The sequence below is a fragment of the Vreelandella halophila genome (assembly GCF_019903425.1).
GTDB classification, from domain to species: domain Bacteria; phylum Pseudomonadota; class Gammaproteobacteria; order Pseudomonadales; family Oleiphilaceae; genus Halospina; species Halospina halophila.
Genome location: NZ_JACHUZ010000011.1, coordinates 55,422 through 157,681 on the forward strand (window position 1 = coordinate 55,422; position 102,260 = coordinate 157,681).

The 102,260-nt window shown below is 62.8% G+C and carries 101 protein-coding genes and 1 tRNA gene (1 of these 102 only partly in view); 65 read left to right on the forward strand and 37 right to left on the reverse strand.

What is annotated here, in order from left to right:
• The 9 genes in view from rodA to H4I92_RS00480 are tightly spaced (at most 56 nt apart) and all read left to right on the forward strand, a layout consistent with a single transcriptional unit that may run on beyond the window.
• A protein-coding gene (gene rodA, locus H4I92_RS00440; protein ID WP_077528685.1) for a rod shape-determining protein RodA crosses the window boundary here: on the forward strand, positions 1 to 946 show its 3' portion. The gene continues 200 nt to the left of window position 1, outside the view; 946 of the gene's 1,146 nt are visible here — the last part of the coding sequence; its start codon lies beyond the left edge, outside the window; its stop codon occupies positions 944 to 946.
• Between the two features lie 8 nt (positions 947 to 954).
• The gene (gene mltB / locus H4I92_RS00445) at positions 955 to 1,818 is read left to right on the forward strand and encodes a lytic murein transglycosylase B (protein ID WP_077528686.1); all 864 of its coding nucleotides are present in this window, start codon (positions 955 to 957) and stop codon (positions 1,816 to 1,818) included.
• Between the two features lie 2 nt (positions 1,819 to 1,820).
• Positions 1,821 to 2,711: a septal ring lytic transglycosylase RlpA family protein gene (locus tag H4I92_RS00450; RefSeq protein ID WP_077528687.1), complete on the forward strand. Its 891-nt coding sequence runs from the start codon at positions 1,821 to 1,823 to the stop codon at positions 2,709 to 2,711.
• Between the two features lie 20 nt (positions 2,712 to 2,731).
• The gene (locus H4I92_RS00455) at positions 2,732 to 3,883 is read left to right on the forward strand and encodes a D-alanyl-D-alanine carboxypeptidase family protein (RefSeq protein ID WP_077528688.1); all 1,152 of its coding nucleotides are present in this window, start codon (positions 2,732 to 2,734) and stop codon (positions 3,881 to 3,883) included.
• A gap of 10 nt (positions 3,884 to 3,893) precedes the next feature.
• Positions 3,894 to 4,163: an HP0495 family protein gene (locus tag H4I92_RS00460; RefSeq protein WP_077528689.1), complete on the forward strand. Its 270-nt coding sequence runs from the start codon at positions 3,894 to 3,896 to the stop codon at positions 4,161 to 4,163.
• The gene (gene lipB, locus H4I92_RS00465; RefSeq protein ID WP_077528690.1) at positions 4,163 to 4,810 is read left to right on the forward strand and encodes a lipoyl(octanoyl) transferase LipB; all 648 of its coding nucleotides are present in this window, start codon (positions 4,163 to 4,165) and stop codon (positions 4,808 to 4,810) included. Before H4I92_RS00460 ends, lipB begins: the two co-directional genes overlap by 1 nt.
• A complete protein-coding gene (locus H4I92_RS00470; RefSeq protein WP_077528691.1) occupies positions 4,811 to 6,217 on the forward strand; it encodes an ABC1 kinase family protein in 1,407 nt (468 codons plus the stop codon). It abuts the gene before it with no gap.
• Between the two features lie 56 nt (positions 6,218 to 6,273).
• Positions 6,274 to 6,516, forward strand: coding sequence for a GrxA family glutaredoxin (locus H4I92_RS00475; RefSeq protein ID WP_077528692.1), 243 nt, complete (start codon positions 6,274 to 6,276; stop codon positions 6,514 to 6,516).
• 26 nt (positions 6,517 to 6,542) lie between these two features.
• Positions 6,543 to 6,734 (forward strand): hypothetical protein, encoded by a 192-nt coding sequence (locus H4I92_RS00480; protein ID WP_077528693.1) that lies wholly within the window; start codon positions 6,543 to 6,545, stop codon positions 6,732 to 6,734.
• Between the two features lie 6 nt (positions 6,735 to 6,740).
• On the opposite strand, the gene H4I92_RS00485 is transcribed toward H4I92_RS00480, so the two are convergent.
• Complete coding sequence (locus H4I92_RS00485; RefSeq protein WP_077528694.1) at positions 6,741 to 8,003, reverse strand: 6-phosphofructokinase; 1,263 nt, start codon at positions 8,001 to 8,003, stop codon at positions 6,741 to 6,743.
• Positions 8,004 to 8,154: 151 nt separating this feature from the next.
• Here H4I92_RS00485 and mpl point away from each other — a divergent pair, with 151 nt between their 5' ends.
• From mpl to alr, 14 genes are all read left to right on the forward strand, one after another.
• A complete protein-coding gene (gene mpl / locus H4I92_RS00490; protein WP_077528695.1) occupies positions 8,155 to 9,528 on the forward strand; it encodes a UDP-N-acetylmuramate:L-alanyl-gamma-D-glutamyl-meso-diaminopimelate ligase in 1,374 nt (457 codons plus the stop codon).
• Positions 9,529 to 9,550: 22 nt separating this feature from the next.
• Positions 9,551 to 10,186 (forward strand): flavin prenyltransferase UbiX, encoded by a 636-nt coding sequence (locus tag H4I92_RS00495; RefSeq protein WP_245800832.1) that lies wholly within the window; start codon positions 9,551 to 9,553, stop codon positions 10,184 to 10,186.
• Positions 10,173 to 10,940, forward strand: coding sequence for an ATP-binding protein (locus H4I92_RS00500; protein WP_077528697.1), 768 nt, complete (start codon positions 10,173 to 10,175; stop codon positions 10,938 to 10,940). The genes H4I92_RS00495 and H4I92_RS00500 overlap by 14 nt, the downstream gene beginning before the upstream one ends.
• A gap of 100 nt (positions 10,941 to 11,040) precedes the next feature.
• Positions 11,041 to 12,180, forward strand: a complete 1,140-nt coding sequence (locus H4I92_RS00505; RefSeq protein WP_077528698.1) for an acyl-CoA dehydrogenase family protein — start codon at positions 11,041 to 11,043, stop codon at positions 12,178 to 12,180.
• 102 nt (positions 12,181 to 12,282) lie between these two features.
• Positions 12,283 to 14,388 (forward strand): hypothetical protein, encoded by a 2,106-nt coding sequence (locus H4I92_RS00510; RefSeq protein WP_143512560.1) that lies wholly within the window; start codon positions 12,283 to 12,285, stop codon positions 14,386 to 14,388.
• Positions 14,389 to 14,481: 93 nt separating this feature from the next.
• Positions 14,482 to 14,568, forward strand: a tRNA-Leu gene (locus H4I92_RS00515).
• A gap of 71 nt (positions 14,569 to 14,639) precedes the next feature.
• Positions 14,640 to 17,135 carry a ribonuclease R gene (gene rnr, locus H4I92_RS00520; protein ID WP_077528700.1) on the forward strand — a complete coding sequence of 832 codons (2,496 nt, stop codon included), beginning with the start codon at positions 14,640 to 14,642 and terminating at the stop codon, positions 17,133 to 17,135.
• Between the two features lie 15 nt (positions 17,136 to 17,150).
• A complete protein-coding gene (gene rlmB / locus H4I92_RS00525) occupies positions 17,151 to 17,912 on the forward strand; it encodes a 23S rRNA (guanosine(2251)-2'-O)-methyltransferase RlmB (RefSeq protein ID WP_077528701.1) in 762 nt (253 codons plus the stop codon).
• An 85-nt stretch (positions 17,913 to 17,997) separates the two neighbouring features.
• On the forward strand, positions 17,998 to 18,435 hold the full coding sequence (gene rpsF, locus H4I92_RS00530) for a 30S ribosomal protein S6 (protein WP_077528702.1): 438 nt from the start codon (positions 17,998 to 18,000) through the stop codon (positions 18,433 to 18,435).
• Positions 18,436 to 18,465: 30 nt separating this feature from the next.
• Complete coding sequence (rpsR, locus tag H4I92_RS00535; RefSeq protein WP_077528703.1) at positions 18,466 to 18,696, forward strand: 30S ribosomal protein S18; 231 nt, start codon at positions 18,466 to 18,468, stop codon at positions 18,694 to 18,696.
• Between the two features lie 19 nt (positions 18,697 to 18,715).
• A complete protein-coding gene (locus tag H4I92_RS00540; protein ID WP_077528704.1) occupies positions 18,716 to 19,567 on the forward strand; it encodes a hypothetical protein in 852 nt (283 codons plus the stop codon).
• Positions 19,568 to 19,582: 15 nt separating this feature from the next.
• Complete coding sequence (rplI, locus tag H4I92_RS00545; protein WP_077528705.1) at positions 19,583 to 20,029, forward strand: 50S ribosomal protein L9; 447 nt, start codon at positions 19,583 to 19,585, stop codon at positions 20,027 to 20,029.
• A gap of 31 nt (positions 20,030 to 20,060) precedes the next feature.
• Positions 20,061 to 21,455, forward strand: coding sequence for a replicative DNA helicase (dnaB, locus tag H4I92_RS00550; protein ID WP_077528706.1), 1,395 nt, complete (start codon positions 20,061 to 20,063; stop codon positions 21,453 to 21,455).
• Positions 21,455 to 22,537 carry an alanine racemase gene (alr, locus tag H4I92_RS00555; protein WP_077528707.1) on the forward strand — a complete coding sequence of 361 codons (1,083 nt, stop codon included), beginning with the start codon at positions 21,455 to 21,457 and terminating at the stop codon, positions 22,535 to 22,537. Before dnaB ends, alr begins: the two co-directional genes overlap by 1 nt.
• Here alr and H4I92_RS00560 read toward each other — a convergent pair whose 3' ends face one another.
• Positions 22,538 to 22,894 carry a hypothetical protein gene (locus H4I92_RS00560; RefSeq protein ID WP_077528708.1) on the reverse strand — a complete coding sequence of 119 codons (357 nt, stop codon included), beginning with the start codon at positions 22,892 to 22,894 and terminating at the stop codon, positions 22,538 to 22,540.
• Between the two features lie 152 nt (positions 22,895 to 23,046).
• Between H4I92_RS00560 and H4I92_RS00565 the strand changes: the two genes are divergently transcribed.
• The 4 genes from H4I92_RS00565 to H4I92_RS00580 all read left to right on the forward strand — a co-directional run bounded on the left by H4I92_RS00565 (position 23,047) and on the right by H4I92_RS00580 (position 29,645).
• A complete protein-coding gene (locus H4I92_RS00565; RefSeq protein ID WP_179105572.1) occupies positions 23,047 to 23,862 on the forward strand; it encodes a sugar nucleotide-binding protein in 816 nt (271 codons plus the stop codon).
• Positions 23,863 to 23,944: 82 nt separating this feature from the next.
• Entirely contained in the window at positions 23,945 to 25,081 is a 1,137-nt protein-coding gene (locus H4I92_RS00570; RefSeq protein WP_077528710.1) for an efflux RND transporter periplasmic adaptor subunit, read from the forward strand.
• Positions 25,081 to 28,134 carry an efflux RND transporter permease subunit gene (locus H4I92_RS00575; RefSeq protein WP_077528711.1) on the forward strand — a complete coding sequence of 1,018 codons (3,054 nt, stop codon included), beginning with the start codon at positions 25,081 to 25,083 and terminating at the stop codon, positions 28,132 to 28,134. The genes H4I92_RS00570 and H4I92_RS00575 overlap by 1 nt, the downstream gene beginning before the upstream one ends.
• Positions 28,135 to 28,157: 23 nt before the next feature.
• Positions 28,158 to 29,645 carry an amidase gene (locus H4I92_RS00580; protein ID WP_077528712.1) on the forward strand — a complete coding sequence of 496 codons (1,488 nt, stop codon included), beginning with the start codon at positions 28,158 to 28,160 and terminating at the stop codon, positions 29,643 to 29,645.
• A gap of 6 nt (positions 29,646 to 29,651) precedes the next feature.
• Here H4I92_RS00580 and H4I92_RS00585 read toward each other — a convergent pair whose 3' ends face one another.
• A complete protein-coding gene (locus H4I92_RS00585; RefSeq protein ID WP_077528713.1) occupies positions 29,652 to 30,794 on the reverse strand; it encodes an alkane 1-monooxygenase in 1,143 nt (380 codons plus the stop codon).
• 151 nt (positions 30,795 to 30,945) lie between these two features.
• On the opposite strand from H4I92_RS00585, the gene H4I92_RS00590 reads away from it, so the two are divergent.
• Complete coding sequence (locus H4I92_RS00590) at positions 30,946 to 31,611, forward strand: GntR family transcriptional regulator (RefSeq protein ID WP_077528714.1); 666 nt, start codon at positions 30,946 to 30,948, stop codon at positions 31,609 to 31,611.
• On the opposite strand, the gene H4I92_RS00595 is transcribed toward H4I92_RS00590, so the two are convergent.
• The gene (locus H4I92_RS00595) at positions 31,608 to 34,073 is read right to left on the reverse strand and encodes an EAL domain-containing protein (protein WP_179105573.1); all 2,466 of its coding nucleotides are present in this window, start codon (positions 34,071 to 34,073) and stop codon (positions 31,608 to 31,610) included. The two genes, H4I92_RS00590 and H4I92_RS00595, sit on opposite strands and share 4 nt — an antisense overlap.
• A gap of 205 nt (positions 34,074 to 34,278) precedes the next feature.
• Positions 34,279 to 34,668, reverse strand: a complete 390-nt coding sequence (locus H4I92_RS00600) for an ectoine synthase (RefSeq protein WP_077528716.1) — start codon at positions 34,666 to 34,668, stop codon at positions 34,279 to 34,281.
• Positions 34,669 to 34,883: 215 nt separating this feature from the next.
• Here H4I92_RS00600 and H4I92_RS00605 point away from each other — a divergent pair, with 215 nt between their 5' ends.
• Positions 34,884 to 35,633: a pseudouridine synthase gene (locus H4I92_RS00605; RefSeq protein ID WP_077528717.1), complete on the forward strand. Its 750-nt coding sequence runs from the start codon at positions 34,884 to 34,886 to the stop codon at positions 35,631 to 35,633.
• On the opposite strand, the gene H4I92_RS00610 is transcribed toward H4I92_RS00605, so the two are convergent.
• The gene (locus tag H4I92_RS00610; protein WP_077528718.1) at positions 35,596 to 36,630 is read right to left on the reverse strand and encodes a GGDEF domain-containing protein; all 1,035 of its coding nucleotides are present in this window, start codon (positions 36,628 to 36,630) and stop codon (positions 35,596 to 35,598) included. The two genes, H4I92_RS00605 and H4I92_RS00610, sit on opposite strands and share 38 nt — an antisense overlap.
• A gap of 62 nt (positions 36,631 to 36,692) precedes the next feature.
• On the opposite strand from H4I92_RS00610, the gene H4I92_RS00615 reads away from it, so the two are divergent.
• The 3 genes from H4I92_RS00615 to H4I92_RS00625 all read left to right on the forward strand — a co-directional run bounded on the left by H4I92_RS00615 (position 36,693) and on the right by H4I92_RS00625 (position 39,365).
• Positions 36,693 to 37,622, forward strand: a complete 930-nt coding sequence (locus H4I92_RS00615) for a cation diffusion facilitator family transporter (protein WP_077528719.1) — start codon at positions 36,693 to 36,695, stop codon at positions 37,620 to 37,622.
• Between the two features lie 61 nt (positions 37,623 to 37,683).
• Positions 37,684 to 38,607, forward strand: a complete 924-nt coding sequence (locus H4I92_RS00620) for an ABC transporter ATP-binding protein (RefSeq protein ID WP_077528720.1) — start codon at positions 37,684 to 37,686, stop codon at positions 38,605 to 38,607.
• Positions 38,604 to 39,365 carry an ABC transporter permease gene (locus H4I92_RS00625; RefSeq protein WP_077528721.1) on the forward strand — a complete coding sequence of 254 codons (762 nt, stop codon included), beginning with the start codon at positions 38,604 to 38,606 and terminating at the stop codon, positions 39,363 to 39,365. Before H4I92_RS00620 ends, H4I92_RS00625 begins: the two co-directional genes overlap by 4 nt.
• Positions 39,366 to 39,381: 16 nt before the next feature.
• Here the strand turns inward: H4I92_RS00625 and H4I92_RS00630 are convergent, their stop codons facing one another.
• Complete coding sequence (locus tag H4I92_RS00630) at positions 39,382 to 39,936, reverse strand: porin family protein (protein ID WP_077528722.1); 555 nt, start codon at positions 39,934 to 39,936, stop codon at positions 39,382 to 39,384.
• Between the two features lie 223 nt (positions 39,937 to 40,159).
• Here H4I92_RS00630 and H4I92_RS00635 point away from each other — a divergent pair, with 223 nt between their 5' ends.
• The 5 genes from H4I92_RS00635 to H4I92_RS00655 all read left to right on the forward strand — a co-directional run bounded on the left by H4I92_RS00635 (position 40,160) and on the right by H4I92_RS00655 (position 45,173).
• On the forward strand, positions 40,160 to 41,467 hold the full coding sequence (locus tag H4I92_RS00635) for an acyl-CoA dehydrogenase family protein (RefSeq protein ID WP_077528723.1): 1,308 nt from the start codon (positions 40,160 to 40,162) through the stop codon (positions 41,465 to 41,467).
• Between the two features lie 9 nt (positions 41,468 to 41,476).
• The gene (locus H4I92_RS00640; RefSeq protein WP_077528724.1) at positions 41,477 to 42,682 is read left to right on the forward strand and encodes an acyl-CoA dehydrogenase family protein; all 1,206 of its coding nucleotides are present in this window, start codon (positions 41,477 to 41,479) and stop codon (positions 42,680 to 42,682) included.
• Positions 42,683 to 42,762: 80 nt separating this feature from the next.
• Positions 42,763 to 43,722 (forward strand): D-2-hydroxyacid dehydrogenase, encoded by a 960-nt coding sequence (locus H4I92_RS00645; protein WP_077528725.1) that lies wholly within the window; start codon positions 42,763 to 42,765, stop codon positions 43,720 to 43,722.
• A complete protein-coding gene (gene mnmM, locus H4I92_RS00650; protein ID WP_179105574.1) occupies positions 43,719 to 44,267 on the forward strand; it encodes a tRNA 5-(aminomethyl)-2-thiouridylate-methyltransferase MnmM in 549 nt (182 codons plus the stop codon). The genes H4I92_RS00645 and mnmM overlap by 4 nt, the downstream gene beginning before the upstream one ends.
• Positions 44,268 to 44,363: 96 nt before the next feature.
• Positions 44,364 to 45,173: a substrate-binding periplasmic protein gene (locus tag H4I92_RS00655; protein ID WP_218668094.1), complete on the forward strand. Its 810-nt coding sequence runs from the start codon at positions 44,364 to 44,366 to the stop codon at positions 45,171 to 45,173.
• Here H4I92_RS00655 and H4I92_RS00660 read toward each other — a convergent pair.
• The 9 genes from H4I92_RS00660 to H4I92_RS00700 are packed head-to-tail and all read right to left on the reverse strand — an operon-like array spanning position 45,161 to position 53,755.
• Positions 45,161 to 46,216, reverse strand: a complete 1,056-nt coding sequence (locus H4I92_RS00660) for a protein-glutamate methylesterase/protein-glutamine glutaminase (protein WP_077528727.1) — start codon at positions 46,214 to 46,216, stop codon at positions 45,161 to 45,163. The genes H4I92_RS00655 and H4I92_RS00660 overlap by 13 nt on opposite strands.
• A 20-nt stretch (positions 46,217 to 46,236) precedes the next feature.
• Entirely contained in the window at positions 46,237 to 46,893 is a 657-nt protein-coding gene (gene cheD, locus H4I92_RS00665) for a chemoreceptor glutamine deamidase CheD (RefSeq protein ID WP_077528728.1), read from the reverse strand.
• Positions 46,894 to 46,895: 2 nt separating this feature from the next.
• Positions 46,896 to 47,714, reverse strand: coding sequence for a CheR family methyltransferase (locus H4I92_RS00670; protein WP_077528729.1), 819 nt, complete (start codon positions 47,712 to 47,714; stop codon positions 46,896 to 46,898).
• 16 nt (positions 47,715 to 47,730) lie between these two features.
• Positions 47,731 to 49,671, reverse strand: coding sequence for a methyl-accepting chemotaxis protein (locus H4I92_RS16770; protein WP_077528730.1), 1,941 nt, complete (start codon positions 49,669 to 49,671; stop codon positions 47,731 to 47,733).
• Positions 49,671 to 50,438 (reverse strand): ParA family protein, encoded by a 768-nt coding sequence (locus tag H4I92_RS00680; RefSeq protein WP_077528731.1) that lies wholly within the window; start codon positions 50,436 to 50,438, stop codon positions 49,671 to 49,673. The genes H4I92_RS16770 and H4I92_RS00680 overlap by 1 nt, the downstream gene beginning before the upstream one ends.
• Before the next feature lie 3 nt (positions 50,439 to 50,441).
• Positions 50,442 to 50,978: a chemotaxis protein CheW gene (locus H4I92_RS00685; protein ID WP_077528732.1), complete on the reverse strand. Its 537-nt coding sequence runs from the start codon at positions 50,976 to 50,978 to the stop codon at positions 50,442 to 50,444.
• On the reverse strand, positions 50,978 to 53,047 hold the full coding sequence (locus H4I92_RS00690; RefSeq protein ID WP_077528733.1) for a chemotaxis protein CheA: 2,070 nt from the start codon (positions 53,045 to 53,047) through the stop codon (positions 50,978 to 50,980). The genes H4I92_RS00685 and H4I92_RS00690 overlap by 1 nt, the downstream gene beginning before the upstream one ends.
• 36 nt (positions 53,048 to 53,083) lie before the next feature.
• Positions 53,084 to 53,446, reverse strand: coding sequence for a response regulator (locus tag H4I92_RS00695; RefSeq protein ID WP_077528734.1), 363 nt, complete (start codon positions 53,444 to 53,446; stop codon positions 53,084 to 53,086).
• A gap of 36 nt (positions 53,447 to 53,482) precedes the next feature.
• Positions 53,483 to 53,755, reverse strand: coding sequence for an STAS domain-containing protein (locus H4I92_RS00700; protein WP_077528735.1), 273 nt, complete (start codon positions 53,753 to 53,755; stop codon positions 53,483 to 53,485).
• A gap of 300 nt (positions 53,756 to 54,055) precedes the next feature.
• On the opposite strand from H4I92_RS00700, the gene wrbA reads away from it, so the two are divergent.
• On the forward strand, positions 54,056 to 54,655 hold the full coding sequence (wrbA, locus tag H4I92_RS00705) for an NAD(P)H:quinone oxidoreductase (protein WP_077528736.1): 600 nt from the start codon (positions 54,056 to 54,058) through the stop codon (positions 54,653 to 54,655).
• A 49-nt stretch (positions 54,656 to 54,704) separates the two neighbouring features.
• Here wrbA and tfpB read toward each other — a convergent pair whose 3' ends face one another.
• Together tfpB and H4I92_RS00715 are read right to left on the reverse strand one after the other, a co-directional pair.
• Positions 54,705 to 56,471 carry a type IV pilus assembly ATPase TfpB gene (gene tfpB / locus H4I92_RS00710; protein ID WP_077528737.1) on the reverse strand — a complete coding sequence of 589 codons (1,767 nt, stop codon included), beginning with the start codon at positions 56,469 to 56,471 and terminating at the stop codon, positions 54,705 to 54,707.
• Between the two features lie 6 nt (positions 56,472 to 56,477).
• Positions 56,478 to 56,858 (reverse strand): DUF2069 domain-containing protein, encoded by a 381-nt coding sequence (locus H4I92_RS00715; protein WP_179105575.1) that lies wholly within the window; start codon positions 56,856 to 56,858, stop codon positions 56,478 to 56,480.
• A gap of 99 nt (positions 56,859 to 56,957) precedes the next feature.
• Here H4I92_RS00715 and H4I92_RS00720 point away from each other — a divergent pair, with 99 nt between their 5' ends.
• The 4 genes from H4I92_RS00720 to tilS are packed head-to-tail and all read left to right on the forward strand — an operon-like array spanning position 56,958 to position 63,238.
• On the forward strand, positions 56,958 to 57,419 hold the full coding sequence (locus H4I92_RS00720; protein WP_218668095.1) for a TlpA family protein disulfide reductase: 462 nt from the start codon (positions 56,958 to 56,960) through the stop codon (positions 57,417 to 57,419).
• A 4-nt stretch (positions 57,420 to 57,423) separates the two neighbouring features.
• Entirely contained in the window at positions 57,424 to 60,909 is a 3,486-nt protein-coding gene (gene dnaE / locus H4I92_RS00725) for a DNA polymerase III subunit alpha (protein WP_077528739.1), read from the forward strand.
• A gap of 30 nt (positions 60,910 to 60,939) precedes the next feature.
• Complete coding sequence (accA, locus tag H4I92_RS00730; RefSeq protein WP_077528740.1) at positions 60,940 to 61,896, forward strand: acetyl-CoA carboxylase carboxyl transferase subunit alpha; 957 nt, start codon at positions 60,940 to 60,942, stop codon at positions 61,894 to 61,896.
• Complete coding sequence (gene tilS / locus H4I92_RS00735) at positions 61,880 to 63,238, forward strand: tRNA lysidine(34) synthetase TilS (RefSeq protein WP_077528741.1); 1,359 nt, start codon at positions 61,880 to 61,882, stop codon at positions 63,236 to 63,238. Before accA ends, tilS begins: the two co-directional genes overlap by 17 nt.
• A 6-nt stretch (positions 63,239 to 63,244) precedes the next feature.
• On the opposite strand, the gene H4I92_RS00740 is transcribed toward tilS, so the two are convergent.
• The 3 genes from H4I92_RS00740 to H4I92_RS00750 are packed head-to-tail and all read right to left on the reverse strand — an operon-like array spanning position 63,245 to position 66,001.
• Entirely contained in the window at positions 63,245 to 64,003 is a 759-nt protein-coding gene (locus H4I92_RS00740) for a class I SAM-dependent methyltransferase (RefSeq protein WP_077528742.1), read from the reverse strand.
• Positions 64,004 to 64,061: 58 nt separating this feature from the next.
• The gene (locus H4I92_RS00745; RefSeq protein ID WP_077528743.1) at positions 64,062 to 65,318 is read right to left on the reverse strand and encodes a histidine kinase dimerization/phospho-acceptor domain-containing protein; all 1,257 of its coding nucleotides are present in this window, start codon (positions 65,316 to 65,318) and stop codon (positions 64,062 to 64,064) included.
• Positions 65,315 to 66,001: a response regulator gene (locus tag H4I92_RS00750; RefSeq protein WP_077528744.1), complete on the reverse strand. Its 687-nt coding sequence runs from the start codon at positions 65,999 to 66,001 to the stop codon at positions 65,315 to 65,317. Before H4I92_RS00750 ends, H4I92_RS00745 begins: the two co-directional genes overlap by 4 nt.
• A gap of 65 nt (positions 66,002 to 66,066) precedes the next feature.
• Between H4I92_RS00750 and dsbD the strand changes: the two genes are divergently transcribed.
• Genes dsbD through dsbG form a run of 3 tightly spaced genes read left to right on the forward strand, consistent with a single transcriptional unit; the run spans position 66,067 to position 69,295 of the window.
• Positions 66,067 to 67,881: a protein-disulfide reductase DsbD gene (dsbD, locus tag H4I92_RS00755; RefSeq protein WP_077528745.1), complete on the forward strand. Its 1,815-nt coding sequence runs from the start codon at positions 66,067 to 66,069 to the stop codon at positions 67,879 to 67,881.
• 11 nt (positions 67,882 to 67,892) lie between these two features.
• Entirely contained in the window at positions 67,893 to 68,723 is an 831-nt protein-coding gene (locus tag H4I92_RS00760; RefSeq protein WP_077528746.1) for a TlpA disulfide reductase family protein, read from the forward strand.
• A complete protein-coding gene (dsbG, locus tag H4I92_RS00765; RefSeq protein WP_077528747.1) occupies positions 68,720 to 69,295 on the forward strand; it encodes a thiol:disulfide interchange protein DsbG in 576 nt (191 codons plus the stop codon). Before H4I92_RS00760 ends, dsbG begins: the two co-directional genes overlap by 4 nt.
• A gap of 6 nt (positions 69,296 to 69,301) precedes the next feature.
• On the opposite strand, the gene H4I92_RS00770 is transcribed toward dsbG, so the two are convergent.
• Positions 69,302 to 70,288, reverse strand: a complete 987-nt coding sequence (locus H4I92_RS00770; protein WP_077528748.1) for a zinc-dependent alcohol dehydrogenase family protein — start codon at positions 70,286 to 70,288, stop codon at positions 69,302 to 69,304.
• Between the two features lie 267 nt (positions 70,289 to 70,555).
• Here H4I92_RS00770 and H4I92_RS00775 point away from each other — a divergent pair, with 267 nt between their 5' ends.
• From H4I92_RS00775 to H4I92_RS00790, 4 genes are all read left to right on the forward strand, one after another.
• Positions 70,556 to 71,560 carry a histone deacetylase family protein gene (locus H4I92_RS00775; RefSeq protein WP_077528749.1) on the forward strand — a complete coding sequence of 335 codons (1,005 nt, stop codon included), beginning with the start codon at positions 70,556 to 70,558 and terminating at the stop codon, positions 71,558 to 71,560.
• A gap of 74 nt (positions 71,561 to 71,634) precedes the next feature.
• A complete protein-coding gene (locus H4I92_RS00780; RefSeq protein WP_077528750.1) occupies positions 71,635 to 73,872 on the forward strand; it encodes an NADP-dependent isocitrate dehydrogenase in 2,238 nt (745 codons plus the stop codon).
• Position 73,873: 1 nt separating this feature from the next.
• A complete protein-coding gene (locus tag H4I92_RS00785; RefSeq protein ID WP_077528751.1) occupies positions 73,874 to 75,037 on the forward strand; it encodes a zinc-binding dehydrogenase in 1,164 nt (387 codons plus the stop codon).
• Positions 75,034 to 76,065 carry a proline racemase family protein gene (locus H4I92_RS00790; RefSeq protein WP_077528752.1) on the forward strand — a complete coding sequence of 344 codons (1,032 nt, stop codon included), beginning with the start codon at positions 75,034 to 75,036 and terminating at the stop codon, positions 76,063 to 76,065. Before H4I92_RS00785 ends, H4I92_RS00790 begins: the two co-directional genes overlap by 4 nt.
• Here the strand turns inward: H4I92_RS00790 and H4I92_RS00795 are convergent.
• From H4I92_RS00795 to H4I92_RS00805, 3 genes are all read right to left on the reverse strand, one after another.
• Positions 76,062 to 76,706, reverse strand: a complete 645-nt coding sequence (locus tag H4I92_RS00795; RefSeq protein ID WP_077528753.1) for a class II aldolase/adducin family protein — start codon at positions 76,704 to 76,706, stop codon at positions 76,062 to 76,064. The genes H4I92_RS00790 and H4I92_RS00795 overlap by 4 nt on opposite strands.
• A 32-nt stretch (positions 76,707 to 76,738) precedes the next feature.
• On the reverse strand, positions 76,739 to 78,367 hold the full coding sequence (locus H4I92_RS00800; RefSeq protein ID WP_077528754.1) for a GGDEF domain-containing protein: 1,629 nt from the start codon (positions 78,365 to 78,367) through the stop codon (positions 76,739 to 76,741).
• 134 nt (positions 78,368 to 78,501) lie between these two features.
• Entirely contained in the window at positions 78,502 to 78,936 is a 435-nt protein-coding gene (locus H4I92_RS00805) for a hypothetical protein (RefSeq protein WP_077528755.1), read from the reverse strand.
• A gap of 360 nt (positions 78,937 to 79,296) precedes the next feature.
• Here H4I92_RS00805 and bamE point away from each other — a divergent pair, with 360 nt between their 5' ends.
• Positions 79,297 to 79,608, forward strand: a complete 312-nt coding sequence (bamE, locus tag H4I92_RS00810) for an outer membrane protein assembly factor BamE domain-containing protein (protein WP_077528756.1) — start codon at positions 79,297 to 79,299, stop codon at positions 79,606 to 79,608.
• A 25-nt stretch (positions 79,609 to 79,633) separates the two neighbouring features.
• Here bamE and H4I92_RS00815 read toward each other — a convergent pair whose 3' ends face one another.
• On the reverse strand, positions 79,634 to 80,314 hold the full coding sequence (locus H4I92_RS00815) for a type 1 glutamine amidotransferase domain-containing protein (RefSeq protein WP_077528757.1): 681 nt from the start codon (positions 80,312 to 80,314) through the stop codon (positions 79,634 to 79,636).
• A gap of 152 nt (positions 80,315 to 80,466) precedes the next feature.
• On the opposite strand from H4I92_RS00815, the gene H4I92_RS00820 reads away from it, so the two are divergent.
• Positions 80,467 to 81,948, forward strand: a complete 1,482-nt coding sequence (locus H4I92_RS00820) for a rhomboid family intramembrane serine protease (protein WP_179105576.1) — start codon at positions 80,467 to 80,469, stop codon at positions 81,946 to 81,948.
• A gap of 24 nt (positions 81,949 to 81,972) precedes the next feature.
• Here the strand turns inward: H4I92_RS00820 and H4I92_RS00825 are convergent, their stop codons facing one another.
• Together H4I92_RS00825 and H4I92_RS00830 are read right to left on the reverse strand one after the other, a co-directional pair.
• Complete coding sequence (locus H4I92_RS00825) at positions 81,973 to 83,253, reverse strand: MFS transporter (protein WP_077528759.1); 1,281 nt, start codon at positions 83,251 to 83,253, stop codon at positions 81,973 to 81,975.
• 143 nt (positions 83,254 to 83,396) lie between these two features.
• Positions 83,397 to 84,068: a GNAT family N-acetyltransferase gene (locus H4I92_RS00830; RefSeq protein ID WP_218668096.1), complete on the reverse strand. Its 672-nt coding sequence runs from the start codon at positions 84,066 to 84,068 to the stop codon at positions 83,397 to 83,399.
• A gap of 123 nt (positions 84,069 to 84,191) precedes the next feature.
• Here H4I92_RS00830 and cysZ point away from each other — a divergent pair, with 123 nt between their 5' ends.
• Positions 84,192 to 84,950 carry a sulfate transporter CysZ gene (gene cysZ, locus H4I92_RS00835; RefSeq protein ID WP_218668097.1) on the forward strand — a complete coding sequence of 253 codons (759 nt, stop codon included), beginning with the start codon at positions 84,192 to 84,194 and terminating at the stop codon, positions 84,948 to 84,950.
• Positions 84,951 to 84,952: 2 nt separating this feature from the next.
• Complete coding sequence (locus H4I92_RS00840) at positions 84,953 to 85,462, forward strand: retropepsin-like aspartic protease family protein (protein WP_077528761.1); 510 nt, start codon at positions 84,953 to 84,955, stop codon at positions 85,460 to 85,462.
• A 4-nt stretch (positions 85,463 to 85,466) separates the two neighbouring features.
• On the opposite strand, the gene H4I92_RS00845 is transcribed toward H4I92_RS00840, so the two are convergent.
• From H4I92_RS00845 to H4I92_RS00860, 4 genes are all read right to left on the reverse strand, one after another.
• Positions 85,467 to 86,339, reverse strand: coding sequence for an alpha/beta fold hydrolase (locus H4I92_RS00845; RefSeq protein WP_077528762.1), 873 nt, complete (start codon positions 86,337 to 86,339; stop codon positions 85,467 to 85,469).
• Between the two features lie 21 nt (positions 86,340 to 86,360).
• Entirely contained in the window at positions 86,361 to 87,053 is a 693-nt protein-coding gene (locus H4I92_RS00850) for a hypothetical protein (protein ID WP_077528763.1), read from the reverse strand.
• Between the two features lie 12 nt (positions 87,054 to 87,065).
• A complete protein-coding gene (locus H4I92_RS00855) occupies positions 87,066 to 87,695 on the reverse strand; it encodes a SatD family protein (RefSeq protein ID WP_077528764.1) in 630 nt (209 codons plus the stop codon).
• A gap of 114 nt (positions 87,696 to 87,809) precedes the next feature.
• Entirely contained in the window at positions 87,810 to 88,376 is a 567-nt protein-coding gene (locus tag H4I92_RS00860) for a cyclin-dependent kinase inhibitor 3 family protein (RefSeq protein ID WP_077528765.1), read from the reverse strand.
• Between the two features lie 55 nt (positions 88,377 to 88,431).
• On the opposite strand from H4I92_RS00860, the gene H4I92_RS00865 reads away from it, so the two are divergent.
• From H4I92_RS00865 to H4I92_RS00875, 3 genes are all read left to right on the forward strand, one after another.
• The gene (locus H4I92_RS00865) at positions 88,432 to 88,755 is read left to right on the forward strand and encodes an antibiotic biosynthesis monooxygenase family protein (protein ID WP_077528766.1); all 324 of its coding nucleotides are present in this window, start codon (positions 88,432 to 88,434) and stop codon (positions 88,753 to 88,755) included.
• A 57-nt stretch (positions 88,756 to 88,812) separates the two neighbouring features.
• A complete protein-coding gene (locus tag H4I92_RS00870; RefSeq protein WP_077528767.1) occupies positions 88,813 to 89,313 on the forward strand; it encodes an NlpC/P60 family protein in 501 nt (166 codons plus the stop codon).
• 128 nt (positions 89,314 to 89,441) lie between these two features.
• Positions 89,442 to 90,488 (forward strand): diguanylate cyclase domain-containing protein, encoded by a 1,047-nt coding sequence (locus H4I92_RS00875; protein ID WP_077528768.1) that lies wholly within the window; start codon positions 89,442 to 89,444, stop codon positions 90,486 to 90,488.
• Here the strand turns inward: H4I92_RS00875 and H4I92_RS00880 are convergent.
• On the reverse strand, positions 90,483 to 91,214 hold the full coding sequence (locus H4I92_RS00880; RefSeq protein WP_077528769.1) for a Crp/Fnr family transcriptional regulator: 732 nt from the start codon (positions 91,212 to 91,214) through the stop codon (positions 90,483 to 90,485). The genes H4I92_RS00875 and H4I92_RS00880 overlap by 6 nt on opposite strands.
• A gap of 233 nt (positions 91,215 to 91,447) precedes the next feature.
• Positions 91,448 to 91,699, reverse strand: a complete 252-nt coding sequence (locus H4I92_RS00885; RefSeq protein ID WP_077528770.1) for a DUF6351 family protein — start codon at positions 91,697 to 91,699, stop codon at positions 91,448 to 91,450.
• Positions 91,700 to 91,775: 76 nt separating this feature from the next.
• Here H4I92_RS00885 and H4I92_RS00890 point away from each other — a divergent pair, with 76 nt between their 5' ends.
• From H4I92_RS00890 to H4I92_RS00900, 3 genes are read left to right on the forward strand one after another with little or no spacing between them, the layout of a single operon-like run.
• Positions 91,776 to 92,060: a BrnA antitoxin family protein gene (locus H4I92_RS00890; RefSeq protein WP_218668098.1), complete on the forward strand. Its 285-nt coding sequence runs from the start codon at positions 91,776 to 91,778 to the stop codon at positions 92,058 to 92,060.
• Positions 92,061 to 92,078: 18 nt separating this feature from the next.
• Positions 92,079 to 92,513 carry a DUF488 domain-containing protein gene (locus tag H4I92_RS00895; RefSeq protein ID WP_077528771.1) on the forward strand — a complete coding sequence of 145 codons (435 nt, stop codon included), beginning with the start codon at positions 92,079 to 92,081 and terminating at the stop codon, positions 92,511 to 92,513.
• Entirely contained in the window at positions 92,510 to 93,328 is an 819-nt protein-coding gene (locus H4I92_RS00900; protein WP_077528772.1) for an Nmad3 family putative nucleotide modification protein, read from the forward strand. The genes H4I92_RS00895 and H4I92_RS00900 overlap by 4 nt, the downstream gene beginning before the upstream one ends.
• Here the strand turns inward: H4I92_RS00900 and H4I92_RS00905 are convergent.
• Positions 93,325 to 94,389 carry an SDR family oxidoreductase gene (locus H4I92_RS00905; protein WP_077528773.1) on the reverse strand — a complete coding sequence of 355 codons (1,065 nt, stop codon included), beginning with the start codon at positions 94,387 to 94,389 and terminating at the stop codon, positions 93,325 to 93,327. The genes H4I92_RS00900 and H4I92_RS00905 overlap by 4 nt on opposite strands.
• 227 nt (positions 94,390 to 94,616) lie before the next feature.
• Here H4I92_RS00905 and H4I92_RS00910 point away from each other — a divergent pair, with 227 nt between their 5' ends.
• Positions 94,617 to 95,060 carry a hypothetical protein gene (locus H4I92_RS00910; protein ID WP_077528774.1) on the forward strand — a complete coding sequence of 148 codons (444 nt, stop codon included), beginning with the start codon at positions 94,617 to 94,619 and terminating at the stop codon, positions 95,058 to 95,060.
• A 65-nt stretch (positions 95,061 to 95,125) separates the two neighbouring features.
• A complete protein-coding gene (locus H4I92_RS00915) occupies positions 95,126 to 95,887 on the forward strand; it encodes an ion transporter (RefSeq protein WP_077528775.1) in 762 nt (253 codons plus the stop codon).
• A gap of 18 nt (positions 95,888 to 95,905) precedes the next feature.
• On the opposite strand, the gene H4I92_RS00920 is transcribed toward H4I92_RS00915, so the two are convergent.
• Positions 95,906 to 96,583: an O-methyltransferase gene (locus H4I92_RS00920; protein WP_077528776.1), complete on the reverse strand. Its 678-nt coding sequence runs from the start codon at positions 96,581 to 96,583 to the stop codon at positions 95,906 to 95,908.
• 202 nt (positions 96,584 to 96,785) lie between these two features.
• Here H4I92_RS00920 and H4I92_RS00925 point away from each other — a divergent pair, with 202 nt between their 5' ends.
• The 4 genes from H4I92_RS00925 to H4I92_RS00940 all read left to right on the forward strand — a co-directional run bounded on the left by H4I92_RS00925 (position 96,786) and on the right by H4I92_RS00940 (position 101,468).
• The gene (locus H4I92_RS00925) at positions 96,786 to 97,568 is read left to right on the forward strand and encodes a BPSS1780 family membrane protein (RefSeq protein WP_077528777.1); all 783 of its coding nucleotides are present in this window, start codon (positions 96,786 to 96,788) and stop codon (positions 97,566 to 97,568) included.
• A 243-nt stretch (positions 97,569 to 97,811) separates the two neighbouring features.
• Positions 97,812 to 99,911 carry a putative bifunctional diguanylate cyclase/phosphodiesterase gene (locus H4I92_RS00930; RefSeq protein ID WP_077528778.1) on the forward strand — a complete coding sequence of 700 codons (2,100 nt, stop codon included), beginning with the start codon at positions 97,812 to 97,814 and terminating at the stop codon, positions 99,909 to 99,911.
• Positions 99,904 to 101,028: a sensor histidine kinase gene (locus H4I92_RS00935; protein WP_179105577.1), complete on the forward strand. Its 1,125-nt coding sequence runs from the start codon at positions 99,904 to 99,906 to the stop codon at positions 101,026 to 101,028. The genes H4I92_RS00930 and H4I92_RS00935 overlap by 8 nt, the downstream gene beginning before the upstream one ends.
• A complete protein-coding gene (locus H4I92_RS00940; RefSeq protein WP_077528780.1) occupies positions 101,025 to 101,468 on the forward strand; it encodes a response regulator in 444 nt (147 codons plus the stop codon). Before H4I92_RS00935 ends, H4I92_RS00940 begins: the two co-directional genes overlap by 4 nt.
• Positions 101,469 to 101,495: 27 nt before the next feature.
• Here the strand turns inward: H4I92_RS00940 and H4I92_RS00945 are convergent, their stop codons facing one another.
• Positions 101,496 to 101,933, reverse strand: a complete 438-nt coding sequence (locus tag H4I92_RS00945) for a hypothetical protein (protein ID WP_077528781.1) — start codon at positions 101,931 to 101,933, stop codon at positions 101,496 to 101,498.
• Positions 101,934 to 102,260 lie beyond the last annotated feature (327 nt).

The window sequence follows — 102,260 nt, forward strand, 5'->3', positions numbered from 1 at the left end:
GGGATTGCTGGTGATGCTGTTCTTTGCGCAGTTGGATCCCATGCTCTATCGGCGTTGGTCGCCCTGGCTGTATCTGGCGGGCATCGTCGCTCTGGTGCTGGTTCTGCTTTTCGGCGCCGGCGCCCAGGGCGCGCAACGCTGGCTGGCGCTACCCGGGCTGCCGCGCTTCCAGCCATCGGAGGCCATGAAGATAGGTGTTCCGCTGATGGTGGCCTGGTTCCTTTCACAGCTGGTGCTGCCTCCCCGGCTGTTACCGATTCTCATGGCTCTGGTCCTGACGGCGTTGCCCGGAGCACTGATTATTGCGCAGCCGGATCTGGGGACGGCGGTGCTCGTCATTGCATCCGGCTTGGCGGTGCTGTTTCTCGCGGGACTGAGCTGGAAGTTGATCATGCTGATGGTGACGGCGGGAGGGGCTTCCATTCCCGTACTCTGGCTTTTTGTGATGCGTGATTACCAGAAGGAGCGCGTGCTGACCCTGTTGAACCCCGGTAGTGACCCGCTCGGGGCGGGCTGGAACATCACCCAGTCCAAGGCCGCAATCGGCTCTGGAGGGCTGCACGGCAAGGGATGGGGCGAGGGAACCCAGTCTCACCTGGATTTCCTGCCGGAAAGCCACACGGATTTCATACTTGCGGTTCTGGCCGAAGAGTTTGGTTTTATCGGTGTAACCTTTCTGCTGGCGCTGTACGCGCTGGTTGTAGTTCGCAGTTTGTTTATCGCCTCTGCGGCCCAGACCTCTTTCAGTCGGCTTCTCTCCGGAGGTCTGGCCATAATTTTCTTTATGTATGTGGTGGTTAACGTGGCCATGGTCAGTGGACTGATGCCGGTGGTAGGGGTGCCGCTGCCGCTGGTTAGTTTCGGCGGCACATCAATCGTGACGCTGCTGGCGGGCTTCGGTATTCTGATGGCTGTCCATACCCACCGACGTATGCTGGAGTCCTGACCCTGCCCATGGCGCGATTCACCGTATTGCTGCTTGCTCTGTTCAGCTTTGCTGCATTCGGGGCCTCCTCCGAACGCGAGCGCTTCATTGAGCGCATGGTTGAGGAGGAAGGCTTTGAGCGTGACCGGGTTATCGCGTGGCTCGAAGACGCCCGCCATGACGAAGAGGTGATTGAGCGCATCAGCGCGCCCGCTGAAAAGGTGCTGGATTGGGGGGAGTATCGGGAGATCTTCCTGACCCCTGAGCGCCTGAAGCAGGGCCGGGCCTTCATGCTGGAGCACCGGGAAACCCTGGCGCGTGCGGAGCGCACCTATGGGGTGCCGGCGGAACTGGTGACCGCCATCATCGGCATCGAAACCTACTATGGGCGCCACGCCGGCAATGACCGGGTTCTGGATGCGCTCGTCACCCTGGGGTTTGGCTATCCGCCGAGAGCGGATTTTTTCCGGGACGAGTTGCGCCATTTCCTGCTGCTGGCAAGGGAGCAGGGGTTTGACCCGCGGGAACCCATGGGCTCTTACGCGGGGGCCATGGGATATGGCCAGTTCATCGCCAGCAGCTACCGGCATTACGCGGTGGATTTCAATGGTGACGGAACCGTTGACCTTTTCGACGACCCGGTGGACGCCATTGGCAGCGTGGCCCACTACTTCCATGCCCATGACTGGCAGCGGGGGGCACCCGTAGCCATGCCTCTGGCGGAATGGCGCGGTCCGGTCGGCAACACCCGCCTGCTGTGCTTGCGCGTGGAGGATAGCGTCCGGCACTGGATTGTCCATGGCAACTTCGACGTGATCACGCGCTACAACCACAGTGACCTGTACGCGATGGCGGCCTGGTCTCTGGCGCAGCGCCTTAAGGAGGCCCCCTGATTATGGGCGGCAGCCGTCATCTCCTGGTGGGGCTGCTGGTGCTGGCGCTTGCCGGCTGTGCTGGAAACGGTCAACAGCGCCAATCGGACTCCCGTTACACGCTTTCCCAGGACACCGGCCCGGACCGCGAGCTGGATGTTGCCAGTGTAAGCGAACCCGAGCCACAGTATGAACCGCCCAGCAGGTCAGGCAATAAATCCCCCTACGAGGTCTGGGGCAAGAGCTATGAGGTGATGCCGTCCGCACAGGGCTATGAGGCGACCGGAACCGCCAGCTGGTACGGGCGCAAATTCCATGGGCATCTCACCTCCAATGGTGAGACCTATGACATGTACGAACTCAGCGCGGCCCATCGCAGCCTGCCCCTGCCCACGTACGTGCGGGTTACGAATCTTGCGAACGACCGCTCCACCATTGTTCGGGTGAATGACCGGGGACCTTTCCACGGGGATCGTCTGATCGATCTGTCCTATGCGGCGGCCCGAGTACTCGGGTTTGATGGTCAAGGAACGGCGCGGGTTCATATCGAGGCGGTGGCAACCCGGCCGCCGGAGGAGCAACCGGAAACGAAAAAAAATGGGTCCGCTCAGGACGGTAATACGGAACCCGAAAAGAAATCCGCATTACCATCCAGCAAAAAAGAGGATCGCCTCTTTGTTCAGGTGGGTGCGTTTGGTAATTTAACGGCCGCTACCCAGCTCAAGGCCCAGCTGCTCATGGTCACGGCCAGTGATGTGCACCTGGTCAGAAGCAGTGATGATTCCCGGGTCCACCGGGTCTGGGTGGGCCCATTCCGGGAGCGGAGCGCTGCGGAACAGGCTCAGCGGGCCATTGAGCGTAATGATCTGGGGCAGTCCATCATCATCAAGCGGCCCGCCGGAAGCGCGGGCTGACACATCAGGACGATTCAACCATGCGCAAGCTGTTCTCGATTCTTCTGGTTTTCGGTATGACCCTGGCGGCCACGCCGCTGCAGGCTGACAGCCTGATTCCCTCGCCCCCCGAACTCGGGGCCAATGCCTATATTCTCATGGATGCCCAGAGCGGACGGGTGTTGGTGGAGAAAAACGCGGATGAGCGTGTGGCCCCCGCCAGCCTGACGAAGATGATGACGGCCTATATCGCTGATCGCGAGATGGAAGAGGGCCGCCTGAGCATGGATGAGGAGACCACCGTCAGTGTCAATGCCTGGAAGACCGGCGGCTCGCGCATGTTCCTGCGTGAGGGAACGAAGATCTCGGTCCGGGAACTGATGAATGGGATCATCGTCCAGTCCGGCAATGATGCTAGTGTGGCGCTGGCGGAACACATCGCCGGAGGCGAGGGCTCTTTCGCGCAGATGATGAACCAGCAGGCGAGCCAGCTGGGGATGGAGAACACCAACTTCACCAACGCCACCGGCATGCCGGATCCGGACATGTACACCACGGCTCGGGACATGGCGATTCTGGCCCGGGCCAAAATCCGGGATTTTCCGGACACCTATGATCTCTACTCCAAGCGTTACTATACCTATAACGGCATCCGTCAGCCGAACCGCAACCGTCTGCTTTGGCGGGATAAGTCCGTGGATGGCCTCAAGACCGGCCACACGGACGAAGCGGGCTACTGCCTGGCGTCCTCGGCCGAACGTGATGGCATGCGCCTGGTGAGTGTTGTCATGGGGACTTCCAGTTCCGAGGCACGGGCCCGGGAGTCCCAGCAGCTGCTCAACTACGGCTTCCGCTATTACGAGACCTTCCGCCTCTACGAGGGGGGGGAGAAGATTACCGAGTCCCGTGTGTGGAAGGGCGCCAGCGACCAGCTTGATCTGGGGCTGCAGGAGGATCTCTATCTCACCGTGCCCAATGGAGCGCGGGAGAATCTGGAGCCGAAGATATCCGTGGAATCCGTTCTGGAGGCGCCCATCGAGCGTGGCAGCGTGCTCGGCGAGCTGACGGTGACCCATGAGGGTACAACCCTGGCCGAGCGCGAGCTGGTGGCACTGCATTCGGTGGAAGAGGGCGGTTTCTTCCGGCGGATCTGGGACGCCATCAAGCTGTTCTTCCTGGAGCTCTTCCAGTAACCTGTGAGGTATGACTCAAGGCCAGAATCCCCAGATCGAGTTCCCCTGTGACTACCCGATCAAGGTGATCGGGGATCACAGTGAAGATTTCGCACTGACGGTAACCCGGGTCGTGCAGCAGTTCGATCCGGCGTTTGACCCGGCGACCCTTACCGCCCAGCCGAGCCGTAACGGCCGGTTCATCTCGGTTCGTGTAACCCTCAGGGCCACCGGTGAGGAGCAGCTGCGGAACCTGTTCACGGCACTTAAGGCCACCGGCCAGGTTCATATGGTGGTCTGATGGCGCAACCCGCCCCCATTGCCGACGAGCCGCGGTTTGAGTGGCTCGGTCAGCGCACCTATGAGCCCGTTTTTGAAGCCATGAAGGCTTTTACTGAGCGGCGCGATTGCGACACCCGTGATGAGTGCTGGCTGCTGGAGCACGAGCCTGTTTTTACGCAGGGCCAAGCGGGCCGTGCCGAGCATCTTCTCTGGCCAGGCGATATACCAGTGGTGCAGGTGGACCGCGGCGGCCAGGTCACCTATCACGGGCCCGGTCAGGTCATGCTCTACACACTGATCGACATTCGCCGCCGCGGACTGGGCGTGCGCCAGCTTGTCAGCCTTCTGGAAGACACTACCGTGGCCGTGCTGGCACACTGGGGTATCGAGGGCGCCCCGCGCCGGGATGCGCCCGGCGTCTATGTGGCGGGTGAGAAGATTGCATCACTGGGGCTCAGGGTGCGGCGTGGCTGTGCCTATCATGGGCTGGCGCTCAATGTTGACATGGATCTCTCGCCCTTCCAGCGGATCAACCCCTGCGGGTACGCGGGCATGCCCGTGACCCAGATGCGGGATCAGCTGGGTGAGGCGGTGCCCCTGGGAGCGGTGTCGGATGTACTCCAGCGACTGCTGCTGGAGCGGTTGCAACAGGCTGGGAGCGAGTGAATGGGCTCCGAGAAGAAACGCAGTTCGGTGTCGCGGATCAAAACCGGCAGCTTTGAGCGCCGCCTGAGCCTGACCCGGGCCGGGCTTTTTGCCGGCACCCGCATGGCTTCCCATTACGCCACCAACTGGTTCGGGAGCCGCGAAAGTCGAGACAAGCGCCGCAGTGACATGCTGTCGCGCCAGGCGCAGTATCTGGTGGAGGAGCTGGGGCAGCTCAAGGGCAGTGTGGTCAAGATCGGTCAGATCATGGCCCTTTATGGCGAGCACTTCCTGCCGGAGGAGGTTACTGAGGCCCTGCATACCCTTGAGGACCAGACGACGTCGCTGGAATGGGGAACCATCGAGCGCACCCTTACGGCCGAGCTGGGTGAACAGCGGCTTTCCGAACTGGAGGTTGACCCGGAGCCCATTGGCGCCGCCTCCCTGGGGCAGGTGCACCGGGCCCGCCGCCGTGAGGATGGCGAGGAACTGGTTCTCAAGATCCAGTACCCCGGCGTGGCCGATGCCGTGGATTCCGACCTGAATTCCGTGGCCCAGGTACTGAAGATGGCCCGCGTGGTCTCCTGGGGGCCGGCCTTTGATGAGTGGCTCGAGGAAGTCCGCGCCATGATGCACCGGGAGGTGGACTACCGTCTGGAAGCCCGGACCACCGAGTCCTTCCGGCAGAAACTGATGGATGATCCACGTTTCATCGTGCCACGGGTGGTTGAGGCCTACTCCAGCGACCACGTCATTGCCTCGACCTTTGAGTCCGGCCATTCGGTGAGCTCCGACACGGTACAGTCCCTGTCACTGGAGCGGCGTTCCGCGCTGGGCCGGGGGGCGCTGGAACTTTTCCTTAGTGAACTCTTCATCTGGAACGAGATCCAGACGGATCCCAATTTCGGCAATTACCGCATCCGGCTGGCCGAGGAAACCGGTGACCGTGACTGCATTGTGCTTCTGGATTTCGGGGCCGTTCAGCGGTATTCGGATGAGTTTCTGGGGCCAGTCCGGGATATGATCCGGGCATCCTATGAACAGGATCTGGATGCGGTCATTGAAGGGGGTATCAAGCTTAACTTCATGCAGGCGGATTGGCCCCGGCCGGTCCTGGAGCGGTTTGGCGGCGTCTGTATGCGGGTGCTGGAGCCACTGAGCGGCGAGGCCATGGAAAAACCGGATTACGCCGTGAACGAGCGGGGCGAATACCGCTGGAAGCAGAGCGACCTGCCCAACCGCGTGGCGCGCGAGGCCACCCGTTCCGCCATCAACCGATACTTCCGTATTCCCCCTAAAGAGTTCGTGTTCCTCAACCGCAAGCTGGTGGGCGTCTACACCTTCATCGCCGTGCTGGCGGCAGAGTTCGATGGCGAACCGGTGCTGCGCCACTACCTCTATGGGGAATCCGAAAGCACCACCGGTTGAGTGCGGATTCCATGCTATCCTTGCGCCCGAAACATGTACGACCCGAGGAGTCATTGATGGAGAAAGTTACGATCTATGGCCGTATGTCCTGCGGTTTCTGCAGCGGAGCCCGCCGGCTTTGCGAGACACAGGGCCTTGAGCACGAATGGGTCGATATGGTCTCGGAAGGGCTGGACAAGCAGGATCTCAGCGAGATCGCGGGAACGCCCGTGCATACCGTGCCGCAGATCTTCGTCGGAGACCGCCACATCGGTGGTTTTGACGAGTTTACCCAGTACATGGAACAGAATCAGGCCTGAATCACCACGACGGAGGAAATGCGGGTATGGCCGACGACGAAAACATGAAGCGCCCGGAAACGATTCCGGAGGAACGCTGGAAGCAGCACCTGGACTGGATGCAGGTTACCGGTAGCACCCTGGATGAACACCTGAAGGAGCAGAGCACCGGTGAGCTCTGGAAACAGTTCCAGCGTCGCTCCATGACCCGGCGCCGCAGCGACGACACCGGGTCCTGACCCGCCTCAGAGCTTGAAGTCGGCCTTGAGCTTCTTCTCCACGGGCCGGTTCTCAAGCTTGGCCACCTTGGGCAGGCCATTCTCGAACGGCGGGAAGGCTTCGCCCTGGATCAGTGGCTCCAGGTATTCGCGGCAGTCCGCCGTGATGCCGAAGCCTTCATCCGTGGTGTAGTGGATCGGCATCTTCTTCTCCTGGTTGGCCACCTCGTTCAGCGGCGCCTCGCTGATGTGCCAGCGATAGGGGTTGGAAGACTCGCGCTTGATGATGGGCATGATGCCGTTACGGCCTTCGAGGGCGTAGTTGACGGCCGCCTCACCCACGGCATAAGCCTGCTCCACATCCGTCTGTGAGGCGATGTGGCGCGCCGAGCGCTGGAGATAGTCCGCCACCGCCCAGTGGTACTTGTGCCCCAGTGACTGTTTCACCATGTTGGCCAGCGTGGGTGCCACACCGCCCAGCTGGGTATGGCCGAAGGCGTCCTTCTGGCCGGCTTCCGCGAGGAAACGGCCGTCCTCGTACTGGGCACCCTCGGAGGCCACCACCACACAGAACCCGTGATCCTTCACGCACTGGTCGACCTTGTTCAGGAACGCCTCACGCTCGAAGGGGTGCTCCGGGAAGACGATGATATGCGGCGCGTCGCCCGGGTTCTTTCCGGCCAGCCCGCCGGCGGCGGCAATCCAGCCCGCGTGGCGGCCCATGACCTCCAGGATGAAGACCTTGGTGGAGGTGTCGCACATGGACTGGATGTCCAGGCTCGCCTCCAGCGTGGAGGTGGCCACGTACTTGGCCACGGAGCCGAAGCCGGGGCAGCAGTCCGTGAAGGGCAGGTCGTTGTCGACCGTCTTGGGAATGCCGATGCAGTTGAGCGGGTAGCCCATGCGCTCGGCCATCTGGGACACCTTGAAGGCGGTGTCCTGGGAGTCGCCGCCGCCGTTGTAGAAGAAATAGCCGATGTCGTGGGCACGGAAAACCTCGATCAGGCGTTCGTACTCGTGCCGGTTCTCATCGATGTTGCGCAGCTTGTGGCGGCAGGAGCCGAAAGCGCCACCGGGCGTGTGGATCAGGGCACGGATCTCGTCATCGGTCTCATGGCTGGTGTCGATCAGCTCCTCCTTGAGGGCGCCAGTAATACCGTTGCGGCCGGCGAATACCTTGCCGATACGGTCGCCGTGTTTGCGCGCGGTTTCGATCACCCCCGCGGCGCTGGCATTGATAACCGCGGTCACGCCTCCGGACTGGGCATAGAAAGCGTTCTTGGGCGCCATGGTGTTGAGTCTCCTGCAATCGACTGAATGGTGACGCATGATACTTGAAAGCACCGCGGTTGTGCATGATCCAGATGACAGCGGATTGGGTTTATCCGGGATTTCCAATACCATGGCGTGATCCATGGGCAACGGGCCGGAACGGCGGACTATGCACATCCATATCCTTGGCATCTGCGGTACCTTCATGGGCAGCCTGGCGCTGCTCGCGCGTGAGCTCGGGCACGAGGTCACGGGCTCGGACGAGAACGTCTACCCGCCCATGAGTACCCAGCTGGAGCAGGCGGGCATCCGGCTGCACGAGGGGTACGACCGTGAGGCCCTAAAGCCCGCCCCGGATCTGGTGGTGGTGGGCAATGCCCTGGGGCGGGGCAATGCGGCCGTGGAATACATGCTCAACCGGAATATGCCCTATGTCTCCGGCCCGGAGTTCCTGTCCCGGGAGGTGCTGCACGGCCGCTGGGTGCTGGCCGCCGCGGGCACCCATGGCAAGACCACCACCGCCTCGATGATGCTCTGGATCCTGGAGCAGGCCGGGTTTGATCCTGGATACCTGATTGGCGGGGTGCCAAACGACTTTGAGCACTCGGCGCGCCTGGGCAGCAGTGATTTCTTCGTGGTGGAGGCGGACGAGTACGACAGCGCCTTCTTCGACAAGCGCTCCAAGTTCGTCCACTACCGCCCCCGGACTCTGATCCTCAACAACCTGGAGTTCGATCACGCAGACATCTTTGACAGTATCGAGGCTATTGAGCGCCAGGTGCACCATCTGGTGCGTACTGTGCCGGCCACGGGCCTGATCGTACGACCGGCGCGTGACCGTAACCTGGATTCGGCCCTGGCGCTGGGCTGCTGGACGCCTATCCAGAGCACCGCCATCGGCGGGGAATCGGACCTGGCGAGCTGGCGCGCGGAGCTGACCGCTTCGGATGGCAGTGAGTTCATGGTGGTCCACAACGAGCAGCCCGTGGCCCGGCTGCGCTGGAATCTGACCGGCCAGCACAATGTGCGCAACGCCCTGGCCGCCATTGCCGCCGCCAAGCACGTGGGCGTCACCCCGGACCACGCCATCGCTGCCCTCCAGCGCTTCGGCGGAGTCAAGCGGCGCATGGAGCTGATCGCGGACGTGGGCGGCATCCGGCTTTACGACGACTTTGCCCATCATCCAACGGCCATCGCCACGACCTTGGACGGCCTTCGCCACCAGGTGGGCGATGAGCCGGTGGTGGCCGTGGTTGAGCCGCGCTCCAACACCATGAGGCAGGGCCATCACAGTGCCCGCCTCCTGGAGTCCACCATGCTGGCGAATCGCGTGGTATGGGTGGACTACGATGAACAGGACTGGCTCGCCGCCATGCTGGAGGGCGCGGACGGGCGCCACAGCCGGTACACCGTGATGGAAGAGCTCGTGACCGGCCTCTGCGGGGAACTGCCCCGGCCCTGCCATATCGTGCTCATGAGCAATGGCGGCATGGGTGGGTTGCGGGAACGGCTCAGGAACCAGCTGGAGACCTGTTTTGGCTGAACGACCTGTGATCAATGTGGCCATGACCGGCGCATCCGGCGCGCCCTACGGTCTGCGGCTGCTGGAGCAGTTGATGGCGGCCGGCTGCGAGGTGCGCCTGATGATCTCGAAGGCGGCCCAGGTGGTGATCAGCACCGAGACGGACCTGCGCCTGCCGGGCAGCACGGATGCTGCCACACGGCTCTTAACGGAGCGCTGTGGTGGTGAGGCAGGGCAGCTGACCCTGTTCGGCCGGGAGGACTGGTTCGCGCCACCGGCCTCGGGCTCGGGTCCGAAGGCACCGCTGGTGATCTGCCCCTGCAGCACCGGCACACTTTCGGCGCTGGCCAACGGTGCCAGTGACAACCTCATTGAGCGGGCCGGGGATGTGGCCCTCAAGGAACGGCGCCAGCTGATCCTGGTGCCGCGCGAGTCCCCCTACTCCGAGGTCCACCTGCAGAACATGCTCACGCTCACCCGCATGGGCGCCACCATCATGCCCGCGAGCCCGGGCTTCTATCACGAACCGCAGAGCGTGGGCGACCTGGTGGATTTCATCGTGGCGCGCCTCCTGGATCACCTGGGCCTTGAGCAGACCCTGGTCGGGCGTTGGGGCGAGGCACGCCTGGCCATGAAACGCGATACGGCAGGAGAAAAGAACACCGATGAGCGGGATTGACTGGCAGCAGGTTCCGGCGGCCATCTGGCGCTCCCAGCGCCAGGAACTGAGAGGGGTCACCCACCCGGACCCGGTGCGCTTGGAGGATCTGCATGGTATCGAGTCGCAGAAGGCGCAGCTGGCCCACAACACCGAACGCTTTCTCGCCGGTCAGCCGGCCAACCACGCGCTGCTCTGGGGCTCCCGGGGCACGGGTAAGTCATCCCTCGTGAAGGCCCTGCTCAATCGCTACCGGGAGCAGGGTCTGCGGGTGATTGAAGTGGACAAGGACGACCTGGTCCACCTGCACGAGATCGTGGACCCGATCCGTGAATGCCGCGAGCGTTTCATCATCTACTGCGATGACCTCTCCTTCGGCACTGACGATCCGGGCTACAAGCCGCTCAAGAGCGTCATGGAAGGCTCCATCGAGCTGCCGCCGGAGAACGTACGGGTCTATGCCACCTCCAACCGGCGCCACCTGATGCCGGAGTACATGAAGGACAACCAGGACACCACCATGGTCAACGGTGAGATCCATCCCTCGGAGGCGGTGGAGGAGCAGGTCTCGCTCTCGGACCGCTTCGGGCTCTGGCTGTCGTTCTACCCCTTTGACCAGAAGACCTACCTGGAGACCGTGGATGCGCTGTTCCCGGAGGTTCAGGACCGGGAAGCCCTGCACCGGGTCGCTCTCCAGTTCGCGCTGGCCCGCGGCGGGCGCAGCGGGCGCACGGCGGAGCAGTTCCGGCGTGCCTACAGCGGTGAATTCGAGTAGTACTTCCAGCCAACCCGATTGAACGCTTTGGTCATTGTGGCGGCCTCGGCGCATCGCGACACTGAGCGCGACTGAAACAACAATAGCGGAGTTCGCCCCGATGCTTTCACGCCCGATCTACGACAGCGACGTCCACCAGTTCCGGGACACCGTCGTCCGCTTCCTCCAGAACGAGGCCGTGCCCTACCACGACCAGTGGGAAAAGGATGGCCAGGTCAGCCGCGAGCTCTGGAAAAAAGGCGCTGAACTGGGCCTGCTGTGCCCGTCGTTGCCGGAAGAGTACGGCGGTGCCGGAGTGGACTTCCGCTACAGTGCCGTGGTCATGGAAGAGGTCAGTCGGCTCGGGCTCTCGGGCATCGGGTTCTTCCTGCACTCGGACATCGTTGCCCCCTATATCCACCATTACGGCACCGAGGAACAGAAGCAGAAGTACCTGCCGAAGATGGCCCGGGGCGAGATGATCACCGCCATTGCCATGACCGAGCCCGGCGCCGGCTCCGACCTCCAGGGCATCCGGACCTCCGCCATCTGGGATGGCGAGCACTACGTGCTCAACGGCTCCAAGACCTTTATTACCAACGGCCAGATGGCAGACCTGGTGATCGTCGTGGCCAAGACCGATCCCAAGGAGGGCGCCAAGGGCACCAGCCTCTTCCTGGTCGAGGCGGACTGGCCCGGGTTCGACAAGGGCCGCAACCTGGACAAGGTGGGCATGAAGGCCCAGGACACCTCGGAGCTCTTCTTCCAGGACGTGAAGGTGCCGAAGGAGAACCTTCTGGGCAGCGCGGAAGGGCAGGGCTTCATGCAGCTGATGCAGGAGCTGCCCCAGGAACGCCTGCTGGTGGGGCTGGTGGCCCTGGCCGCCTGCGAGGGCGCCTTCGAGTGGACCCTGGATTACGTGAAAGAGCGCCAGGCCTTCGGCAAGCCGGTGATCGGCTTCCAGAACACCCGCTTCAAGCTGGCCGAGCTCAAAGCGGACATCACGGCCGGGCGTACCTTCGTGGACCGCTGCCTGGAGATGCACCTGGAGGGTAAGCTGGATGTGCCCACCGCCGCCATGCTCAAGCAGTGGACCACCGACCTGCAGTGCCGGGTGATGGACGAATGCCTGCAGCTGTTCGGCGGCTACGGCTACATGACCGAGTACCCCATCGCCCGGGCCTGGGCGGATTCCCGCGTGCAGCGCATCTACGCGGGCACCAACGAGATCATGAAGGAGATCGTTGCCCGCTCGCTCTGATCCGGCCTCCATATTTGCCAAGCGCATCAAGGTACAGGCTGCGCCCATCCGTTAGAGTCGCGTCAGGACAATGGCGCAATGCGGACAGCGGGTGGCGCATCCATGATCAGAATCATACTCCGGGCCGGTTTCGCCCTTATGGTGGCTACAGCCCTTGCCGGCTGCCTCGGGGACAGTGACTCCGACGAATACGGTGAGGACATCACGCGCTACGAGAGCAATCCCGAGGCGGGCGATCCCGATACCTATCCGGTGCAGGCCCGCAACGGCAGACTGGAACGGGCGCTGGTCTGGCTTGATATGGATGGTGACCAGGCTCTTTCCGTTTACGACGACCAGGATTATGAGGCCGACGTCCTGGCCGATGCCGACGACGAGACAAAGGCGAGACGGGACGTTGGTGACGATTTCGAGCTGACGGAACCCTGGGGCATCACGGACGCCGATGGCAATCTGGACCTCGATGTGAGCGCGCTGGATCTTCCGGAAAGCGTTGCCGCTGATCTGGATCCTTCCGATTACTCCCTGATGGTCGTCGCAGTACCCAATGAGACACACAACGACGGTGAGCTGGTAGATCGGGCTTTCTTTCTCAGTGCACCGCCCGGTATCAGCACTGTCTCGCCGTTCACTACACTCACAGAAACCATCCGCTGGCTTCGCGGCGGCAGCCTTGATGCGGCCTCTGCGGCGAGCCGTCTACAGCAGCAGAACCTCCTGGACGCCCAGGAGCCGGTCAGCATCTACCAGGATTATCTGAACGCGCAGGGAACTACCCGAACTCCCCATTATGCGACGGCGTTACGGCGACTGCAGCAGAAGCAGGTTACCGGGGAGCGCAGTGAGGCGGTTGCGCAGGCTGCCGGGAACCTGGACAGCCTGTCTCCTGGAGAGGGTGACATCACATTCTTTCAGCCGGAGGATCTGCAGGTCCTCGGGTCCGTGGTGCTGGATCAGGCATCAAACGTCATCAGGGATGTGGACGCTGACATTGAAGCCAGGGGACTTGATGGCTACGCCCTGCCAGCGGACGGGCAGTTGGACAGTATCCGGGACTTTGAGCCGAATCTCGCAAACCCGCTGGTTCCCGTGGAACAGCGTTATTTCACGCCCCTGGACAACCCGGAGAATGAAGAGAACTTTGCTCCGGGCGCCCTGGAAATCGTGGAGGGGGGTGATGGTGAGCAAGTCCGCATGGGGCGTCTGACAGCTGAGGACGCTGAACTCAACGCGCAGGTCTTTTTTGATTACGGTCCGGGGGGCAGGATCAGCCGTATCAGCGTGCGGGGTCAGACCCGTCCGTCCATGAGTGCTTTCCGCTTCCTCACCAGTGGTGGCAGCGCCGCTGGGAACCCAGTGGATCTTGGGTATGCTCCCTATCTGGATATGGAGACGGGGCCAGTCCTGAGTCAGGCGGTGGAGCGGGATGCACTTTCATCCGAGGTCTTGGATGAACGTTTTGGCAACGGGAATGGTGCCATTGACTGGGCCACTCCGAGCATCGGTCTGGATTCCGGGCGCTTCGGGAATGACAGCACAGAGACGTATCCGGATGGCACCCTGGAGCGGGTGTATGTGAAAGCTGGGGATGGTTCAGGACTGGTGCGCAGGCCTCCGGGAACCAGTGGTCAGGATATTGTGGATGCGGCGATAACGGTACCTTCGGAGGGGGTGCCTGAGGGGGCTGTGGGTTTGCCGGTTACACGTGATCCGCTGGAGGGTGCCAGCCGTCTGGAGGTCCAGTACGGAACGACCCAGGAGGTGACGGGCTGCAGCACGACTTCGACAATTCAGCATGTCACCCATCAACAGACTGTGACGGTCAGTGATACGGACCCTGAAACTGGAATCAAATTCCAGATCACGCGTTATGGCCATCTGCGCAACGAGGGCGAAGAGAACGCCACACTCAGGGTCCTTGCTGAGAGCTATCCGCAGGCTGCGGATGGAACCGGCGTTACCGTGCGCGAATATGAGTACCCGACAGACGGTGTTGAGGAGCCGTGGAAGATTGATCAACCGGATCGGCTGCTTTCCATGCGGGTGTTTACGCTGGATTCGCTTGAGGCTGGCAACAGATTCTGTGGAAGTAATGGCGAGGAAGCGTTCTCTGTCGCCGGAAGTCCCGCGAATCTCCAGTATTACATCGGCTACGAATACATGCGCTTCGCTGACTACCTGGAATCCATAGGCACCCGGAGCCAGTAGCCTGGAATCCAAAAAATGTTTGACAGCCCCGCGAGCGCCCATTAAAGTACGCATCACATTCGGGCAGTGCCCGAACACAATCAGATGCCTCGTGCCGAGGTGGCGGAAATGGTAGACGCGCTAGCTTCAGGTGCTAGTGTCCGTAAGGACGTGGTGGTTCAAGTCCACTCCTCGGCACCACTCTTTTATCCTCCCCTTCTCTCCTGTCTCATTAATTGAGATCCAAGAACAAACAGTCACAGGCGGAATCAATGGCCTCAGGAACCCCTCAGGACGACCCAAGCGCGGATCGTGAATCCCAGAAATATGAAAAACCAGTCCACGGCCGGGAAACCATCCTGGAACACCTGAAAAAGCGCGGTGCTCCGGCGACCCACCAGAAACTCTGTGAAGAGTTCGACCTGGACGACGAGGACCGCATTGAGGGGCTGCGTCGGCGCTTGATCGCCATGGCGCGGGATGGCCAGCTTATCTGCAACCGCCGTGGCGCCTATCTGCCCATTTCCGAGGCGGATCTCACCCGGGGGCATGTTCAGGGCCACCGGGATGGTTTCGGTTTTGTGGTTCCTGAAGGCGGTGGTGATGACCTTTTTCTGAATGCCCGCCAGATGCGGCAGGTCTTCCACGGCGACCGGGTACTGGTGCGCGAGGATCAGAGGGACGCCCGGGGCAAGCGCGAAGCGGTCATCGTGGAGGTGCTGGAACGCAACACGGCCCAGGTTGTGGGTCGCATGCAGCGCGAGGACGGTGTTTCCATGGTGATTCCGGAGAACAGCCGGATCAACCAGGAGATTCTGGTCCCGGAGGAGGCCTGCCAGGGGGCGGGCCATGGCCAGTACGTCACCGTTACCATCGAGAAGCAGCCCACAGTGCGCAACAAGCCGGTCGGGCGCGTGGTCGAGATTCTGGGCGACCATATGGCGCCGGGCATGGAGATTACCGTGGCCATCCGTTCCTATGGCCTCCCGGATCAGTGGCCGCCGGCGGTCACGGAGCAGGCACGCAGCATTCCGGACGAGGTCTCTGAACAAGCCAAGCAGGGCCGGGTGGATCTGCGCGATCTGCCCCTGGTCACCATCGACGATGAAAGCGCCCGTGACTTTGACGACGCGGTCTACGCGGAGAAGCGCAGGGGCGGCGGCTACCGGCTGATTGTGGCCATCGCGGACGTGGCCTGGTACGTGCGGCCGGAGACGCCTCTGGACCTGGAAGCCCAGAACCGGGGCAATTCGGTCTACTTCCCGGACCACGTGGTCCCCATGCTGCCGGAGAAACTCTCCAATGGCCTCTGTTCGCTGAACCCCGGCGTTGATCGTCTGTGCATGGTTGCGGACATGAATCTGAGCCGGGAAGGCAAGATCACCCAGTACTGCTTCTACGAAGCGGTTATGCACTCCCATGCGCGCCTGACCTACAACAAGGTCAGCTCCATTCTGGAGCACCCGGAGTCGGATGATGGCCAGAAGCTGCGCGGTGAGTACAGCAAGGTGGTGCCCCATCTGGAAACGCTCTACAGCTGTTACCAGATGCTGCGCGAGGCGCGTGAGCGGCGTGGTGCCATCGACTTTGAGACCACGGATACCCAGATCCGGTTTGATCGTGACCGCAAGATCAGCGAGATCGTGCCGGTGGAGCGCAACGCCGCGCACAAGCTGATTGAGGAGTGCATGCTGTGCGCCAATGTGGCCACGGCACGCTTCCTGAAACAGCACAAGATCCCGACGCTCTTCCGCGTGCACGACTCACCCTCGCCGGAACGGCTGGCGGACGTGCGCCAGTTCCTGAGCGGGCTGGGCCTGGATCTTCCGGGCGGGGATGACCCGGAACCCCAGGATTATCAGCAGGTACTCAGCCAGGTGCAGAACCGCCCGGACGCGCACATCATCCAGACGGTGATGCTGCGCTCCATGAAGCAGGCGGTCTATACCTCCGAGCAGCGGGGCCACTTCGGTCTCGGGTTTGAGGAGTACACGCACTTCACGTCGCCCATCCGCCGCTATCCGGACCTGCTGATCCACCGGGGCATCAAGTCGGTGATCCATCGCAAGGCCAGAGGCGGTGCCATGGCCGGAATCAAGGCTCTGTTCGGCAGTCAGAAGAAGGCGAAGACCATAGTGCCGGCGGAGAAGCCGGACCCGGAACTCGCCCAGTACGGCTATACCCAGGAACGCGTCCAGCAGCTGGGCGAACACTGCTCCATGACGGAGCGCCGGGCCGACGATGCCACCCGTGATGTGGAGGCCTGGCTCAAATGTGAGTTCCTGCAGGGCAACGTGGGCGAGGTATTTGATGGTGTGATCGCCTCGGTCACCGGCTTCGGGCTGTTCGTGCAGCTGGGCGGCGTCTACACCGAGGGCCTGGTGCACATCTCGGCACTGGGTGGCGACTTCTTCCACTTCGACCGTATCCGCCACACACTGATCGGCGAGCATACCGGGCGGACCTTCCGTCTGGGGGATCAGGTGCGGGTGCGCGTTGTCCGGGTGGACCTGGATGACCGCAAGATTGACCTGGAGCTGGAAGAGTCCCTTCCGGACGCCAAGAAGGGCGGCGGCAAGGGTTCGGGCAACCGCAGGAAAGGCGGTGGCAAGGGCCAGCAGGGTGGCCGCAAACAACAGGGCGGTGACCAGCAGAAGCAGGCGAAAGAATCCGAGTCGGGCGACGAGGCGGCACCGAAGAAGAAATCCGGTGGGCGTCGCCGTCGGCGTGGCGGCCGTGGTGGTGGCGGCAACAAGAGCGAAGGCTGATCCGGGGACGGCTTGATGGCGCAACATACCCTCTTTGGCTGGCACGCAGTCACCACACTGTTGGAGCGGCATCCGGAACGGGTGCGCAGCCTCAAGCTGCAGCAGGGCCGTGAGGACGGCCGCCAGAAGCGGGTGCGCCAGCTGGCCGATGATTTCGGGGTTGCCGTGGAGCAGTGCCAGCGCCGGGTTCTGGATGAGGCCAGCGACGGCGGCAACCACCAGGGGGTGGTGGCCGTCATCAAGCCTCCGGTTGCCCTGGGCGAAGACGAGCTCCTGGAGCGCCTGGAAACACCGGACCACCCGCCCTTCATTCTCCTTCTGGATGGCGTCACGGATCCACACAATCTGGGTGCCTGCCTGCGCACGGCCGATGCGGCCGGCGTGGATGCGGTGGTGGTTCCCAAGGACCATTCGGCCCCGCTCAACGGTGTCGCCATGAAGGTCGCCAGCGGTGCGGCGGAGTCCGTGCCGCTGGTACGGGTCACCAACCTGGCGCGTTTCATGCGCCGGTGCCAGGAGCAGGGCATCTGGTTCACCGGCACCTCGGATGCCGCCGAGGCGGGCATCCACGACCTGGATCTAACCGGCCCCATGGCTCTGGTCATGGGTGCCGAGGGCAAGGGCATGCGCCGCCTCACCCGCGAGCACTGTGATCAGCTGGGCCATCTCCCCATGGCCGGACTGGTCAGCTCACTCAATGTCTCCGTGGCCGCTGGCGTCTGCCTTTTTGAGGCCCGTCGCCAGCGTACGATTGCATCAGCCGCACACGGGGCATAAAATGTGCGATCCCGTTTTGCGGGGTCAATACCACTCCTTGCTTCCGGCAATGGATCGGAAGCTGCCCAAACCGTAAGGAGCGATAATGCGTCATTACGAAATCGTGACACTGGTTCATCCTGACCAGAGCGAACAGGTGCCCGCCATGATCGAGCGCTACTCCAAGCTCGTCACCGACGATGGCGGTACAGTCCACCGGGTCGAGGACTGGGGGCGGCGTCAGCTGGCCTATCCGATCAACAAGATCCACAAGGCCCACTATATCCTCATGAACATCGAGTGCACCCAGGAGGCGCTGGGTGAACTGCAGCACAACTTCCGGTTCAATGACGCGGTCATCCGCGATCTGATCGTGCGCAAGGATGAGGCGGTGACTGAACCCTCGCCCATGAAGGCAGCCGAGAACCGTGAGGAACGCGGCGACGACAAACCGCGCCGGCAGACAACCTCCGGTGGCTCCGGGGATACGGAATCAGAGGGTTCCGACTCCGAGACCGAAGAAGCCGGCGAAAGCGCCGAATAACACGCATCAGAGAACTGAGGATACCGATTCATGGCTCGTTTTTTCAGACGTCGTAAGTTCTGCCGTTTCACCGCGGAAGGGGTCAAGGAGATCGACTACAAGGATCTCGACACCCTGCGCGGCTACATCACTGAAACCGGTAAGATTGTACCCAGCCGGATCACCGGTACACGTGCCCGCTATCAGCGGCAGCTGGCAAGCGCCGTGAAGCGCGCCCGTTATCTGGCTCTGCTGCCCTACGCCGACAGCCACGACCAGTAACGGCCATCGGGTTCAGCTGATGCAGCGTCTGGCCGAGTTCATACTGCGGGGCCCCATGCCTGCGGCCGCTGTGGCGGTCGGGGGCATGGTCCTGCCGTTCCTGTTCTGGCTGGGTGCTGCGGCGGTCGGGCTCGTGACGCTCAGGCTGGGGCCCCAGAGAGGGCTGATTACCGGGCTCTGGGCAATGCTTCCGGGCGCGGCCTGGCTCTGGGTCGGGATGGATCCGGCACCATTGGTGGTGCTGCTGATCACAATGGTCATCTGCACTGTGCTGCAGATGACCATTTCCTGGGAAAAGGCCCTGATGGCCGGGGCCGCGCTTGCAATAGGGATTGCCCAGGCCCTGCCGGTGGTGGCACCGGCATTTTTTGATCAGCTGATCACAACGGCCCAGCAGGTGTACGGCGAGATGAACGCCGGCATGATGGAGAACCTGCCCGAGGATGTGGATCCGGAAAATGTGATCCGCACCATGATGATCGCGGTGCTGGGGGTTCTCAACTACGCACTGGCCATTGCGGCGTCCCTGCTTGCCAGGGGCTGGCAGGCCCGGCTCTTCAATCCGGGTGGGCTGCAGTCGGAGTTCCATGAATTCCGGCTCTCGGCACCAACGGCGCTGGGGCTGCTGGTGCTCATGGCGGTCGGGGAGTTCGTGGGGATCAATGGAACCCTGCTCCTGCTTGTGCTGGGTCTTCCGTTGCTGCTTGCGGGGCTCGCCCTGGTGCACGGCACGCTCGCAAAGCGTGGGCTCGGCACCGGCTGGCTTGTGGGCTTTTACATTGCGCTGGCGGTGCTGGTTCCATGGTTGTTCCTGGTGCTGGTTTTCGCGGCCGTCATCGACAGCTGGCTTGATATCAGACAGCGACTTTAGACAGAGGTTATTGGGATGAACGTTATACTGCTCGAAAAAATGCACAAGCTCGGTGATCTGGGTGACCAGGTGAAGGTCAAGCCGGGCTTCGGGCGTAATTACCTTGTTCCCTACGGCAAGGCGGTTCCCGCCACCGAGGCGAACATCAAGGCATTTGAGGAACGCCGTGCGGAGCTTGAGAAGGCTGCTGCTGAACGCCTGAAGGCCGCTCAGACCCGTGGCGAGAAACTTGATGGCAGCTCCGTCACCATCGAAGCCAAGGCCGGTGAGGAAGGCAAGCTGTTCGGCTCCATCGGCGTCCGCGATATTGCGGAAGCGGTATCCGCCAACGGCACCGCTGTCGAAAAGAGCGAAGTGCTGCTGCCGGAAGGCCCCATCCGCATGACCGGCGAGTACGGGATCACGCTGCAGCTGCACACCGATGTGCAGGCAACGATCCAGCTGAACATCGTCAAGGGCTGAATCCGGCCCGGAGCAGGGGAGTGCCCGGCTGATGGCGCAGGAACCGGAAGCTGACGAGCGCACCAGCCGCGTCAAGGTGCCCCCGCATTCGATCGAAGCGGAACAGGCCGTGCTTGGCGGCCTGATGCTCGATAATGCGGGGTGGGAGCTTGTGGAAGGGCTCATCACCTCCGGGGACTTCTACCGCTCCGAACACCGCCTGATATTCCACGCCAGCGAGCGGCTCATCGCCAACGACAAGCCGCTTGATATGGTCACGGTGGGCGAATGGCTTGAACAGGCCGGGGATCTTGATGCCTGTGGCGGGCTTGAGTACCTGGGCCGTCTGGTCGAACAGACCCCCGGTGCGGCCAACCTCCGAAGTTACGCCGAGATCGTCAAGGAACGGTCTGTTTTCCGGCAACTGATCGAGGTGTCCGGCCACATTGCCGATTCCGCTTTCAATCCCCAGGGGCGCTCCAGCGCCGAGATTTTGGATGCCGCCGAAAGCCAGGTGTTCCAGATTGCCGAGCACCAGGTCCAGCAGGGTGGCGGCCCGCGTGAGATCAATCCCATCCTCAGGGAAACCCTGGAGCGGATCGAGTCGCTGTTCGAGACCGAGGGTGGGCTTACAGGCCTGACGTCCGGCTTCAAGGATCTGGACGACATCACCTCCGGCTGGCAGCCCTCGGATCTGGTGATCGTGGCGGCGCGTCCCTCCATGGGCAAGACCGCGTTTGCCATGAACCTGGTCGAGAACATGCTGATGGCGACTGATAAGGGCTGTCTGGTGTTCAGCATGGAGATGCCGGCGGATGCCATCGTGATGCGGATGCTCTCATCCATTGGCCGGATTGATCAGACCCGGATCCGCAACGGCAGCCTGGAGCAGGATGACTGGCCGCGTCTCACCTCAGCAATCAGTCTGCTCAAGGACAAGCCACTCTATATCGATGACACGCCGGCACTGAGCCCAACTGATATGCGTTCGCGGGCGCGGCGTATTGCCCGGGAGATGGACAGCCAGGGCAAGGAACTCGGCATGATTATGGTGGACTACCTGCAGCTGATGCGGGCACCGGGCAACAATGAGGGCCGTACCGCCGAGATCTCCGAGATCTCGCGGGCTCTCAAGGGGCTTGCGAAGGAGCTCAACTGCCCCGTGATCGCGCTGTCCCAGCTCAACCGGAGCCTGGAGCAGCGGCCTAACAAGCGTCCGGTCAATTCGGACCTGCGGGAATCCGGCGCGATCGAACAGGACGCTGATGTGATCGCCTTCATCTACCGCGATGAGGTCTATAATGAGGACAGCACCGACAAGGGCATCGCTGAGATCATCATCGGCAAGCAGCGTAATGGCCCTGTCGGGAGTGTCCGGCTGGCATTCCTCGGTCAGTACACCAAGTTCGAGGATCTGGCTTACGGGGATTATGGAGGCGACTATTAATGCCGCGGCACACCCGGGCCCGTATCGATCTGGACGCGCTCAGAAGCAACTTCCGTAGGGCCCGGGAACTTGCCCCCCATTCGGCCTCGATGGCCGTGGTCAAGGCGGACGGTTACGGTCACGGTCTTGAGCCGGTGGCACGGGTTCTGGCCGGGGAGACCGATTGCCTGACCGTTGCCACCATCGGGGAGGCAAAGAGGCTGCGTGATGGCGGCATCGAATCCGCCATTGTTCTGCTGGAAGGGGTGCATGAGGCGGCGGACTGGTCGGCTGTTTCGGAGCTGGGGTTGCACCCGGTCCTGCACAGCCCTCACCAGCTGGCGGGCTCCGAGGCCCTGGACGCGGAGGTGCCGGTCTGGATCAAATGCAACACCGGCATGAACCGGTTGGGCGTGGAACCGCGGGACGTGGCGGCTTTCCGGCAACGGCTGGCGTTCCGGCCCGGTCTGCGGGTCGTCGGTCTTCTCTCTCACTACGCCTGCGCGGATGACCTCAGGGATCCGATGACCCGCCGACAGAAGGAGTGCCTTCAACGCATCCGGCGTGATCACCCGGATCTGCAGGTCAGCCTCGCCAACTCCGCGGCCCACTTCCATGATCCGGCCCCAGACTGTGACTGGACGCGGCCTGGCATCATGCTCTATGGCGGAACCCCCCTGATCGGAACCACCGGCCCGGCGCTCGGCCTGAAGCCGGTCATGAGCCTGGAGTCCCGGATTATCGCCGTGCGTGATCTGGGGGCGGGCGAGTCAGTGGGCTATGGCGCAACCTGGGTCGCGGAAGCCCCCTGCCGTATGGGGATTGTGGAGATCGGCTACGGCGACGGTTACCCCAGGCATGCTCCCAGTGGGACTCCAGTGGCTGTGGCCGGGCAGCGGTGTAAACTGATCGGGCGGGTGTCCATGGATATGATCGCCGTGGACCTGAGCCAGTGTCCGGGCGCAGAGGTCGGCGCGCCGGTTGAGCTCTGGGGCCACCATGTGGGTATTGATGAGGTGGCCGGCATGGCCGGCACCATCAGTTATGAACTGCTGACCGGGGTTTCCCCGCGCGTCCCCCGGGTCCATGAGGGCGACCGCTGATCAGGCGTCGCTCTCGGGTTCGAACAGAACCTCTTCCAGGAAGACCAGAATCCCCTCAATGTGCTCATCGTCCGCCTTCTTGAGTACGTTGTGGATGACCATCCGGGTGCCCTTGAGCATGCTGCTGATGCCCATCTTGGCCATTTTCTGAAGCATGGCACCCGCGTTCATGCGCCGCAGTGGCTCGAGGAAGAAGAAATCCGTACCCGTTTCCGTGAGTTCCATGATCAGGTTGTAGAGGTCATCGCGCCGTTCCTTGGTGACACCGTTGGTCCGGATATCGCTGATCACCTGGTGGGCTCTCTGGTACTGGGGTTCGGGCAGGGGGGCCACCAGATGGTGCTGATGTTTTGGCATTGGTCATACTCCTTTGTGTACAGATGTTTTCTGGGTTCGTCATTACACGCATTGCATCAATCTTGGGCATTGGCTGAAATGGCGGTTATGCTGTCGTATCGTGCAACCCGTCACATTCCGGACCTGCAAGCGACCCTGTTTTGAAGATACTGGTGGTTTACGAACCGGGCGAACTCGGTGAAGCACTGCTGTCACGGCTCGCGGGGGCTGGCTTGGAGCCCACGCCGCTGCTGCTCAGCCGTCCCTCGGATGTGGCCCTGGATCAGCTTCAGTCCTGGGTTGAGCCCTGTTTCGACCTGGTCATCAATGCCATTACTGGTGTGGATCCGGAACAGGCTGAGCAGGTACCGGGCGAGACGCGGCGTCGTCTGCATGACCTGCCGGTAGCACTGGCGGAACGGGCCGCGTTTCACGCCATTGCGATGATGAATCTCTCCAGCAGCCAGGTCTTTGACGGACGCAAGCAGCAGCCCTATATCGCCAGTAACCCGGGCAACCCGCTGTCGGTTCTGGGCCAGTGCCAGTGGGACTGTGAGCAGTCACTGCGCAGCCGGCTGCCGCGGCACCTGATCCTACGTATCGGCTGGTCGCTGGAACGGTTCCTGGAGCGTGTTCGCGGCCACAATCCGAGCGAACCGCTGTATCTGAGCAGTCGTTATCGGGGGCAACCCACTACCTGGTCGGACTGTGCCCGGGTCATGACCGCCGTTGTCCAGCAGTTGGACTGTGGCGCGGAGGCCTGGGGAACCTACCAGTACGCTAGCAGTGACACCGTTTCCCTCTACGATCTGGGGCTCGAGCTTCTGGAGCAGCTGTCAGAAGCGCAGCGCCCGCACCTGATTGACGAGGAGGACGCCTGGATGCGACTGGAGCCGGCCAATGCCGTGCTCAACTGCAAGAAGATCCGCCATACCTTCGGCATCCAGCAGTTGTCCTGGCGCCACTCCCGCGCGGCAACGAAGGCATGACGAGTCTGTAACGGAAGGGTAGACTAAGCGTACTTTTTGCGGGCGCAGTGGTCGCCCTACATCAACGGGTCAGGATGACGTTATGTCTACTACAAGCCGATTCATCGTCGTCACCATCGGGCTGGTGATCGTTTTTGGCGGAATCTTTGGCTGGAAAGCTTTTGAATTCCGGATGATGCAGCAGCACCTCAATCAGGAAGATCCGCCCGCCGTCATCGACGCTGCCCGGGCCGAGACGCGCGAGTGGGTGCCGTCCCTGCACTCCGTTGGCAGCATCCGGGCCGTCAATGGTATCCGTGTCGCCAATGAACTTCCCGGGGTGGTTGAGACCATCCGCTTTGAATCCGGAGACATGGTCGAGAAGGGCGATGTGCTGGTGGAGCTGGATGTGGAATCCGACAAAGCCGCACTGGAAACCCGGCGGGCGGAAGCCGAGAGTGCCCGTCGGACCTTTGAGCGGGTGTCGAACCTGGTTGATCGGAATGCGGTGTCCCAGGCCGAATTCGATGAAGCCGAGGCGGCCTACGACGCGGCCCGGGCAAGGGTAAGGGAGCAGGAAGCGCTTGTGCGCAAGAAGATCCTGCGCGCCCCTTTCGATGGCAAGACCGGCCTGCGCCTGGTGGATCAGGGCGAGTACATGCCCACCGGGACTCCCGCTGTGGAGATCAACATGGTGGATCCCATCTACGCGGAGTATTCGATTGCCGAAAAGCACCTCAGCAGCGTTGAGGTGGGCGATGACGTAACCGTATCGGTGGCGGCCTACCCGGATCGCCTGTTCGAGGGTGAGATCAGCGCCATCAACAGCTCCGTCAGTACCGAGAACCGCACGGTCCGTGTCCGTGCCACCCTTGCAAACGACGACGGCGCGCTGCAGCCGGGCATGTTCGCGGATGTGCGCACACTGGAATCCGAGCCTCGGAAAGCGGTGGTGGTGCCGCGTACGGCGGTCTCCTTCAACACCTACGGAGACTTCGTGTACGTGCTCAATGAGAATGATAAGGGTGAGCTGGTCACCGAGCGTCGCAGCATCCAGACCGGACCGGAACGCGATGGGGTTGTCGAGGTCGAGTCCGGCCTTGAGGCCGGTGAGCGGATTGTTGCCACCGGACTGCTGCGTCTGCGGGCGGGGCAGCGTGTGCAGATCGCCGACGAGGATGACGAGCCGGGCGCCACTGTTGAGGATGACGGCAGCGGTGCAGAGCAGGGAGACGGCTGATGCGATTCACCGATATTTTCGTCCACCGGCCGGTGCTGGCCACGGTGGTCAGCCTGCTGATCCTGCTGCTGGGCGTGCGCTCGGCCATGGAAATGGAGATCCGGCAGTACCCCGAGCTCGAAAGCACCACTGTCACCGTCACCACCGCCTATCCGGGCGCGAGCTCCGATCTGGTTCAGGGCTTCGTAACCACGCCCCTGCAGCAGGCGATTGCGGAAGCGGATGGTATTGACTACCTGACGGCGACCAGCCGCCAGGGCAGTTCCATCATCGAAGCCAAGATGGATCTCAACTACGACGCCAATGACGCGCTCTCCGAGATCCAGGCGAAAGTGGCCAGCCAGCGCAACGAGCTGCCGGACGCCTCCCGGGACCCGGTGATCGAGTCCGAGACCGGGGACTCCACGGCGCTGATGTACATCGCCTTCCACAGCGAGTCGCTGCCGGTGTCCCAGATCACCGATTACCTGACACGGGTCGTGCAGCCCCAGCTCCAGGCGCTCAGTGGCGTCGGCAAGGCGGACCTGCTCGGGCGCACCTATGCCATGCGCGTATGGCTGGACCCCACCCGCCTGGCCAGCCTCGACATCACACCCCGTGAGGTGGCCGATGTACTGCGGGCGAACAACTACCAGGCGGCGGTGGGGTCCATTGAGAGTGACCTGATCCGCGTGGACCTGGATGCGGAAACGGACATCGCGGATCCGGAGCAGTTCCGTAATCTCGTGGTCCGGGAGGTGGATGGCAGTCTCATCCGGCTCGAGGACATCGCGGATGTGGAGCTGGGTGCCGAGAACAATGACCAGATCTCCTATTACGCGGGCAGCCCGGCTACCTATCTCGCCATTGAGCTGGCCCCCGGCGCCAACCCGCTGGATGTGGCCGAAAGGGTGCGTAACGAACTCCCTGGCATCGAGGCCCAGCTGCCTGCGGGCCTGAAGGTTGACCTGCCCTATGACGCCTCGGAATTCATCGAGGATTCCATCAATGAGGTGATCTACACGCTGGTCGAGGCGCTGATCATCGTTCTGGTGGTGATTTTCCTGAGTCTCGGCAGCATCAGGGCCGCTGTGGTGCCCTCCGTGGCCGTGCCCCTTTCCATGATCGGTGGCGCCTTCCTGATGCTGTTCATGGGCTTTTCCGTGAACCTCCTGACGTTGCTGGCCATGGTGCTGGCCATCGGCCTGGTGGTGGATGATGCCATCATCATGGTGGAAAACGTGCACCGGCACGTGGAGCGTGGCGAGAAACGGTTTGATGCCGCCATTAACGGGGCACGGGAAATGGCGGTGCCCATCATCGCCATGACCACCACCCTGGTCGCGGTGTTTGCCCCTATCGGCTTCATGGGCGGCCTGGTGGGGGCGCTGTTCACGGAATTCGCCTTCACCCTGGCGGCTACAGTGGTTATCTCCGGGGTGGTGGCGCTGACCCTGTCACCGGTGCTCTCCGCCAATGTGCTCAAGCCCGCCGGCGAAGCGGGGCGCTTCGAGCGCATGGCGGAAAACTTCTTCGAGAAGCTGTCCAATGGTTACCGCCGGGCGCTGACCAGCGTGGTCAGCAGTCTGTCTGTGATTGCCTATTTCGGTGTGGCCATACTGGTGGCGATCTACTTCATGGTGACCTTCAGCCAGAGCGAGCTGGCCCCGGATGAGGACCAGGGGATCGTGTTCTACCAGGGCACGGGCCCGCAGACGGCAAACCTGGACTATCTGGAGCGCTATGGCGCCGAGATGCAGGAACGGTTCGAGGCGCTGCCGGGGTACGAGGAATCCTTCATGCTGATGGGCGTTACGGCGCCCAACGAAGTATTTGGTGGCTTCAAGCTCAAGCCCAGCAGTGAACGTGAGATCTCACAGTTCGAGGTCCAGCCCATGCTTCAGGAGGAGATGGACCGGGTGACCGGGCTGCGCGTGGCCACTTTCCCACGGCCACCACTGCCGGCCTCTGGCGGTGGGCTGCCGTTCCAGTTGGTGCTGACCACGGGCAGCGATTTCGAGCAGCTCAACGAGGTGGCCGATGAGATGCTGCAGAAAGCTAATGAGAGCGGCAACTTCATCGTCCTGGAAAAGAGCATCGACTATGACCGTCCGGTAACCGGCATCAGCGTGGACCGCGAGCGCGTGGCGGACCTGGGGCTGTCCATGGCAGAAGTTGGGGAGACGCTGTCCACCATGCTGGGCGAGGGCTTCGTGAATCGGTTCAACATGGACGGGCGGGCCTACGATGTCATTCCGCAGGTGGCGCGGCCCTTCCGCAGCGACCAGGAGAAACTGAGGGATTACTATGTTCGGGCAGCCTCAGGCCAGCTGGTCTCCCTGGACCAGGTGATCGACTTTGAGCAGCGGGTGGAGCCTTCAAGCCGGACCCAGTTCAATCAGCTCAACTCCATTACCCTGCAGGGTGTGCCTATGCCTGGGGTTGCCATGGGGGATGCCATGGACTATATGGAAGGGTTGGCCGGTTCGACCCTGCCCCAGGGCTTCGGCACGGACTACAAGGGCCAGTCGCGCCAGTTGGCGCAGCAGGGCAGTGCGCTCATGGTAACCTTCTTCCTGTCGCTTCTGGTGATCTACCTGGTGCTGGCGGCGCAGTTCGAGAGCTGGCGGGATCCCGTCATCATTCTGGTATCGGTGCCGCTGTCCGTTGCCGGGGCGATGATCTTCATCGTGCTGGGTGCGGCCTCCATGAACATCTACACCCAGGTGGGTCTGATCACCCTGATCGGGGTTGTGGCCAAGAACGGCATCCTGATCGTGGAGTTCGCGAACCTGTTGCAGAAGGATCGTGGCATGGGCGTCCGTGAGGCGGCCATTGAGGCGTCCGCGATCCGTCTGCGTCCGATCATCATGACGTCCCTGGCATTGATCGTGGCCATGGTGCCGCTGTTGCTGGCTTCGGGGCCGGGTGCCGTGAGCCGTTTCGCCATCGGCCTGACCGTGGCCACCGGCCTGGGCTTCGGCACCTTCTTTACGCTCTTCGTGCTGCCCGGGTTCTACATCATGCTGGCCCGGGACCATAATGCGCCGACGCGCGCTGAAGCGGCGAGCTGATAACAATAAACGGAGGACCGGTTATGCAACCGGAGGAATACACCAGGGAGGATGCCACCGGGCTGGCGAGCCTGATCCGCAAGGGCCAGGTTCAGCTGGGTGAGGTGGTGGATGCGGCCATCAACCGCGCCGAAAAGCTTAACCCGGCGCTCAACGCCATCTGCCAGCCGCGTTTCGAAAAAATCCGGCACGAAAAGCCCGAAGCCGACGGTGCTTTTGCCGGAGTTCCCTTTCTCGCTAAGGACCTGGCTCAGGAAATGGCGGGGATGCCCAGTACCATGGGCAGCAGGGCGCTGTTGGGGTACGTCCCGGAGCAGGATTCCGAGTACATCCGGCGGGCCCGCAAGGCCGGTCTGCTGATGATGGGGCGCACAGCCACGCCGGAGCTTGGGCTCAAGGCCATCACCGAGTCCCGTCTCTGGGGGCCGACCCGCAACCCCTGGGCTAATGAACGCACACCCGGTGGCTCCAGTGGCGGCTCCGGTGCGGCCGTGGCGGCTGGAGTCGTGCCCATGGCGGGCGCCAATGACGGCGGTGGATCGATCCGTATTCCAGCGGCCTACAATGGGCTTTTTGGCCTCAAGCCCTCGCGTGGGCGTGTGTCACCCGGCCCCTATCTGGGCGAGGCCTGGACGGGAGCAAGCGTGGATCACGTGGTCAGCCGCAGCGTGCGCGACAGCGCGGCGATGCTGGACGCGATTGCCGGTAACCCCAAGGGTGACCCCTTTACCATACCGGCGCCCGAGCAACCCTGGCTGGAAGCCATCCAGTCATCGCCCCGGCCTCTGCGCATCGGTTTCTTCACCGAGTCTCCCTATGGTTCCGAGGTGGATGCCGAGTGCGTGGAAGCGGTGAACACAACCGCCCGCCAGCTCGAGGCTCTTGGGCATCATGTGGAACCGGCCATGCCCGCCTTTGATGGTATGGCAATGGCCCGCGCCTACCTGACGCTGTATTTCGGGGAGGTCTCGACCATTATGGAAGAGGCCAGGGCGAAGACCGGAGCCAGCGACAGCGATTTCGAGATCGAGACCCGTCTGCTTGGGGCGCTTGGCCGCAGCATGCGGGCTGTCGACTACGTGCGCACCCGTCGCGGCTGGAACGATTTTGCCCGTGCCCTGGGGCGATTCTTCGGTGATTACGACCTGTACCTGTCACCCACCACAGGGCAGCCACCGGCGCGGATCGGGGAACTGGAAACGCCGGCGCACCTCAAGTTCGCGGCGCGGATGCTGGTGGGGCTGCGCGCGGGCAGCCTGGCGCTGAAGAGTGGCATGGTTGAGGAGCTGGCACAGGAGAGCCTGGCGCGCACGCCCTTCACCCAGCTTGCCAACCTCACCGGCACGCCGGCGATGTCGGTGCCGTTGCACTGGTCGCAGGAGGGGCTGCCGATCGGCGTCCAGTTCGGCGCGCCCCACGGGGATGAGAGCACGCTCTTCCAGCTGGCCGCCCAGCTGGAAGCCGCCCATGCCTGGTGGCCACGCTACCAGTCCCTGTGGCAGCGTCTGTAGAGCGGATCAGGCCTTGCTGTAGGGCTTCTGTTCCCGGAACAGCTGATCCAGCTCGCCCTCGTAGTAGGCCTCCACCCGCGGGTTCATCACCTTTTTCCACAGCGGCGGCACCAGCGCCAGGACAAACATGGCCGCGTAGCCGCCGGGCAGCTGCGGGCTTTCATCGTAGTGGCGCAGCACCTGGTAGCGCCGGCGCGGGAAGGCGTGATGATCCGAGTGGCGCTGCAGGTGGAACAGGAAGAGGTTGGTCAGCAGGTAGTTGCTGTTCCAGCTGTGAGCCGGTGTGACCCGCTCAAAACGGCCGTTCTCCTGAACCCGGCGATGCAGCCCGTAGTGTTCGATGTAGTTGATTACCTCAAGTGTGGCGGCGGCGAAGAAGCTCTGCGCCAGGAAGAACACCAGCCCGGCCCAGCCCAGGGCCATCGTGAACGCGACCGCGAACAGGGCTGAAATCGCATACCACCAGATCAGTTCATTGGCCGGTCCCCAGGGGGTCTTGCCCTTGCGGCGCAGTTTCCTGGCCTCCAGCCTCCAGGCGTTCATGAAGTTACGCGGGAAGGCTTGCAGCAGGAAGGCGTAAACCCCCTGATTGTAGCGTGAGGAGCTGGCGTCCTCCGGCGTGGACACGTGCACATGGTGACCCATGATGTGTTCCACCTTGAATCCCGCATAGGTCACGCTGGCAAGGGCAAGCCCGCCGGTCCAGGTCTCGATCTTTGTGTCCTTGTGGATCAGTTCGTGGCCGATGTTGATGGCCATGATGCCACCGACCACCCCGATTGAGATGACCCAGCCGATCTGTGCCGCCAGTCCCATTTCCACCGTTGCAAAGGCCCAGCCGGCATAGACCAGAACGGCCAGGTGGATGGGCACGCACACCAGGGTCAGGGCCCGGTAGTACCAGTCCTTCGTCATGTCCGGTACCTCGGAATCCTCATCCGGATTGGCCGGGTCCTTGCCGACGATGTAGTCGAGTATCGGGATGAATCCGAAGATGAAGAGAGCCGGGAACCAGGCCCAGAACAGCGTGTTCCCGCCCAGTGTCAGTCGCCAGGTTACCCAGGCGCCGATGGCCGGGACCACCAGTACCAGCAGGTAGGCGTAGCGCTTGATGCGCACCATGATTTCCGGGGGCACTCGGGAAAGCATCGGGGCATCCTCCTGTCGTTGTTGTAAGCGGTTTGTGTGATTGTGCTTTTAGACTAATTCTTGATTTAGTGAATTGTCAAACAACTCATGTATAAAAAAGCGATGCTTTCCTGTAGAATGCCGGTATCCGCATCAGAAGGACGCACGCAGAATGGCCCTACCGCAGCAGCTCAGTCTCAGCGAGCGAATTGCCCATCATCTGTCGCTGGAGATCATACGGGGCAGGCGCCAGCCTCTGGAGCGCTTACCGGAGACAGAACTGGCCGGCGAGCTTGAGGTCAGCACCAATTCCCTGCGGGAAGCGTTCCGGCTTCTACAGGGGTGGCACCTGGTGGAAATCCAGCCCCGACGTGGGGCCCGAGTGTGTGACGTGGGAGAGGCGGATGTACGTGATCTCTATGATTTTCTGTTCCTGCTTCTGGGGCGTCTGGCCAGCGACGTCGCCCACAACTGGCAGCCCGGGCAGTTGGAGCCCTTCCTGGCTATCAGCAGGGAGTTTGAGGTACAGGCGCAACACCAGGACCGTGAGCGGGTCCACGAACTGGCGTTCGAGCTTGCCCGTGAAGGGTTGAAACTGACCACCAACCGGTATCTGACGGATGCCATCGAGGATCTGCTGCCACTTCTGCAGCGTTACTCCTTCATGGCACTGCGTGAGGAAACCACGGAGCTGACCCAGTCCGTTGACTGCATGCGCGAAACCATCGAGGCGGTGCTGGCGAGGGATGCGGCACGGGCCGCGCAGTGCCTGAAAACCTATGGGGAGAACCAGTGCCAGGTGGTGCTCAGGGCGCTGGCCAAGAGGCAGGCCGCCTAGTATCCCAGTACGGTTGGGTATCCCCAGAAGTAGCCCTGGCCCTTAAGGCCCTTGAACTGTCTGAGCCACTGTACCGTCTGCTCATTCTCCACGCCCTCAATAACCGTACGCAGGTTCAGCGACTGGGCCAGCTCCACCGTCGCCCGGAATACTTTCTGGCGCTCCTCATCCCAGAGTATCCGGGTCAGGAAACTGCGGTCGATCTTCACCTCATCCAGCGGAAACTCAGTCAGGGCCGAAAGGGAGGAGGTGCCGGTACCGAAGTCGTCCAGCGCAATACCGAAACCGCAGCGCCGGAGCTGGCCCAGGCGCTCGATGGTGAGGGCCAGGTTCCGGATGACGCTGGTCTCGGTTATTTCCAGGATGAAATCCTCCGGTGTGTAGCCGCGGTGCCGGACGATCCGCTCCAGGTCCTCCGCGAGTTCCGGGATCGCAAGATCCCGGGAAGAGATGTTGATGGCCGTGCGGGTCTGCTGCCCGTAGTGCGCCCGGATCTGTGCAAGGTCTGCCGCCGCGCGGTCCAGTACCCAGCGTGTCACACGGGTGATGCTTCCGAGTTCCTCGACAAGCGGAATCCAGTCACCCGGTGGGATCATCCGGAACTCGGGGTGGTACCAGCGCACCAGGGCTTCCACGGATTCGATTCGCCCCGAACCGATGTCCACCTTGGGCTGATAGGCAAGCTGGATCTGGTCTGATCGGAAGGCATCTTCCAGATCCAGCATCAGAAGCTGCTGGTGTTTCTGGTGTTCATGAACCGTGTTGTCATAGAAGTTGATGGGCTCCTTCTGGAGACTGGCATAGCCAGCCGCGGAAAGAACCTCCTGGATACTGTCCCCGTGATGGGGCAGGCTGGCGACCCCGATGGAGCATCGCCAGTTGAACGTGTACCCCTGATAGCGGCAGTCCGGGGCTGCAAAGTCAACAAGCTGCTGCCAGAACGGATCCTGCCTGTCGATCGCCCTGGCAAGAACGAATGCCGCATCCATGGTGTTGATTGAGACGACAGGCGCATTGTCGATGTGAAGGATGGTATCCGGACCGACATGCCGGAGGTGTTCTTCCAGGCTGGTCAGGTAATCCCGCACGAAGCCTTCGGCAATCTGATGGCCAACGACATGCTCAATCTCGTGAAACCGGTTGAGTCTCAGAACCACGATCTGGAGCTTTCCGGAAGGCCGATCGGTGAGGCAGGCTTCCAGGGCGGAACGATTGGGTCTTCCGGTGACCTTGTGTCTCCGGAGGCTGTCTTCCAGGCGGTTCTGAATGGCCAGGCGGCGTTCCTGTTCCGCAGCCCTGTCGCTGGCGGCGACCCGCCTCAGCCATTGTTCGCGCCAGAAGAAATGGACGGCAGCGGCGAGAAGAACAACAGCCGAGAGGATGGTCCCCAGTGAGAAGGCCGAGTCCGAGAGCACGTTAACCGGCACAACCCCCACGGTCCGCAGAGTGCTCACAATAATGCCGGCTGTCAGGATCAGTACTGCCGCCGTGAAATACCGTGCATAGAGCGAGTGCCGGAAACAGCTGACCGCAATGACCAGGGACAGCCCACAACCGGCAATACCCAGAACAATGGTGAGTGCCTGTATCGGAAGCTCGGCTCGGGCGAACTCGAGAAGAATGAGCATGAGCGCGGCGAGTGAGAGGCCGTTAAGCAGATGCCTGTAAAGGCGCGGTGGCTGCAGGGCCGCCAGGGTATGCTGAGCGAATGCGATCAGGGTGGTCAGCATGGATGTGGTGATGACTGCATCGAGCGCGGGTACCCCACGCCAGAAGATCCATGCTCCGAAACCATTGAGAACCAGCTGGATGTGCATGACGGAAACCGTGAGGACCGTCAGCCAGGCCAGCATGAGCGTGCGGAACCTCAGGGTCAGGAACAGGTTGATAGCCAGCAGGAACAGGGATAGACCCAGGAGTGTACCGTTGACCGTTGCCCGTGTAACGCTGCTGTGCACCAGGTCGTCATCCCCCTGCACCGACACCGGAAAGACGGTGGGGCCTGCATCGGACACCTCAAAAAACAGGGTGATGGTGTCATTGGCAGGGATGATCACCGGCCAATGGAAGGAAGGCAGGGAGATCAGACGGCTGGAGAATGGCCAAAGACTGCCCTGGGTTCGCATGGGCAGGAGCGGTTCGGTGGTTGCGTTCAGGCGCGCTGCGCGAATCCGGTCAATGTAGGGGGCTGGCACAGAGACCCACAGCTGAAGCGGGCGCCTGGATGTGTTGCTCAGTTTCAGCCGGAACGTGATTGGCTGAGAGGCGAAGCCGACCGCGGCATGGGAGGGGCTGGTGGCACGCCATCCGTTATCGGAACGCAACAGACCTTTCTGATGGAGTTCCGCAATGGAGCCTGTCCTGTGGCTCAGAGCGAACGAATCGGTATGCTGGTCTGTAGTGGTATGCTGCGGGAGAGACGGCGAATACTCCGCATGCTGGATCAGGGTTGCCGCAGCCATGACTGCGATCAGGAGCAGTATGGGAACAAATGGGTGATCTGCAAATGGCAGGCTGGCTATGCCGCTGGGTACATCATATTGCCCATTGGGCATGATCAGAGCTGTCCTTGCTGGTGGATGGGGCGCTCTGATTAAAGTTCAAAGTGTCAATTTATGCAAAAATCCGGCACCCGCTGGGCAATGGGTGCCGGGATGAAATCCGGTGTCAGGAATCGTCAGGCAGGTAGGCGCCGTCCTTGTCGTGCACTTCGCGGCCGGTAACCGGCGGGTTGAAGGAGCAGATCAGGCGCATGTCCTCGGTGCCACCGCGCAGGATGTGGCGGTCGTTGTTGTTCAGGGCGTACATGACGCCATCGTAGATCTGGTGGGTCTCGCCGGTCGCCAGATCCTCAATGCTGCCGTTACCGGCAACGCAGTAGACCGCTTCCAGGTGGTACTTGTACCACAGGTGGAGTTCGGCACCGGCGGGAATGATGGTCTCGTGGAAGGAGAAGCCCATGCCATCCTTCTTGAGCAGCATCCGGCGGCTAACCCAGCCCGGTCCCTCAACCTCTCGCTCGGTTCCGATGATGTCCTTGATGTCCCGTACAATCATAGTCTGTCCCACCTGTTGAATCTGTGATCGGTAAAGGCCGCTGTATTGGGGCCTGCCGTCTGAGTGTAGCGCGTGCGGGCGCCGGTACAATAGCGTAAAACCCCTAGCTGACCGTATTTCAAATACTGTCAGAACCCTCATCGGGGGCGGGGCATTCATGTAGAATGGGGCTTTCACGCCAGTAATCATGCATCAACCCAGAAGGCAGCGTTGCCATGACGGAGCCTGAGAAACGCCGGCGCCGCAGGCTCGATTTTCTGATTGCACGGCTGACCGGCATTACCCGCAAAGAAGCCAAGCAGCTGATCAAGGCGGATCGGATCGAGGTCGACGGTCACGAAAACGGGGGGCTGAAGCCACAGTCCCGGATCGGGGTTGAGGAAGCGATCCTCCTGGACGGTCAGCAGCTTGAGAGGGAATCCGGCGAGCGGTACCTGATGCTGAACAAGCCAACCGGCGTGGTCAGCGCCACGAAAGACGACTACGATCCCACGGTGCTCGACCTGCTGGAACCGGAACTGCGCCGTGGTCTGCATCCGGTGGGGCGCCTCGACAAGGACACCACTGGCCTGCTGCTGCTCACCACTGACGGCGAGTGGAGTCATCGCATCACCTCGCCGCGCCACGGATTCCCCAAGACCTACCGGGTCTGGGTTGCCGATCCCATTGATGATGAAACCCTCGCGAGCCTGGAAGAAGGCATCATGCTCAGGGGAGAGGACACCGCCGCCGTGGCCCACGACATCGAGCGTCTCGGCAGGGCTGAACTGCGGCTCACCCTGACCCAGGGGCGTTACCACCAGATCAAGCGCATGATGGGGGCGGTTGGTAACCGCGTGGTCCGGCTCCACCGTGAGCGGGTCGGCCCCATTGATCTGGATCCGGACCTGGAGCCGGGGAGGTATCGCGAGCTGACCGAGGCGGAGGTCAACACCTTTCTGCCGGCAGATGATCCGCCACAATGATGGTGTCACGGCCGTTGGTCTTGGCCTCGTAGACGGCATTGTCCGCCCGGTGCAGCCAGCTCTCCCAGTCATCGTGGGGAGCGGCGAGGGCGGCTCCAATTGAGCATGTTACGGAATGGGCGTGAATGCTGAGCCGGTCCCTTATGGTCTGCTGGATATGGCGTGCCGCCAGGATCATGCTTTCTGCCCGGACGCTATTGAGCAGCAGCACGAACTCCTCGCCCCCGAATCGGAACAGTCGGTCCTCGTGTCGTGAATGGGTGCGCACAAGCTCAGCGAATTGCTTGAGCACTTCATCGCCGTTGGCGTGGCCGTAACGGTCGTTGATCTCCTTGAAGTGGTCCAGATCCAGCATCAGGAGACCGGCACCTGCCTCGCCCCGCTGGACCCTGGCAATGGCGATGCACAGCTCCTCCTCCAGGGCCCGCCGGTTGCCGGCGCCGGTCAACGGGTCACGGATGGCCTGTTCCTCCAACAGGCGGGCCTGGGCGCGCGATCGGCGAGCGAAGGAGAAGGCGAAGATCGAAACCACGAACACCGTGGTTGCGAATGAGATCAGCGCCAGCGGATCCAGCCCGTTGGCGGCTCCCAGGGCGACACTGGCAACCACCATGAGCAGGGCCTTGGGGATGGCAAAGGCGGGCGGTGACAGGAAAAAAGTGGCAATGATGTCCACGTAGGCCCAGAAAAGCCCTACAAGTCCCACCAGGTAGAGCACAGTGAGAACACCGATGCCGGTACAGATCACCAGCAGGATGCCAGCGACCACCGTATTGCCGGTAATCCAGACAAAACCGGAGATGCTGATCAGCACCGCTACCAGCAGGGCGTCCACCAGGGTCATCACCCAGTCTCCCTGCAGGAAGCGATAGACGCCAAAACCACCAATGGCGGTTGCCGCGGGAATGCAGAACATCATGATAATGGACAGGCGGAAGTCATTCGCCAGCCTCATACGGATGGTGTCGTATTGATTTCCAAGTTTTTTCAGCATCATGCGGCCACAATAGCCGGTGACCGGGTAAAATGCATCTACTAACGACCCGTAATGGCCCTGGAATGCGAACGGAAACAGACGCACTGATGCTTTCGGCCGGGATGGCACTCTTCCTCGGGGTGACCGGCCTGGTCCTGTCGGTGATCACGGGATCCCAGGTGATTCTGCTCGATGGGCTCTTCAATCTCATCTACAGCGTCATGGCTTTTCTGAGTGTGCGGGTCGCCCGCCTGCTGGCCATGCCGGACAATGAGAAATACCCATTCGGCCACGCCTACTTCGAGTCCCTGGTCAATGCCGCCAAGGGGCTGCTGATTCTGGGAATCTCACTGCTGGCCCTTGGGGATTCCGTGCTTGTGCTCCTGTCCGGGGGCCGCGAGATTGCTGCCGGGCTGGCCATCCTGTATTCGGTGATTGCCACCGCCAGCAGTGCCACCACCTTCATGCTGCTACGCCGGGCCCGGCGTCATACCACCAGTCCCCTGGTGGAGGCGGACTTCGCCAACTGGTGGATCAACACGGTGATCTCCGCCTCAGTGCTGCTGGCCTTCTGTCTGATTCCGGTGGCGGATGCGGTGGGTTTTTCGCCGATCACCCCCTATGTGGATCCACTGATGGTGGCTGCGGTAGTAGTGCTGTTCTGCCTGAGCACGCCTTTCCGAATGGCTTCGGATGCCATCAAGGAGCTGCTTAACCGGGCGCCACCGAAGCGTGTGCGTCAGCCGGTACATGATGTGGTTGAGAATGTGGCGGCTGAGTGGGGAGCGCGGGATTTTTCCCTGCGGATGGTGCGGCCGGGCCGGACCCTCTATCTGCTGGTGCACGTGGTGCTGCCGGAGGGGAGTGATCATGAAGCCTTGGGCCAGCAGGATCGTATCCGCACCGATCTGGACAGGCGCCTGCGTCGTATTGTCCCATCACTGGTGCTGGATGTGGTGTTCACAGCCGACCCTCGATGGGCAGCCCCAACGAATGGTTATGAACCTGTCTGAAGGGCCAGTGCCGGTACGGGTGTGATACCCTTTGCAGCGCTGCCAGCAATTGAGGTGACCCGTGAGCTCCATCCTCTCCATTGAGAATCTCGACAAGACCTACCGGGACGGATTCCAGGCACTTAAAGACATCAACCTGGATATTCACAAAGGGGAGATCTTTGCGCTTCTGGGGCCTAATGGCGCCGGCAAGACCACGCTGATCAGCATCATCTGCGGTATCGTCAACGCCACGGGCGGCCGGGTCACGGTGGATGGTTACGACATTCAACGCAATTACCGCCAGACCCGCTCCCGTATCGGCCTGGTTCCCCAGGAGCTCACCCGGGACGCCTTCGAGACGGTCTGGGCCAAGGTCAGCTTCAGCCGCATGCTGTTCGGCAAGCCGCGTGATGATGCCTACCTCGAAAGGGTGCTGCGGGATCTGTCGCTGTGGGAGAAACGCAACAGCCAGCTGCGCATGCTCTCCGGTGGCATGAAACGGCGGTTGCTCATCGCCAAGGCTCTGGCCCATGAGCCGTCAGTGCTGTTTCTGGATGAGCCCACGGCCGGCGTGGATGTGGAGCTGCGCCAGGGGATGTGGGAGACGGTGGACTATCTGCGCCAGACCGGTGTGACCGTGATCCTCACCACCCATTACATCGAGGAAGCCGAGGAGATGGCGGACCGTATCGGCGTCATCAACCAGGGCGAGATCGTGCTGGTCGAGAACAAGCAGCAGCTGATGCGTAAGCTGGGCACCAAACAGCTGGTACTGCAGCTGCGTGAACCGCTGGAGGCGGTTCCTGCGGCGCTGTCGGATTATGGGCTCAGGCTGACCGAGGATGGCAGCGGGCTCATCTATACCTATGAAACCCAGTCAGCCCATACCGGCATTGACGATCTTCTCCAGGCACTGGGCGAGGCAGGGATCCGCTTCACGGACCTGCATACCTCCCAGAGTTCGCTGGAGGACATTTTCCTGGATCTGGTGAACGGCTCATGAACCTGCGCGGCATGTACGCCATCTATCATTTTGAACTGGCCCGGGCCCTGCGCACCTGGCTGCAGTCAATCATCTCGCCCGTTGTGACCACGTCGCTCTATTTCGTGGTCTTCGGGGCAGCTATCGGCTCGCGGGTGGAACAGGTGGATGGGGTTCCCTACGGGGCCTTCATCGTACCCGGCCTGATCATGCTCATGCTGCTGACCCAGAGTGTGACCAACGCCTCCTTCGGCATCTTCTTTCCGCGCTTCACGGGCACCATCTACGAGCTGCTGTCCGCACCGGTCTCCTACCTTGAGGTGGTGGTGGGCTATGTAGGCGCGGCCGCGACCAAGTCACTGGTGCTGGGGCTGATCATCCTGTTCACCGCCCAGCTGTTCGTGGACGTGCCCATAGCGCATCCATTCCTGATGGCGACCTTCCTGGTGCTGACTTCCTTCACCTTCAGCCTGTTCGGCTTCATTGTGGGCATCTGGGCCGAGGACTTTGAGCAGCTCCAGATCGTGCCCCTGCTGCTGGTGATTCCGCTGACCTTCCTCGGGGGCACCTTCTACTCCATCGATGTGCTGCCGGAATTCTGGCAAACCGTCTCGCTGTTCAACCCGGTGGTCTACCTGGTCAGCGGCTTCCGCTGGAGCTTCTACGAGGTCTCGGATGTGCCACTGCTGGTCAGCCTGGGCATGACGTTTTTCTTCATGCTGCTCTGCCTGACGCTCATCTGGTGGATCTTCCGCACGGGGTACCGCCTCAAGTCCTGAGCCATCAACAGTGGCCTCAGAAATAGAGCTGCGCGCCCACGGAAAAACCATTCAGGCGATGACCGCTTTTTTCCATGAAGCGGTTGTACTCAAGGTTGAGCCCGACCTGTCGGCTCAGATTGATCTGATAACCGGCCCCATAGGAGCCGGAGAACTCGGTTTCATTCAGCTGACGGTCCGGCCGCTCGAAGCGGGACTTGAATTCACTGAACCCACCGAAGATGTAGAAAGAGGAGCGCCTGCCGAGCGGTACATGGCCGGTAACGTAGGCACTGCCGAAATGCTGCACGCTGGCCCGGACCAGTTCCCCGTCCCTGGCCATGGCCTGGTCGCTCTCAACGCCTGTCCCGTACCGGGCTTCGACCGCAATATTGTCGAGCAGGAACGCGCCGCCGCGCAGCATCACCATGGAAGGTGTTGCCGAGGTGACGAGTCTGTCCGAAGAGAACGTCAGCCGGGAATACTGGGCGCCCAGGTAAGTGGTTCCCTGTGTTACGGGCCGTTGAGGGCCGGCCATGGCCAGTGGGTGGATGGCCAGCAAGAGCAGGGTCAGGGCGACAATACGTTTCATGGGAAGGGTCCGTGTCAGTGGCTGAAGCTCCTTTGCTCCGGAATCATGCCAGCCCAGGCTTCCCGGTCAATGCTGAAGCCGTACTGTCGCTCATAATTGACGACGACGCCACATATTGCAGGGGGGGTGACCGGGGCAGCAGGCGGCAGCGGCATCCGGGTCAATGGCAGCGCCGGCAGTTGCGGCATAATCGGATTGTCAGCCACAGTCCGAGGAGGCCGCCATGGCGCGCGATGCAATGGGATACGCCCTGAGCGCCCTCAACCACCTTGCCGGTTCCGGGGTGCTTGATCACCTGGGAATGAGGCGTACTGCCGAGAACATCAGCTATTACCTGAGCCGTTCCAGCTTCAGTGCCATCAGCACCAGCGCCCGCCAGTTCCGCAACCTCAACCCCCTCAGGCGCCCTCAGAGGCTGCATGCCCCTGGCAGGACCCAGGATCTTTTTGATCTGAACATCACCGATGAACAGCGCATGATCCGCGAGAGTGTCCAGGACTTTGCGCGTGAGATTCTGCGGGAGACAGCTGAAAGCGCGGATGCCGGGCGCGCCACGGCCTCTGGCACCCTCGAGCAGGCCGCAGAGCTCGGGCTGACTCTGTTCTCCGTGCCCGAGGCTCTGGGCGGCGCGGCAACGGAACGTTCGCCCGTGACCTCCATGCTGCTGGCGGAGGATCTGGCCTACGGTGACATGGGGCAGGCCGCCGCGATCCTGGCGCCCATGTCCGTGGCCAATGCCCTGACGCAGTGGGGCAATGCCCATCAGCAGGGGACCTACCTGGTGGCGTTTGCCGGGGACAATCCACCCCAGGCCAGCATCGCGGTGGCCGAGCCCACACCGCTGTTCGATCCGCTGCAGCCGGCATGCACCGCGACCCGCCAGGGCGATCACTATGTTCTCAACGGCACCAAGACCCTGGTTCCCCTCGCCGCGCAGGCGGAACTCTTTCTGGTGGCGGCCATGACCGGGGATGGCCCCGGCGTCTTCATTGTGGAGGGTGGCAGCGCGGGATTACGCGTCGGAGAGGACCGGCCCATGGGCATCCGTGCCAGTGGCCAGGGGCGGGTGCATCTGGACGGCGTAAAGGTTCCCGCAGGTAACCGCCTGAGTGCCGGGGACTTCGACTACCGCGCCTTTGTCGACCTGGGAACCCTGGCCTGGTGCAGCCTCGCCATCGGAACCTGCCAGGCGGTCCTGGACTACGTCATTCCCTATGCCAACGAACGCACTGCCTTTGGCGAACCCATCAGCCACAGGCAGGGGGTTGCTTTCCTGATCTCGGACATGGCCATCGAACTGGACGCCATGCGCATGCTCACATGGCGGGCGGTCTGCCGGGCCGAGCAGGGCCTTTCCTTCCGGCGCGAGGCGCACCTGGCGCGCACCCTGGTCAAGGACAAGGCCATGGGTATTGGAACCAATGGCGTACAGGTCCTGGGTGGCCACGGCTACACCCACGAGTACCCGGTGGAGCGCTGGTACCGGGACCTGCGGGCCACTGGTATCGCCTTCGGCGGGCTGCACCTGTAAGGAGGGGCCATGAACCTGGAGATACCCAAAAAGTTCCGTTCCCTGATCAACAATGCCCACCAGGTGGCCGTGGGCACCTTCCGGCCCATTTCGCGCTATTACGACCGGCACGAGCATGAGCGCCCGAAAGAGCTCGATATGCTGGCCTCCATCCTGGATGGGTTCAACGAGGGTGATCCCTCGAATTCCGCCGGGGCCGCCACCACTGGCGCCAGTGGTGGAGCCGGCTCCGGGGATGTGCGCAATGGCTCGAACATGGCCGTCTGCCTGGGAACCATGGAGCTGTGCTACGGCGACGTGGCGCTGATGCTCTCGCTGCCGCGCCAGGGCCTGGGCAACGCGGCCATCTCCGCCGTTGCCACGGACGAACAGAAGCAGCGCTTTGAAGGCAAGTGGGCGGCCATGGCCATTACCGAACCCGGCTGTGGTTCGGACTCCGGCGCCATCCGCACCACGGCCCGCCGCGAGGGTGATGAGTACGTGCTCAACGGCGAGAAGATCTACGTCACTGCCGGTGAACGGGCGGACTGCGTGGTGGTCTGGGCAACGCTGGATCCATCCATGGGCAAGGCCGCCATCAAGTCCTTCGTGGTGGAGTGGGGCACGCCGGGAATGGAGCTGGCACGGCTGGAGAAAAAACTGGGTATCCGCGCCTCGGACACCGCCGCCATCCACTTCCAGAATTGCCGTGTGCCGGCGGAGAACCTGCTCGGTACTCCGGAGATCGACACCGCCAAGGGCTTTGCCGGGGCCATGCAGACCTTCGACAACACCCGCCCGCTGGTGGCCGCCATGGCAGTGGGCTGTGGCCGCGCGGCACTGGAACGCCTGAAGGAACTACTGGCGGATCAGGTGAATCTGGACTACGACCGCCCGGTGGATAATGCGTCCGCTGTCGAGGCCGAGATCTACCGCATGGAGGCGGAGTGGGAATCTGCGTACTGGCTGACGGTGCGCGCCGCCTGGATGGCCGACAACCACCAGCCCAATTCGGTCCAGGCCTCCATGTGCAAGGCCAAGGCCGGACGTGTGGGCAACAGCATCACCCTGCGCTGCGCGGAACTGGCGGGGACCCTGGGTTACAGCGAGGAGGAACTGCTGGAGAAATGGGCCCGGGATTCCAAGATCCTGGACATCTTCGAAGGCACCCAGCAGATCCAGAACCTGATCATTGCCCGGAGGCTGTTGGGCCTCAGCTCGAGTGAGTTGCGGTGACCGGCTGATTGCCTCAACAGGGGCCAGCGGTGACAATAACGGACTGTCATCGCTGTGCCTGATCAGGAGGAAACATCACCGTGAAAGCTGTTTTCCTGGACGCCGATACCCTTGGCTCGGACGTGGACCTTGGCCCGATGCAGGCCGCCGCGGATCTCACCCTCTACGGAACCACAACGCCGGCCCAGGTGGCCGAACGCATCGCGGATGTCGAGGCGGTGGTTACCAACAAGGTGGTTCTCGGCGAGGCGCACTTTGCAGCAGCGCCGAAGCTCCGGGTGGTGGTTGTGACCGCGACGGGCGTGAACAACATTGATCTGGAGGCTGCAGCGGCCAGGGGCATCCGGGTGGTCAATGCCATCCGGTATGCCCGGCCGGTCCTCGTGCAGCATACCTTCTCCCTGATCCTCGCCCTGGCTAACCGGCTGGTGGATTACGTCCAGGACGTACGTGCCGGGTGGTGGCAGCAGAGCCCCATGTTCTGCCGTATGGATCACCCCATCATCGAGCTGGAGGGCAGAACCCTGGTGGTGCTTGGGTATGGTGATCTGGGGCAGGGCGTGGCCCGGCTGGGCCAGGCCTTCGGGATGGATGTACGGGTTGCGGCCAGACCCGGGCAGCCGGAAGGGGAAGTGGATGGCTTCCCGCGGCAGTCGCTGGAGACGCTGCTCCCTGTTGCGGATGTGCTGTCCGTGCACTGCCTTCTGAGCGACGAGACCCGGGATCTGATCGATGCGCAGGCCCTGAGGACGATGAAGGATTCCGCGCTGCTGGTGAACACCTCCCGGGGTGGCATTGTGAACGAGCAGGCGCTGGCGGATGCGCTGCGCCAGGGTGATATTGCCGGCGCCGGCGTGGACGTCCTGACACAGGAGCCGCCGGTGGACGGCAACCCACTGCTTGCCGACGATATTCCCAACCTGCTGGTGACCCCGCACTGCGCCTGGGCAAGCCAGGAGGCCCGGCAACGCATGGTGCAGCAGAGCGCCGACAATCTGCGGGCCTTCGCCGCCGGCACCCTGGAACGGTGGGTGGTGTGAGGCTGACCCACCAGGCCCATGAAGCCGTTGCCGGGGTGCTGGGCGAGGGTGGCCTGGCGCTGGACGCTACGGCGGGAAATGGCCATGACACGCGTTTCCTGGCGGAGCAGGTGGGCGCCAGTGGCCATGTATGGGCACTGGATGTACAGCCCGCCGCCATTGAGACCACCCGCAACCGGCTTGTCGAAGCCGGGCTCGGTGAACGCGTAACCCTGCTGTGTGAAAGCCATGCCCATATCCGGGATCAGGTGACGCCGCCGGGGGAGCGGAAACTGGACGCCGTTATGTTCAATCTGGGCTATCTCCCCGGCAGTGACCGCACCCGTACCACAGGGGCGGTCACCACAATCCCCGCCCTGGAGCAGTCGATGGAAATGCTGACCTCCGGCGGCTGTCTGTCGCTGATGGTATACCGTGGGCATGACGGTGGTGACGCCGAATGGAACGCCATCCGCGAGTGGCTGACTGGGAGCGGTCATGAGTGGCGTATTCCGGTTGACCCGTCCGACCACAAGGGCCCGGTCCTGGTGCTGCTTACACGTTGAAGCACCATTTCGGTGGACAGCTGTACCGGGTATTGCCACCCTGTCGGTGCGGGGTGTTTTACTGGAATTCCGGCAGCGCCGCTGGAGGAGGGCATCATGGTATGGCTGAGAACGGTGCTCCTGGCACTGACTATGATGGTGCCAGCGTTAGCGCTCGCCGGGGAGACAACTGAGGACCGCACGGTGAGCATCACCAATGGCGAGTGGCCGCCCTATCTGGGCAGGGAAGAGCCCGGTTACGGCATCGCCTCCCGGATTGTGAGCCGAGCGTTCGAGCGTGCCGGCTATCAGGTCGAGTATGAATTCCACCCCTGGGCCCGCTCCCTCTACCTGGCCCGTCGGGGCGAGCGTGACGGCACGGCGGTCTGGGTGCCCTCCAGTGAGCGCCGTGAGGACTTCTTCATCAGTCGGCCCGTGATCGTCACCGAATACGTCTTCTTTCATAGGGCGGACATGCCGTTCGACTGGGAAACCACCACCGATCTTGCCGACTACCGCATTGGGCTGACCCGTGGCTACGACTATGGTGAAGTGCTGGACCGGGTGAGGACCCTGGGGGTTGCCACCACTGAAACCGTGTCATCGGATGAGCTGAATTTCCATAAACTCCTGGCGGGCCGCATTGATCTGTTTCCATTGGATCGGGTTGTCGGCCAGCGGATGATCAGTGAGCTTTTCAGTGAGGAAGAGGCGAAGGCGCTGACCTGGCATCCCGAACCGGTCCGTGAGGACCGGCTCCATCTGCTTCTTTCCCGTGAGGTGGAGGGCAATGCCAAGCGCATCGAGGACTTCAATCGGGCGCTCAAGGCCATGCGCCGGGAAGGAGGGATCGAGAAGATCCTGGTGGAGGCGCTGGGTAATGAAATGCCCGCCGTGGACCGGCTCACCCCCGCTCAGGCGGACTGACGCGCCCGGGTCAGCAGGGCCCCGGCGATCCGGTCCAGTGCCAGGGTGTCGCTGACCGCCTCCATCTCCACCGCCGTTCCAGGCATACCCCAGACCACACTGGTGTCCTCGTTCTGGGCCACGGTGTAGGCGCCCAGGTCGTGCAACTCCTTCATGCCCCGGGCGCCGTCATCGCCCATGCCGGTGAGCAGGGCGGCCACGGCGTTTTTTCCGGCCTCATTGGCGACACTGCGGAACAGCACATCCACAGAGGGCCTGTGTCGGTTCACGGGGTCACCGTCATGGAGCTGGCAGGTATAGCGGGCGCCATCACGCTTGACGGTCAGGTGGCGGTTGCCGGGGGCTACATAGACGTGGCCGGGAATGATTCGCTGGCCATGCTGGGCTTCGGTGACCGTCACTGCACAGGTGCCATCCATGCGGTTGGCGAATGCCCGGCTGAACTCCTGGGGAATGTGCTGGGTGATGACCACCCCCGGGCTGTCCGGGGGCAGCTGTTCCAGAACGTGGCGCAGGGCCTCGGTGCCGCCGGTGGAGGCCCCCAGGGCGATCAGTCGTTCGGTGCTCTTGAGGTCACCGGGGCGGCGTTTGGGCAGCACTGCGCCGGCACTGTGCTTTTCGCCCGCCGGCCGTGAGCCGCCCTTTACCCGGGCGGAGGCGGCCATGCGGATCTTGTCCTGGATCTCGCGGGCGTAATCCTGGAACTCACTGGCCAGGTTGACCTGGGGTTTGGCCACATAGTCCACGGCGCCGATATCCAGTGCCTCCAGGGTGACCTCAGCGCCATCCTGGGTCAGCGATGACACCATGATCACCGGCATGGGCCGCAGCCGCATGATGTTGCGCAGGAAGGTGATGCCGTCCATCTTCGGCATCTCCACGTCCAGCGTGATCACATCCGGGTTGTGGGCCTTGATCTTCTCGCGCGCGTCATAGGGATCATGCGCGGTGTCCACCACTTCAATGTCCGGGGCATCGTTGAGCATCTCCGTCAGCATCTGGCGGATAAGCGCCGAATCATCGACCACAATGGTGCGGATCATCTGGTACTCCCAGTCTTCTGTTATTCGAAAAGGTCCACATCGCCACCGGACACGGGCTCTTCCTCGAGCTCGTGGAGGTAGTGCTCTTCGCGTTCGATGAGGGTCTGGTTGCGCGTGCGGTAGAGTTTCTTGCTGAAGGCGCGCCCGGTATCCGGGAAGAACTGCACCTTGCGCGGGTAGGCCCCTCCGAGGTCCCGGCTGATCAGTCTCAGGGATTCGGTTGCGCAGTATTCCATGGCGAACTCGATGTTGCGTTTACCAATGTCCGTGGTGACGCCTTTGAGAACGCGTCCGCCGCCAAAAAGCTTGATTTCGAGATCCTCGCGGCGGGCGCCGAGTTTCAGGATGCGGTTGATCAGCTGCTCCATGGCATTGTTGCCGTAGCGGGTCGCCAGGTTGACCGGATCGTCCACCCAGCTCTCCGGGTCGCCGCCACGGGTTGGCAGCATAAAGTGGTTCATGCCGCCAACCCCACGCCTTGGATCCCGGATACACGCTGCCACACAGGAGCCGAGGGTGGTGACGATCATCTCGTCACCCCGGTTCACGTAGAACTCGCCGGGAAGCAGCTTGGCCGCCCAGACCCGGTGTGCCGGGTCCCAGTAGCGCCGGATCCGCTCAAAGCCGGGCAGGGCGCGGGGCTGTCGCGATTGGGTCGTGATCGTTGCTTCCGCCATGGTCAGTCCACTCGTTCGTAAATGGTACGGCCATGGGAGACAAAGCGTTCAGTGACCTTCCACAGGGATTCCGAATGGCCGATGTAGAGCCACGCGCCGGGGGCGGTATAGCGGTGCAGCCGCTCGAAAAGATGTGCCTGCAGCTCCTTGTTGAAATAGATCACAGTATTGCGGCAGAACACGATCTGGAAGCGCTCGCTGAAGGGCCAGTCGTGAAGCAGGTTCTGTGTGTCAAAGGTGACCATACGCCTCAGCGGCTCCTTCACCTTCGCCTTGCCGGCATTCCGGCCTGTGCCGCGCAGGAAGTAGCGCTTTTTCTGCAGGGCGGGGACACCGGAAAGCCGGCCCTCGTCGTAGATGCCCCGGCGGCCGTGCTCCACCACGCTGCTGTCCAGGTCGGTGGCGGTGATCGTGACCCTTTCGGCGTCCTGCTCACTGAGGTTCTCCAGTACCGTCATGGCGATGGAGTAGGCCTCTTCGCCGGTGGAGCAGCCAGCGGACCAGATGTTGATGGGCCCTCCGGCCAGTTCCGGCAGGATTTCCGCCAGATGGTCGAAATGGTGGGATTCCCGGAAGAAGGCCGTAAGGTTGGTGGTCAGGGCGTTGACAAACTGGCCCATCTCCTCGCCGTTGTCCTGTTCCAGTACCTTCCGGTAGGAGGCGAAATCCGGCAGGCCCAGCGCCCTCAGGCGCCGGGCGAGCCGGGAATACACCATCTGGTCCTTGGAGGGGTTGAGCTGGATGCCGGTCTCACCGGTTACCTTCTCCCGGATCCACTCAAAGTCCTTGCGGGTGAACTGGAACTCCCGTTCTCGGGACACTAAGGCCTACTCCCGCTCAGAACTCTTCCCATTCACCGTCATCCCCGGAGGCTTCCGCCTGGCCGGCGGCACTGCCTGCTGGCGCGCCTGAGGCGTTATTGCCCCTGCTGGCCGCAGCTCCCTGAGCGGGCCTTGCACCTGAACCCGCGCCGTTGTTGCCGCGCTGGGCAAGTGTGGAGCGCTGGTTCTGGGTTCCGGCGCCGGCATTCTGCTGCCGCTGACCGCCGGTGCTCCGGTTGCCACTGGACGCCTGCTGGTTGCTGGCGCCGCTGTCACCGAAGAAGCTCATCAGGTCCACCAGGGACGTGGTCTGCTCATCCAGGGATTCAGAGGCCGCCGCCGCTTCCTCCACCAGTGCCGCGTTCTGCTGGGTGACCTCATCCAGCTGCGAGACGGCCTTGTTGATCTCGTCGATGCCCGAGGACTGCTGGTTGCTGGCTGCCGCAATCTCGGCAATCTTGTCGGTGACCGTCTGAACCGAATTGATGATCTCGTTCAGGGTCTCGGTGGACTCGTCCACCAACTTGGTACCGTGCTCGACCTTCTCGCTGGAATCCTTGATCAGCTTCTTGATGTCCTTGGCGGCGGAAGCGCTGCGCTGGGCCAGGTTGCGGACCTCGGCAGCCACCACCCCGAAGCCGCGCCCGTGCTCACCGGCACGCGCCGCCTCGACGGCGGCGTTCAGGGCCAGAAGGTTGGTCTGGAAGGCGATCTCGTCGATGACGGTAATGATGTCGTTGATCTCGCTGGACGAGCTCTTGATCTCGCCCATGGCGTCCACCACCTGACGGGCGATCTCGCCGCCACGCTCGGCTTTTTCACGGGCCGCCGTGGCCAGCTGGTTGGACTCCTGGGCGTTGTCCGCGTTCTGCTTCACGGTGGAGGTGATCTCCTCCATGGATGAGGCAGTCTCTTCCAGTGAGCTGGCCTGTTCCTCGGTGCGCTGGGACAGATCCTGGTTGCCCTGGGCGATCTCCTTGGCCGCCGAATTGATGTTGCCGGTGGCGTCGGTGATCTGCTCGACCGTATTGCGCAGCACGTCCACGGTTTCGTTGACGGCTTCCTGTAGGCGGCCGAAATCGCCCTCGAACTCGCCCTGCATCTTGTCGTGCAGGTTGCCGTCCGCCAGGTTCTTCATGACGCGGATGACTTCCTGGGTGGGCCGCTGGGCGGCATCCACCACGTTGTTCACGTCCGCGCTCAGGTCCTTCACGAAGCCTTCGCTCATGGCGTCGGTATCCACCCGCTCGTCCAGCCGGCCCTCACGGACCTGGCTGATCATGTCCTTGAGCTCCGAGCGGACCCGCTCCTCATTCTCTTCGCGTTCGCGGTCCTCGGTCTGGTCGAACCATTCAATGGTGTTGCCGAGGAACTCGCCCTGTTCGTTTTCTTCGCCGGTGATGGCGATGGCAAGGCGTACCCGGCCAATGTCCACCGTGTCGTGTATGGCGTCATTGCGAACCTTGTTCATCTGGCGGGCAATCGAGCGCAGCTGGGGGAAGGTATCCACCAGATCCTCGCCTTCCAGACCCCTGGCGCGGAAGCCCCGATTATCCTCGGCGATGTCGCGCTCGTAGTCGCGCAGCAGGTCCTGCATGCGCTCATTGAGGTAGTCGATACGGCCTTCTGAGTCCGTCGTCATCATCGCCGTGGTCGCGGTATGCAGGGCCAGCTTCATGCGCTGGAGGGCCTCGTATTCCGCCGGGTCAATGGTGACCTGGTTAGTCTGGTTGTTGCTGGCCATGGTCTTGCTCTCCCGTGACTCGGTCTGCTGTTTGTCTTGCGGTTCGGATGTCAGTGTTGATTCAGGTTCCGTCTCCGACGGTGTTCCACTGCTGTCGGAGGTATTACCGCCGCCTTCCATCCATGCCAGCGGATCGTTGCCCAGTTTCTGCCGCCGGCCTCCGCCGCGGCGCCCGGAGCCGCCGTTGCGGTTACTGCGGTTGTTTTCGGCCATCAGCGCACTCTCCCCAATCTCAGATCCTCCACCAGGGCCGCGTAGTCGACGGCGCCGTTACTGGTGGCCTGGTACTCAAAAACCGTTCTGCCGAAGCCTGGCGCTTCCGCCAGGGCCGCGTTCTCCCGGATCGGCGTCTCCAGCAGCTGCCCGGGGAAATGGTTCACCAGGGTCTCCTGCACCTCGCGCGACAGTCGCCGCCGGGTCTGGAAGCGGGTCAGGACCAGCCACTTGCGGCTGGCCGCCTGCATCCGTTCCTCTACTTTCGCCAGGGTCTGCATCAGCGTGGACAGCCCCTGTAGTGACAGGAAATCGCAGGCCACTGGTATCACCAGGTCATCGGCGGCCAGCAGGGCGTTCATCACCAGCAGGCCGGATGACGGCGGGCAGTCCATGACCACCCACTCGGGTGCTTCCGCCGCGCTTTCCGTTTCCAGTTCGTACAGCGCCTCGTTCAGCCACCAGCCGCGTTCCGGGCCGCCCTCGTCCAGGGTCTCGAAGCTGCGCAGGCCGGGGCCGGCGCAGACCACGTCCAGGTGTTCGCGAACGTTCTGGCGGTGATCAACCAGCCGTTCCTCGTTGAGCAGCACCTGGTCCAGCCCGGCCCGGCGGTTGTCCGCGCCCAGGCTGGTGCCCATGTGCCCCTGCGGGTCCATGTCGATACCCAGGACCCGTTCACCCAGCCGCGCCATACCGTGGGCGAGGTGAACGCTGGTGGTGGTCTTACCCACGCCACCCTTCTGATTCAGGACTGCGACGGCGCGCATGGGTCAGTCACTGGCCCCGCCCACCCCGGCGTCCTCGCCGAGCAGGCTGTCCACGTCCAGAACGATCACCATCTTGTCTTCCATGGTGGCCAGACCGCGGATGAAGTCCGTGCGGATCACGGTGCCGAACTCGGGCGGTGGCCGGAGCTGGTCCTCGTTGATGCCGTAGACCTCGGAAAGCGCATCCACGATCAGGCCCATGATCCGCTCGCGGTCGCCATGGATGACCTTGACCAGAACCACCACGGTGAACTGTGTGTACTCCAGCGTCTCCATGCCAAAGCGTTCGCGCAGGTCCACCACCGGCACGATGGTGCCGCGCATGTTGATGACCCCCTTCACGTAGGGCGGGGTGTTGGGAATGGGCGTGGCGGTATCCCAGGCCCGGATTTCCTGGACCCGGAGGATGTCCACGCCGTATTCCTCATCTCCCAGTGTGAAGGTGAGGTATTGGTCGCCGTCGCCAACAGTGCCCTGGAGTGCAGCATCCTGCTGTGTCGTGGCGGTGCTGTTGGTCTTGTCGCTTGCGGATTCGCTCATCAGTTATTGGCTCCGTTCGTGAGCACTTCGTCGCGCGCCTGGGCCAGCTCCAGGAGTCCGGCAATGTCGAGGATCAGGGCCACAGTGCCATTGCCGAGGATGGTTGCGCCGGCAAAGCCGGTCACTGGCCGGTAGTTGCTCTTGAGGCTCTTGATGACCACCTGCTGCTGGCCGAGGAGTTCGTCCACGTGCAGCCCGACGTAGCGGTCGTCCTCCTCGACCACCACCATCAGTTCATTCTCCAGGTCGCCACCCCCGGCCTCGTTGAACAGTTCCCGCAGGCGGATGATGGGGATGTAGTCGTCACGCCATTCGTAGAGTTCCGAGGTGCCGGCCATGCGCTTGATCTTGCCGCCCTGCATCTGCAGCGACTCCATGATCGAGATCAGCGGCACTACATAGACCTGGTCACCAACCCGGAACAGCTGCCCGTCAAGGATGGACAGGGTCAGCGGCAGGTGGATGGCGAAGCGCGTCCCCTTACCCGGGGTGGAGTTCACCGTGATGTTGCCGCCCAGCGCCTTGATGTTGCGCTTGACCACGTCCATGCCCACGCCACGGCCGGAAACATCGGTGGCCTCATCATGGGTGGACAGGCCGGGGTGGAAGATGAAATCGAACACCTGCTCGTCGGAGAGCTCCGCGCCGTTTTCCACCAGCCCCGCGTCGCGGGCCTTGTTGAGCAGCCTGTCGCGGCTTATGCCGCCGCCGTCATCGTTGATCTCGATCACGATGTAGCCGCCCTTGTGGTAGGCGTTCATCTCCAGGGTGCCGGTCTCCGGCTTGCCCAGTTCGACGCGTTTTTCCGGCGGCTCGATGCCGTGGTCCATGGCGTTGCGGACCAGGTGAACAAGCGGGTCAATGATCTTCTCCATCACCGTCTTGTCCAGCTCCGTCTCTTCGCCATTGAGCTGCAGATCTACCTTCTTGCCCAGCTGGCGCATCAAGTCATGGACCATGCGCGGCAGGCGTGAGTAGGCGAAGCTGATCGGCACCATGCGGATGCGCATGACGTTTTCCTGCAGCTCGCGGGTGTTGCGCTCGAGCTGGGCGAGGCCGTCCTGGAGCTTCTCCAGCCTGTCCATGGTGAAGTTCTCGCCCAGTTCGTTAAGCATGGACTGGGTGATGACCAGCTCACCGACCATGTCGATGAGGTTGTCGATCTTGCCGGTATCCACCCGGATGGAGCTGCTGGTGCTGGCATTGCCGCCACCGCCACTCTGCTGGGCTGGTTTCTGTTGCTGGGTCTCATCCGCCACTTCCCCGGCGCCGGCCGCCTGGGATTCAGGTGCTGTTTCCAGCTCCGTGGCAGCGGTATTCCCGCTAACAGGCTCCAGGGGGGCGATGGTCAGGGAACAGTCATCCTCGACCCACTCGAAAACTTCTTCAATGGCCTCCCGCTGGACATCCCCATAAAGCTCAATGGTCCAGCTCAGGACACACTGTTCTGGATCCAGGTCGGGCAGGGCGGGGAGGCTGCTGCTGTCGCAACGCACCTGGATCTCCCCGAGTTCGCTCAGTTCCTCGAGCAGCCGCAACGGGTCGTTGCCGGTCATGAACAGATGGGGCTCAGGTGTGAAGCTGATTCGCCAGCCACCGCCGGGGCCGCTGCCGCCACCGCCGTTGCCTTCGTCAGCGCTGCCTGCGTCCTCGTGGGCACCAGCACTGTCGTCGCCATTGTCACCATCGACCATGGCGGCCAGCCGGGTGGTGATGTCGGCGGCCTGCTCGGGGTCCGCCTCGCTGCCGTCACGCTCGGCCTGAAGCAGAGACCGAAGGCAGTCCACGGACTCCAGAAGAAGGTTGATCCCGTCGGTGGTAACCTCGCTTTCGCCTTCACGCAGGCGGTCAAGCAGTGTTTCGAGCTTGTGGGTCAGGTCGGTTACAGACGTCAGGCCGAAGGTCCCGGCGCCGCCTTTGATTGAGTGGGCGGCCCGGAAGATGTCGTTGAGCTGTTCCACGTCCGGCTCGCCGGCCGTCATGTTGAGCAGGCCGTTTTCCATGTCGTCCAGTCCCTCGAAGCTTTCTTCGAAGAAGGTCTGCAGGAACTGGTTCATGTCGATGCTCATAGCCACTCCGGCCTGTGATTCCGGTGAATTCGGTGTTTACCGTACAACCTTGCGGACAGCGCCCATCAGTTTTTCCGGGTCAAAGGGTTTGACCAGCCAGCCGGTGGCACCGGCGGCCTTGCCTTCCTGCTTCTTTTCCGGAGCCGATTCCGTGGTCAGGAGCAGAAGTGGCGTGAACTTGTAGTTGGGCAGCTTTCGCAGTTCCTTGATCAGCGTGATGCCGTCCATATTGGGCATGTTCACGTCCGTGATCACCGCATCGAACTTCTGCTGTTTGGCTTTGTCCAGTGCGGCCTTGCCATCCGGTGCATCCACCACGCTGTGGCCGTTCTGCTTGAGCGTGTGGGAAACCATCTGCCGCATCGAGGCGGAATCATCCACCGCGAGAATGTTTGCCATCGTCAACTCCTTGCCGCTTTCGGCGTTTCAAAAAGGTCAGGCAGTTTCTATGCCAAGAAGGGATTCCGCTTCGGCCAGGCACGCAGGGCGGTTGCGCCACTGCCATTCACGGCCCTGCATCTCCGCCTGTCGGCGGAACGCCAGCAGGAGCTGGACGCCCGCAGTGTCGATCCGTTGGGTGTCGGTGCCGTCCAGGATGGGGGGGGCGTCCGCATCGAGGGCGCTGGAAAGCTGCTGGTACAGCATGCCTGCCATGGAAATGTCCACTTGGCTTCCCAAGGCGACCGTATTGGCGGACTCTTCGTTCATCCGGGTTTACCTCCGGTTTAAATGTTTATTGTAGCTACGGCACGTTACATCAGCGGGTTCAGCGTGAATCCGTTCACACTCCGCGTTATGACATCGTTTAACGGCCGGGCGCGCCAGAGCTTGAGCTGATCACCCATATCCGACTTTTGGAAGATTAGCAGGCGCATGCAATTCCTGCCCCTGTTGATGCATCAGTCATTTTGAACAGGGCGCTCGAAATGTTCCGCTTTGATGGGGACGGGCCGCGCGCTAGTCTGCTCAGCAGTAACAGATCACACGCAACACCACAGGAGATGGAAAATGGCGAAAGTACTGGTACTTTACTATTCGATGTACGGCCACATGGAAGACTTCGCGAACACCGTGGCCGAGGGGGCCGGCAGCGTTGATGGCGCCGAAGTGACGGTCAAGCGGGTTCCTGAGACCATAGACTCCGACGCCTTCGCGAACGCTGGCGGCAAGGCTGACCAGCAGGCGTCGGTGGCAACCCCGAACGAGCTGGCGGATTATGACGCCATCCTTTTCGGCACGCCCACCCGCTTCGGCAACATGGCCGGTCAGATGCGGACCTTCATGGACCAGACCGGCGGGCTCTGGGCCAAGGGTGCGCTGTTCGGCAAGCTCGCCAGCGTGTTCGGTTCAACCGGTACCGGTGGCGGTGAGGAACAGACCCTGACCACCTTCTGGGTCACGCTGGCCCACCATGGCATGACCATTGTGCCGATCGGCTATGGTACTGGAGAGCTGTTCGATATCTCCCAGCCCGGCGGCGGCACGCCCTATGGCGCCACCATGCTCGCCGGCGGTGACGGTTCCCGGCAGGCGGATGAGCGCGAGAAGGCCATTGCCCGGTTCCAGGGCAAGCATGTGGCGGAGCAGGCGGTGAAGCTGTTCGGCTGATTCAGGAAGGCCCCGGCAGAGCCGGGGCCAGTGCGCGCTCGGCGCGCCCCTACCTCTGGCTTTCCGGAGTGACCCGCATCACTTCTTCAACAGTGGTCAGCCCTGCGGCCACTTTCTGGGCGCCGGACAGGCGCAGTGACATCATCCCCTGCCTGTAGGCTTCCCGTCGCAACTGGTTCACGTCGCAGTCAGCAGTGATCAGATCCTCGACCGCGCCCTCCACGGGCATGATCTCGTAGACTCCGGAACGGCCCAGGTAACCGGTATTGCGGCACTGCAGGCAGCCCACCGGCTCGCAGGGGTGTTCCGGAGTGGGCGCCTTCCAAGGTTTGGTGAGGGTTCGCCAGGCCTCGGTGTCGATGCTGCCTTCCGTCTTGCACCCGGTACACAGTGTCCGCACCAAGCGCTGGGCCATGACCCCGATCACGGTGGCACGGATCAGGTAGCTGGGCAGGCCCAGCTCAAGCAGCCGGGTGATGGCGCTGGGCGCATCGTTGGTGTGCAGGGTGGAGAGCACCAGGTGGCCGGTCAGCGCGCCCTGGACCGCCATGTCCGCGGTTTCCTGGTCGCGGATCTCGCCGATCATGATGATGTCCGGGTCCTGGCGCAGCAGCGCGCGCACGCCGTGGGCGAAGGTCAGGTCGATGCCGTGCTGCACCTGCATCTGGTTGAACGCCGGCTCCACCATCTCGATGGGGTCCTCGATGGTGCAGATGTTCACGTCGTCCGAGGCCATCTGGCGCAGCGTGGAATAGAGGGTGGTGGTCTTGCCGGAGCCGGTAGGGCCCGTGACCAGGATGATGCCATAGGGATTGTCGGTAATGCGCTGCCAGCGCTCACGATCATCCCGGGAGAAGCCCATCTGCTCAAAGGGCTTGAGCAGAACATCCGGGTCAAAGATCCGGAGAACCATCTTTTCGCCGAACGCGGTGGGCATGGTCGCGATGCGCAGCTCCACCTCGCTTTCGTCCTGTTTACGGGTCTTGATGCGGCCGTCCTGGGGGCGGCGCTTTTCGGCCACGTTCAGCCGGCCCAGGATCTTGAGGCGGCTGAGTACCGCAATGCCCACGTTGATCGGGAATTCGTAGACGGTGTGCAGGACGCCGTCGATGCGGAAGCGCACCTGGGACATTTCCCGGCGCGGCTCGATGTGGATGTCGCTGGCGCGCTGCTCAAAGGCATAGTGGAGCAACCAGTCCACGATGCTGACCACGTGCTGGTCGTTGGCGTCCGCCTTGCCATCGCTCAGGTCGAGCAGCTGCTCGAAGCTCTGGACGTGCTTGCTCGCATCCTCACCACCGGCTTTGCTGACGGAGTTGGCGAGCTGGTAGAACTCCACCGTGAAGCGGCGGATGGCGGCCGGATTGGCGACCACCGGTGTCACTGTCCGCCGGGTGATGTGTTCCAGGTTGCTGATCCACTCGCGCTGGAAGGGCTGGGTCGTGGCAACCTGGACCTCGTCGCGCGTGACCTTCACCGCCAGGATGCCGTTGCGCTGGGCGTAGGCGTAGGACATCACGTCCGCCACCGAGGGCACGTCCACCTTGAGCGGGTCGATGTGCACGTAGTCCAGCCCTGACCAGTGGGCCAGCCACTCCGTGAGGGTATCCAGGTACAGGAGCTTTCCGGTGGTGGCGTCCTGCAACTGGGCATCGGCCAGCATTTCCAGGGGATGCTTCTGGCCATCCGAGCCCAGGTTGGCGTTACGGACGTCGCGGGCCTCCTCCTCGGTGATGCGCTCGTCCTGTACCAGGGCGTCGCAGACCTGGTGAAGGCTCAGTGGCTGGTCACGGCCGGGTTTCGGTGCCTTCGCCATACAGGATCAACCCGTGCTGATGCCGGGGTTCCGTGGATCATGGCGCAGCTTGAACAGCGCTGCCACGAAGAACACCAGTGTCAGCACCATCGGAATAACACTGGTCAGGGGCCACCCGTAAAGGTAGGAGCTGACCGACAGGGGCGCGAAGTAGATCATCATCATGAAGCAGGCCCAGATGTAGGTCAGATTGCGGCCCCGGAGCAGCCCGGGCACAAAGATAAGCAGCGGCGCCAGCTTGATGATCAGGACAGCGGTCTTCGAGGCTTCAACCGGTTCCGGCCAGAAGGTGGTCAGGGCCAGGATGCCCATCAGGGCGAAGAAACTGGCGAGGCCGATCCAGTGGGCCAGGGGAAGGTCGGAGTAGCGGCGCGCGGTTTCGGTCATTACGGGCGGTTCACCTGAGCGGGCATGGATTACGGAGGCCGGTTTTGCCGTTACAATGTTTGATCCGGCTTTGCCCGTTACTCTATCAGGAGGTTGGCGGTGATTCATCTCATACGCGCGACAGTGGTCGTGCTGATCCTTGCGCTCGCGGGTTGTGACGGCATGCCCGGCGGCCTGGGTGGCAGTACCGAGTTTGCGTCCGCGGAGGGCGAACCGGTGGGCACCGCCGATCTGCAGGGGCAGTGGGTCTTCGTCAACTACTGGGCCGAGTGGTGCAAGCCCTGCTATGAAGAGATCCCGGAGCTGAACGCGCTGGACCAGCGTGACGGCGTGCGCGTCCTCGGCGTCAACTTTGACGAGGTTGAGGGTGACGCGTTGCGCACGCTCATGGACGACATGGGCATTGATTTCACCGTCGTTACCGATGACCCCCAGGCCCACTACGGCTGGGAGCACCCGGTCTCGCTTCCTGCTACCTTTGTGATCAACCCTGAGGGTGATGTGGTGGAGGCCCGCTTCGGGGAGCAGACCGAGGAGGAACTGGTCGAGGTTATGGAGTAGCCCTGTGTCGCGCACATTCGTTCATCTTCGCGTCCATTCGGAGTATTCCCTGGTCGATGGCCTGATCCGGATCAAGCCACTGATCGAACGTGCGGCGGAAATGGGCATGCCCGCCATCGGGCTGACCGAACAGTCCAACATGTGCTCGCTGGTGAAGTTCTACGAGGGCACCACCAGCGCCGGCATCAAGCCGGTCATCGGCGCGGACCTCTGGTTGCGCAACACCGAGGACCCGAACAAGCCCTTCCGCATCACCCTGCTGGCGCGTAACCAGACCGGCTTCGGCAACCTCACCGAGATCATTTCCCTGGGCTACACCGATGGTCTGGCCACCGGTATTCCAGTCGTGGAGCGGGAGTGGATCGAGCAGCGGGCGGAAGGGCTGCTCATGCTCTCCGGTGCCCGGGAAGGGGATATCGGCCGTGCGATCCTGGCCGGGAAAGAAGGGCTGGCCGAGGAGCGGGCGCGCTACTGGGCCGGCCTTTTCCCCGGCGCTTTCTATTTTGAGCTCCAGCGCACCGGTCGCCCCTATGACGAGGACTGTGTGCACGGGCAGGTGGCCCTGGCCCAAACGCTGGAGCTGCCGGTGGTGGCCACCAACGACGTTCACTTCCTGGAGGCCGACGACTTCGAGGCCCACGAGGCCCGGGTCTGTATCGGCGAGAGCAAGACTCTGGACGATCCCCGCCGGGAACGGCGCTTCAGCGACCAGCAGTACCTCCGTTCCCAGGAGGAGATGATCGAGCTGTTCGAGGACATCCCGGAGGCGATCGACAACACCATTGAGATTGCACGCCGGTGCACGGTCCCGGTCAAGCTGGGCGAGATCTCGCTGCCCCAGTACCCCATCCCGGACGGGATGACAATGGATGAGTACTTCCGCAAGGTCTCGGAAGAGGGGCTTGAGAAGCGCCTTGAGCGCATCCTGGACCGCACGGACCCCAACTATGAGGAGAAGCGGGCGCGCTATTACGAACGCCTGGATTTCGAGCTCAACATCGTCAACCAGATGGGCTTCCCGGGCTACTTCCTGATCGTGATGGATTTCATCCAGTGGGCCAAGGACAACGGCGTGCCCGTGGGGCCGGGGCGTGGTTCCGGCGCCGGCTCGCTGGTGGCCTATGCGCTGCTGATCACCAACATCGACCCGATGCAGTACGACCTGCTGTTTGAGCGCTTCCTCAATCCGGAACGGGTCTCGATGCCTGACTTTGACGTGGACTTCTGCATGGAAGGCCGCGACCGGGTCATCCACTATGTGGCCGAACGCTACGGTAAGAACGCCGTTTCCCAGATCATTACCTTCGGCACCATGGCGGCCAAGGCCGTGGTACGCGACGTCGCCCGGGTCCAGGGCAAGTCCTACGGGCTGGCGGACCGCATGTCCAAGCTCATTCCCTTCGATCCGGGAATGACCCTGGAACGGGCCCATGAGGAAGAAGAGCCGCTGCGCGAGTTCCTGGAGCAGGATGAGGAAGCCCAGGAAATCTGGGAGATGGCGAAGAAGCTCGAGGGCATCTGCCGTAACGCAGGCAAGCACGCCGGCGGCGTGGTGATCGCGCCCACCAAGCTGACCGATTTCGCCCCGCTGTACTGTGAAGAAGACGGCGGCAGTGTCGTCACCCAGTTCGACAAGAACGACGTGGAGGAGGCCGGACTGGTCAAGTTCGACTTCCTCGGCCTGCGGACCCTGACCATCATCGACTGGGCCCTAGCCATGGTGAATCGCCGCCGGCGCGAGCGCGGCGAGTCGGACATCGACATCGACGAGATCCCGCTGGACGACCAACCCTCCTTCGAGCTGCTCAAGAAGGCCGAGACCACCGCCGTGTTCCAGCTGGAATCCCGGGGCATGAAGGACCTGATCCGGCGACTGGAACCGGCCAGCCTGGAGGACATGATCGCGCTGGTGGCGCTGTTCCGCCCGGGCCCTCTGCAGTCCGGCATGGTGGACGACTTCATCGACCGCAAGCACGGCCGCCAGCCCGAGGCCTACCCGCATCCGGATTTCCAGTACGACGGTCTCAAGCCGGTGCTCAAGCCCACTCACGGCATCATCCTCTATCAGGAGCAGGTGATGCAGATCGCGCAGGTCATGGCGGGCTTCTCCCTCGGCCAGGCGGACCTGCTGCGCCGGGCTATGGGCAAGAAGAAAGCCTCCGAGATGGAGAAGCAGAAGAAGGCGTTCCTGGAGGGCTGCGAGAACAACGGCATCAGCAAGGAACTGGCGGACAACATCTTCGATCTGGTGGAAAAATTCGCCGGTTACGGCTTCAACAAGTCGCACTCGGCGGCCTACGCGCTGGTGTCCTATCAGACGCTCTGGCTCAAGGCCCACTACCCGGCCGAATTCATGGCGGCGGTGCTGACCGCAGACATGCAGAACACCGACAAGGTGGTGACACTGGTCGAGGAATGCCGCCGCATGGGGCTGGACCTGGTCCTGCCGGATGTGAACACCAGTGAGTTCAGCTTCACCGTCAATGACGACGGCCAGGTGGTCTACGGTCTTGGCGCGATCAAGGGCCTGGGTGAAGGGCCCATTGAAAGCATCACGGCGGCGCGCCAGGAAGACGGTGCCTTCCGCGACATGTTCGATTTCTGCGCACGCGTGGAGATGCGCAAGGTCAACAAGCGCGCCATCGAGGCACTGATCCGCGCCGGCGCCCTGGATAACCTGGGCCCGAGCCGGGCGAAGATGATGGCCAGTATCGACAAGGCCATCCAGCAGGCCGGCCAGCTCAGCCGCAATGCCAATGCCGGCATGGGCGACCTGTTCGGTGAGGATCTGGTCTCCACCGGGGATGAAAATCCCTTCGCGGATGTGGCCCACCTGCGCGAGTGGAGCGACAAGCAGCGCCTCCAGGCGGAGAAGGAAACCCTGGGGCTCTACCTGACGGGTCATCCCTTCGATGCCTACGAGAGCGAGGTCCGCCATTTCGTGCCTACGCCCATCGCCAACCTGCAGCAGGGCAAAGGCACCCAGCGGATTGCCGGCCTGGTGGTGGCGGTGCGCACCATGAAGAACCGCCGTGGCCAGCCCATGGCGTTCGTCACTCTGGACGATCGCAGCGCCCGCATTGAGGCGACCCTTTTCACGGACGCCTTCATGGAGTACAAGGATCTTCTGCAGGCGGACAATGTGCTGATCCTGGAAGGGCGCATCAGCTACGATGACTACAGCGGATCGCTCAAGATGACTGCGGACGGTGTGATGGACATCAATGCTGCCCGCCGCCAGTACAGCCACGGCATCCGCCTTGCGGTGGACCGCCCCCAGTGCGCCAACGGCTTTCTGGATCACCTGGAGGAAGTGCTGCGGCCCTATCGCGGCAACGGCTGCCCGGTTAATCTAGCCTATTACAGCCCGGAGGCGAGCACGCTTATCCGCCTGGGTGAGGACTGGCAGGTGCAGCCGGACGACGAATTGCTGTTGAGCCTGCGCCACCTGCTGGGCGACGATCGCGTGACTTTGGTATACGATGAATAAACGGTTGCAAGAAACAACAGATGGAGCGCCATGAACCCCCAATACCTGGATTTCGAACAGCCCATCGCCGAACTCGAGGACAAGATCGAGGAACTCCGTCTGGTCGGCAATGATGCCGACGTCAACATCTCGGAGGAGATCAACAGGCTCCGCAACAAGAGCATCAGCCTGACCGAGAGCATATTCGGCGACCTCAAGGCATGGGACATCGCGCGGCTGGCGCGCCATCCCCAACGTCCCTACACTCTCGACTACATCGATGAAGTGTTCACGGATTTCGATGAACTCCACGGTGATCGCAGCTTTGCGGATGACCCGGCCATTGTGGGTGGCCTGGCACGGCTTGATGGCCGGCCCGTGATGGTCATCGGTCACCAGAAGGGGCGTGAGATCAAGGACAAGGTCTACCGCAATTTCGGCATGCCCAAGCCCGAGGGCTACCGCAAGGCGGCACGGCTCATGCGTATGGCTGAGCGGTTCCAGCTGCCACTGATAACACTGATCGACACACCCGGTGCCTATCCGGGTATCGGTGCCGAGGAACGTGGCCAGAGCGAAGCGATCGCCAGCAACCTCGCGCTGATGTCCCGGTTGCAGACGCCCATCATCTGCACCGTCATCGGTGAGGGCGGCTCCGGGGGTGCGCTGGCCATCGGCGTCGGTGATCGGCTCTGCATGCTCCAGTATTCCACCTACGCGGTTATCTCGCCCGAGGGCTGTGCCTCAATACTGTGGAAGAGCGCCGACCACGCGGCCGACGCAGCCGCTGCCATGGGGGTGACGGCGGACCGGCTCAAGTCCCTGGGTGTCTCCGACCGCATCATCCCGGAGCCGCTGGGTGGAGCCCATCGCGACCAGTCCACCGTGGGGGCGAGCCTGCGGCAGGCCCTGGTTGAGGAGCTGGAAGCACTGGAGCAGCTCTCCATTCCGGATCTTCTGGAACAGCGTTACGAGCGTCTGACCTACTACAATGCCAGCAAGCAGTGACCAGCTGGCACTGGAGAACTGGCCGCCGGATCTGACGGCAGCCTTCAAGGATCTTCCCGAAAGCCGCCGCTGGTGGATTGCCCTCAGCGGCGGCTGTGACTCCCTCTTTCTTCTGCACTGTCTGGCAACACTAGCGCCGCGTCACGGCGTCACCCTCCATGCGATTCACCTTCACCATGGGCTGAACGCCGAGGCGGATCAGTGGCAGCAGCACTGTGAGCAGGTCTGTGAGGGGCTGGCTGTGCCGCTGGTGAGCGAGCGCCTGGCACTGGATCCGGACCAGCCGGATCTGGAAGCCCGGGCCAGAGAGGCACGGTACGAATGCTTTGAATCCCTGCTGGAACCCGGGGATCTGCTGTTCATGGCCCACCATGGGGACGACCAGGCCGAAACCGTGCTGCTGCGACTGCTGCGCGGCAGTGGTGTGCGCGGTCTGGCCGGGATGCCGGCGGAAAGGGAACTGGGCAACGGCCGTCTGGTGCGGCCCCTGTTGGGTCTGGAACGGCGGCGCATCGAGGCCCTGGCCCGTGACTGGATGCTGGACTGGTGCGAAGACGGCTCCAACCGGGACACCCGATTTGACCGCAACTACCTGCGCCACGAGATCATGCCGCGCCTGGAAGCGCGCTGGCCCCGAAGCGGCCGGCGCATGGGCCGCAGCGCTGAGCACTGCCGGGAAGCGGAGCAGCTGCTTTCGGAGCTGGCCGATATGGATGCCCGGAGCACTGCCAGCGGGCAGGGCATCAGCGTACAGGCACTGGCGCAGCTGAGCGGGCCCCGGCGCCAACAGCTTCTGCGCCACCTGCTGATTGGCCATGGCTGCCAGCCCCCGGGTGAACGGCGCCTGGCGTCCGGGCTGGAAGCACTGCTGTACGCACCAGATGACGGTCAACCGGAACTGCGAGGGGAGGATTGGCGGGTCTGTCGCTTCCGGGACCAACTCTGGCTGGTTCCGGATCTTCCGGTAGTCCGCATGGATGCAGACGCCGAGTGGTCGGTGAACGGCAGTCTGGAGTGGTTTGGAACCCTGCTTACCTCCGCGCGGCGTGAGGGAAGCGGTCTGGCCATTGAGGCGGGAGAGCGGTTGCGTATCCAGGCCCGCAGGGGTGGTGAGCGCTTCCGCCCCGGTCCCGGCCAGCCCCATCGCCCGTTGAGCAAGTGGCTGCAGGAACAACGGATTCCGCCCTGGGAAAGGGCCCATCTCCCCCTGGTTTTCAGTGACGGGGAATTGGTTGCGATTGCGGATCTGTGGCTCGCGCCGGAGTGGCGCGCTGGGGAAGGCCAGACCGGCTGGATGCCGGTCTGGTGCCGCCCCTGGCAGTTGCTGAAGGCGGCGCCGTAATCCGGATTACTTGCGGCGCTTGAGCACCCAGATTTCCAGCATGACCCATTCCTCGCCCGGGTAGTTGGAGCGTTCCAGCTCGGACATCAGGCGGTGACGCGACGCCATGCTGCCAACGAACTCAAAGCGTTCCAGCAGGATGCGCTTGGTGGCGTCCGCCGCTTCCAGCGCGAAGGGGTTGAGGAAGTTCACCAGCATATAGCCTTCGTCATCCCCGGCGGCGAACTCATCCATCAGCCGCTCTACCGCATCCGGCTGCAGGTAGACCAGCGCTGCCGTGGAGATCAGGATGTTGGCGTTCTTCATGGTGCGTTCGAGTTCCGCCTGGGTCGCGGCATCCGGCGTGTTCAGGTCCGCCTGGATGGTGTTGTCGTAGATGCCGGCGGACTGGCCGTAGGCCAGGGCGTTGGCGGAGATGTCGATGCCGGTGACGTTGGCGTTGAAGCGCCTCGGCTGGGCCACCTTCTTACAGGTTTCCGCGTTCTTCCAGTTCTCGCGGATGCCGTCATAGTCCATGCCGTTGATGGTCGCCATGGTGGTGTTGCCGAAGCAGCCGGCGAGGTCAACAACATTGAGGGCACCGCTGGCGGCCTTCTTCTCGGCCCAGGGCTTGATCAGGCGATCGAAGGTCAGGCGGTTGAAGTTGTCCGAGACGTATTGCAGGTCGTCGAGGATGCGTTCCTTGAAGGGGACGGGCGTTTCCGCCACGTAGATATCGTCAAAGTGCTGTTTTTTCTCGTCGGTTTGTACGCCTGAATCACTCATGCGCTCATTTCCATATTGCGAAAGGGGCACTTATGATCGTTGGGGGTGGGGTACCGGGTCAAGTCGGCCAGGTGATGACGGCCTGCACCATGCCTTCCTGTAGCCGCCGGAATTCGAACCGGGCATCGAACCGTTCCGTGACCGCTCGCACAATGGTCAGCCCGAGACCTTCGCTGCGCTCGGGGTCTCCCGTGGCGTCCTCCCCGGCTGGATTGGTTACCGTCATCACAAGGTCGGCACCGCTGCGCTGGAACCGCAGCTCGACGGTTTCACCGCCGGTGCCGTGGCGCAGTGCGTTCTCCAGCAGGTTGCGCAGTGCTGTTGCGGCCAGTGGCGCGGGCAGCGGCAGATCCGGCAGTGATGGCTCCGACTCGACCCGGATGCGGTCGCGCTCCGGCAGGTCCGCAATGGCCTGGTGGATCACGGTTTCCACAGCTGCCCTCTCATCGCTGTGTATGCCCGAGCGTTCCACCCGGGCGAGCATCAGCAGCTGTTCAATGATGCGCTGCATGCGCTGGATGCCGGCCTCCGCCTGGTCCAAGGCCCGGGTGGCGCCGGGTGCCTGGCGTGTTGCCACCTGCAGGTTTGTCTTGATGGCGGTCAGTGGCGTGCGCAGCTCATGGGCCGCCTGGCTGGCGAAGCGTTGCTCGCGCCGTATCGCCTCGTCCACCCGTGTCAGGAGATCGTTCAGGGTTGAGACCACGGGCTGGAGTTCCGCCGGGGCCGAGCCGATATCCACGGGCGTGAGCATGGAGGGGCTGCGCCGGGAGACCTCACGGCTGAGTCGCTCAAGTGGGGCCAGGCCACGGCTGATGCCGAACCAGACCACGCCAGTGCCGCCGGCAAGGGCCAGCGCGAAGGGCGCCACCAGTACCAGCAGGATGCCCTCACGCAGTTCGCCGCGTTCCGCCATGCGGTCCGCCGTGGTGATGTGCAGCCCGTTGTGCTCAAGGGTATAGAGCCGCCAGCGCTCCCCGTTGATCGCCGTGTTCCGGTAGCCTGGCTCGCGGGCGCTCAGGGCCTGGCTGTCGGCGCCTTCGGTGCGCACCAGCACCTCGCCACTGGCTGCCTGGATCTGGCAGGCCACGCCCTCGGATTCCGGCTGCACCAGCTCCGTATCACTCCGGGAGCCTTCCAGGAGGCCGGGCTGGCGGGCGACCAGGCCCGCGACCATCCGGGCGGAGGCAGCCAGGCGTTCATCCAGGGTATCGGAGACCTGGCTGCGCAGATCCACGAACAGCAGGGCGGCGGCGGAGGCCCACAGAATCCCCAGGGCCAGCCCCACGCCCAGAACCAGTCGCCGCTTCAGGGTCATGGGGCTTCCCCGCCGTCATCGCCGGGCGGCGGGCCCAGCCGGTACCCCATGCCACGGACCGTCTGGATCAGATCCCGGCCCAGTTTCTGGCGCAGGTGGTGGATGTGGACATTGAGGGCATTACTGCCGATTTCCGTTTCCATACCGTAGAGGGCGTCCTTCAGCTGGTCCTCCGTCAGCAGGCTGTCGCCGGAGCGCAGGAACTTCTCCAGAAGCAGGAGTTCCCGGCGCGAGAGGCTGATGGGCACCCCGTTCAGTGTTACTTCGCCGCGTTCCGGCAGAAAGCGCAGGCTGCCATGTTCGAATACGGGCGAGGCCTGCCCCGAGGCGCGGCGCAGAAGGGCCCGGAGGCGGGCGCTGAGCTCGTCCAGGTCAAACGGTTTGAGCACGTAGTCGTCCGCTCCGGATTCCAGCCCGGTTACACGGTCATCCATGGCATCCCTCGCCGTCAGAACCAGTACCGGTACGCTCAGTCCGCGTGCCCGCCACTGGCGCAGCAGTTCCAGGCCGTCCCTGTCTGGAAGGCCCAGGTCCAGGATCACGATGTCGGTATTCACCGTCGCCATGGCGTGCTCCGCGCCCCTGGCGCTGGTCACCCGGTCGACCACGAAGGGCTCCATCTCCAGGCCGCTGATTAGGCCGGAGGCCACCAGATCGTCGTCTTCAATCAGCAACACATGCATCTTAATGCCCACTTAATCGGTGCCCTGCACAATCCCGCGAGTTGTACGAACAGCAGGGAGATGGAATGAGACACACCCGGTCTGCAGTGACCCTCATGGCAGCCCTGTTCCTCATGCTTGCCGGCATGATACCGGTTCAGGCCACCATTGATCAGTCGGATTTCCTGTCGCCGGAGGAGGCGTTCCAGTACGAGCTGGTTCCGGACGGTGACCAGTATCGTCTGGAATGGGAGATCGCGGACGATTACTACCTTTACCGCAAGCGCATGACGGTAACCGGCCAGGACGCGGATCCCGCGGATGTGAGCTACCCGGAAGGCGAGATCATCACGGACGAATATTTCGGGGAGTCCGAAGTCTATTACGGTCAGGCCGAGGTGATGATCGACCCGGGGGAGGTCCAGACCCTGGAGCTCAGCTGGCAGGGTTGCGCTGACGAGGGGCTGTGCTATCCGCCCCAGAATGCAACTGTGACGCTGGACGGTGAACCGGCCAGTGCGAATGGCAGTGATGGCGGGGATCCAGATGCCGCGCAGAGCGTAGACCCGTCACCCCAGGCGGAGGATGAATACCTGGCCGGTAGCCTCGCGGACAGCAGCCTGGCCTGGAACCTGGCCCTGTTCTTCGGGCTAGGCCTGCTCCTGGTCTTCACGCCCTGTGTACTGCCCATGGTGCCCATCCTGTCCGCGGTCATCGTGGGCAGCCAGGCCGGGCGCGGGCGTGCCTTCCAACTGTCGCTGGCCTTTGTGGTCACCATGGCCGCCACCTATGCCGTCCTTGGCGCAGTGGCGGGGCTGATCGGCGCCAATCTGCAGGCCGCGTTCCAGGTGCCGCTGTTCATCGGTGGCCTCGCGGTGATCTTTGTGCTGCTGGCGCTGTCGATGTTCGGTGTTTACGAGCTGCAGCTGCCGGCCTTTATCCGGGAGCGCCTTGAGGCGATGAACAGCCGCCAGACCGGGGGCCATCTGGGCGGCGCCGCCCTGATGGGCTTCTTCTCGGCCCTGCTGGCCAGCCCCTGCATGACCGCGCCGCTGGCCGGGGCCCTCCTGTACATCGCCGAGTCCGGAGACGCGTTCAACGGCGGTTTGGGCCTGTTCGCCCTGGGACTGGGCATGGGCGCGCCGCTGGTGGCCTTCGGAACCCTGGGAGCCAGTTTCCTCCCGAACCCCGGCACCTGGATGAACGGCGTCAAGGCGGTGTTCGGTGTCATTCTTCTGGGTACCGCCGTGTGGTTCCTGGAGCGTATCCTTCCCGCTCACGTCATCATGGCCCTCTGGGGCGTTCTGGCGGCCATTGCCTCGGCCTTGGTGCTGAATGCAGTGCGTCATGCCGCCCTGGCCGAGCCGGCGCGGGCGCTGGCAGCGGCACTGGCCCTGGTGGTGGGGCTCTGGGGCGGTCTGATGCTGGTGGGTGCAGCTGGCGGCGGCGGTGCTCCGTACTCTCCCCTGAAGCCCTTTGTGGGCGGGGGAGAGCCTGCAGGCACCGCCGGGGTTGCGGAGGAAGGGATGGCCGGTTTCGAGGTCATCAAGTCACCCCGGGATCTGGATCAGGCGCTGGCCAGTGCCGGGGAGCAAAGCCGATGGACGCTGCTGGAGTTCTACGCGGACTGGTGCATCAGCTGCGAGGTGATTGAGGAAGAGGTCTTCGGTGATCCTGAGGTCCAGAAGGCGCTGGCGGACGTGCAGCTGCTGCAGGCGGATGTCACCGCCAATGACAGCACCGACCAGGCACTGATGGATGAGCTGAAGGTGGTGGGCCCGCCCACCATCATGCTGATCGGCCCGGATGGGCAGGAGCGCCGTGGCTATCGTGTCACCGGTGAGATCAGCAGCGAGGCCTTTCTGGAAAGGCTTTCCGCTACTGGCGCGTCGTCACTCTGAAGGAGGTATGAATGTCATCAATCGCCGTGGGGCCGCTGAGTCTTCCGGTTGCCCAGGTCCTGATGATCGTGGCCTTTGCCGTGGCGCTGTTTGCCGGGGCCGTGGCAGGGCGCCGTGAGCAGGTGAGCGTGGGTGGGCCGCTGACGGATATTCTGTTCTGGTCGCTGGTCTGTGCGCGGATTGGGTTTGTAGTGCTCTACTTCGATCACTACCGGGATGACCTGCTGGGCATGATCGATATCCGCGACGGCGGCTTCCATCTGATTTCCGGCCTGATTGGCTGTGTAGCGGCAACCGCCTGGCAGCTCTGGCGTCATCCGGCGCTGCGCCAGGCGCTTGGGATTGCGGTGACCGTCGGTGTGCTGGTCTGGGTGCTTCCGTTTGGCCTGATCAAGCTGATGCAGGTCCAAGGGCAGGGTATTCCGGATGTGGCAGTGGAATCACGCGAAGGCAGTGATCAGCCACTGGAGGCGCTGGCGGACGGCCGCCCCATGGTGGTCAACCTCTGGGCCTCCTGGTGTCCTCCCTGTGTGCGTGAGATGCCGGTGCTGGAAGAGGCCCAGGAAACCCACGGGGATATCGCCTTTGTGTTCGTCAATCAGGGCGAAGGCACGCCGACCATCAACAGCTTCCTGGATGAGCATGACCTGACCCTGCGCAACGTGGTTCTGGACCGCAAACGCGAGGTCGCTTCCAATACCGGCAGCCAGGGGCTGCCCACGACGCTTTTCTACGACGCATCAGGGCAGCTGGCAACCGTCCATCACGGTGAGCTCTCCAGCGCGACCCTCACGGATAACCTTTCCGAATTCGAAACCAACAAAGGAGATAACAACCGATGACCCCCAACCATACAGGAGCCCTCCAGCTTGCCGCCGGCCTCCTGCTGATCCTGGCCCTGGCTCTGCCGGCCCACGCCCAGCAGCAGACCATGGATGGCGAAGCCATCTGGCAGACCCTGGAGGACAGCAATTGGGTGAAGGATGGAGCCGATGATGCGGAAAGGATCATCTACACCTTTACCGATCCCAACTGCCCCTACTGCGACCAGTTCCGGGAACAGGCCGCGCCCTGGATCGAAGCGGGCCGGGTCCAGCTGCGCCACATCATGGTCGGGATCATCAAGAAAAGCAGCACGCCCAAGGCGGCCACGATTCTCGGTAGCGAGAACCCTGAAGCGAAACTGGCGGTAAACCGTAAGGCCTATGAAAGCGGGGGGATCGAGCCCGAGGAGGCGATCGTGAAGGAAACCGAAGGTCAGGTCAGAGAGAATAACTTCCTGATGCGCGATCTGGGGGCCAGGGCCACGCCCACCACCATCTACTGGGATGGGAATGACGAGCTTGCGGCGAAGCAGGGTGCACCCCGGCCCCGGGAGATGCCCGATATCATGGGCAGCCCGAAGCCGGAGTGACACGCGTCAGTGCTTTGGCACAACCAGGATCTTGCCGTCGCGCTCACCCGAGGCGGCGGCCGCCACGGCCTGTTTGATGTCGCTGACATCGTATTCGCCCGCGATCGGTGCCTTCAGGGCGCCGCTGGCGATCTGGCGGGTTATTTCGCTGTAGATCGCCATCTGCTGGTCCCTGGTAGCCTGGCTGAACCAGCGTGACAGCCAGAAACCGCGCAGCGAGATGTCGCGGAAGACCACGTTCGCCGGGGACATCTGGCAGGGCTGGCCGCTCATCATGCCGTAGTTGACCACCGGGGAACCGGCCGCCAGGCAGTTGGCGAGGTGATCGGTGGCATCACCGCCCACAGCGTCGATGCCCAGACGGATCTCGGCGCCGCCCGTGGCTTCCTTCACGCGTTTGTGGAGGTCCGGGCCGTCCACCAGGGTGACATCGCCGCCCTGGGCCTCAACACCGGCAACTGCGGATTCTCGCCGCACAACATTGACGGTGTGCAGCCCACGCTGGGCCGCCAGCCGGATCAGGTAACCGCCCACGCCCGAGTTGGCGGCGTTCTGGATGACCCAGTCGCCTTCCTTCAGATCCACGAACTCCTGCAGCATGAGCAGGGCGGTGGGCGGGTTGATGGTCATCATGCTGAGCTGCTTCGGGTCTGCGTCATTGGGCAGCGGCACCAGGTCCTTCGCCTCTGCCAGCACGTGGCTGGACCAGGTGCCCGAGCCCACTGGCAGAAGCACCGTCTGGCCCTGGTCGAGACCGGAGACGCCATCACCGGTTTCGGCAACGCGACCAACCCCTTCATTGCCGCCCACGGCCGGCAGCGGGGGCAGGATGCCGTACTCGCCGGTCAGGGTCAGGACATCGGAGGGGTTGATAGGGGCAGCCAGTACCTCGAGCAGTACCTGGCCACTGCCGGGCTTCGGGGTGTCTTCGGAAACGGCTTCGATCACGTCCTGGGGGACGGGGCCGCGACTGTTGTATTGCGCCTTGAGCATGGGAAGCTCCCTGCTGGTGTGTGTCTGTTCAGCGTATTCCGTTGTACTCTCGTAGGGAACGGATGGATTTCCGGCCGGGGCGACGAGTGGCATCTTCGACCAAGGTCGGACGCATTATGAGGCCGGAGCGCGTATAATGGGGCACCGGAAACCGGAGCGAAACCGGGTCTTTCGGTGATCCGCAAAGGCAGATTCGCCGGACGTCTATTATGATGAGGGCTGAGTAAGTTCCGATCCGAGCACCGAACACTGCCAAAGGAGTCCGCCGTGAAAGCATTCTTCCATCCCGCGCAGAACCGGCACCGGCCGCTGACGTACCTGACGCGCGGCAAGATGCGTCCGCCCCAGGAGATCCCGGAGCGCACGCCGGAGCTGCTTACGGGCCTGGAAAACGTGGGCATGCAGGTAGCGGAGCCTGTGGATCACGGCATGGCTCCCATAGGCGCGGTGCATGACCTGGGGTACCTACGGTTTCTCGAGTCCGCACACCGGCGCTGGCCGGAGGACTGGGGCGAGGAGGTGATGTCCAACATCTTCGTGCGCGCGCCCAACCACATGCACGGCATCCTGGCCGAATGCGCTCGTTACCAGGCGGATGGCAGCTGCCCCATTGGCGAAGGCACCTGGGAGGCGGCCTACTGGTCGGCCCAGAGCGCGCTTTCCGGGGCGGATGAGCTGCTCGGTGGCGAGCAGCGGGCCTATGCCATGTCACGCCCACCGGGTCACCATGCCCGCCGTGACGCCGCTGGTGGCTTCTGCTACCTGAACAACGCGGCCATCGCCGCCCAGGCCCTGCGCAGCCGCTTCCAGCGCGTGGCCATCCTGGATCCGGACATGCACCACGGTCAGGGTATCCAGGAGATCTTCTATGATCGCGACGACGTGCTCTATATCTCCATCCATGGCGATACCACCAATTTCTACCCGGTGGTCAGCGGCCATGAGACCGAGCGCGGTGAGGGCGCGGGCTTCGGTTACAATATCAATATGCCCATGCCGCACGGTTCACCGGAGTCGAGCTTCTTTGAGCGTCTGGAAGAAGCGCGCAGCGCCATCCGCCTGTTTGATGCGGACGTGCTGGTCGTCTCGCTCGGCTTTGACGTCTATCAGGACGACCCGCAGGCGAAAGTGGCCGTCTCACAGAGCGGCTTCGAGCGCATGGGCGGGCTGATCAGTGAGCTGGGCCTGCCCACGCTCGTGGTCCAGGAAGGCGGCTACCACCTGGAGTCGCTGGCGGACAACGCAACGGCTTTCTTCACCGGGCTGAAGTGACGCCGCCCGGTGTCATCTACAAACGGGAGGCGCGCAATGCCCTCCCGCCACAACGCTGAAGGACAGAGGCACTCATGACAGATAAACAGCCAACCATCACCTATACCGAGACCGACGAAGCACCTGCGCTGGCCACCTACTCCTTTCTGCCCATTGTCAGGGCCTTTGTCTCGCCCGCAGGCATTAAGGTCGAATCCTCCGACATCTCTCTTGCCTCCCGCATTCTTGCCCAGTTCCCCGACTACCTTCCGAAGGACAAGCAGGTACCTGATTACCTGGAACAGCTCGGCGAACTGACCCAGGATCCGGACGCCAACATCATCAAAACGCCCAACATCAGCGCCTCCGTTCCCCAGCTCCGGGCGGCGGTGAAGGAGCTGCAGGAAAAGGGCTACCCGCTGCCGGAGTACCCCGAGGACCCGCAGACCGATGACGAGAAGGCCCTCAAGGACCGTTACGCCAAGGTACTGGGCAGTAACGTGAACCCGGTGCTGCGCCAGGGCAACTCCGACCGCCGTGCCTCCAAGGCGGTGAAGGAGTACGCCAAGAAGCATCCCCACCGCATGGGCAAGTGGAGCCAGGCCTCGCGCACCCATGTGGCGCACATGCGCAAGGGCGACTTCTACCACAGTGAACAGTCGACCACCATGGATAAAGCGGGCAATGTCCGCATCCAGCTCGAAGGCAAGGAAACCGGCAAGACTACGGTCCTGAAGGACAAAGTGCCGGTGCTGGAAGGCGAGGTCATCGACGGCATGTTCATGAGCGTGGCTCAGCTGCGCCAGTTCCTGGAAGAGGAGATCGAGGGGGCACGCCGTGCCGGCCTTTTGTTCTCGCTGCACGTGAAGGCGACCATGATGAAGGTCTCGCACCCGATCGTGTTCGGCCACGCCGTAACCGTCTACTTCAAGGACGTGTTCGAGAAGCACAGGGAACTGTTCGAGCAGATCGGCGTGAACCCGAACGACGGTATGAGCCACCTGTACCAGAAGATCCAGGATCTCTCCTTCTCTGAGCGTTCCGAGATCGAGGAGGACATCCGGGACTGCTTCATCAACCGCCCGGAAATGGCGATGGTCGACGCCGACCGGGGCATCTCCAACCTGCACACGCCCAGTGATGTGATCGTGGATGCCTCCATGCCCGCCATGATCCGCGACGGCGGCAAGATGTGGGGCACGGATGGCAAGCTCAAGGACACCAAGGCGGTCATCCCCGAGAGCACCTACGCCACCATCTATCAGGAGGTGATCAACTTCTGTAAGCACCACGACGCCTTCGATCCCAGCACCATCGGCACCGTGCCCAACGTGGGCCTGATGGCTCAGAAGGCCGAGGAATACGGCTCCCACGACAAAACCTTCGAGCTGCCGGAGGACGGCATCGTCCGCGTTGTGGACGACGACGGCAACACCGTCTTCGAGCACGAGGTGGAGAAAGGTGATATCTGGCGCATGTGCCAGACCAAGGACGAGCCGATCCGCGACTGGGTCCGCCTGGCGGTCGAGCGTTCCCGCGCCAGTGGCATGCCGGCGGTGTTCTGGCTGGATCCCGAGCGGGCCCACGACGCCCAGCTCATCCAGAAGGTGGAGCACTACCTCAAGGAGCATGACACCGAAGGCCTGGATATCCGCATCATGGGCTATGACCAGGCCATCCGCTGGACCATGGAACGCATGGTCCGTGGCAAGGACACCATCTCGGTGACCGGCAACGTGCTGCGTGACTACCTCACGGACCTGTTCCCGATCATTGAGCTGGGCACCAGCGCGAAGATGCTCTCCGTGGTTCCGCTGCTCAAGGGCGGTGGCCTGTTCGAGACCGGTGCCGGCGGTTCTGCGCCGCGCCACGTGCAACAGTTCCTGGAGGAGGACCACCTGCGCTGGGACTCCATGGGTGAGTTCATGGCCATGATGGTGTCGCTCGAGCACATGGGCGACAAGCAGGGCAACCCGCGCGCCGCGGTGCTGTCGAAGACCCTGGACCAGGCAACGGCCCGCTTCCTGGAGGAAGATCGCTCGCCCTCGCGCAAGTCCGGTGAGCTGGACAACCGGGGCAGCCACGTCTGGCTGGCGCGGTACTGGGCCGAGGAACTGGCGAACCAGGATGAGGACAAGGACCTGAAAGAGCACTTCCAGAAGATGTCGAAGAAGCTGGAAGACAACGCCGATCAGATCCTGCAGGAACTGATCGACATCCAGGGGCAGTCCGTGGACATTGATGGCTACTATTACCCGGATGGCCAGAAGATCAAGCAGGCCATGCGGCCCAGCGAGACCCTGAACGCCATCATCGACGAGTTTGTGGACTGATATGAGCGAAGTGTCCATCCCCGAGACCATGGCGGCGATGCAGCTGATGGGCCACGGGGGCGTGGACCAGCTGCAGTACCGCACGGATGTGGCCACACCCCGCCCGGGGCCGGGCGAGGTGCTGGTCAGGGTCAGTGCCACGGCCAAGAACAACACCGACCGCAAGGCCCGCGAGGGCCTGTACCCCACGAAGGATAAAGATGAGGTGGCCTCGTTCGCCATGGGCGGCGAGCCCACGCTCACTTTTCCCCGTATCCAGGGGGCCGACGTGGCCGGCCGTGTTGTGGCTGTGGGTGATGGAGTGGACGAAGGCCGCGTCGGTGAACGCGGCCTTCTTGATTTCAACCTCTATCCGGATGACCGCCGGGACATCAACCTGACGCCGGACTACTACGGTCATGGGGCCGAAGGCGGCTTTGCCGAATACATCGCGGTGCCCTCGGACCAGTTTCACCGGGTGGACAACCCGGAGCTGGCGGATGCTGAGCTCGCGGCCCTGGGCATGTGTTCCTACCAGACGGCGGTGCACATGCTGAATGTGGCCGGCGTGACCGCTGGCGAGCGGGTCCTGGTGACCGGTGCCAGTGGTGGCGTGGGTACGGCGCTGATCCAGCTCTGCCGTGTCATGGGAGCCATCCCCTATGCGCTCAGCCAGCAGGATAAGGCACAGGCGCTGAAGGAGCTGGGGGCCGAGGCGGTACTGGATCGTTCGGACATGGACAGCTTTACGGACCGGGTCATGGCTGAGACCGGTGGCGAGCCCATCGACGCGGTCATGGATCTTGCCGGTGGCGAGATGACCGATCGCTTTATCGACACCATGATCACGGACATGACCCGCCGCAGCACTTACCCACGGCTCAGCATTGCCGGCGCCAGCGCCGGTAACGTCAGCGAGGTGCTGTGGACGCGGATCTACCTCTACCAGGTGCAGATCTTCGGGGTGTCTCACGGGACCCGCGAGGAAGCCGAACAACTGGTGGCCTGGATCCGATCCGGACAGCTGAAACCGGTGCTGCACGGGGCGTTCCGGCTTTCGGCGCTGCGCGAGGCGGAGCACTACTTCGTCAATCGTGGCAGTGGTTACTTGGGCAAGATCGTGATCGTTCCCGACAGTGAGTGGGATGAATACGGTGCACCCTATGCCATTGAGGCCCAATCATGAGCAATGACTTGAACCTGCGGCTGATGGATACCCATGCCGGCGGGGACGTGAGCCGTATCGTGACCGGCGGCATCATTGATCTGCCCGGCGCCACCGTGCGCGAGCAGATGGAGTACCTCCAGCGGGACGCGGACGGCCTGCGCAAGCTGCTGCTGTTCGAGCCCTACGGCATCCCCGAGATGTCCGTGGACCTGCTGGTGCCGCCGACGGACCCGAATGCGGCCGCCGGCTACATCATCATGGAGGTGATGGGCTATCCCATCTACTCCGGATCCAACACCATCTGTACCGCCACCGCCGTGCTGGAGCAGGGCATTGTGCCCAAGCATGAGGGCCGCCAGACCTTCCAACTGGAAGCGCCAGCGGACCTGGTTCAGGTGGAAGCCCTGGTGGAGAACGGAGTGGTCGAGGCGATTACCTGCGAGGGCCTGCCCAGCTACATCGACAGCTATCGCCATACCATCCACGTGCCCTCACTGGGCGACATCACCTACAGCGTGGCCTACAGTGGCGGGTTCTATGCACTGGTGGACGCCACTGAGCTGGGCTTTGACCTGACCCTTGATGAAGAAGACGAGCTCTCCGACTGCGCCCACCGCATCGTTGAGGCCATACAGGCGGAACGCGGCTTCTCCCACTACACCCTGGGGGATGTGGGGCCATTGCCGTTCCTGCACTTCATGGGCCCGGTGGAGCAGGTGGCGGACAACTTCTACCGCTCCCGCTCCACCACCTATGTGCATCCGGGGGTGATCTGCCGCAGCACCACCGGGACCGGCACGTCCGCGCGCCTGGCGCTGATGAACTACGAAGGCCGCATCCAGCCCGGCGACCGCCTGGAGACCATCTCCCTGCGCGAGACCGGGTTCATCGGCAATTTCACCGGCACCCATCAGGAAGGCCCGCACCAGGTGGTGGAGAACACCATCACGGGCAAGAGCTACGTGCTGGCCCACTCGGACATCGTGGTCAACTGCGATGATCCCATGGTCGAGTGCAGTGGATTGCAGCACATTGTGTCGTCCTAGGTTCCGGTGGTCTGGGCGTTGCGGCGATAGCTGCTGAAGCGGCCCAGAACCTCCCCCATCTGATCGTCATCCAGCAGCACCGGTTCGCCGATGGGCAGCAGCTGCCCGTAGCAGCGGGCCAGGTGCTCCACCTCCTGCGCCAGTTCCAGTGCCGCGGCCGGCGTGTCCGCCAGCGCCACCTGCCCGTGGTTGGCCATCAGGCAGGCATCCCGGTCCGCGAGCCCCGCGGCAACGTGCTGCGCCAGCTCCTCCGTGCCGAAGGTGGCGTAGGGAACGCACGGAACGTCCGTGCCACCGGCAACCGCCACCATGTAATGGAAGGGCGGAATCCGGTGGCGCAGGCAGGCCAGGCTCATGGCCCAGGGGGAGTGCACGTGGATGACGGCGCCGGCATCCGGGCGCTGGCGGTAGATGGCCGCGTGGAAGGAGGCCTCGCTGGAGGGCTTGAGGGGGCCGCGCCATTGCCCGTCCAGATCGGTTTCCACCAGGTGTTCCGGGGTGATGTCGTCAAAATGGCAGCCGGAGGCCGTGATCAGCATGCCATCGCCACAACGGGCACTGACATTGCCTGACCGGCCCTGGTTGAGACCCGTGGCGTTCATTGCCCGGGCTGTGGCTACAAGCTGTGCGTCCAGAGTCATGACGCACACTCTCCCTGATCGGCCGGTGGCGTTCAAGGGCCGGAGGGGGTACTTCCGACACCCGGTTCCTTCAGGCTGACCACATAGACGTGATTGCGCCCGTGTTCCTTGGCGCCATAGCAGGCCTGGTCGGCGGCCTCCATGACCGATTCCGGGTCGCGGTGATGACTGCGGACCTCCGTAACACCGATGGAGGCGCTCAGTCGGAAGGTTGCGCTGCCGGAGCTGAACGGGTGGTCCGCGATCCGTTGGCGCAGTTCCTCGGCAAGGCGTTTGGCCACATCCACGGGGCAGTAGGTGAAAATGAGGGCAAACTCGTCGCCGCCAAGGCGTGCCAGGATATCGCCTTCGCGCAGCTGGGAACGGATGATCCGGCACAGCTGGACGAGGCAGTCATCCCCAGCCTGGTGGCCGTGGGTGTCATTGATCTCCTTGAAATAGTCCAGGTCCACAAAGCACAGGGCATGGCGGCTGCGTTCGTAATGGCTGTTCTCGAGACAGATGGCCAGACGGTTAAGGAATTCCCGGCGGTTGATGGCGCCGGTCAGTTCGTCGTGGCTGGCCTCATAGCTGAGCTTTTCCACCTGGCTGCGATGGTGGGAGATGTCGTCCACCACCACGATATAGTCCGCGATACGCCCCCGGTGATCGTGCACCGCGCTGAAGGTGAACTCCAGCCAGAGCGGCGTGCCGTCCTCGCGGGTCCAGGGTTCGTCCCGGGTCAGGGTCCATGTGCCGTTACGCTCCACCTTATGGCGCAGGCTGGGCATATCCAGGGCGGTGTCGCCTTCATTGAGCAGCAGAAGCTGGTCCAGCTGCATGCCCTCAAGTCCATCCCGGGGATAGCCCAGGGTCTGCGCGAAGCGCTGGTTGGCAGACCGGATGACGCCGGAGAGCGAGAGCCGGGCCATACCCACGGCCGCCTGCTCCAGCGTGGTGCGCAGCTCATCCTCGGTGCGGGCCATGCGGCGTGCGGCACTGACGAACAGCATTGTCACCAGCACGCCGCCCAGTGCCAGAACCGTGATCACGGTCAGCAGAAGAAGTCCGTTCAGGGTTCTGTCGATGCGGCCCAGATCCGAAGAGAAGTTGGACTCCATGGCCACCAGCTTCTGGTTGAGGCGGTCAATCTCTTCCCGGAGATTTGGGAAATCAACCCTGTCGAACTCGTCCTCCGACAGCAGGTCCAGAATTTCCTCAAGGCGCAGGATATGCGGGTCCGCATCGCGCCAGATCTGCATTGGAGAATGGAACAGGCTCGAGTACCCCATATAGCGGTACACGCTGATCAGGCGAGGAATGTCATCGGCATGGCTGCCCGCCTGCCGGAAATTCGCGGTAGCGCGCTGGGCCTCCATGGGGTTGGCCGTCATCGCCTGACGTGCCTTGCGGTAGGCCAGTGGCGTAACCAGACCCTCACGGGCCTGGCGCAGGTGTTCGGGGTCGGCGGTTTCCGTGTAGCGGTTCAGATGGTAGACGGCGGCTTGGCGCCCCTTGGACCAGAGGCTTTCTCCGGTCACGTAGGCGCGCACACCGGTCTTGAACTCAATCAGTGCCATCGCGGCTCCGAGAGCCAGAACCAGCAGCAGGACAATACAGCCCAGCCCCACCCGCATCAGGACGTGGGAAGACAGAGCCCGCTGGCCGCCCGACATTACCATTGCCAAACCTCCCTGTTGGTTTGGTTTCAAGTCTGGTTCCAGCCTACTCCCGACTCGCTGTCAGCGCCGATTACAGAGTGTGAGTATCATTGCCTTCCCTGTGACGGAATGTAGCGCTGAGTCCGCCGGGCGGTTCAGGCGCCCGGGTGGCGCAGCAGGTCATGCAGGACAAGTCCGGCATCAATGCCATCGTCACCGAACTCTATGCCGTCATCCATGTCCAGCAGAGTGCCCGCACGCTGGCGGCGCAGCAGGTCATGGGCCCATTCCGGGGTGCGCGGGTCATCCTCCTCGCGGCGCAGATCCTCCATCAGCATCTCGGAGGCCTCGGGCGGCAGCCAGTAGAGCACGGGGCGGCGCTGTTCGCAGGCCAGGCGGTAGACTGCCGGTCCGGCAATCCTGTCCCAGCTTACCGGCTCGATACGTACGCCCATGGCCTCCAGCAGGCGCTGGGCGCTGCGGGTGAGCCTGCTCTGCAGGATCAGGGTATCCAGGCCACCGGCATCATCGCTGGTCGCCATGCTGGCGGTGTGAACGGATTCGGGATTGGATGGGATGGTAGCTTCCAACACGGGCTTCTCCTTGAGTCTTTGGCGGATTATTGGAGAAGCCAACGCGGAGTCGAAACGGAGGGTAGGGGCACACTGTGGCCGTGATGCAGTGCCCTTTCCGACCTTTCACCCTTGACGCGAAGGCTCCAGTCTCTGTTCCGAGGAGGTAATCGGGCTTAGTGGCGGAACCACCATACCGTTGCGCGACAGCCCCGGATTCTCACCGGAGTTCCCCTCGCTGCGGAACGCGACCAATGTAGGTCAGCAGGGTGGTCCAAAGCAAGTGGTGAAGGGATGAATAAACGGCAATCAGCTGTGACTTTCAGTGCTGGAGGGCTCTGGTAGGATAGGGGCGATTTCCGGAAAGGGAGTAACTCAATGAGCACAGGCAAGCAGTTAGCCGGCGTGTTTCTGGCAGGTGTAATGCTCGCGGCTGCCGGTTGCGCCAGTGTCGGGAAAGACTTTGCGACGCACAAGGTGGAAGAGATCAAGATCGGCGAGACGACCCGTTCGGACATTGAAGCCATGTTCGGCGACCCGTGGCGCACCGGCCTCGAGGACGGCAAGCGGACCTGGACCTATGCCCAGTACCGCTGGTCCGCCTTCCGCGAGGCGGAAACCACGGATCTGGTGGTGCGTTTCAACGAGGACGGCACAGTCGACTCCTACGTCTACAACACCACCCAGTAACCCTGCACGGGCCCTGCCGGGCCCGTTACTGCTCCAGGGTGTTCAGAACCGCTTTCGCGGTTTCCGCGGATGAGGTCGGATTCTGGCCGGTCACGAGCCTGCCGTCCCGGACCACGAACGAGCTCCAGTCATCCCCGCAGCGGTAATCGGCGCCGTTGGCCTCCAGCATGTCCTCCACCAGGAAGGGCACAACCTTCGAAAGACCCACCGCTTCTTCTTCAGTATTGGTGAAACCGGTTACTTCACGGCCCTTGACCAGCGGCTCGCCGTTGGCCCCTTTCACGTGCCGGAAGACACCGGGCGCGTGGCATACGGCGCCAATAACTTTGTCCTGGCTGGCAGCGTTCTCGATCAGGCGGATGCTGTCGGCGTCCTCCGCCAAGTCCCAGAGCGGGCCATGGCCGCCGGGGTAGAAGACGGCATCGAACCCGTCAATGGACACGTCAGAAAGCTTCTGCGTGTTCGCGAGGGCCGATTTCGCGTGTTCATCGGCCTGGAAGCGGTGTGTGGTTTCGGTCTGGGCATCCTCCGCTTCGCTGTTGGGGTCCACCGGGGGCTGACCGCCGGCGGGGCTGGCCAGGGTCACCTCGGCTCCGGCATCACGGAATGCGTAGTAAGGCGCCGTGAACTCTTCCAGCCAGAATCCGGTCCTGTGACCGGTGTTGCCCATCTCGCTGTGCGATGTCAGGACCATCAGGATCTTCATGGGGTTCCCCCTGTCTGTTCGTGTGGGTGATCACGCTGTGGTGATTTGCCGATCCCGTCAGTGGGATCGGGCTGGCTACGGGCGGCCAATGGGCTATGCTCTCCCCGGACCCAGGTCCAAAGGAAGCCGGACACAGAAAAGGACGCCCAGCCATGCTGATCATTCCGCTCCACAAAGCTGTCTCGCGGAACAACTTTCCGCTCGTAACCCTGTTGCTTGTACTTGTGAATGGTGCCGTGTTCACGATCTTTCAAGGTGGCGACACCAAAGTCATGCAGCAGGCCGCCTCGTACTACCAGGAGAGCGGCCTCGAGGAGCGGGAGTGGGCCTGGCTGGAGGATTACGTGCCGGGGTATGAAATGGATTTCCGCCAGCAGATGGAGCAGCTCGACAGGGCGGCAGAGAACGGTGTGGCCGAGCGGCGCATCGCGCTTGCCCGCTCGCGGATGGTGGAATCCCATCCGGATTTCCTGCCGGCGCTGCGATCCGGCGACATCATTGACCCGGACAGCGACCGTTATGCCGACTGGCAGGCCGACAGAGCCGAGTTCGAGCAGCTCATGGACCAGAGCTTCACGCGCCAGTACATGATGCACTACGACGATGTGGAGCCGGTGACCCTGCTCAGCCACATGTTCATGCACGGTGGTGTGGGGCACCTGGTGGGGAACATGCTGTTCCTGCTGCTGCTGGGGATCCTGGTGGAAGGGGCGCTCGGGGCGGGTCTGTTTCTTGCGGCCTACCTGGTGGCGGGGCTTGGAGGCTCGGCCCTGTCCCTGGCGGTCCACTGGGGGACGCCCACGGGCATGCTCGGGGCGTCGGGCGCCATTGCCGGGCTCATGGGGCTGTTCACGGTTCTGTACGGGCGGCTCCGGGTGCGCTTTTTCTACTGGGTCTGGGTCTATTTCGATTACGTGCGTGCGCCTGCGATTGTACTCCTGCCGGTATGGCTGGGCTGGGAGCTGCTGCAGTTCCTGCTGGCGGAAGGCAGCAACGTGGCCTATGAGGCCCATGCTGGCGGTATCGTCACCGGGGCCCTGATCGCCGCCGGCGTGCGGGCCCTGGGATGGCAGCGGGATGAGTTCCTAAAGGAGGAGTCCCAGCGTGAGGATGACCGGGAAACGCTGGAGGCGGCCCAACAGGACCTGGCCGCCCTGAACGTGACCCGCGCCAAGCACCGGCTCCGGCCTCTGCTGGCGCGTAATCCTGGGGACCTCGCTGTGCTGCAGAGCTGGTATCACGCCTGCAAGGTTCAGAAGGAGGACCCGGATCTGCACGACGCCGCCGGCCGCATCCTGGCCCTGCCCGGGGATACGGCCGAGGAGCGCGCGTTGGTTATGGAGACGTTCACGGATTATCGCCAGCGCGCCAGCCTGAAGCTGACGGCCAGCCAGGCCACGGACCTGTGCTGCCGCCTGCTGCGCTGGGAGGCGCTGGAGGAGGGGCTGCTGCTTCTGGATCGGTTGATGCGGCTGAAGAAGACGCCGGAGGAACTGCCCCGGGCCTGTCTGATCGCCGCTCAGCAGCTCCGGCGCCAGGGCCGCAGCGACGACGCCCGGCCGTATATGGAAGCCGTGCAGCGGCTGACCAGTGACCCGGCCATGATGCGGGCGCTGCGCCAGCTCCAGGACTGAGGCGGTCCCGCGGAGTACGGCCCGTCAGCTGGCCGCGATGCGCTCCGCCCGTTCCGCCAGTTCGTCCACGCGCTCACTCAGCTCGTGGTCCGGGAAGTGCTTCTGGAGCTGGCGGAGGATCTTCAGTGCCTTCTGCTCATCCCCCCGCCCCTCGAACAGCGCCTTGGCGCCCAGGAAGTAGTTCTCCGGCAGGTGAGGGTGCTTCGGGTTCTGCTTGCCGAAGGGGCTGGTCAGCCGGATGACCAGCTCATGGTGATCGTACTGGTCCGCGAGTCGGGCGAGGTCGCGAACCTGCTTGGGATGCTCCGGCTGGAAGCCGGCGTCCACCCGCAGCGCCTCCTCCGCAATGCTCATGGCCTTCTTGGGCTGCTCCAGCCCGTAGAGCAGGGTGGAGATGTATTCCCGGGAGTGGGCAAGGAACTCCTCTGTGCGGCCCTGGAGGCGCAGCAGTTTACGGTAGCGCTCGTGTTCCTCCGGCTGGAGGCCGCTCTGGCGGAGTTCCTTCTGCAGGCGTTCAATGGCCTCGTCCACACCGCCTTCGGCCACCAGCCCTTCCACCTCCTGAAGCAGCGGGCTGAGGTCCGGGTTGGCGGCACGAGCCCGGTCGGCTGCCGTAACCTCCTGTTCCACGCCCAGCATGTCGTGGTGCTGGTAAACCAGATAGCCCATCAGGTGAAAGGAAGCGATGAGGAAGTAGCCGCCAATCAGGAATACCCCGACGTGACCCGCCAGGCTGGGCCCGAAGAGGCCCGCTACCAGGGACTCCGCCATGCCCTGACTGACCGAGAGCATGAACAGCAGCAGTGAGGCGATGAAATAGGGAAAGCCCACCGAACGCATGATACTGATCCAGGTTCCGGGGTTGAGCGCCGACATCAGGCTGTTGCTCATGGCCAGGGTGATGATGGCCGCCGGCAGCGCCAGCACGATGAAAAGTGCCGCAGCCGCCACCAGCGCAAGGGAACCCGTGACCATGGCAATGCCGGTAACCGCGAAGCCCAGCAGCACAAAAAGCCCGAAGGTCTTCACCAATACCCAGCTGTTGCTCTTGCGCTGGATCTCGGGCGGGTCCATCCAGCCCCGGGCCGTGGCCTCGAGCACGTCATACGCGAACTTGTAGAGCACCACCCAGGCGGCAATCACCAGGATCAGGCCGAGCAGCGGCACCATCATGCCGATCAGGTAGAGAATGGCGGCGAGCCCCAGCGTGGTCAGGCAGGCGGTCTTGAACGGGTAGCCGAAGATCTGTGGCAGACGTTCCCAGACCGGGGGGACCCGGCTGCTGTCCCTGGCGATTGAACTCATGGATCCTCCGTGGATGTTGTGCGTTCAGACGATGATCCCCGGCCCGTAATGCCCTTTCGGGTCATGGGGATCTGGATAGGAAGATAGAATGTCCCGTGCTGAACGGCAAATCCGCCCGCGTTCCGGGACCAGCGCCGGATCCTTCAGCCGGCGTTGAGCCGTTTCTCCAGAACCAGGAACCAGAGATCGTTCACCCTGGGTTCGCCAAAGCGCGGGGAGGTGGGGAAGGGCGCGGTCTCACCGGTGTGTTCGAACCCCAGGGATTCGTACCAGCGCAGCAGCTCCGAGCGCTGGTGGAGGACACGGATTCGCAGTGTGCGGCAGCCGAGGCGGTCCCTGGCGGTTGCTTCCGCATCGGCGACCATGCGGCGGCCCAGCCCTGCTCCCTGGCGGTCCGGGGCAACCGCGAGCATGCCCAGCTCGGCGGTGTGTTCGTCCAGGTGCTCGATCTGCTGGGTGGCGACCAGGGTGTCGTCCTCCCAGGCCAGCCGGAACAGGGTGTCATCGAGTAGTTCCCGGATCATGGCGGCATCGGTGCGCTGGCCGCCGAGCAGGTCCGCTTCCGTGGTCCAGCCCTTGCGGCTGATGTCGCCGCGGTAGGCGCTGTTCACGCGTTCGGCGATGGCCTCAGCGTCCTCCTCGGTGGCGTCGCGCACCCCAAGCGTGCTGGAAGCGTGGAGCAGCTCATGCGCCCGTGAGAAATCCACGCCGCCACTGAGTTCTTCGGGGTCATACCGGAAGCCACAGCCGGAGCGGCGCATGGCCGGTTCCCGGATGGCACCGGGGCTGGGACGGGTATCGTCATCCTCGCTCATCATCACCTCATCAGGGCATGTCAGGGGTATTATGGTCGCTCACGCCGGTACTGCACAGGGCGGCGCGCGAGGGGCACCCATGATAGGCTTTGGGCCACTGAGCGTGCGTCGAGGGAGTGAAACGTGAGAGGCAATCCGTTCCGTGGCATGGGCTACCTGGGCGAGGGGTTCCGGCTGATCCGCCAGCCGGGGCTGCGCCTGTTCGTGGTCCTGCCGCTGATCCTGAATGTGGTGGTTTTCGCCCTGCTGATCTGGCTGCTGGGCGAGGGCTATGCCGTGATGGTGGACGCCGCCATGGGGTGGCTGCCCGACTGGGAGTGGCTTCAGGTTCTGGACTGGGTCTTCTGGATTCTCTACGGCCTGGTGATCCTTCTGTTGCTGGCCTACGGCTTCGTGATGCTGGCGAACCTCATCGGCTCGCCCTTTTACGGCTATCTCTGCGAACTGGTGGAAAAGGAGATCGCTGGCGAGACCCTGACGCCGGACGACGGCTGGCTCCAGATCGTGAAGGACGTGCCCCGCGCGCTTTACCGGGAAGTGCGGAAGATTCTCTACTACCTGCCCCGGGCCTTGGTGCTGTTCGTGCTGGGGCTGATCCCGGTGGTGAACCTGGTGGCGGCGGTGCTGTGGTTCCTGTTCAACAGCTGGATGATGGCGCTGCAGTACGTGGACTACCCGGCGGACAACCACCGCGTCTCCTTCGACGGTCTGCGTAAGCGCGTAGCGGGCCAGCGGCTGACGGCGCTGGGCTTCGGGATGCCGGTGGCGGTTCTGGCCATGGTGCCACTGGTCAACCTGGTGCTGGTGCCGGCGGCGGTCTGCGGCGCCACGGTGTACTGGACCCGCGAGATGCGCGCTGAGGACCAGCGAGGGGCTGCCTAGGTATGCCGAGCGAGACCCGCTACCTGCTGTATTTCGGCGGCTTCTGGCTGGTGCTGATCGGCGGTGCCACCTGGTTCTTCGGCGGCATCACGGAAAGCCAGCGGAACCCGAACCAGGCGCCCACAACCGAGATGGTTAACGGGGCCCAGACCATTGAGCTGGAGGCCAACCAGCAGGGTCACTATGTTGCCGGGGGTGCCATCAACGGGGCCGACGTGACCTTCATCCTGGACACCGGGGCGACCCGGGTCACGGTCTCGGATGCGATTGCCCAGCGGGCCGGGCTGGAACGCGAGAGTCGGGGCAGGGCGCGCACCGCCGCCGGAACGGTCACGGTCTGGAGCACCACGATCCCGGAGCTGCGTCTCGGGGATATGCGCTTCCGCAATGTGCCGGGCACCATCAGTCCCTCCATGGACGCCGACATGGCGCTGCTGGGCATGACCGCCCTGGGGCAGGTGGACTTCTCCCAGGAGAACGGCGTGCTGACGCTTCGCCGCGCCGGCCCCTGAGCGATCAGGCGGATTCCAGGAAGCCGTTCAGGTGCTCCGCCACGGCTTCCGGCTGCTCCTCCTGCAGGAAATGCCCGGCTTCCACCTCGCGTACTCTGATGGATTCAAAGCAGTCCTCGATGTGGTTGAGGTACTCCGGCAGGATCACGTGGTCCCGGTTGCCGTAGATGTAGAGGCCGGGCATGGGCCAGACGTGGTCGGCGAGGGTTGCCCAGCGCTTGGCGTCGTTGTGGAAGGTGCGGTAGTAGTTGGCGCTGGCATGGGGCGTGCCCGGTATCCGGAAGGTGCGCACATACTCGTTGAAGGCTGCTTCCGGGAAGGGCTCGCGGTTGGACAGCTTGAGGAAAGTGCCCAGCCATTCCGCCTCGGCGCCGGGGATCATGGCCTCGGGCAGCCCCTTCGTCTGCATGAAGTGCTGGTACCAGTACTGGGCACCGCTTGAGCCCCGGACCTTCTCAATCACCTCCTGGTTGCCGCGCAGGTTGTTGATGATGGCGATGTTCAGGATCACCATCCGCTGCACGCGCTCGGGCTCCGCCAGGGCCATCTCCTGGGCCACCACGCCGCCCCAGTCGTGCCCCACCAACTGGAACCGTTCGATCCCCAGGGCATCCAGTAGGGCGATCGCGTCCTGGGCAAGATTCTGCTTGCGGTAGTGTTCCGCCCCTTCCGTGCGCTCGCTGTCACCCAGGCCGCGCAGGTCCGGGGCGATCACTCGCAGTCCCGGTTTCAGGTGCTCATTCACTGCCGCCCAGCACCAGGAACTCTCCGGCCAGCCGTGGATCATCACCACCGGGGTTCCGGCGGGGTCGCCGCCCTCGCGCCAGGCAAAGTGGCCACGTTCGGTATCAATGGAGCGGGCAGGGCTCAGGGGCATGGGGCCTCCTCCTGGTTTGGATCAGAAGAAATAGAGGATGGACTGGCCGATCACCACGGTGAACAGCAGTGACGCCAGGGTCCCGATGAGGACGTATTCCGCGAACTCCCGCTCCTCCAGCTGGCGGAACCGGGCAAAGCCCTTGGCGGCCAGTATGAGCGCGATCACGTTGTAGTTCTGGGCAAAAACCACGACCAGGTAGATGAGCCAGCGTTCCAGCATGCCGATGACGCGCCCGGCGTTGTACTCACGGTCGTCAACGGTATCCGGCTCGCCGTGGCTGGAGGTGGTGGGCTCCATCTGGAAGCGGTGGAGCAGGGAGCGGATGGCGAGGTTGGTCTCGTTCGCCACCAGCAGGAAGCCGAGCAGACCCAGTAGGGCCGGCTGCAATGCCTCCGGGGGGTGATCCGGCAGCAGCCAGGAGTCCGGCGCCCCGTAGTAGGCGGCAAGGAACGCCACCACCGCCACCAGGGCCCCGCCGGCCAGGCGCCCCTCGTTGAGCCGCTCCTTCGGGCTCCAGGCCTCGGAAAGGGCAAGCGAGGCGATCACGGCGGGGATCAGCGCCAGGGTGTGCAGTCCCGGTGTCAGCAGGCCGATCAGCACCACCTGGACCAGTGCCAGGATGGTCCACTCGCGCGTGGGCAGGGGCCGGTCCCGGAAGGTGAACCAGAGCCGGGTGAGCAGCCAGGCATTGAGGAAGAGCAGAATGGCCATGGGAACTCCGTTTCAGTCGGTGCGCGCCAGGGCGTCGTTCATGCGCCGGGTCAGGGCCTGGGTCAGCTGGATGGCATGTTCAAGTCCGCCCTCACGAATGTTCTTGTACACACTCCTTTCGGTGATGTCGAGGTGCCGGGCAATCTCCGGAAGATCCTGGTCTTCCAGCAGCCGCTGCAGTATTTCGAGCCGGTTGGGGCGCCACTTCCGTAGCTGGAGGTTGAACAGCCCGAGCGCGGCCTCCTGAAGCCCATCATCCTGGGGCAGGCCGGTGATGGCCAGAGTGCGGCTGTCATGTTTCATGCTGGTGAGCAGGTCCCGGGCCTGGTGGAAGGCGGGGCCGTCCATGCCAATCGCCTGTTCCGGGTTGATGGCGGTGGAAAGGGGCCCGACACCGAGCGCGAACCGCAGTTCCACCGGATGGAGCTGGCGCATGATGGCAAGGATGTCCGGAAAGAGTTGATCGGCGCCGCTGAACACGGCCTGGAACTCGTCGCCCAGGGTAATGGTATAGGGAGACAGCAACTGGCTGTTCTGGTGGTTCAGCACGCCGAGCATCGATTCAAGCCCCTGCTGGATCGCGCCGCGGTTGATCAGCTGTCTTGAATCAATGATGTCGGCGATCATCACAAGGCGGTTCATGGCCTTGATCCTCGGTTAACCGGGAGTGATTTTTGAACTTTATCAGTTCATTTTTGGATTGTGAACCAATAAGGTTCATTTTTGGTTTATGAACTGATTTGGGACATCTGGGTATCAATCCGGTCGCCAGGCCAGCCCCTGGAGCTTGGCAAGGCTGTGGACGTACTCAACCTGTTCTGCATTCTCCACGGTTCCCTGGCGTGCCCGGCGCACGGTGGCTATGGCGGCTTCCGGCTCATGCCCGAACTCAACCAGCAGGCGCGCTGCCACAGTTCCCGTGCGCCCGAGCCCGGCACGGCAGTGGAGCAGTATGTCTTCGCCATCACGCAGTCGTTCCCGGATGATGGGGCCCGCTTCAGCCCAGGCCAGTTCAAAGGCGCTACCCGGCGCACTGAAATCCCGGATGGGCGCGTGGAACCAGTCGACCCCCCGGGTGGGCACAGTCTCTGCCATGTGTGGCACGCCCAGCGTCCGGAGTTCGGGCTCCTGGACCAGTGTCACCATGGTCCGGGCACCCCAGCGGCGGATGTGCTCCAGATCCTTTTCCAGATCCCGCTGGCCGCCCATCAGGCCCCAGCCGCGCAGGTAGCGGCCCGGGCAGTAGCTCATACCAATACGCCCCCGGGTGTTCGGGGCGCGGACAACATCAATGGGCAGCGGTTCCAGCCAGGACAGCGACATGGGCCAATAATGGCCTTAGTCTGGGGGGATGTGAAGCCACAATACCGGAGGCACAATGAAATACCTGTTTGAGGTCCATATCCGCGAAGGCCACACGGCGGAGGAGTACGCTGATGCCTGGGTGCGGGCGAGCGAGATCATCCAGCAGGCCGCCGGCGCTCGGGGCACAGCGCTGCACCGGAAGATGGACGACCCCAATGTGCTGATCGCCATTGCCGAATGGGACAGCAAGGCGGACCGGGATGCCATGGAGTCGGAGCAGCATCCCAGGGTGGCCGAGATCATCCGGAGTGCCTCCCACCTGTGCGATATCCGCCCCATCGGTGAGTTCGATGAGCCCGAATGGGTGGTGATGCCGCCGGGCGGAGGTGAATCGTAACTTGTCAGCCTCGCCGTTACGGCTAACATGGGGTTACAGAACACGGAAATCTGAGCTATGACCCGACAGATCCTCTGCGCCCTGGCGCTTCTCACCCTTGCTGGCTGCGCCAGCACCGGCGGTTCCCTTCAGAAGCCCACTCCTGTCACGTCCCGGGGCGATGCCGTGGACCTGACCGAGCGGCAGACCGTGCACAGCATCCTGATGGACCAGTACGCCAAGTGGAAGGGCACACCGCACCGCATGGGCGGCATGAGCCAGAATGGCGTGGACTGCTCCGGGCTCGTGCACCGGACCTTCCTGGCCCGCCTCGGGCATGATATCCCCCGCACCACCCGGCGACAGGCCACAGTGGGGCGCACCATAAGCCGTGACCAGTTGCGCCCGGGGGACCTGGTGTTCTTCAAGACCGGTTACAAGACGCGCCATGTGGGCATCTACATGGGGGATCAGCAGTTCTTCCACGTTTCCTCGAGCCAGGGTGTCTCCCTGTCCAACCTCAACAACCGCTACTGGGCCTCCAACTACTGGCATTCGCGCCGGTTGAGCGGCGATTAACGGCCAGAACAAGCCTTCTATGAGTGCCAATGCCGGATCTGCGTGTGGTACCGAACGGACACCGGTCCGGCATTCTTCTACGATCCTGATTTCAGATCCCATTTCAGGGGTGCTCGGAGGTCGAAGGCATGACCCACTATGCAGGTTTTGTACCCTATACGCCGGATGGCGCCAATCCCCACAGGCTGCTGGAGCCCTCCCGTTCCTGTATTGAGGCCATGCTGTTCGAGGAGCGTGAGCGGGCCCGGGTAACGCTTGATTCAATTGGTGATGCCGTGATCAGCACGGATGTCGCCGGTCGCATTACCTACATGAACGTCGTCGCGCAACAGATGACCGGCTGGTTGTTCGAAGACGCCAGGGGGAAGCCGTTTACCACGATCTTCCGGGTTCTGGATGCCACCACCCGAGAGCCCGTCGGTAATCCGGCCGAGAGGGCCATTCAGGAAGACTGCATCGTTGCGCTCGCCGCCAACACCCTCCTCATCGACCGAGAAGGTGAGGAAGTGGCGATCGAGGATTCGGCAGCGCCCATCCATAATCGGCAGGGGCGGGTCTGTGGGGCTGTCATCGTGTTTCACGACGTGAAGTTCTCCCAGGCGATGACGGACCGGATGGCCTATCTGGCCCGCCATGATGCGCTGACCGGACTGCTCAACCGCACCGCCCTCAGCGAAAGCTTCGACCATGCCACAGCACTTGCCAAGCGGCATCAGCGCAAGGTGGCGCTGCTGTTCGTGGATCTCGACAACTTCAAGGAAGTGAACGACACACTGGGTCATCAGGCTGGAGATGAGCTGCTGGTGAGCCTGGCGCGGATTCTGTCGAGCTGTGTTCGGAAAACCGACACTGTCTGCCGTTACGGGGGTGATGAGTTTATCGTGCTGCTCAGTGACATAGACCGCCTCGGTCACCCTGGGCGGATGGCCAGGAAACTGCGGCGGGCCATTTCGGAGCCCGGCCTGCTGGAAGGGTATGGAACTACACTGACACTGAGCATTGGCATCAGCGTCTTCCCCGATGATGGCCTCACCATGGAGACACTGCTGCACCGAGCGGATGACGCCATGTACGCTCGCAAGTCCCTGTCCCGGGCGAAGGTGGCAGCCGCTACCACGCCGCGGAGCACCGGGAGTCCATCACGGATGGCGGGTTCACTGGTCCGGCGCTCATGAGGGTGCCGGGATCCCCTGCAGCCGATCCGTTTCACGCTTGACGGTGGCATAGCATTCACAGCACATCTGCTCCAGGGTCTCCCGGTCCAGTACCCAGATGCGGCCACGTGAATACTCAATAACCCCGGAACGCTGAAGCTTGCCGGCCGCCTCTGTGACGCCCTCACGCCTGACGCCGAGCATATTGGCGATCAACTCCTGAGTCATGACCAGTTCATTGGTCGGCAGACGATCCAGGGAAAGCAGCAGCCAACGGCACAGCTGCTGTTCAATGGTGTGGTGACGGTTGCATACCGCAGTCTGTGACATCTGCGTGATCAGCGCCTGTGTGTAGCGGAGCAAGGTCATGCGCATATCCGGATCCCGGTTGAACCCCCGCTTCAGCTCAGCGGCTGGCAGGCGGTAGGCGGAACCGGCACTCTGGACCACGGCCCGGCTCGGGGTACTCTCCCCACCCATGAAGACAGCAATGCCCACCAGTCCCTCGTAGCCGACGACCGCGATTTCCGCCGAGGCACCATTGGTCATGACATAGAGCAGGGAAATGATGCTGTCTGTGGGGAAGTAGACGTACTCCAGATCCTGGTCGGCCTCATAGATAACATCGCCCAGCTTGAGCTCGACCAGCTTGAGATGCGGAATGAGGCTTTCCCGGGCTTCCGGCGTCAATTGAGCAAGCAGGCGATTGTCGGTTGGCTCCGCAGCGGGCGGTCTGTAGGGCGACATGCTGACCTCGATACGTCGGGGGTACCCGGCACCGGGTATCCGAATCATTCAGGGGAGACTTAATGCGAGAAGCGCTCTTCTGGTGTCACTATAGGACAGTTTATGGTCCATTATGGGGGATTATTTGCGATAGAGACCACAAATCGAGTGGTTTGAGCCCTTAACGTCATGAGCGGGCATCTTATGCGGGGTGGGAAATGCCGGAGCCGAATGGATCGGCCCCGGCTGATGCGTTAAAGATTGACTGGCCGTCCGGCATCCACGCGCTCGACCTGTTCCGGTGTGAAGCGGCGGCTGCCGTAGGTACCGTCATTCAGCGCCCTGGAGACTGGCTTGAGCTGGCACTTGAATACGTCCCCGGTGATCGGGCCACCCGCCTCAATGCGTGACGTGGTGTAGACCGGGAATTCCCGGGTGCAGGCGCCTTCGCCACCGTTATCCAGGATGGTTGGCGAGAAAGCTTCTGGATTTTGAGGGGTATGCATATTGAATGCACACTAAATCTCATGGAGATACAGTTTGGTCTGAAGAAGGCGAGTCCGGGAGAAGCGAGGCAATACCATGCGCATGCGTGAGGAGGACGATTTCAGTCAGGCAAAACGGGGGGCGGTCTCATCGCCGACGGGCAAAACCCGGATTACGATCATGCTGGACGACGATGTGATCAAAGCTTTCCGGGAACGGGCCGAGGAGAAAGGCGTTGGTTATCAGACGGCGATCAACCAGGCCCTAAGGGCGGCGATTTTTGAGACGGAACCCGAGCTTTCAGAGGAACGGCTTCGAACCGTGATTCGTGAAGAGATGGCACCTTACAGGTTCCGGGAATCCGGTTCTGCCGGGGATTAAAATCGATCAGGTATCCTGATGCTGTTCACGATTGGCTATGAGAAATCCGGGTTCCCGGAGTTTGCGCAGGCGCTGAGCCGGGCGGGCGTTACGCGCCTGATCGATGTGCGCGCTCAGCCCCATTCCCGGCGTCGTGAATTCGCCTATAAGCATCTTGGGCCCGCGTTGGCCGAGCATGGTATTGGCTATGAAAGCTGGCCGGTACTGGGCGCACCGGAAACCGCCCGGGATGCGGCCCGGCAGGGCGATACGGCCACCTTCAACCGGCTTTACGAAGCACACCTGGATACGGCGCCTGCCGATCAGGCGCTCAACCGCCTGATCGAACTGGCCCGGACTGAATCCCCCTGCATGATGTGTTACGAGCGTGATCCCCGGCAGTGCCACCGGTTGCTGATCGGGGAGCGGGTGCAGGCCATGGCGGATGTGACCGTTCGGGATCTGTTGCCATGAAACTGATCCTGAGCCGGAAAGGCTTTGATTCCACAGCGGGTGGCTGCCCCAGCCCCGTGTTTCCGGATGGGCGTTTCCTGGCCCTGCCGATACCGGATGACCAGTCCCCGGTCTGTTATCAGGAGCTGACGTTCGATGGGTTCAATGTGGGCGAGCTGGTGGCGGATCTGACCGGTGAGCCCGCACGGGCACCCGAGGGGGCGCACCTGGATCCGGATATCATCCCCGATCTCCGCCCACGACTTTCGGGTTGGCGGCCCTCGCTGGGTCAGGCCGGGCAGGCCCAGGCGCACCTTCGGAACGAGGGTGTTGGCGAGGGGGATCTGTTCCTGTTCTTTGGTCTGTTCCGTGAGGTTGAGCCGGTGGCAGGGAAGTGGCGGTTCCGGCGGGACAGCAATCCCTTTCACGCCTTCTGGGGATGGCTTCAGGTTGAGGCCGTCCGGTCGGTCGAGGATGCCCTGATCGAGGAATTTCCATGGGTTCGGGAGCATCCCCATTATCCACAGTCACTGCGCGCCAATACGCTTTACATTGGTGGGGATGAGACTGAGTTCCGTGCTGGTGTCTTTGACGCTTTCCGGGAAGAGCTGCGGTTGACGGTGCCGGGAAGCCGCAAGGTTACTAACTGGCGCCTGCCGGCCTGTTTCTACCCCGAGGGTGACCGGACGCCGATGAGTTACCACCGGAATCGTGAGCGATGGGCGCTGGTGGAGGGGGAGTGCCACCTCCGGAGTGCGTCCCGTGGCCAGGAATTCGTGCTGGACGGGGCGCAGTACCCGGAGGCCTTGGAATGGGCAGCGTCGCTGATCCGCTAGGGTTTGCGGATGGAGCCTGCCTCCAGCATCTGCTGGAACATCTCGTCCACGGTTTCCGGAAGCGGCCGGTAGGCCATGCCCAGCTCTTTTTTGCTCTTCGTGTTATCGAATGAGGCCGGGTAGCCCACGTTACGGCTGATGAATCTGCGGGTGAGCGCCTTGTTGGCCAGTGGGCCCACCAGCCAGAGGAGCGGTTTGGGCAGGGTGCGCTTGGGGAAGGGCCAGGCGTCCCCGAAGGACTCCCGCAGGATGGAAGCGATTTCCATCAGGCTCGAGTCATGGCCTGAGGCGATGTAACGGCCTTTCGCCTCGGGGGTGAAGGCGGCGCGTACATGGGCCTCGGCCACATCGCGGACATCCACCAGGCCGAACGCCAGATCCGGCGCACCGGGCTTGAGGGTGCCATCCGCCATCTGCTTGAAGATGGAGAAAGACTCGGAGGTGGCGTCGGGCTTGATGCCCGGGCCAAGTACCAGTGAGGGGTTCACCGTCACCAGGTCCCACCGGCTTTGCTGCTCCGCGATTTCCCAGGCTGCCTTTTCCGCTTCGGTCTTGGAGTAGGAGTAGGGCTGGTGCTCCAGGTTCGAGGAGGTGTTCCAGTCCGCCTCGGTGAAGACGCCGGTCTTGCTGCTGGCCATGTCCGCGTTGTCGCCGTAGATGGCCGCACAGCTTGAGGTCAGCACCACGCGACTCACACTGTCGGTGGCGTTCACGCTGTTGAGCACGTTGCGCGTGCCCTTGACGGCCGGGTCGACCAGGTCCCGCTGCGGGTCCGCCACGCTGGCAATGAAGGGCGAGGCCGTGTGGAACACGATCTCGCAGCCCTGCATGGCCTCGTGATAGGAGGCTTCCTCCAGCAGATCGCCCCGGAAATACCGGATTTCGCCGGGTTGCTCGGCCGCCAGGGCATCCAGGTGCGCCACCTTCTCCTTGTTCGAGGGATCGCGCACCGCCGCGTGAACGGTATGTCCCTCCTTGAGAAGCGCCTTCACCAGCCAGCCGGCGACATAGCCGGTCGCGCCGGTCACCAGTACCGTGGTGGGGTGTGTCTGATCCGTCATGAACCGGTCTCCTTAGGGCATCTCAAAGTGCGTCGAGGGTTCGTGAAGCGTGTCGCTGGACAGCATACCGGTTCTTTTTGTCTAAGCCGACCGTCAGTCCGGACATGGGAAATGATGCAGATTTCGTGAAAGGATGAGCCGATTATGAGTGCTATTCGGCTCATTGGGTGAGCCGAATAGGTCCTTTTTTCGGCTCACATCGAGTGAATCGCTCAGGAATAACACCAATGCCCCTTGCAGAAAAAATCAGCCTCACGGCAGCCTTCATCTTCCTCATGACCGGCCTGTTGACCGGGATCTGGAAGTACGCGGCCATGACCGCCAGCCCCAAGGCGACCGCGCCGCGGTACGTGGACATCGCCCATCGCAGCTCACTGATGTACAGCTTCGCCGCGCTGGTGCTGGCCACCTTTGCGCGCTACAGCATCTATCCCGGCTGGCTGAACACCCTGGCAGCGGTGGCGGCATTGAGTTTCTTTGCGTTCGCGATCAGCACCTACATCGTTCATGGCCTCCTGCAGGACACCAGCAACCAGATGCGCAAGCCGCACCGCCTGGGTAAGACAACCCTGCCACCCTGGGTGATTCACGGGTTCATGGGGCTGTTGATCGTGGCGGAAGTGGGCGGGGCCCTGGTGCTGGGGTCCGGGGCCCTGATCGCGATCTGGTAGCCCGTTGCCGTTGGGCTGCGGTGTTCTCTGCTATGCTCAGGCAGCTTGAAAGCTGAGGATCCTGAATGCGCGCCCGCCTCTACGAACACATCGAGTCCTCCTCATGGCCCGGCCGGGGGCTCTCGCCCTTCAACATGGTCGTCTGTGTCCTGATTTTGCTGTCAGTCATGGTTGCGGTGCTGGAGACCGAACCATTACTGCGCCATGGGCATGCGGTCCTGTTCCAGACGCTGGAAGCGACCTTCTTCATCCTGTTCAGTATCGAATACGGCCTGCGGGTCTGGGTGGCCGGGGAGAACCCCCGTTACCGGGGGCTGACGGGTCGGCTGCGTTACATGGTCAGCTTCTGGGCGCTGATCGACCTGATCGCACTGGTTCCCTTCCTGCTGTCACTGGGAGACGTGAATGCATTCCTGCTGCGGCTGATGCGGGTCGTTCGCCTGTTGCGTGTCGCGCGGCTGGGCCGTTTCAGCCAGGCGATCGAGGCACTGGGTAAGGCCCTTTACCAACGGCGGCAGGAGCTGTTGCTCAGTGGCGGTGCCGCCTTCATGCTGCTGCTGTTCAGCGCCGCCATGCTGTACGTGTTTGAGGCCGAGCGCCAGCCCGAAGCCTTCGGCAGCATCCCCAGGGCCCTCTGGTGGAGCGTGGCCACCCTGACCACCGTTGGCTATGGCGATGTGACACCCGTAACGGTCCTCGGCCGGATCTTTGCCGGCATCACTGCCTTCGCCGGTATCGGCCTGGTGGCCCTCCCAGCCGGGATCCTGGCGGCTGCGTTCAGTGATGTATTCCAGGACGAGAAAAAGCGGGAGTTCAGCGAGGAATAAGGCCCGGATTCGCCTGGATTACGAATCAGTAGCGCCTCGTTTGCGAAGCAGGGTGAGGCCATCCCCGATCGGCACCAGGCTCAGGTCAACGCGGTCATCCCCGTGCACATGGGCATTGAAGGCGCGGATCGCCTGCGTATCCTCATCGTCCACTGCCGGATCGGCGACGTTGCCGTTCCACAGGGTGTTGTCCGCCAGGATCAGGCCGCCCGGGCGCACCAGCGTGAGGCAGGCTTCGTAATAGTCGATGTATTCCGCCTTGTCGGCGTCGATGAAGGCCACGTCCCACTGGCCGGCTTCGCCCGCATCAATCCGGCTTTTCAGCGTCTCCAGCGCCGGCGCCAGGACCAGATCGATCCTCTCCGAGATGCCGGCGGCCTCCCAGTGCCTGCGGGCGATGTCCGTCCAGGAGGACTCCAGGTCACACCCCAGGATCCGCCCGTTCGCGGGCAGCACCTCGGCCATCACCAGGCTGCTGTAGCCGGTAAACACGCCCACATCGATGTAGGACGTGGCGCCGATCAGCCGCGCCAGCATCTGCATGAACTGACCCTGTTCGGGCGCAATCTGCATGTTGTGCTTTGAGAGGGTGGCGGTTTCCTCGCGCAGGGCGCGGGCGGCCTCTGACTCGCGCAGGCTGTGATCCAGGAGGTAGTCGTAAAGGGGCTCTGTCAGCGGGGTGGTGCGGTTGGACATAGGGCGTATCCTTTTCTGGTGGTAATCTTCCCTCCGCAGATTCAACCAGAATCCCCGGTTTGTTTTGAAGGTTTGAGTGGCCTGCACTCATCTTCAGAATCTCTGCTACGCTCACAACGCGTTGCTTATCGTGACCACCTGCGTCACCGGAGCGTTGCCGTGTTTAAAGAAAAATGGATTATTGGATAACAGGGAGAATTCGATGAGTGAGAATCCAGACAGTCATCAGGCTTATCAGGCTGGTCCCGTGGAACTACCGCTGGGCGATCCCCGGCGCCGGCCCATTGGGCACGGTTGGCGATGGATCAAGGAAGCCTGGCCGTTGTTCGCGCCTGCCTGGGGCCGTTGGCTCCTGGCCATGCTGTTGTTTGTTGCCATCTTCATCGGTCTTGAGGTCATTCCGCTGATTGGGTCCGTGATCAGTATGCTGCTAACCCCGGTTCTCAGTGCCGGGATGCTCTATATGGCCTATCAGGCGCGGGAAGGGGGAGAGGTCAACGTTGCCGACCTATTTGCCGCTTTCCGCCAGCGTCCCTGGCCCCTGGTGGGTCTGGGTGCCATTAATATTGCCGTCTCGTTCGTCATCATGGTCGTTGTGATGGGAGGCATTTTCGGGACTTCGAGTATGAACGGTATGGCCGGGATGCATGGGGGTGGTGGGTTTGAGCCACACCAGATGGCCAACGCCTCTATGGCACTGATGCTCGGGCCTCTGATCATCCTGGCATTGATGGTCCCCTGGATGATGGCCTACTGGTTCAGCGTGCCCCTGGTGTTCTTTGGCAACTACGGCATTGGCGAGGCGCTCAAGACCAGCTTCAGGGCCTGCCTCCGGAACATTCTGCCCATGTTCTGGTGGAGCCTGATCGGCGTGCTTCTGGGGATCGTTGCCGCCATTCCGCTCCTTCTGGGCCTGCTGGTGCTATTTCCAGTTCTCCTGATCGCTAACTACATCATGTTCCGGGATATTTTCAGCGAGACCTGAGCGGAATCTTGCTCAAGAGGACGCGAAGCGCCGAATCGGCGCTTCTGCAGTCCTGGGGTGAACCGAGTTCCGACAGGCGCGCCGTGTCGCGTGCCTGGCTGAGGCATTCGCCCTGGGCTTCCGCATTCAGAGTCACCGCCCGTGCTTTCCCAACACTCCAAGCATACCGCCAGGCCATAACCGGTTTTGGTCACTGATTGAACTGCCTTTGCCGAAGAGCTACTTTGGCTAGAGGAGCTGGGATTGACCAAGGACGTTGACCGGGAGCGGGTGGTATTCATGAATCTAATCCAGAACAGCTTGACCAGCAGTGATCCCGGGCCGGGATCCAGCGCGGGCTCAGGCGGCGGGCATGGGCACCCTTTCACGATTCTGTTGATTGAGGATAACCCCGCGGATGCGGATCTGTGCCAGTTCTATCTGGCCGATGCGTTCGGTCCCCGGGTCAGTGTTCTGCAAGCCACCCAGCTCGCACAGGTCGAGGCGCTGCTTGAACAGCACGCCATCGATATCGTGTTGCTGGATCTGGGCCTGCCCGACAGCTCCGGCGTAACCTCCGTAATCAAACTGCGGGCCATCACGCCGGACATTCCCATCATCGTGCTCACCGGCAGCCGCGACCAACAGCTTGGCGTCCGTGTTATCCGTGAGCATGCTCAGGATTTCTGTGCCAAACAGGATCTCAGTTCCGCGGTTCTTTCCCAGGCCATCCGCCATGCCATGGAGCGTCATCGTATGCAGGCCCAGTATGCACGGATCCTGGAAACAAACCCGGATGGCATGGTGGTCATGAGTAATGACCTGCGGCTTCTCTTTTTCAACCAGGCGGCCAGCACTATGCTCGGGGTCAGGGCACCGGATGACATCGGCACCCCGCTCAGCCAGGATCTGATGGGAGAAGAAGGAGATGAGCTGGAGCTGCCCGGGGGTCGTGTGGCCGAGGTGCGCAGGGCAACGCTTGACTGGAATGAGGCACCGGCAACACTCATCGCCTACCACGACATCACCGAACGCAAGAAAGTCGAATGGAAGCTGAAACAGCTGGTGCAGTTCGACCAGCTGACAGGGCTCAACAGCCGGAACCATTTCTTCGATCATACCGACCGCCTGATCGCCCATGTGGACCGTGAAGGCGGCATGGTGGCCGTACTTTACATCGACCTGGATCACTTCAAGAACATCAACGACACAATGGGCCACAGTGCCGGTGACGAGCTGTTGCAGCACGTTGGGGAGCGCCTGTGCGAGAGCAGCCGCAGCAGTGACTTTATTGCCCGGCTGGGAGGCGATGAATTCGCGCTGGTGCTTTCGGACGTTGAACAGCCCGATGATGCGGCGCATGTGGCGGAGAAACTGATTGAAGTGTTTCGCGAGCCCGTGAGAGTGGGCGAGAGCAGTGTTGGGATCGGGCTGAGCATCGGCATCGCCACCTATCCCCACTGCGGCAGTTGTGCCCAGGAGCTCTATTCCGCGGCCGATACCGCCATGTATCAGGCCAAGGAGCGCGGGCAGAACCACTATCACTTCTTCTCCGAACAGCTGCAGCGCGAGGTGGAGAGCCGTCTCCTGAGGGAACAGGCCGTGCGCCAGGTCGTTGCGGACGAGACGCTGTGGCTGGCCTACCAGCCCCAGATACGCGCGTCGGACGGCCAGGCCGTGGGTGTTGAGGCCCTGTTGCGCTGGCCCAGCGACACCATTCCGGTCCTGTCCCCGGCGGACTTCATCCCGGTCATGGAGGATGTGGGGCTGATCGAGCGGGTTGGTTACTGGGTCATGAAGCAGGCGGCGCTGATGGCCGTCGAAACCCAGCGGGATCTGGGCATAACGCTGCGTATGGCCGTCAATGTGTCCATGCGCCAGCTGTACGACCCGGGGCTTTTTGACCAGATTGCCGGAATCCTCGAGTCCACTGGACTGCCTCCGGGGAACTTCGAGGTGGAGCTGACCGAAAGCTCCATCATGGCGGATCTTGACCGGACCTGCGAAACCCTTCGGCGGTTGCGGCAACTCGGCGTCTCCATTGCCATTGACGATTTCGGAACCGGCTACTCGTCGCTCAGCTACCTCCGCAAGCTGCCCGTAGACGTGCTCAAGATCGACCGCAGCTTTGTCATGGAGATCGGCAGCAACCGCCAGACGGAAGCCATCCTCGAAAACCTTCTGGGCCTGACCCGGGCATTGGGGCTGTGTGTGGTCGCTGAAGGTGTGGAAAACGATGAACAACAGGCATTCCTGCGCGGAATCGGGTGTGATGTTCTGCAAGGCTTCCATATCGGCAGGCCCGTCGGGCTTTCCCAGTTCCATGGCTGGCTTAAGTCGGCCGGGAGGGAGAGCAATGAGTGAGCTTGAGGCCGAAATACAGCGATACCGGGACATCATCGACGCCTCACCCTCCGCCCTGGTCCTGGTGAACCCCACCGGAGAAATCGTGCTGGTCAATCGCGCCACGGAGCGGCTTTTCGGGTACGCGCGCGAGGAACTCCTGGGCAACTCCGTCGAAATGCTGGTTCCCGCCTCCGTTCGGGGATCCCACCACAAGTACCGGGAAAGTTACCTGGCCACGCCCGAGCCCCGAATGATGGGGCAGGGCCGAGACCTTTACGGCATGGGCCGGGATGGTGAGGAAATTCCCATCGAAGTGGGCCTCACGCCCATCCACATGCCGGATGGCACCCATGTACTCAGTGCCATCATCGATCTCACCTACCGCAAACAGGCCGAGGAGGCACTGGCCCGGCAGGCCGATGAGCTGGCGCGCTCCAATGCCGAGCTGGAGCAGTTCGCATATGTTGCCTCCCACGACCTCCAGGAGCCGTTGCGCATGGTGCGCAGCTACACCGAACTGATGGAACGCCACCTGGGCCAGGATCTGGACGAAAAGAGCGCCAAGGCCATGAAGTACGTGGTGGAAGGGGCCGAGCGGATGCAGCTGCTCATTGATGACCTGCTGCTGTATTCACGGGTGGGGCGGGGTGAGCTGGATATTGCCCGCGTGGACGTCAACGCCGTGGTCAACCACGTGGTGAATCTGCTCAGTGTCACGCTGACTGAACAGCCCGGGGCGAGCATAACCTGGGATGAGCTGCCAACGGTCAGGGCCTCCGAATCCATGCTGGTCCAGCTGTTCCAGAACCTTATCTTCAACGGCCTGAAATTCCACGGCGAAGAGCCGGCCCGGGTTCATGTCTCCTGTGAGGAAAAGCCGGCCGAATGGCTCTTCCATGTTCAGGACAACGGCATCGGCATCGATCCCCAGTATGCGGAGCGTGTCTTCCAGGTGTTCCAGCGTCTGCACGAACGGGACCGCTATCCCGGCACCGGTATTGGGCTGGCGGTGGCCAAGCGCATCGTGGAGCGCCACGGCGGCAGAATCGGGTTTGAGTCCCAGCCCGGCGCGGGCACCCGCTTCCATGTCACGCTCCCAAGGACGCCCCGAACTGGAAAAGGGGAATCCCCATGAAACCGCACACCAACGCGCTCGAAATCCTGCTGGTTGAGGACAACCCTGCGGATGTGGACCTGATCCTGGAAAGCTTCAGAGAGACCGGCAGGGGCACGCGCCTGCACCCGGTCCGCAATGGCGAGGACGCCATGCGTTTCCTGCGCCAGGAGGGCGAATATGGGGACGCGGTGACCCCGGATCTTGTCCTGCTCGACCTTAACCTGCCCCGTATGGATGGCCGCGAATTCCTGGAGGTCATTAAGAGCGATCCGGAGTTCAGGGCATTGCCGGTGATTGTGCTTACTTCCTCCCAGGCCCGGAAGGACATCACCACCAGCTATCAGCTGCATGCCAACTGCTACATCACCAAGCCACTCGGACTGTCACAGTTCTACCGGATCGCGGAAGCCATTGAGGGGTTCTGGCTGGATGTGGCGGTTCTGCCAAACGGGCGCTGAGCCCGATATGCTTCCAGGGCAGTGAGCCTAGTTCCCGCTGGCGTTCCCCCAGTGGGGATAGTCAGACCGCAGCTTCCGGACCCCGTAGTGAGCCTCGATCCACTCGATGAGCCGCGGGGTAAGGTTGAGGTCTCGGGGCTCGTTGGCGCCGCTGAGATCGAAAGTCCGCTCCGTACCGTCCGGTGCCTGCAGCCGCAGGCGTCGTGGCAGGCGAGTCACCGACAGATCAATGGCCCCGGCACCGTAATGATTGGAATGGCGCGCGCCGTGGCGTGTGGCATAGACCACGTTATAGGCCTCGGCCATTTGGCTGGCGGCCTCAATGGTGGCCCGCCAGCCATCCGGATGCTGCCACTGGATGGGGATATCCAGATCCCATTCCTGGTTGAGTCGATTCAGTTCCTCGGTCCGTTGCTCCACCTGTGCCCGGGTGCTGGCCCGGCTCAGGGTGAAGGCTCCGTACATCAGGTACCCCCGCTCGCGCCGTCGTACCGTGGCTAGCACGTGGACCTCGGCACCCTGGTCACGCAGCTGCTCAATCAGTTGTTCGATGCGTTCTCGGAAGTCGCCGCCGCCTTCCGCCTCCAGCGCCCGGAGGCGCTCCGTCTCATCGGGTGGATTGGGATAACGTGCGCTCCAGCGCTCACCAAGCGGCGCGCCGTCCGGTGCGGGATCGAGATCGGGGGGCCGAGGAGGCGGTGCGATAGCCAGCGTCTGCCCGCCGTAACGGCGGGGGGCGCCTTTTAAAGTGTCCCCTTTTTACATCTCGATGTGTATAAGAAAAAAGGCCGG

Coding starts and splice junctions, on each gene's coding strand:
- mltB (WP_077528686.1), top strand. CDS start 955: ATGGCGCGATTCACCGTATTGCTGCTTGCTCTGTTCAGCTTTGCTGCA.
- H4I92_RS00450 (WP_077528687.1), top strand. CDS start 1,821: ATGGGCGGCAGCCGTCATCTCCTGGTGGGGCTGCTGGTGCTGGCGCTT.
- H4I92_RS00455 (WP_077528688.1), top strand. CDS start 2,732: ATGCGCAAGCTGTTCTCGATTCTTCTGGTTTTCGGTATGACCCTGGCG.
- H4I92_RS00460 (WP_077528689.1), top strand. CDS start 3,894: ATGACTCAAGGCCAGAATCCCCAGATCGAGTTCCCCTGTGACTACCCG.
- lipB (WP_077528690.1), top strand. CDS start 4,163: ATGGCGCAACCCGCCCCCATTGCCGACGAGCCGCGGTTTGAGTGGCTC.
- H4I92_RS00470 (WP_077528691.1), top strand. CDS start 4,811: ATGGGCTCCGAGAAGAAACGCAGTTCGGTGTCGCGGATCAAAACCGGC.
- H4I92_RS00475 (WP_077528692.1), top strand. CDS start 6,274: ATGGAGAAAGTTACGATCTATGGCCGTATGTCCTGCGGTTTCTGCAGC.
- H4I92_RS00480 (WP_077528693.1), top strand. CDS start 6,543: ATGGCCGACGACGAAAACATGAAGCGCCCGGAAACGATTCCGGAGGAA.
- H4I92_RS00485 (WP_077528694.1), bottom strand. CDS start 8,003: ATGGCGCCCAAGAACGCTTTCTATGCCCAGTCCGGAGGCGTGACCGCG.
- mpl (WP_077528695.1), top strand. CDS start 8,155: ATGCACATCCATATCCTTGGCATCTGCGGTACCTTCATGGGCAGCCTG.
- H4I92_RS00495 (WP_245800832.1), top strand. CDS start 9,551: ATGACCGGCGCATCCGGCGCGCCCTACGGTCTGCGGCTGCTGGAGCAG.
- H4I92_RS00500 (WP_077528697.1), top strand. CDS start 10,173: ATGAGCGGGATTGACTGGCAGCAGGTTCCGGCGGCCATCTGGCGCTCC.
- H4I92_RS00505 (WP_077528698.1), top strand. CDS start 11,041: ATGCTTTCACGCCCGATCTACGACAGCGACGTCCACCAGTTCCGGGAC.
- H4I92_RS00510 (WP_143512560.1), top strand. CDS start 12,283: ATGATCAGAATCATACTCCGGGCCGGTTTCGCCCTTATGGTGGCTACA.
- rnr (WP_077528700.1), top strand. CDS start 14,640: ATGGCCTCAGGAACCCCTCAGGACGACCCAAGCGCGGATCGTGAATCC.
- rlmB (WP_077528701.1), top strand. CDS start 17,151: ATGGCGCAACATACCCTCTTTGGCTGGCACGCAGTCACCACACTGTTG.
- rpsF (WP_077528702.1), top strand. CDS start 17,998: ATGCGTCATTACGAAATCGTGACACTGGTTCATCCTGACCAGAGCGAA.
- rpsR (WP_077528703.1), top strand. CDS start 18,466: ATGGCTCGTTTTTTCAGACGTCGTAAGTTCTGCCGTTTCACCGCGGAA.
- H4I92_RS00540 (WP_077528704.1), top strand. CDS start 18,716: ATGCAGCGTCTGGCCGAGTTCATACTGCGGGGCCCCATGCCTGCGGCC.
- rplI (WP_077528705.1), top strand. CDS start 19,583: ATGAACGTTATACTGCTCGAAAAAATGCACAAGCTCGGTGATCTGGGT.
- dnaB (WP_077528706.1), top strand. CDS start 20,061: ATGGCGCAGGAACCGGAAGCTGACGAGCGCACCAGCCGCGTCAAGGTG.
- alr (WP_077528707.1), top strand. CDS start 21,455: ATGCCGCGGCACACCCGGGCCCGTATCGATCTGGACGCGCTCAGAAGC.
- H4I92_RS00560 (WP_077528708.1), bottom strand. CDS start 22,894: ATGCCAAAACATCAGCACCATCTGGTGGCCCCCCTGCCCGAACCCCAG.
- H4I92_RS00570 (WP_077528710.1), top strand. CDS start 23,945: ATGTCTACTACAAGCCGATTCATCGTCGTCACCATCGGGCTGGTGATC.
- H4I92_RS00575 (WP_077528711.1), top strand. CDS start 25,081: ATGCGATTCACCGATATTTTCGTCCACCGGCCGGTGCTGGCCACGGTG.
- H4I92_RS00580 (WP_077528712.1), top strand. CDS start 28,158: ATGCAACCGGAGGAATACACCAGGGAGGATGCCACCGGGCTGGCGAGC.
- H4I92_RS00585 (WP_077528713.1), bottom strand. CDS start 30,794: ATGCTTTCCCGAGTGCCCCCGGAAATCATGGTGCGCATCAAGCGCTAC.
- H4I92_RS00590 (WP_077528714.1), top strand. CDS start 30,946: ATGGCCCTACCGCAGCAGCTCAGTCTCAGCGAGCGAATTGCCCATCAT.
- H4I92_RS00595 (WP_179105573.1), bottom strand. CDS start 34,073: ATGGCTGCGGCAACCCTGATCCAGCATGCGGAGTATTCGCCGTCTCTC.
- H4I92_RS00600 (WP_077528716.1), bottom strand. CDS start 34,668: ATGATTGTACGGGACATCAAGGACATCATCGGAACCGAGCGAGAGGTT.
- H4I92_RS00605 (WP_077528717.1), top strand. CDS start 34,884: ATGACGGAGCCTGAGAAACGCCGGCGCCGCAGGCTCGATTTTCTGATT.
- H4I92_RS00610 (WP_077528718.1), bottom strand. CDS start 36,630: ATGATGCTGAAAAAACTTGGAAATCAATACGACACCATCCGTATGAGG.
- H4I92_RS00615 (WP_077528719.1), top strand. CDS start 36,693: ATGCGAACGGAAACAGACGCACTGATGCTTTCGGCCGGGATGGCACTC.
- H4I92_RS00625 (WP_077528721.1), top strand. CDS start 38,604: ATGAACCTGCGCGGCATGTACGCCATCTATCATTTTGAACTGGCCCGG.
- H4I92_RS00630 (WP_077528722.1), bottom strand. CDS start 39,936: ATGAAACGTATTGTCGCCCTGACCCTGCTCTTGCTGGCCATCCACCCA.
- H4I92_RS00635 (WP_077528723.1), top strand. CDS start 40,160: ATGGCGCGCGATGCAATGGGATACGCCCTGAGCGCCCTCAACCACCTT.
- H4I92_RS00640 (WP_077528724.1), top strand. CDS start 41,477: ATGAACCTGGAGATACCCAAAAAGTTCCGTTCCCTGATCAACAATGCC.
- H4I92_RS00655 (WP_218668094.1), top strand. CDS start 44,364: ATGGTATGGCTGAGAACGGTGCTCCTGGCACTGACTATGATGGTGCCA.
- H4I92_RS00660 (WP_077528727.1), bottom strand. CDS start 46,216: ATGATCCGCACCATTGTGGTCGATGATTCGGCGCTTATCCGCCAGATG.
- cheD (WP_077528728.1), bottom strand. CDS start 46,893: ATGGCGGAAGCAACGATCACGACCCAATCGCGACAGCCCCGCGCCCTG.
- H4I92_RS16770 (WP_077528730.1), bottom strand. CDS start 49,671: ATGGCCGAAAACAACCGCAGTAACCGCAACGGCGGCTCCGGGCGCCGC.
- H4I92_RS00680 (WP_077528731.1), bottom strand. CDS start 50,438: ATGCGCGCCGTCGCAGTCCTGAATCAGAAGGGTGGCGTGGGTAAGACC.
- H4I92_RS00685 (WP_077528732.1), bottom strand. CDS start 50,978: ATGAGCGAATCCGCAAGCGACAAGACCAACAGCACCGCCACGACACAG.
- H4I92_RS00690 (WP_077528733.1), bottom strand. CDS start 53,047: ATGAGCATCGACATGAACCAGTTCCTGCAGACCTTCTTCGAAGAAAGC.
- H4I92_RS00695 (WP_077528734.1), bottom strand. CDS start 53,446: ATGGCAAACATTCTCGCGGTGGATGATTCCGCCTCGATGCGGCAGATG.
- H4I92_RS00700 (WP_077528735.1), bottom strand. CDS start 53,755: ATGAACGAAGAGTCCGCCAATACGGTCGCCTTGGGAAGCCAAGTGGAC.
- wrbA (WP_077528736.1), top strand. CDS start 54,056: ATGGCGAAAGTACTGGTACTTTACTATTCGATGTACGGCCACATGGAA.
- tfpB (WP_077528737.1), bottom strand. CDS start 56,471: ATGGCGAAGGCACCGAAACCCGGCCGTGACCAGCCACTGAGCCTTCAC.
- H4I92_RS00715 (WP_179105575.1), bottom strand. CDS start 56,858: ATGACCGAAACCGCGCGCCGCTACTCCGACCTTCCCCTGGCCCACTGG.
- accA (WP_077528740.1), top strand. CDS start 60,940: ATGAACCCCCAATACCTGGATTTCGAACAGCCCATCGCCGAACTCGAG.
- tilS (WP_077528741.1), top strand. CDS start 61,880: ATGCCAGCAAGCAGTGACCAGCTGGCACTGGAGAACTGGCCGCCGGAT.
- H4I92_RS00740 (WP_077528742.1), bottom strand. CDS start 64,003: ATGAGTGATTCAGGCGTACAAACCGACGAGAAAAAACAGCACTTTGAC.
- H4I92_RS00745 (WP_077528743.1), bottom strand. CDS start 65,318: ATGACCCTGAAGCGGCGACTGGTTCTGGGCGTGGGGCTGGCCCTGGGG.
- H4I92_RS00750 (WP_077528744.1), bottom strand. CDS start 66,001: ATGCATGTGTTGCTGATTGAAGACGACGATCTGGTGGCCTCCGGCCTA.
- dsbD (WP_077528745.1), top strand. CDS start 66,067: ATGAGACACACCCGGTCTGCAGTGACCCTCATGGCAGCCCTGTTCCTC.
- H4I92_RS00760 (WP_077528746.1), top strand. CDS start 67,893: ATGTCATCAATCGCCGTGGGGCCGCTGAGTCTTCCGGTTGCCCAGGTC.
- dsbG (WP_077528747.1), top strand. CDS start 68,720: ATGACCCCCAACCATACAGGAGCCCTCCAGCTTGCCGCCGGCCTCCTG.
- H4I92_RS00770 (WP_077528748.1), bottom strand. CDS start 70,288: ATGCTCAAGGCGCAATACAACAGTCGCGGCCCCGTCCCCCAGGACGTG.
- H4I92_RS00780 (WP_077528750.1), top strand. CDS start 71,635: ATGACAGATAAACAGCCAACCATCACCTATACCGAGACCGACGAAGCA.
- H4I92_RS00785 (WP_077528751.1), top strand. CDS start 73,874: ATGAGCGAAGTGTCCATCCCCGAGACCATGGCGGCGATGCAGCTGATG.
- H4I92_RS00790 (WP_077528752.1), top strand. CDS start 75,034: ATGAGCAATGACTTGAACCTGCGGCTGATGGATACCCATGCCGGCGGG.
- H4I92_RS00795 (WP_077528753.1), bottom strand. CDS start 76,706: ATGACTCTGGACGCACAGCTTGTAGCCACAGCCCGGGCAATGAACGCC.
- H4I92_RS00800 (WP_077528754.1), bottom strand. CDS start 78,367: ATGGTAATGTCGGGCGGCCAGCGGGCTCTGTCTTCCCACGTCCTGATG.
- bamE (WP_077528756.1), top strand. CDS start 79,297: ATGAGCACAGGCAAGCAGTTAGCCGGCGTGTTTCTGGCAGGTGTAATG.
- H4I92_RS00815 (WP_077528757.1), bottom strand. CDS start 80,314: ATGAAGATCCTGATGGTCCTGACATCGCACAGCGAGATGGGCAACACC.
- H4I92_RS00820 (WP_179105576.1), top strand. CDS start 80,467: ATGCTGATCATTCCGCTCCACAAAGCTGTCTCGCGGAACAACTTTCCG.
- H4I92_RS00825 (WP_077528759.1), bottom strand. CDS start 83,253: ATGAGTTCAATCGCCAGGGACAGCAGCCGGGTCCCCCCGGTCTGGGAA.
- H4I92_RS00830 (WP_218668096.1), bottom strand. CDS start 84,068: ATGAGCGAGGATGACGATACCCGTCCCAGCCCCGGTGCCATCCGGGAA.
- H4I92_RS00840 (WP_077528761.1), top strand. CDS start 84,953: ATGCCGAGCGAGACCCGCTACCTGCTGTATTTCGGCGGCTTCTGGCTG.
- H4I92_RS00845 (WP_077528762.1), bottom strand. CDS start 86,339: ATGCCCCTGAGCCCTGCCCGCTCCATTGATACCGAACGTGGCCACTTT.
- H4I92_RS00850 (WP_077528763.1), bottom strand. CDS start 87,053: ATGGCCATTCTGCTCTTCCTCAATGCCTGGCTGCTCACCCGGCTCTGG.
- H4I92_RS00855 (WP_077528764.1), bottom strand. CDS start 87,695: ATGAACCGCCTTGTGATGATCGCCGACATCATTGATTCAAGACAGCTG.
- H4I92_RS00860 (WP_077528765.1), bottom strand. CDS start 88,376: ATGTCGCTGTCCTGGCTGGAACCGCTGCCCATTGATGTTGTCCGCGCC.
- H4I92_RS00865 (WP_077528766.1), top strand. CDS start 88,432: ATGAAATACCTGTTTGAGGTCCATATCCGCGAAGGCCACACGGCGGAG.
- H4I92_RS00870 (WP_077528767.1), top strand. CDS start 88,813: ATGACCCGACAGATCCTCTGCGCCCTGGCGCTTCTCACCCTTGCTGGC.
- H4I92_RS00875 (WP_077528768.1), top strand. CDS start 89,442: ATGACCCACTATGCAGGTTTTGTACCCTATACGCCGGATGGCGCCAAT.
- H4I92_RS00880 (WP_077528769.1), bottom strand. CDS start 91,214: ATGTCGCCCTACAGACCGCCCGCTGCGGAGCCAACCGACAATCGCCTG.
- H4I92_RS00885 (WP_077528770.1), bottom strand. CDS start 91,699: ATGCATACCCCTCAAAATCCAGAAGCTTTCTCGCCAACCATCCTGGAT.
- H4I92_RS00890 (WP_218668098.1), top strand. CDS start 91,776: ATGCGCATGCGTGAGGAGGACGATTTCAGTCAGGCAAAACGGGGGGCG.
- H4I92_RS00895 (WP_077528771.1), top strand. CDS start 92,079: ATGCTGTTCACGATTGGCTATGAGAAATCCGGGTTCCCGGAGTTTGCG.
- H4I92_RS00900 (WP_077528772.1), top strand. CDS start 92,510: ATGAAACTGATCCTGAGCCGGAAAGGCTTTGATTCCACAGCGGGTGGC.
- H4I92_RS00905 (WP_077528773.1), bottom strand. CDS start 94,389: ATGACGGATCAGACACACCCCACCACGGTACTGGTGACCGGCGCGACC.
- H4I92_RS00910 (WP_077528774.1), top strand. CDS start 94,617: ATGCCCCTTGCAGAAAAAATCAGCCTCACGGCAGCCTTCATCTTCCTC.
- H4I92_RS00915 (WP_077528775.1), top strand. CDS start 95,126: ATGCGCGCCCGCCTCTACGAACACATCGAGTCCTCCTCATGGCCCGGC.
- H4I92_RS00920 (WP_077528776.1), bottom strand. CDS start 96,583: ATGTCCAACCGCACCACCCCGCTGACAGAGCCCCTTTACGACTACCTC.
- H4I92_RS00925 (WP_077528777.1), top strand. CDS start 96,786: ATGAGTGAGAATCCAGACAGTCATCAGGCTTATCAGGCTGGTCCCGTG.
- H4I92_RS00935 (WP_179105577.1), top strand. CDS start 99,904: ATGAGTGAGCTTGAGGCCGAAATACAGCGATACCGGGACATCATCGAC.
- H4I92_RS00940 (WP_077528780.1), top strand. CDS start 101,025: ATGAAACCGCACACCAACGCGCTCGAAATCCTGCTGGTTGAGGACAAC.
- H4I92_RS00945 (WP_077528781.1), bottom strand. CDS start 101,933: ATGTACGGAGCCTTCACCCTGAGCCGGGCCAGCACCCGGGCACAGGTG.